This is a genomic window from Nocardioides sp. YR527 (genome assembly GCF_900101045.1).
Lineage (GTDB): Bacteria > Actinomycetota > Actinomycetes > Propionibacteriales > Nocardioidaceae > Nocardioides.
In genome coordinates this window covers 1-88,886 of record NZ_FNFN01000014.1, presented here as the reverse complement: position 1 = coordinate 88,886, position 88,886 = coordinate 1, and the positions used below count along the sequence as shown (strand labels likewise).

The window sequence follows — 88,886 nt, the reverse complement described above, 5'->3', positions numbered from 1 at the left end:
CGAGCTCGATGGTCGTCAGGCCAACGCGATCGCTCAGGCGACCGAGCGTCATGCCCAGGAACGCGCCGCGGCCGGCGCCACCTCCTGACCCGAACCACACACGACAGGACAACCCGATGATCCGTATGCAACAGGTCCTCACGACCCAGCAGCTCCGCCAGGCCTTCGGAGCCTTCCCCTCCGGCGTTGCCGCGATCTGTGCCCGCATCGACCGTGAGCCGGTCGGTATGGCCGCGAGCTCCTTCACCTCCGTATCCATCGAACCGCCACTGGTGTCGGTCTGCATCCAGAAGACCTCCTCGACCTGGCCGGTCCTGCGCGAGAGCAAGCGGCTCGGCCTCAGCGTGATGTCGCAGTGGCAGGACGTCGCGTGCCGCCAGCTGGCGAGCAAGGACGGCAACCGATTCGCCGAGATCGAGTGGGACGCCGGGCCTCACGACAGCATCTTCGTACGCGGCTCCAGCGCCTGGATGGAGGTCTCCCTCTACGACGAGGTGGAGGCCGGTGACCACCTCATCGCGCTCCTGGAGGTGCACGGCCTGGACATCTCGCCGCACACGCCTCCGCTCATCTTCCATGCCAGCAAGTTCCGCAAGATCGCGCTCACGCTCGACGAGGAACGACACACCGACGCCGAACAGTGGTGACGGCACCCGGCAGGGACCGCACCACGACCGAACGCCCAACCACCGAAGGAACCCGGTAGATGTACGCCACCACCAATCCCGCCACCGGCGAGCTCGTCAAAGAGTTCACGACCCTCACCGACGACGAGGCCAGAGAGTCGCTGGAACGCTCCGCCGCCGCGTACGCCTCGTGGTCCTGCCTCGACCTGGAGAAGCGAGCCGAGGTGCTGCGGCAGATGGCCGCGCTCCACCGTGAGCAGGCGGATGCCCTGGCCGCCCTGAGCACGCTCGAGATGGGCAAGCCGATCACTCAGGCCCGCGGTGAGATGGAGCTGGCCGCCTCGATCTACGACTACTACGCCGATCGCGGCCCGGCGCTGCTCGCCGACGAGGAGCTGGAGGTCGCCGGCACGGGACGGGCTCTTGTTCGTACGGCTCCGATCGGGCCTCTGCTGGGGATCATGCCGTGGAACTTTCCCTTCTACCAGGTAGCCCGGTTCGTCGCCCCCAACCTGCTCCTCGGCAACACCATCCTGCTCAAGCATGCTGAGAACTGTCCGCAGATCTCCCTGGCCATCGCGCGGATCGCCGAGCAGGCAGGTGCACCGGACGGCGTCTACCAAAGTGTCTTCGCCACCCACGACCAGGTTGCCGAGATGATCGCGAGCCCGCAGCTTCAGGGGGTCTCCCTCACCGGCTCGGAGCGAGCTGGACGCGCGGTGGGCGCACTCGCCGGGCAGCATCTGAAGAAGTGCGTCCTCGAGCTCGGCGGCTCCGACCCGTTGATCGTCCTGGCCGATGCGAATCTCGATGACGCCGTGACCGCCGCCGTCAACGGCAGGTTCTGGAATGCCGGCCAGGTGTGCACGTCGATGAAGCGCACGATCGTGGCCGAACCGGTCTGGGACGAGTTCGTCACGCGGTTCGTCGACGAGGTCACGACCTGGCAGCCGGGCGACCCCGCTCAGGAGGAGACCCGGCTCGGTCCGATGTCGTCCGAGCGAGCACGTGCCGATGTCGCCGAGGTCGTGCAGGACGCGATCGCCAAGGGAGCGACCGTCCACGTCGGCGGCGCTGTCCCGGACGGAAGCGGCGCCTACTATCCGGCGACCATCCTCTCCGACGTCACCCCGGAGATGCGTGCCTACCACGAAGAGATCTTCGGGCCGGTCGCCGTTCTCTACCAGGTCAAGTCGGCCGATGAAGCGGTCGACCTGGCCAACAGCTCGCCGTACGGCCTCGGTGGCGCGGTCTTCACCGCCGACGCCACCGCAGCGGCTCAGGTGGCCGACCGTCTCGAGGCAGGCATGGTCGGCCTCAACATGCTGGTCCGCAGCTCACCTGAGCTCCCCTTCGGCGGGGTCAAGAACTCCGGGATCGGCCGAGAGCTCGGTCGTTTCGGACTCGACGAGTTCGCCAACAAGAAGCTCGTACGCATCGCCTGATCAAACCGCCCACCCCCATCCACGGAGGACACATCATGCGCGCAGCCGTCTATCACGGGAACAGCAAGGTCGAGATCGAAGACGTCCCGGAGCCCGATCCCGGCCCCGGCGAGGTCAAGGTCAAAGTGCACAGGAACGGCATCTGTGGCACCGACCTCCACGAGTACTACGACGGACCGATCTTCATCTCCCCGTCCGATCCGCACCCCCTCACGGGGAAGTCCATGCCTGTCGTGCTCGGTCATGAGTTCTCCGGAACCATCACCGACGTAGGCGCGGACGTGAGCGGCGTGGGCGTCGGGGACGAGGTCACCATCGAGCCGATCTACCGCTGCGGCGAATGCCGCCCGTGCCGCACCGGCAACTACAACCTGTGCAACAAGATCGCCTTCCACGGTCTCATGGCCGACGGCGGGATGGCCGAGTTCACCGTTGTGCCGGTCAACCAGGTGCACAAGCTTCCCGATGGCGTCGACCTCGACCTGGGTGCTCTCGCCGAGCCGATGGCGGTTGCCTATCACGCCGCCAAGCTCGGCGACGTCGGTGACCAGGACTCCGCACTCATCTACGGTGGCGGGCCGATCGGGATCGGCTTGTGGTTCGCTCTCCGAGGACTCGGTCTCACCCAGATCGACATCGTGGAGCCATCGGCCGAGCGCCGGGCCGCCGTCGAGCGCCTCGGTGCCTCGACCCTCGACCCCGTGAACGTCGACATCCCTGAGCTGATCGCGGATCGCACTCACGGCGACGGCGTCGACGCCGCTTTCGATGCTGCGGGGGTCGCGCCTGCGATCGAGTCCGCGCTCGCGTGCCTCGGTGAGCGCCGCACCATGGTGAGTGTCGCGATCTACGACAAGCCGCTGCCGACGCCGCTCATCAACCTCGTCCTGCGCGAGCGGCGCATCCAAGGCACGATCTGCTACACCGGCGAGGACTTCCAGGCTGTCCTGAAGCTGATGAGTCAGGGCCACTACGACACGACCGGCTGGGTCGACACCGTCGCGCTGAGCGACGTCGTCGACGCGGGGTTCGCAGAGCTCCGTGCGGGTCGCAAGATGAAGCTGCTGGTGGACCCGTCGTCCTGACGAAGTCCACAGGAGGCCCGGACCTTTCGGTCCGGGCCTCCTGTGTTGTGCGGCGGGTGATCTCGGTGTCCAGGATGAGTGTCCCAACATGCAACAACAGGGGTGGACCCGCCACTCGTAGCGTGAGGACCACTCACAAAGTGACCGTCATCACGTCGATCGCTTGATGAGGGAAGTCGCTCGACGCGGACCACACCAGCGGTCCCCGTCGGCACGACGCCACGTTCATGTCATCCGGCCGCCACGGCGTTTGCCGGGACTCCGTCGGCATCTCGGGCCCGGCGATTCCCTCGGCGCGCAACCCGCGCGCTCACGACCGAAAGTCAGTGCAGACATGACCACACGTGCCCCACACGCGACCACAACGCTGGTCGCGGTTCTTCTCTCGCTGCTCGCCATCATGCTCGCCGCCTGCTCGAGCGCAGGCTCGTCCTCAGCCTCCGAGGTGGAGGGGACGGGCTCGGTCGAGGGCGACGGACAGCTCCTGATGGTGTTCATGCCCTCGACCTCCAACGTCTACCTCAAGGCTGCTGCCGAGTCGATCAAGAGCGAGGCAGCTGAGCTCGACTACACCGCGAAGATCGTCGAGAACGACTGGGACCAGACCGAGCAGGACCAGCAGGTCCAGGAATGGCTCTCCACGGGAGAGGAGGCTGCCGCGGTCCTCTTCTGGCCGGCGTCCGCCGCCGCCGCGACCAACTCGATCCGCCAGCTTGCTGCCAAGGCCCCCGTCATCCAATGGAACCAGGCCGTCCAGACCGACGCCGAAGACTTCGTCACGGCGTACGCGGGCGTGAGCGACGACGGTATCGGGGTACAGGCCGGCAAGGACGCCTTGGACGCCCTGGAGAAGGTCACCGCCGAAGGACGGACGTTCCAGGGCCCCGGCGGCAAACCCAACCTGATCGAGATCCGCTTCACATCGGGCTACGCGGCTGGTGACGATCGCGAGAAGTCCTTCGCCGACACCACGGGCGACACCTTCAACGTGCTCGCCGTCGAGCCGACCCCGACTGTCGACGCGCAGGGTGGCTTCGCGGCGGCCAGCCAGGTCATCCCGCAGCACCTCGACAAGGGCATCGACTTCGTCTACACCCACAGCAACGATGTGGCGAACGGCGTCGTGCAGGCCCTGGAGCAGAACGGTCTCAAGCCCGGCAAGGACGTGATCGTCATCGCCGGCACCTCCTCCGGGGATCTCACCAACCTCAAGAGCGGCAAGATCTGGTCCGCCGTCCTGCAGTCGCCGGTCATCGAGGGCACGCTCGTCGTGCGGACCGCCGCCCAGTACCTCGCCACGGGCGAGACCGTTGATGGCGACCACACCCTTCCGGTGGAGGAGACGACTCCGGCGCTCGACGTCGAGGCACCCCACCAGGCGACTTTCATGATGAATCCGCAGGTGACGGCGGCGAACCTCGACTCGATCACGGTCTGGGACCGCTCCTTCAGCGAGCTCAACTGATCCAGAGGTGGTGCTGCGCCGACGATCGGTCGTGGCGCAGCACCACCCCTGGAGCCGTCCTCAAGGGCGCCCCGCGCCCGCCAACATCTGCTGGAAGGAATCACCATGGAGGACACGCATACGCCTCGCTTGTCGGTCCGCGGCGTCACCAAGACATACGGGGCCTTCACGGCCCTGAACGAGGTCTCGTTCGAGCTTCGTGGCGGAGAGATCATGGCGCTGCTCGGTGAGAACGGAGCGGGCAAGAGCACCCTGGTCAAGATCCTGTCGGGCCTGGTCGCCCCTGACGCCGGCGAGATCGTCATCGATGGAGAGGCGGTCGACCTCGACACCGTGGCAGCCTCGCAGGCTGCCGGCATCGCTGTCGTTCAGCAGGAGTACAGCACGGTCCCGACGATGTCCGTGGCCGACAACCTGTTTCTCGGGCAAGCCGCTGCTCCCTGGATCCGACGGCCTCGCCGGCTTGTGCGCGAGGCTCGCGAGATCCTTGCTCGCGTCGGGCTCGAGCACCTCGACCCGCGCGTGGAGGTGGCAACACTCTCCGTCGCCGAGATGCAGCTGGTCGAGATCGCTCGCGTGCTGGCCAGGGATGCCCGCATCCTCATCTTCGACGAGCCCACCGCCGCCTTGTCCGATGCCGAGGTCGGTCGCGTCCTCGACGCCGCCCGCCGCCTTGCCGGCGAAGGGCGCAGCATCATCTATGTCACCCACCGCCTGGGCGAGGTGTTCGAGATCGCCGACCGGGTGACGATCTTCCGCAACGGGACCAGTGAGCCGCCGTACGACGTGGACGACCTCGACGTGGACACCGTGGTCGCGAAGATGATCGGCCGCGAGCTCGCTCATCTCTATCCCGACCGTGGAACCGGTGGCGGACAGGTCGTGCTCGAGGCGCGGAAGCTTGTCGCGCCGGGGTTCCGGGCCCCGCTGGACATGGTGGTTCGAGCCGGCGAGATCCACGGCCTCACCGGTCAGGTCGGCTCTGGTGCCAGCGCCGTCATCGAGGCACTGGCCGGCCTCGCGCCCGTCCTCGACGGAGAGCTGCGCATCGACGGATCCGCCGGAGCCGCTCGCAGCCGCCGGGCCGGCATCCGGGCCGGCGTGGCGTACTGCTCGCCGGATCGCAAGCGCGACGGCATCTTCGCCCAGTCCTCGGTCCGTCACAACCTGTCCTCACCCTGGCTGTCATCCGTCTCGCGGAGCGGATTCATCAAGAGGGCTCAGGAGACGCGCAGCGCATCAGCGGTTGCGGATGCCTTCGCGCTCGACGCCGGACGTCTGGACAGGACGCTGGGCTCGCTCTCCGGCGGCAACCAGCAGAAGGTCGCGGTCGGCAAGTGGAGCGGCATCCGGCCCCGGGTGCTCCTGGTGGAGGAACCGACACGCGGGGTCGACGTAGGCGCACGTGCGGACATCTACGCGACCTTGCGCCGTATTGCCGAATCGGGTGTTGCGGTCGTCGTGTGCTCGTCGGACACGAACGAGGTCCTCGGTCTGTCCGACACCGTCACCACCTTCTACCGCGGTGTCGCGACCCACAGTCGACCTGCCGCTGCCTGGACCGAGCACGAGCTGGTCCGCGAAGTACTTCACCGAGAGGAGGTCTCGGCATGACAGATATCGATGCTGCGGCCGCCCGATGGACATCCGTCGGTCGGCGCACGAGTATCGGCCGACTGGTCGCCCGGTACGCACTGCCGCTCATGATCATCAGCGTCGTGCTGGTCGCAGCCCTCACGACTCCGGGCTTCGCCGAGTCGACGAACTTCCGGGCCATCCTGATCAACACTGCGATCACAGGCATCGCTGCCGTGGGGATGACAGCTGTCACCCTCTCGGGCAACTTCTTCTCGCTCGGGGTCGGCGCCACGGTCGTGATGGCCGGGATCACCTTCCTCGCCACGGCCGACAGGACTGGATCGGCGGCATTGGCGATCGTCATCACGATCAGTGTGGTGGTCCTGCTCGGTGGTGCGCAGGCGCTCATCGTCGCGGCGGGACTGAACCCTGTCATCACGACCCTGGCCTTCGGGACCATCATCTACGGCGCCATCGCAGTCTGGACCGGGGGAGAGGTGGTCACAGCCGGCGCCACACAGGTCACAGGACTGGCGACTGCAGACCTTGTCGGACTTCCGATGCCGGTGGTCGCCTTCCTGGTGCTGACCGCAGTGGCGACGGTGCTCACTGAACGGACAGTGATGGGCCGCCAGCTCCGGCTCGTCGGCCAGAACCGCGAAACGGGCCGTACGACGGGGATCTCCGTGCTGGCGACGACGATCGTCGCCTTCACGTCCCTGTCGATCGGCGCAGCCCTAGCCGGAATCTTCTCAGCCGCCCAGCTACGCCAGATGCAGGCCAACGATCTCCCGAACCTGACCATGGACATCATCGCCGCGGTCCTGGTCGGCGGGGCGGCTGTCGGCGGAGGCGACGCGTCTCCTGCGCGATCTGCGTTGGGTGCGCTGCTCCTGGTGACTCTGGGCAACGTGATGCTCCTCCACGGCCTCGCGCCCGGAGTTCGGGTGTTCGGTGTCGGCGTCATCACGGTCGTCCTGGTCGTGACGCTCCATCTGATCAGGAAGGCGGACGCACGATGAACAAGGCAACCGATCTCTGGAACCGCTACGGCCTCCAGGGAGCCATCCTTCTGCTCCTGCTGGGCATCTTCACGATGATCGCACCGGGCTTCGTGGGCGAGAACGCTCTCTTCGCCGTGCTCGAACGTCTGGTACCGCTCGGGATCATCACCGCCGGCTTGGCGGCGACCATGATCGTCGGCGAGCTCGACCTGTCGATCGCGTCCATGGCTGCGGTCGCCGGCGCCGGGGTCATCGTCCTCGGCAACACCGGGTTGGGACTTGTGCCGCTCATCGTGCTGGCCTCGGTCGGCGGCGCCGTGATCGGGGTGATCCAGGGTTGGTCCATCGCGAGATTCGGCATCAGCTCCCTGGTGCTGACGGTGGCCACCTTGATCCTCCTCCGCGGCGTCGCGTCCCTGATCACCGAGGGTGTGCCGGTCAGTCTCGAGAACTACCTGCTGACCGACCCGCTCCTGGGCCGCAGCTGGGTCTTCTCGCCGCTCTCGGTGACCGCCCTGCTGATCCTCCTCTTGCTGGGTGCCTACCTCTCCCGTACCCGACCGGGACGAGCCATGTACGCGATCGGCGGCGGCCGTCAGGAAGCAGTGGCAGCCGGCGTTCCGCTGACCCGGACACTCGTCACCGCCTTCGCGATCTCCGGAGCCTGCGGAGCCCTTGCCGGTGCCATGTCGTCGCTGCGCAGCGGTTCGGCGACGCCAGACGGGTTCGGCACGATGCTGCTGCTCGGCGTGGCCGCTGCGCTCGTCGGCGGGATCGGCCTCAGCGGCGGCCGCGGCGACATGGTCAACGTCCTGCTGGGTGTCGTCATAGCCAGCACCTTGGCGGCAGGGCTGTCGACCATGGGCGTGAAGAGCTATGTGTCCGAGCTCTTCACGGGTGTCCTGCTGCTGGCGGTGATCGCACTCGAGGCAGGTGTCTCGCAGGTCGCGAGGCGACGCAACCTCGCCCGAGAACGACGGCTCTCCCTCGATGCGGCCGGCACGGCTCGGGCCCTCACCACAGAGCCACTTGCCTCTGCGTGACCCGACCTTCCATCAAGACGCGGTGCCTGCCCGGGCACCCGAACCAACACAACACAAGGAGAATGCAATGACCGTTGCACACATCACCGGCGCCGCTCGCGGGATCGGCAAGGCGATCGCGCTCCGGCTCGCTGCCGACGGACACGACATCGCCGTCTCGGATCTGCCCGCGATGACGGAGGAGCTCGAGAAGACGCGTGCCGAGATCGAGGCGTCCGGTGTCCGGGCAGTCGCGCTCACCGGCGACGTCACCGATCCCGAGTCCGTACGCCGTATCGTCGAGCAGACCGCCGAACAGCTCGGATCGCTCGACGTCATGGTCGCCAATGCAGGCATCGCGCAGACCAAGGCGCTCCTGGATGTCACCCCGGACGAGTACGACCTGGTCCACCGTGTCAACGGCAAGGGCCTGTTCCTCTGCTACACCGAGGCCGCGCGCCAGATGATCAAGCAGGGCAGGGGTGGCAAGATCATCGGTGCCTCCTCGATCGCCGGCCACAAGGGCTTCGGCCTTCTGGGGGTCTACTCCTCGTCGAAGTTCGGTGTCCGTGCTCTCACCCAGGCGGCCGCACAGGAGTGGGCCGAGCACGGCATCACCGTCAACGCCTACTGCCCGGGCATCGTCGACACTCAGATGTGGGTCGAGGTGGACCGCGATCTCGGCGCCATCAACGACATGGCTGAAGGTGAGTCGATGAAGGCGATGGCTGCTGGAATCACGCTCGGACGGGTGTCGCAGGGATCCGACGTCGCGGCCTTCGTGTCCTACCTCGCCGGGCCCGACTCCGACTACATGACGGGACAGTCGCCACTCATCGACGGCGGCATGCTGTTCGTCTGAGAAGACCCGATGAGCGCGACGACAGCCACGACTGAGCTATCGATGGAAAGAGGATGGGCACCGGTCGACGTGCCACGGTCTCGGACGGTCGTGGCTGTCGTCGTCGAATGGAGGGACCGTGTGCTGCTCCTGCGGCGCAGCGAGCGGGTCCGCCATGACAAGGGTCGTTGGCACTGCGTCACCGGCTATCTGGACCACGGCGCATCGCCCGAGCAGCAGGCACTCGTCGAGCTCCACGAGGAGACTGGACTGGGTGTGTGCGCTCTCGACTCGCTGGAGGAGCGAGGCATTCTGAACATCCCCGACGCCGCGGGCAGGATGTGGAGGGTTCACACCTTCCGCGTCTCGACCCGCCAACGGCGGCTGAGGTTGGACGACGAGCATGACGCCTATCGCTGGGTCGCGCCGCAGGCGGTCAGACGGTTCGGCAACAGGGTCACCTGGCTGGACGAGGTCCTGGCACTCAGCGGGACCGAAGCCGCGCATCGAGCGCCATCGTCGCGCGAAGCATCCAGGGGACGGTGACGTAGACGGACATCGGAACGACGAGACCGGTCAGCACGAGGAGTCGCGCGGCGGTCGGCCACTGCGGGACGAACGCCGTGAGCGCGGCCATCCCCAAGGTGGCAGCCGGGTAGATAGCGAGCCAGGTGACGACGGCTCGAGTGTGTACAGATGCGACCCCGGGCCGGCGATGATGCTCGTGATCGGGCTCGTCGGCGGCCAGGGACTGCCCGTCATGATGCATCCGGGTCGTACCTCCAACTGATTGGTTGGTTTGCGTGAGCAGCCCAGTCTAGCGGCGATCCAACTAGTTGGTTGGTAACGTTGGTCACGTGCCCCGCAATCCCGATCACACGCGTGAGCAGCTGTTCACGGCCGCCGTCGAAGAGTTCAGTGAGCACGGGTTCGCGGGCGCGCGCATCGACCGGCTCTGTCAGCGGGCAGGCGTCAACAAGGAACGGCTGTATGCCAACTTCGGCACCAAGCGCTCATTGTTCGAGAGCGTGCTGGCGGCCAAGCTGGCCGAGGCTCTCGACCAGGCGCGGGTACGCGGGACCGGTGCCGCGGCGGCGGCCGCGTTCGCCGGCGACTACTTCGATGCGTGCCGTCGCGCGCCGGAGGTGCCACGGCTGGTGGCGTGGGAGGCCCTCGAGCTGAAGGATCCCGTCGTCCTCGATGAACGGAGGGAGCGTGCCATGCACAAGATCTCCGAGCTCCAGGTGGCCCTTCCGAAGATGTCGCCGCAGCAGGTCGAAGACCTGTTTCTCACGGTCGTCGGCTTGTGCCACACGTGGTTCACCCACGGCAACCTGGCCCGGATCATCGCCGGCGACGACACCGAGCACGATCGGCGCCGGGCCGTCATCGCCTCGCTGACGGCAGCCATGTGCTGACGGCAGACCGCTCGACCGTCGTGACGAGGTCGCTCACACCCGCCGACGGCCAACCATCTCCGCGTCGGTGACCTCATGGCCGATGACGTCACCGACGTAGGCGCGGGCGGCTGGTCCGAGGGCAGCATGCGCTTCGTGGAACAGCTGGTACGCGGCGTATCCCGACCACGGGTCGGGTGTCAGCTGCGGCGGGAGCTGCGGATCGCGGAACGGGAAGTGGCGATACCGTGCGATCAGGTGCGTGCGCGCGGCCAGCGCCTCGGCGCCTTGGAGCCGCGATGCCTTCTTCGGCAGGTCGCGATGGCCGGCGACGAACTCGTCGTACTCCTCTCCCAGACTGGCGAGGTCCCAGCACTGTTGGGCGAGCGACCGGTCGTGCTCGACGCCGTCTGAGGAGCAGATCAGCACCTCGGCCTGCTTGGCGTCCAGGTCGGCGAGCAGGCCGCGGGCAGTCTCGCGACGGTCGTCGGGAGTCAGCCAGGTCGACGTGCTGAGCGGCCCGAACCCGTGCCATGCCAGTGCCTTGCGGAGCTGGTCCCGGTCGTGGCGGTCGCTCTCGGAGAGCTGGTAGATCACCAGTGTCCACTGCCCAGACCAGTCGTTCGGCGGCGCCGCGAAGATACGCTCGCGTCCCTCATCGAGGACCTCGAGCATGTTCTCGGTCAGCTGGTAGCGGCTTTCACGGCCCGTACGCTGCACCGTGAACCACCCCTCCCGGCGAAGCCGCGACATCGTGACCCGCACCGTCGGCGGAGCGATGTCGAAGGCTTCGAGGAGAGTGATCAGATGACCGAGCTGGATGCCCTCGTCGACGAACCGTAGGTACTCTCCGAAGAGGTCGAGGACGAGACTGCGTGGTTTGGCCGGCATGGAACTCATCATGCCGGTAGATCTGTCCAGGGTCAGATCCATCGCGGTGCCTCAATGGGCACGCCGCCCGGCCAGGCAAGGTCGATGTCGCGGCGTTGAGGTGCCATCCGACCTGTGGCCCAGGCCGCCAACGCTGCGACGGGTCCTTCGACGACGACTCCGCTCTCGCCACCGGCCCACTGCTTCGGCAGGCTCTCGTCGGTGGCCCGGAGCGCGGGAAGGGCCTGCTCGTCCCGGGTACGCCAGGTGCCATGGATGTCGTCGAGCAACCGCGTGAGTACGTCGGTGGGGATGTCGCTCACCTGGGCACCGCCGGCCAGATCGACGGCGTGCAACCAGACCTCGCGGGTGCGCATCCACACCGTCTCGGACACGGGTACATCGCGTCCCTGGGCCGTGACCACCTGGAAGGACCAGCGGTCAGCGGGGAGGTCTCGCCAGCGGACATCGAGGTCGATGGCAGAGTGCTCGACCAGGTTGCGCAGGGCTTCGGGGTTGAGGGTGGCGCCGAAGTCGATCTCTTCGGCACGAGCACCGGGGGAGGAGTACATCGGGTTCGGCTCACCGGTGGCTGCCCACTCGACCAGCCGCGCGATCGCTCGCGCGTTGTAGCCGACATGCGCAACCACGTGGCGGCGCGTCCAGCCAGGCAGGAGCGACGGCTCATCGAGGTCGTCGTCCGAGAGCTGGTTGAGTGCACGGCGGAACATCGACGTGCCGAGCCTGACGTTCGCGAGGTCTCGGATCACGTCGACGTCCCGCACGAGGTCTGTGCGTGCGGGCACGTCAGCGACCGGCTTTCACAACCCGGTTGCGGAGCTCGCCGATGCCCTCGATGCCGACCTCGACGACGTCCCCGGCCTGCAGGTAGCGCGGGGGCTTGCGGGCATGCCCGACGCCTCCCGGGGTTCCGGTGAGGATGATGTCGCCGGGCCGCAGCGTGGTGATGGTCGAGATGTAGGCGACCAGTGCGGCCGGGCCGTGCACGAGGTCGTCCGTCGCGGCCTCCTGCATCTTCTCGCCGTTCACAGTCGTCCAGATCCGGCCGGACGGCTTCCACTCGTCGCCGGTGACCAGCACCGGGCCGAGTGGCGTGGATCGCTCCCACATCTTGCCCTGGAGCCACTCCTTGGTGCGGAACTGGAAGCTCCGCATGGAGACGTCGTTGGCCACGGTGAAACCGGCGATGGCCGCTGCCGCGCTGGTCTCGTCGGCGTGCCGCACCTCAGCGCCGATGACGATCGTCAGCTCGGCTTCCCAGTCGAGCTGCTCGTCCTCCTCGGGTGCTTCGATGTCGTCGTTGGGCCCGGTGAGGGTGTCGGCGAACTTCGCGAAGAGTGTCGGGTACTCCGGCAGGTCACGACCCATCTCGAGGATGTGCGTGCGGTAGTTCAGACCGACGCACACGACCTTGCCGGGTGACGGGACCAGCGGAGCGAGATCCAGCTCGGCCCACGCGTGCTGGGGGCCGTCTGCTGCTGCCGCGATCTCTCGCCAGTCTTCGCGTGACAGCAGCTCGCCGACATCTGCGCCGTGGGCAGAATCGATCTCGACGGCGGTCTCGCCGTCTACGCGCACGGCTCGGTGTCCACTGTTCGTACGGATGGTTGCGAGCTTCATGCGTGCTGGTCCTTCTCGTCGGTGATGCGGGTGCGGGCGAAGCCCAGGCTCTCGATGATCGGCTGATCGCCGAAACGGAAGAGGTCGAGGCCGTCGTCGGTGCTGAGGCTCAGTGCGCTCCAGGACGGCACGACGAGCATGTCGCCGCGCTCGACCTGGTGCGGCTGTCCGTCGATGGTGACCACGCCGGCGCCGTCGAAGACCTGGAAGACGCTGGAGCCGACCTCGCGTCGCTCTGCGGTCCGTACGCCGGCGCGGAGCCGGTGGAACTCAGCGCGGATGGTGGGCATCACGTCTCGGCCGGTGGTGGGGTTCACGTAGCGTACGGCGGCGTGCCCCTGCTCGACGGTTGCCGGGTGGCCGGCGGCCTCCAGCTCGAGCTGACCCTCCAACGCTGCCTCGGTGTGCTCCCAGCGGTAGGCGGCGATCGGGGAGGACTTGGTGTCCTCCAGGCCCGACAACGGCCGCAGCCCGGGGTGGCCCCAGAGCTTCTCGGAGCGGGACACGTGCGGTGTCGACTCATCGGTGACGCGGTCGCTGCCGAACTCGAAGAAGCTCGTGTCGGTGTAGTGGACGAACGGGATGTCCAGGCCGTCGATCCAGGCCATCGGCTGATCGGTCTCGTTGTGGTGGCCGTGGAAGTTCCAGCCCGGGGTCAGCAGGAAGTCGCCCCGGCGCATGGCGACGGGGTCGCCGTTCACGACGGTCCAGACACCCTCGCCCTCGACGACGAAACGGAAGGCGTTCTGGGAGTGCCGATGCTCCGGCGCCACCTCGTGCCCGCCGAGGTACTGGATCGCCGCCCACAGGGTCGGAGTTGCGTACGGCCGTCCGCCGAGTCCGGGGTTGGCCAGCGCGATCGCGCGGCGCTCGCCCCCGCGGCCGACCGGGATGAGGTCGCCTGCCCGGGCGGCGAGCGGAAGCAGGGTCTGCCACTTCCACACGTGGGGCACGGCCTGCGGCTTCGGGGTCATCGGCATGAGATCGCCGATCTGGGTCCACAGCGGGATCAGGTGCTCGCTGTCGAAGTCGTTGTAGAGGCGCTCGATCTCGCGCTCTTCCTCGGGGGTCGGCGGCGGCGGTGCCACCGTGCCGGCAACGAGGTCGGGGTCTTGGGTGTGCGTGTTCATGTCCACTCCCTAGTCGGAATCGGTGTGCGGGTCAGGTCGTGGTCAGGCGCGAGCCGATGTCCTCGCGGAGCGCGCGCTTGTCGATCTTGCCGACCTTGGTCATCGGCAGTGCAGGGGCGATCTCGAGACGCTCGGGAAGCTTGAACGCCGCGATCCCGGAGTCGTGGAGGTGCGCTCGGATCGCCTCGAGGGTCACCTCGTGCCCCTCGTGCGGGACGACGTAGAGGCAGAGGCGTTCGCCGAGCACCGGGTCCGGCATGGCGACCGCGGCGACGAGGTCGACACCGGGGATCGCGTAGACCAGGCTCTCGATCTCCTCGGCGCTGATCTTCTCGCCGCCGCGGTTGATCATGTCCTTGTCTCGGCCCTGGACGATCAGGTTGCCGTCGGGCCGGCGTACGACGATGTCACCGCTGCCGTACCAGCCGCCCTCGAGGAACGAACGGGAGTTGTGCTCCGGGGCACGGTAGTAGCCGCACGGAGTGTAGGGGCCGCGGGTGTAGAGCGCTCCGGGGGTGCCGTCGGGGACATCTTCACCCAGGGGGTCGAGCACGCGCACTTCGTCGGCCTCGTGCACGGGGCGGCCCTGGGTGGTGCAGATGGTCTCCTCAGGGTCGTCCAGCCGGGTGGTGTTGATCAGACCCTCGGCCATCCCGAACACCTGCTGCAAGGTGCAGCCGAGGACGGGCTTCACGCGTCGGGCGAACTCGTCGGGTAGACGTGAGCCGCCGACCTGGAGGACCCGCAGGCTCGAGAGCTGGTTGGCACCGACCTCCTCCTGATGCTGGATCCAGCGCTGGGCGACGGCCGGAACCGCCGCAGCGATCGTCACGCCCTCCCGTTGCATCGTCGCGAAGGCTCGGACCGGCTCAGGGCTCGGCAGCATCACCGCTCGGCCCCCGATGAGCAGTGCTCCCAGGACTCCAGGGCAGGCGAGCGGGAAGTTGTGGCTCACCGGCAAGGTGCCGAGGTAGACGTCCTCGGGCCCCATCTCAGCCGCCTCGGCGGTAGCCATGATGTTGCAGAGGTAGTCGTTGTGCGTCCGGGTGATCAGCTTGGGCAGGCCAGTGGTGCCGCCGGAGATGAGGAAGCAGGCGGGGGAGTCGGGGTCCGGATCCCAGGTGTCCACGAGCGAGCGGCTCGCCGCCGCGTCGTCGGGAACGGCGAGGAGGTCGTCGAGAGCGTACGCCCCGTCGCGGGGTACGCCGAGGACCACGACCTTCTCCAGGTCGGGGAGCTCGCCGGCGAGCTCGTGCGCGAGCTCTTGGTGGTCGAAGTCGCGCAGGACGTCGGGGACGACGATCGCACGGCTCTCCGAGAGGGAGGCGAGGTGAGTCAGCTCGTGGCGGCGATGCGCAGGCAGTGCCATCACCGGAATGATGCCGGCGCGGAAGCAGCCGAGGGTCAGGACCATGAACTCCCAGCCGTTCGGGAGCTGGACCAGGACTCGGTCATCCGGCTCGAGGCCGATCTCCAGGAGGCGCTCGGCGGTTGCGTCGGCGCGCTGAGCCAGCTCGCCGTAGGTCATCCGGACCTCGCCGTCGACGATCGCGACACGATCAGGGTGTCGGTCGGCGACCTCCTGGTAGGCGGCACCGAGCGTGATGTCCTTCCAGTAGCCGGCCTGCCGGTATCGCTCCGCCATCTCGGCCGGCCAGGGCACCGTTCCTTCGCGGGTGGGGATGCTCATGGCTGCGTGCTCCTCTGGGGTTGTTCTGGCTTCGTTGCCGTGTCCTGCGGTTCTGCGACGAGGACGGCGTCGAGGGCGATCAGGCCGGCCTCGCTCGCTCGGAGCGGATTGACCTCGACCTCGGCTAGGTGTGGGTTGTGGACCAGCAGGTCTCCGACGATGCCGAGCACGTCCGCGAGAGCGCCGCGGTCGACGGGTGGGTCACCGCGGTGGCCGTCGAGCATCGTGCGGGCCTGCAGCCGGTCTGCGAGAGAGACGAGGTCGTCGCGTGGACACGGGACGGCCGCGATCGCTACGTCGGCGTACACCTCCGTCGCGGTTCCGCCGACACCGACCATCACGACCGGTCCGAAGACCGGATCTCGACGGGCACCGACGATCAGGTCCACCCCCGGACCGACCATCTGCTCGACGAGGACCTCGCCGCTGCCCAGCGCGGCGAGCTCGTCGAAGGCCTCGTCGAGGGCCGTCGGATCGCTGATGCCGAGGCGTACCCCGCCGATGTCGCTCTTGTGAAGGATGGTGGCGTCGGAGACCTTGAGCACGACCGAACCACCGATGTCGGCGAGGGCCCGGCGGGCCTCGTCCCGGGTGGAGCAGATCCGCCGCACCGGGGTCCGCACACCGGCATCGTGAAGGATGCGCTTGGCATCGTCTTCCGACCACGGCCCTGTCGACACCTCGAGCGAGGATCCGCCGAGCATCGCCGAGCTGCTGGCCGCGGCCTGCCGGCGGGCGTCCTCGGCAAGCGCGGAGACGGCGGTCGCGAGCGCGCGCGGCCCGACGACGAGAGGTACGCCTGCGGCAGCGGCCTTGCCGACGGCCTCGGTCACGTCGGGCCCGGGCCCATCGATCCCGACGACGACGGCATGGCCGGACTCGTGTGCGGGAACTGCCGACGCCACCAGGTCGACGACGGGTTCGGTCAGTGCGTAGACAGCGGTGACGTCGATCGCGGCGTCGGCGGCGACGATCGAGACGAGCTCGTCGTGCTGAGGTCCTGGTCGACCGGTGTCGACCGGATTCGCCTGGTACGTCATGGGCGGAAGAAGCTCCGCCACAGCATCCTGTGTCTCCTGGCTGAGCGTGGGGAGACCGACGCCCGCCTCGTGCAGGGCGTCGGCGATCACCAGCCCCGGCCCAGCCTGGGCGGTGACCAGCGCGGCGGCGGGTGACGCGCTCGGGGCCAGGCGCCCTGCGGCGAGCACCGAGGTGGCGACGACGAGCTCGTCGACGTGGTCGACGACGACTGCGCCGGCCTGCCGAAGGAGCTCCCGCGTGGTACGCCAGGACGTGGCCAGCGCGCCGGTGTGGGATTGCGCGAACTCCCCGATGTCGTGCTTACCGACCACCATGGCGACCACAGGCTTCTCGCGGGTCGCCTCCCGGACGGCCGCGAGCAGTGCATCGCCGTCGGTGACGTTCTCCAGGTGCAGTGCGATCGCCCGGGTGTTGGGGTCCTGGACGAGATAGGTCAGCACCTCGGGGGCGGAGACATCGATCCCGGCCCCGATGCCGACACCCAGGCTGAGGCCGCAACCTTCGCGCTGGAACGCGAAGGCCAGTGCATGGTTGAGACCGCCGCTGGCAGCGACGACCCCGACGGCGCCTGGCTCGAGCGTGCTGACCCCGGGCACGAAGCTGGCGAGCAGCGAACGCGACGGTGAGAAGAATCCGGAGGTGTTGGGCCCGAGCAACCGGACGCCGCTGCGGGCCGCCGCCTCTTCGAGCCTGGCCTGGTGCGCGACGCCTTCTCCGCCCGCCTCGGCGAACCCGCCGGCGCAGATCAACGCTGCCCGGATGCCTGCTTCGCCGCACTCGGCGACGACATCGGCGCATGCTGAGGCTGGGACGCACAGGACCGCGAGGTCGATACCGTCGGGGGAGGCGTCGACCGCACTGCCTACGGTTGCGTGCATACCCTCGGCGCGGGCGTTGACGAGGGCCACGTGGCCGTCGTAGGACGACAGACTGGCGGCCATCACGCCGCCGAGCTTGTCAGGGACGGTGGAGGCACCGACGACGACGACCCCGCGCGGAGCGAAGAGAGGCTGAAGCGAGTGTTGCGGTGCGTGGCTGGTGGTCACTTTGCCTCCTTGGGAGCGGCGACCGCGTCTGCGCGGCCGGAGAGCAGCACCGTCTCGGCAGCGTCGTCGGCGGCGAGATCAGGCCCGCTCATGACGGTCACGAGGCCGGTCTGCAGACGGGCGGCTTCGGCGAGGAGCGTGCGTGGAAGGCCGCTTCCGGCGATCACGACGACGCCCGTCTCGGGCAGCTCCTTGCGGGCGGCGGCGACGCCGGTCTCGTTCGTGGGTGCCTCGATGATGGGTGCCGTGACGGACCGGCCGTCCCGGTCGACGAGATGGGCTGTCCCGTTCTCAGAGGTGACCAGGTCGAGGCGTCGTCCGAAGGTCGTCGCCGGTGAGGCCGAGTGAGCCTCGACGGTCGAATCCAGCGCAGCGGCGCCGTGCTGCTCGACCCATGCGGCGCGAACCTTCTCCACGAGCCCGGGGTCTCGTTGGGCCATCTTCTCGACCCCGATGCTGCGGGAGAAGAAGTGGAACGTGAAGGTGAGCGGGTCGAGCGTGCGCTGGTACGTCCCGAAGTGCTCCCACCACGACAGGCTCGGGCGCGCGGCCCCCTGGATCTTGCCGACCGAGGTCTTGCGGATCTCCTGGTAGGCGCCGAGCGCGTCGGACAGCGAGATCCCCTCGGTGGCGGCCCGTGTGATCTGAGCGGCCAGGACCACGGAGTCCTCCATCGCCATCTTGGTGCCTGAGCCGACGGAGAAATGAGCGGTGTGGACCGCGTCGCCGAGCAGCACGACGTTGCCACGCCACCAGTCCCGCGTACGCCGGGTGCGGAAGTTTCCCCACCGGGAGTTGTTCGCGACCAGCTTGCCCTCGCCGATGTCGTCGGCGAACAGCTTCTCCAGATAGGCCTGGGTCTCGGTGTCGGAGGGTCCCGGGGGCTGCGTGACGTCGAAGGCGTCCATGCCCGCGCGGCGCCAGGTCTCCTCATCGGTCTCGACGATGAAGGTGCTCAGCTCGTCGCTGATCGGGTAGCCGTGCACTGCGAAGTTGCCGTGCTCGGAGACCCGGTGCACGAAGGTGAGCCCGTCGAAGAGATGGGTCGTGCCGAACCAGATGAACTTGGCCGTGGCGGTGTCGACCTCGTGCCCCACGGGCTCCTCGCTGTCGAGGTGCTCGCGAATCGAGGAGTTGGTGCCGTCGGCGCCGACGACGAGGTCGTACTCGCTGCGCAGCTGGTCCAGCGGGGGAGCGGTGGTGCCGAAGCGGAGGTCGACACCGGACTGCTCGGCATTGTCCTGAAGCAGGCCGAGCAGGACCTTGCGATGGATGGCTGACATTCCGTTGCCGCCGAAACCGTGCTGCTGGTCGTTGCTCAGCACGTCGATGCGGTCCCAGTGACGACCGTGGTCGCGCAGCGCATCTCGCAGCACCGGGTCCGCCTCATCGATGGCGCGGAGAGTGGCGTCGGAGAAGACCACGCCGAACCCGAATGCGTCGGTGCGCTGGTTGCGTTCGAAGAGCGTCACCGCGGCCTCGGGAAGAGCGCGTTTGACGAGTGTGGCGAGGAAGAGTCCGCCCGGTCCTCCGCCGACAACGGCTATCCGTGGCGAGCTGCCGAGCTTGGGTGCGTCCATGACTCCAACATAGATGCCGAGAAAGTTATGTGCAACATCTTGACGTGGTCCGACGAAAAGTTGTTATCTAGTGTTGCATGTCACAACGCGGTGCTGCTCTGATGCGCCGCGGCCACTTCGTGAACCAAGGGAAGACCATGACCCTCACCGATTCGTTCAGCCCGCCGGCCGTCAACCACCTCAACGGTGCCGCCGGCTCGACGACCTACCGCGACCACCAGGACCCGGGCCGCCTGGACAGCGTCGCTTCGCGCATCGCTGTCGGAACCGCCGCGGATGTCGACGCGGCCGTGCAGCGTGCCCACCGCGCGTTCCAGCAGTGGCGCGATGTCTCGCCCGCCGAGCGCGCCGCCGCTCTCATGAAGGCCGCCGAGGTGGTCCAGGCAAGTGCCGAGGAGCTCGCTCCGCTGCTCGTCCGCGAGCACGGGGGCGTGCTCTGGGAGGCGCAGACCGACTTCATGCTCGGCACCGGCGTCCTCCAGCACACCGCCAGCCTCGTCGAGGAGTTCTTCACCCCGACGACGTACGACGACGAGCAGTCCTACATCAGCGTCGAGCGTGTGCCGCGCGGCGTCGTCGGCGCGATCGTGCCGTGGAACATGCCCGTGGTCCTCACCATGATGAAGCTCGCCCCGGCGCTCGCCACCGGCAACACGCTCGTCCTCAAGCCCTCGCCGTTCGCGGCCGCGGCGCTGACCATGCTGCTCGAGCGGATGTCGGCCGTGCTTCCCGAAGGCGTCATCAACGTCGTCCACGGCGACACCGAGGTCGGAGAGGCTCTGACCAGTCACCCGCTGGTCCGCAAGGTCGGCTTCACCGGGGGCACGTCCACGGCCAAGCACGTCATGACCAGCGCTGCTGGGACGATCAAGAACATCACCCTCGAGCTCGGCGGTAACGACCCGGCCGTGGTCCTCGACGACGCCGACCTGAACCTCACCCTCGACCGGATGCTGCCCGGTATCTACACCCGAACCGGCCAGATCTGCTTCGCGGTCAAGCGCGTCTACGTACCGCGCTCGTCCTACGACACGTTCGTCGATGCGCTGTGCGACCGGGTCTCGGGATACAAGGTCGGGCACGGTCTCGACCCCGAGGCCTCCTTCGGGCCACTCAACAACAAGGCCCAGTTCGACCGGGTCCAGGAGCTCATCCGGGCCGCCCGGGACAGCTCCTCGAAGGTGATCGAGCTCGGCACCAAGCTCGAGCCCGACAACTGGGACAACGGCTACTACGTCCTGCCGCACGTCGTCCGTGACGTCGAGCACGACGCGCTGATCACCTCCTGCGAGCAGTTCGGCCCGATCATCCCCGTGGTCGCGTACGACTCCGAGGAGCAGGCGCTCGCCTGGGCCAACGACAGCGAGTACGGCCTCGGGTCGTCGGTCTGGACCAGCGACCCCGAGCGTGGCCTCGCTCTGGCTCGCAAGATCGAGGCGGGAAGCACCTTCATCAACACCCACTCCTTCGAGTCGCTGGACCTCCGGATGCCGTTCGGCGGAGTGAAGCAGAGCGGCATCGGCCGCGAGTTCGGCACGGCAGGCATGGCGGAGTACGTCGAGGAGCACTCGATCCGCCACCTGAAGTGATCCAAGCAACCAACCTCGGTGCGCCGGCCGTCAGCGACGGTCGGCGCACCCATCGAGCTACACCCGGGAGGGAAACCCATGGTCAGCATCACTGCAGCAGTCGCCCGTGAGCACGAGAAGCCACTGACGTTGGAGAGCCTCGAGCTCGACGATCTCCGTGGCAACGAGGTGCGCGTCCGCATGGTCGCCACCGGTATCTGTCATACCGACGCGATCGTTCGCGACGGCGTCTACCCGACCCCGCTCCCAGCGGTTCTGGGTCACGAGGGAGCGGGGGTGGTGGAGGCCGTCGGCGATCTCGTCACCTCCGTCGTCCCTGGTGACCACGTGGTCATGTCTGCCGCCTACTGCCGCCACTGCGACAAGTGCCGCACCGGTCAGATGGCCTACTGCGAGAACCTCTTCGCCCAGTGCTTCGGCGGCAGTCGCGAGGACGGCACCACGTCGCTGACCAGCAGCGGCGAGCGGATCTCCTCGCACTTCTTCGGCCAGTCGTCGTTCGCAACCCATGCGAACGTGGTCGAGGCGAGCATCATCAAGGTCGACTCTGAGGTTCCGCTGGACAAGCTCGCTCCGCTGGGCTGCGGAATGCAGACCGGTGCGGGTGCCGTGCTCAACGAGATCCGACCCCGGGCCGGCTCCTCCTTCGCCGTCATCGGCACGGGCGCGGTGGGGATGGCGGCGGTGATGGCAGCCCGCGTAGCGGGGTGCACGACGATCGTCGCGATCGACCGTCACCAGTCCCGCCTCGACCAGGCGCTCGAGCTCGGAGCGACCCACACCATCAACACCACCGACCTCGACCTCGTCGAAGAGCTCAAGCGCATCACCGACGGCGCCGGCGTGGACGCGATCCTCGACACGACTGCCCTCCCGAAGCTCTTGGCGTCGGCAGTCGACGCCCTGGCGATCCGGGGGACGCTGGCCCTCGTCGGCGCAGCGGCGCCGGGCACCGAGGCGCCGTTCGAGATCGGTGGCTCCCTGGTCAAGGGTTGGACGTTCAAGACGATCGTCCAGGGCAGCTCCGTGCCGCAGGACTTCATCCCGCGGCTGGTGTCGCTCTGGAAGGAAGGTCGTTTCCCGCTGGACCGTCTGATCAAGACCTACCAGCTCGACCAGATCAACGAGGCATTCGAGGCCTCGGAGTCGGGGGCTGTAGTCAAGCCCGTCCTCGTCTTCTGAGCGGACCCTCGACACCGCGGGCGCTCAGGGGGCATCCCTGGGCGCCCGTGTCGTGTCCGGTCCCAGGAGACGCCAGCCCTCTAGAGATCCGTGTGTGCGTGTCGGCGAACTGCCAACGAATCACTGGTCTACCTTGCCTTTGCACACCGATTCGGCGCCGATGAAGTCAGGGCCGACGGCGATCGGCAGGCGTGAAGAAGTTGGTCCCGTCGCACGTCGACCCGCGCACAATCCGGTGTTCCGTTCGGCTCGGGTGTGCCGCGCTTCAGCGGCCCCGATGCACGTCGGCGCCGGCCGTCACGGGCGCTGACCGTGGCCCGCCTCGCACCAGGCGAGATCCCTGTTGTTGCAGGTCGAGACGCACTTCGAGTTAAACATGTGTCACTTCATTGACGGGCACCTTCAGTTTGTTACACACTGATTGTGACCGATCCCACACCGCAGGAGCATTCCCATGTCAACGGTTCACAAGTCCCCAACCACCCAGACGCCGGCACAGCGGCGTCGGGTGCTCGTCGTGGTGGCGCTGGCCTTCGCGACGATCGTCCTCGACGGCTATGACCTGATGGTCTACGGCGCGATGGTGCCGGCGCTGCTGGAGTACCCGGAGTGGGCGCTCACGCCCACGCAGGTGGGCCTGATCGGGAGCTACACCACCTTCGGAATGCTCGTCGGGGCGCTCGGTGTCGGCTTCCTGACCGACATCCTCGGCCGGCGGCGGATCGTGCTCGCCTGCATCGCCTGGTTCAGCCTGGCGACCGTCGCAACGGCGATGGCTTCGACTCCTGAGGCGTTCGGGCTGTTCCGCTTCCTGGCCGGTATCGGTCTGGGCGGCGTGATGCCGACGGCGATCGCCCTCACTGTCGAGTACGCCCCGCGTGGTCGCCAGCAGCTCTACAACGCGATGATGTTCGTCGGCTACTCGGTCGGTGGCGTCCTGGCTGCTCTCGTGGCGATCGCGCTCCTGGCCGAGACGGGCTTCCGCAGCCTGCTGTGGGTCGGGGCTGCGCCGGCGATCGTTCTCATTCCTCTGGTGTACTTCCTGCTGCCCGAGTCGATGAGCTATCTCGCGCGGCGAGGCCGACTCGAGGAAGCGCAGCAGCTGGCTGAGAAATATGGCGCAGACATCGATGTTCCTGATGTGGACGCCACCAAGGGTGGCCGCGCGACCTCTGCGGTCTCGTACCTCCTGTCGAAGGGCCGCCGCGGTCCGCTGATGCTGTTCTGTGTCGCGTCGTTCATGGGTCTGCTGCTCGTCTACGGTCTCAACACCTGGCTGCCCGCGATCATGCGGTCGGCCGGTTACCCCCTCGGGTCCTCCCTGAGCTTCCTGCTCGCCCTCAACCTCGGCGCCATCGTCGGTACCTTGGCCGCTGCCGCCGTCGCCGATCGGATCGGGTCGCGGATCGCGATCAGCCTGGCCTTCCTCGCGGCCGCCATCACGCTGGTGTTCCTGAGCCTGCAGCCGCCGGCGGCCCTCATCTACGTGTTCATCGCCCTGGCCGGTCTCGGCTCGATCGGCACCCAGATCCTCGTGAACGGCTACGCGGCGGCGTACTTCCCGGCCTGGGCGCGTGGAACCGCTGTCGGCATGACCCTGGGTATCGGCCGGATCGGGGCCGTGGTTGCTCCGACCATGGTGGGTCTCATCATGGACTCGAACCTCGGGTTCCAGTGGAACTTCTACGCCTTCGTGATCCCGGCGGTGCTCGGGCTGGTCGCGATCGTGCTGGTGCCACGAAGGGCCCAGACCGCGGTCTCGTCGTCTCCGCAGGTGTCCCAGAGCTCGAGGACTGCCTAGGCGCGCCGGGCCCAGATCCACCGCTGGCCGCCAGTGCGCCCCTCATGGTCGGGCGCGCCTGGCGGCCAGTGTTGGATGCGGCTCAAGCGGTGATCGCGGCCGTCTCCGTGATCTCGGCGATGTTGGTGAGCGCGAAGCTGAGTGCCGCGTGCTGCCAGTCGTCGCCGAGGCTCGAGGTCGCGTCGGAGGCCAGCACCACCCGGTAGCCATGGTCGGCAGCGTCCCGGACGGTGTGCTCGACGGCCATGTTGGTCCAGACTCCCGCCACGACCACGGTCGTGATGCCGAGGTTGCGCAGCATGAGGTCGAGATTGGTCCCGTTGAATGCGCTCATCCGGTTGCGGAGCAGGACGGGCTCGTCCGCACGTGGCTCGAGCCCCTCGAGCGGCTGTGCGCCCCACGAGCCGAGCTTGAGCGACTCCGGTCCGATCATCGTGAAGATCGGCGCATTGCTCCCGCCGAACGGGCGGCCCGGATAGGACACGATGTGGTTGTGGATGACGGGCACGTCGTGGTCACGCGCCCAGCCCAGCAGCTCACCCACGTGGCCAAGCAGGTCCTGCTTGACCGCGTGGGCAGCGGCGCCGAACGAGGCGTATGCGCCGTCCGGATGGACGTTGTCGTTCTGGAGGTCGACCAGAACCAGTGCCGTGTCGTCGAGGTCGAGCTCGGTCATGCGGCTTCCTTTCGCCAGATATCTGCGTGGACGGATCGGAGTCAGGCGATGGTGCCGAAGCCGCCGGTCCAGCCGATCTTCTCGCCAGCCGCCAGCGTGAGCTGCAGGAAGCCGAACGCCTCGAGCTCACGAGCGCGCTTCAGGCTGCCCGCGTCAACGGCCTCGAGGCCGCCGGAGGTGACGATCTCGGCCAGGGCGTTCTTGGCCTCGGTGTCGTCGCCGGCGATCAGCACGGTGGTGGTCAGGTCGCCGACCTTCCCTGCGGCGAGTGTCCCGGCAAAGGTCGTGTTGAACGCCTTGAGCACGCGCGAGTCGGGGAGCGCCGCCGCGACCTCGGCGGCCGCGGAGCTGTCGGCGGGGACGACGAGCGAGTCGAAGGTCTCGAAGTCGAGAGGGTTGGTGATGTCGACGACGACCTTCCCGGCGAGTGATGCGCCGCGCTCGCGGATGACATCCTGCAGGGCGGGGTAGGGGACGGCGAGGACGACGATGTCGCTCGCGACCTCGACGGTGCCGTCGCTCTGTCCGAGCAGCTGTGCGGTGTGGCCGCCGCGGCCGGCGACGGCCGCGATCGCCTGCCCCATGTTGCCGGTACCGATGATCGAGATGTCTGCCATGATGTGCTCCTTTGAACGAATTGCTTGTTGCTACAACCAAAACCCTAACACGGATAACTTGTAGCTTCAAGTAATTGGTATGCTGGAGGTATGGAGACGCCATGGCTAGATGGGGAAGAGATGGCGGCCTGGCTGCGCCTGGTCGCGATCGCTGAGCTGCTCCCCGGCACTTTGGATGTCCAGCTCCGACGCGACGCCGGGATGAGTCACTTCGAGTACTTCGTGCTCGCAATGCTCTCCGAGGCTACGGAGCGGACGCTGCGCATGACCGAGCTCGCACAACGAACCAACGCGACCCTCGCCCGGCTCTCCCATGTCGTACGACGACTGGAAGAGCGCGGGCTCGTCGAGCGGTTCCCTTGCCCGGAGGACGCCCGTGCGACCAACGCCAGGCTCACCGACGCGGGCTGGGACTCCGTCGTGGCGTCAGCCCCGGGGCACGTCGCCAATGTTCGCAGCAACGTCCTCGGTGACCTCTCGCAGGACCAGGTCCGTCAGCTGACGAAGATCGGCGACGCGCTCCTGTCTCGCCTCGACCCAGACGGCAAGATGACCGCCCTGTATCGGCGGAACGGCTGACGCTGTCACCGACCTGTCGCTCACATGCGCGCGGCGCCGGCCTTGACCGCCTTCCGGATGCGTGCGTAGGTGCCGCACCGACACACGTTGCGGATCGTGTCGAGGTCGGTGTCGGTGATCTCGCGTCCTTCGGCGTGCACCTTGTTGACCAGCGCGACGGCGGCCATGATCTGGCCTGGCTGGCAGTAGCCACACTGGGCGACGTCCTTCTCCAGCCATGCCTCCTGCATGGGATGCAGATCGCCGGGGACGGTGTCGGCCAGGCCCTCGATGGTGGTGATCTCATCGCTCTCTGAGACCTGGGAGACCGGCACCGCGCACGGGTTGAACGCCTTCCCGTTGATGTGTGAGGTGCAGGCCTTGCAGACGTTGATTCCGCATCCGTACTTCGGTCCCTTGATCCCGAGCACGTCGCGCAGCACCCACAGGAGGCGTACGTCATCTGCTACGTCGACCGTGATCTTCTCGCCGTTGACGACGAAGGTGTGTTCAGGCACTGCAGTCTCCTCAGTAGACGTAGTCAAGGCCGTTGGTGGGTGATGCCGGGACAGGAGGCACGAACTCCTTGACGTCGAAGCCGATGGGGTCGTCGTGGTTGATCGGGAATCGCTTCGGCATCTTGCCGGTCGCCCGGGCATAGGCGCAGGCGATGGCGGCGCACGAGACCGCGACGCCCGCCTCGCCCGCACCGCCGGGCTGCTCGGAGTCGGAGGGCATCACGACGACCTCGAACTCCGGCGGGATGTTCCACTCGCGGGTGTAGAAGTAGTTGTCCCAGCTGGCCTCGAGGAAGTGGCCGTCCTCGAGATGACAGCTGCTGGTCAGGGTCATCGCCAGTCCATCGGAGAAGCCACCCATCATCTGCGCCTTCAGGCCGGTGGGGTTGACGACCAACCCGGCATCGACGACCAGGGTCGCCTTCGTGACCCGAGGCCCGGTGACGGCGTCGCGGATCTTCCGGTTCACCGTCTCCGGACGGCAGTCGATCTCCACGAGGCACGCGGTGGCGCCCTTGTACTCCTTGTGGATGGCGATGCCTTGCGCGGTGCCGGCCGGCATGGAGCGGCCCCAGTTGCCGAGCTCAGCGACCTTCTTCAGGACCTTGCGCGTTCGATCGTCCTTGAGGAACTCGAGCCGGAGGTCGAGCGGGTCCTTGCCCATCGCCTTGGCGATCGCGTCCACGACGAGCTCGTTCGCAGTGCGTACGTCTGCTGAGTAGGGATTCCGCATGGCGCTGGTGTTGAAGCGCTGGTCGGTCTCGTTGAGAAGCTGTGTGACGACGCCGAAGTCGTAGGGCAGCTCGGTGCTCAACGTGAAGATCGTCTCGCTGACCCCGAGGTTCCCGAGTCCGGGCGGCAGCGACACGGCGGTCGCCGTCAGCATCTCCCCGAATCCGTGCCTCCAGTCCGTGGATACGCTGGTGTGGCGCTGCTCGAAGGTCAGCACCTGTCCGGCGAGGTGGGTGGCCCGAATTCGCGACGTCGCCATCGGGCGCAGGCGCCCCTGGCGCGGCTCGTCCGCTCGGTGCCACATGAGCCGAACCGGCTTGCCGAACGCCTTGGAGGCCTTCGCGGCCTCGATCGCGCCGTCACCGAACAGCTTGTGGCCGAATGACCCGCCACTTTCGACGACGTTCACCTTGACCTTGGTCTGGGGGAGGCCGACCGCCTCGGCGATCCGGCCCTGGGTGACGATCGGAATCTTCAGTCCGGCCCAGATCTCCGCACGATCGCTGCGCACGTCCGCCACTGCGCAGTTCGGCTCGAGCGCTGCGCTGCTGCGGAACATGAACTCGAAGTCCATGTCGATCGTCTTGGCCAGCAGCGGGATCTTCGGCACTGCCAGTGGGATCTCCGCCTTGCGCAGGTTCGCGAGCACGGAGGCGTCGTCCTCGCCGTCCACGCTGCCCGCGTTCCAGTCGACCTCCAGCGCGCGGATCCCGTCGATGCACTGGCCGAAGGTCCGGGCCCGGACGGCGATCCCGGTGTCGATCATCGCGACGTCGGTGACGCCGGGCATCGCTTCCACCTCGGCCTTGTTGCGGATGGCTTTCGGGGTGCCGTTCAGCGTGGGCGCACGACAGATCATGGTGGGCAGCGCCCCGGGGACGTCGTAGTCCATGGCGAACTTCTTCCGCCCGGTGACGATGTCCATGGCGTCCACCCGCTTGGTCGGGGTGCCGATGACCTTGAACTCGGAGGAAGCCTTGAGCTTCACGTCGGCCTCGACCTCGACGGTCGTGCTGGACGCCGCCTTGACCGACAGCTCCCCGTATGTCCGCGACGAGCCGTCCGGCGCCTCGATGACGCCGTTCTTCGAGCGAAGCAGCGTGACCACCGAGCCGAGCTCGATCGCAGCGGCCTGCAGCAGGGCGCCCTTCGCGATGGCCGCTGCGACCCGTACCGGCGTCATCGTCGACACGGTCGTGTTGGAGCCACCGGTCAGCTGGTTCCAGATGAGCTCGGGACGCGCCGGCGCGAGCGAGACGTGGACGTGCCTGACGGGGAGGTCGAGCTCCTCGGCCAGGATCATCGCGGTGGAGGTGGTGATGCCCTGACCCACCTCGGCGCGCGGGATCTCGAAGTAGGCATGCCCGTCCTCACGGATCTCCACGGTGACCAGCTGTGCCGTCGGCCTGGCCGCGTCGGTCAGGAGATCGTTGAGGTCATAGGCCTCTGGAATCTGCGGTGGCGACGGGACCGCTGCGTGCGCAGGTGCGTCGAGGTTCAGGTCTACTGCCACCGCGAGTGTCGTGCCGGCGATCAGGTAGCCGATGAACCCTCGGCGAGTGGTGCCGCGCCTGGCGGATGGCTGGACGGAGTGCAGTGGTTCGGAGGTCACGGGGGAGTCCTTTCCGTGTTCGGCTTCTGTCCGGGATGTCCCCGGTTCCTCCCCTTGACCCGAGCCATCCGCCTCCCAACGAAGTGACCTGCGTCACCCATTTCATATAACAGATTCGCGTGGTCCGGCAACTTTTTGGCACATATTTTTGGGCGCGTCGGTTGCCGGACCACGGTCTGCTCATGGCCTTCGTTGTCTCAGAGCAGCTGTTCGCTGGTGAGCCAGTCCTTGGCGATGACGGCTGCAGGCAGCTCCTCCTCGACGCTGCGAGCATTGAGGTCGACCAGATCCTGTGCCGACATCGCGGCGCTGACTCGGTCGATGATGGCTGCCGCTTCGTCGGTGACGTCGTCGCTGGCGAGTGGGACGACGTGTGATGCGAGGAAGAGCCCCTTGGTGTCCTCCAGCGTGACCAGGTCGTTCTCCTTGATCGACGGGTCCGCGGTGTAGATGATGGCGAGCTGGATCTTGTCGTCCTGGAGGGCCTTGACGGTGAGTGGTCCGCCTCCGTCCTCGATCGGGGTGAAGCCGACATCGACCCCGTAGGCCGACTTCAGCCCCTTCGGGCCGTTGGGACGGTTCTCGCCTTCGGAGTTGCCGCCGAGCGTGAGGGAGTCGGTGACCTCGGCCAGGTCGGCGATCGTGCTCAGATCCCAGGTGTCTGCGAACCTGCGGGTCACGACGTAGGCGTCCTGGTCGGTTGCATCGGACTGGTCCAGTGCTCGCAGGCCCTTGGGAGTGACCTGCTCGAGTGCCGTGTAGACGTCGTCGGCGAGGCGGGCATCGGTCTCCGGCTGCCAGTACTGCAGCAGGGGACCGGTGTACTCCGGGAAGAGGTCGATGCTGCCGGACTCGATCTCCGGGACGTACGCCTCCCGCTGGCCGATCCGGAACTGCCTGTCGACCTCGTAGCCGCCGTCCTCGAGGGCCTGTGCGTACGCCTCGGCGATGATCTCGTTGGAGTAGTAGTCCTGGGACCCGATCACGATGGTCTCGTCGGATCCGCTGGTGGAGTCGAGCGGGTCGCTGCCGCCGCAGGCCGTGAGGGTCAAGAGGGCGGCCGCCGAGGTGGCCGCGAGCAGGTGCTTGTTCATGCGATTCCTTTCAGGGTTGGTGCGCCGGGCCGAGCACGGCGCGTCACCCACCGCTGCACGGTGGCGAGGGCGAGATCGAGGAGCAGCGCGAGGGCGCCGACGAGGAGGGCTCCGGCGAGCATCTCGGGATAGTCACGGGCCTTGAGTCCGGCGTAGAGGTATCGGCCCAGGCCGGCATCGGCGACGTACGCGGCGAGGGTTGTGGTCGAGACGACCTGGAGAGTCGCGGAGCGCAGTCCGCCGACCAGCACGGGCGCGGCCAGTGGTAGCTCGACGCGCGTCACGATCTGCGTCTCGCTCATCCCGATGGCTCGTGCCGAGTCAACGGTCGCCCGGTCGACCGCCTCGACGCCCGCGTAGGCGCCCGCGAGCAGGGACGGGAGCGCGAGCGCGATGAGCGCGATCACGGGAGCGAGCAGACCGATGCCGATCGCGAGGCCGAGAAGCGTGAGGAGGCCGAGGGTGGGGACGGCACGTACGGCGCCGGCCAGGCCGACGACGAGCCCGCGTCCGCGTCGGGTGTGGCCGATGAGGATGCCCAGGGGAAGCGCAACGACGGCGGCGAGAGTGACGACGAGGAAGGTGATGCCGAGATGCTCGAGGATCCGCCAGCCGATCCCGGTCTCGCCCTCCCAGTGGGCGCGGTCGAGGATCCAGGCGACGGCTTCGATGAACAGGTTCACGCCGTGGCTCCCGTCGGTGCCCGGTGGTTCCACGGGGTGAGCGCCCATCCCAGGACCACCAGCAGCTGGTCGAGGACGAGTGCCAGCACCACGACGACGACCAGACCCGTGAGGACCTCACCGGTGATGCCGCGCTGGAACCCGTCGGTGAAGAGCGTGCCGAGGCTCGGGATGCCGACGAGTGCGCCGATCGTGACCAGGCCGATCGTGCTGGCGGTGACGACACGGACTCCGGCCAGGAGCACCGGGGCCGCCAGCGGCAGGTCCACTCGCCAGAGCAGGCTCCGATCGGTGTGGCCGACGGCGACTGCTGCGTCTCGGACACCTCCGTCGACCGACTCGAAGGCATCGACCGCGGTCCGTACCAGCATGGCGACGCCGTAGAGGGTCAAGGCGATGACCAAGGTGGCCGGTGAGCGCAGCGGAATGGCGATGACAGCCGGAATGATGATCAACAGAGGCAGTGACGGCACGGCGTAGAGCAGACTCGCGGCGGTGAGGACCGGTTGCCCCAGTCGCGGTCGGGTGTGGGCCAACCGGCCGAGCGGCACAGCGACGAAGGCGCTCAGCAGCACAGCCGGGACTGTGACGTAGAGGTGCTGGATGGTGAGGTCGACGACCTGCGGCCAGTTGTTGCCCAACCAGGTCATGACAGCACTCCGAGCAGCTTGCCGCGCCCGTCGACGACGAGACTCTGGCCGCCGACCTGCTTGGTCCGCAGCCGACGATCGGCTCGATCGGCGCCGACGAACTCACGTACGAAGTCGTCGGCCGGATCGGCCAGGATCTCCTCGGGGGAGCCGGTCTGCGCCGTGAGGCCGCCGGACCGGAGTACGACCACCTCGTCGGCGAGGCGGAAGGCCTCGTCGACGTCATGGGTGACCAGCACGATGGTCTTGCCGAGGTCGGCCTGGAGGCGGATCAGCTCGTCTTGGAGCTCTCGGCGGACGATCGGGTCGACAGCGCCGAACGGTTCGTCCATGAGCAGGATGTTGGGCTCGGTCGCGAGCGCGCGAGCGACCGCGACGCGCTGCTGTTGGCCCCCGGAGAGCTGGGCGGGGTAGCGCTTCCCGAGCGACGGGTCGAGTCCGACGCGTTCCAGGAGGCCGAGCGCGGCCCGTCGTGCCGTGCTCTTCCTGGTGCCGTTGAGGATCGGCACCGTCGCGACGTTGTCCAGCACGGTGCGGTGCGGCAGCAGGCCGCCCGCCTGAGGTACGTAGCCGATCGAGCGGCGCAGGGCGACGCGGTCGAGGGTGCGTACGTCCTTCTCGTCGATCAGCACCGTTCCGGAGGTGGGCTCGATCATGCGGTTGACCATCCGGAGCAACGTGGTCTTGCCGGAACCGGATGAGCCCACGAGGGCGACGGTGCGGTGGGACGGCGCGATCAGCGAGAAGTCAGCGACGGCCACGGTGCCGTCTGCGTACGTCTTGCCGACCGAACGTAACTCGATCATGGCGCCACTCCTGAAGTCGGGAACACTGGGACAATACATCGAATCGAGGTATTATTCCGTGGTGTGAGCATCGTCGACGTCATGGTTCTCGGCTTCCTGGCCGAAGGACGCCAGCACGGGTACGAGCTGCGCCGGAAGATCGAGCAGCTGCACGGCCACACCCGCCGCATCAGCGACGGGACGCTCTATCCGGCGATCGACCGCCTCGAACGCAACGGCTACGTGGCCAAGGAGGCCGCGCCGGGACGCGGCCGGGCCGGTCGACACACGCTCACCCTCACCGACGTGGGGCGGCGGCATCTGCTCGATGTGCTCCGTGCCGCCGACGGCCACGACATCACCGACGCGACCCGGTTCTTCGTGGTGCTCACGTTCCTGTCCCTGCTTCCGGACCGTGCCGATCAGCACGCGGTCCTGCGCCGCCGGTTGACCTTCCTGGAGACGCCGGCGAGCTTCTTCTACGACGGCAACCGGCCGATCAGGGCCGAAGAGGTCGTCGACCCCTACCGTCGCGGGCTGCTGCTGACCGCCCGCGCCACCAGTGCCGCCGAGAAGGCGTGGATCAGAGAGGAGATCGACTCGTGAACGCGAGCGAGACCATGCGAGCTGTTGTGCTGGAGGCGCCCGGGCCGGTGGAGGCCCTACAGGTCCGGGACCTGCCTCTCCCGGAGCCCGAACCGGGCTGGGTGCGGATCCGGGTCAAGGCGTTCGGGCTCAACCGCTCCGAGCTGCACACCCGTCTTGGCTTCGCCGGGGACTCGGTGACGTACCCGCGGGTGCTGGGTATCGAGGCCACCGGCGTCGTGGAGCTTGCGCCAAGCGGCGAGTTCGAGCCGGGGCAGCAGGTGATGACGATGATGGGTGGGATGGGACGTACGTTCGATGGTGGCTACGCCGAGTACACCTGCGTCCCCGCGGGCCAGGTCATCCCGTTCCGCTCCGACCTCGACTGGGCGACGCTGGGAGCCGTGCCGGAGATGCTGCAGACGGCGTACGGCTCCTTGACCGTCGGAGTCGACATCGAGCCTGGTCAGAGCCTTCTCATCCGAGGCGGCACCTCCTCTGTCGGAATGGCGGCAGCGGTGCTCGCCAAGCGCAGCGGTGTCCGCGTTCTGGCCACGACCCGGAGTGCGGCCAAGGCCGAGGCGCTCGAGGCGATCGGGGTCGATGACGTGCTGGTCGACGACGGCGATGTCGCGGCCCAGGTGCGGCGGCTGCTTCCTGAAGGGGTCGACGGTGCGATCGAGCTGATCGGGACGCCGACGCTCCCTGACACGCTTCGGTCCACCCGTGTCCACGGCACGGTGTGTTTTACCGGGATGCTCTCGAACGTGTGGACCGTCGAGGAGTTCTACCCGATCGACTATCTACCCACAGGTGTTCGCCTCACCGCCTACTCCGGGGAGGCCGAGAATCTCCCGGCCGACGTTCTTCAGGGCTTCCTCGACGATGTGGCCGCCGGTCGGGCGGTCGTCCCGATCGACACGGCCTACGACCTCGATAGGATCCGGGAAGCGCACCAGCGGATGGAAGATGGTGCAGCCCGAGGCAAGCTCGTTGTGGTTGTATGAAGGTGCGTCTGTGGCTCATGGCCCCGGATCGCCGCCCCAGATCGGCTCTCCGCCGCGGTGGGTCGAGGGGCGATCGAAGGCGTCGGCTGTGCTGCCGGCCGGGATCGCGGCATCGGAGTCAACGTGACCAGGCGGCCTCGTCTCCGGCCGTGTGAAGCAGATCACCCCGCGTTTCTTCGCTGTCAGTGAGAATGGCGGTGCTGGTGAGCGGCCGACCCGGTTGCCAGCATCCGGCGTAACTTCCGGTTCACGGATCCGACACGGGCGTTCACACTTTCGCCCCTGCAATGGAGACATGTCCCAGCACGTGGTGAGCTTCCATCCCCGCACCGAGCGGCGTCTGTCAGCGGCGCGTCGCGTCCACGACCTGCTCCGATCCGCCATCATCCGCGGTGAGCTGCGCGCCGGGGTGCTGCCCGGCGAGGCCGAGCTCATGATCTCGTTCTCCGCGAGTCGACAGGTCGTGCGGGATGCACTCGACCTGCTCCGTCGGGAGGGTCTGGTGCGCCGTCTGCAAGGGACTGGAACGCTCGTGACCTCGACCCGAGTCCGTCACGACTTCAACTTTCTCCACGGTCCCGAACAGGGCCGGGTCGAGCACCGCCTGCTCGGAGTCTCTCGCGAGGTGGCGCCCCCGCAGGTCGCCCGTGAGCTTGAGCTCCCGGCAGGTGAGGAATGCGGGATCATCGAGATGCTGTCGTTGCTCGAGGACGAGCCGTTCTACACCTCGACGACGTACGTCCCGACCACCTTCCTCGCCCTTGCCGAGGGTCTGGGTCCCCATGACGAGTGGTTCGCGATCTACGAACGGACCGGCATCGAGCTCGGGTCGACCAGACACGCCATCGAGGCGTCCGTCGCTGACCCCTTCACCGCCGCCCTCCTCGACGTCGAGGAGGGGCATCCAGTGCTCCTGTTCGAGCGGGTCGTGCGTGACCTGGGTGGCACTCCACTCGAGTACGCCTTCACGCAAGTGCGTGGCGACCGGCTCACGCTTCAGCAGACCCTCAGCCGGCGAAGCCCGGACGGCTCCTGGCACCCCGAGTAGCGCCACTCCGCCGTCGCCACTTCTGCCACCGTCTTCGGGATGCCTCGCGTCCCGGGATGCTGGCGCCTACCCGAAAGGTACCGCACGCCCGTGAACGTCACCGAGCGGCTCAATGCCGCACCGTCCATCCGATCCCGAGTCCCCGACCTGATGCGAGCCGTGCTCGTGCGAGAGCCCGGCGCCCCGACAACGCTAGCCCCCGAGATGGTGCCGGTGCCGGTGCCGGCACCGGGACAGCTCCTCGTCCGGGTGGAGGCCACGACCGTGATCTCCTCAGAGCTCGCGAGCCGCGCCGGAGTCTCTACCGCACGCCTTCCGCTGGTTTTGGGCAACGACTTCGTCGGCGTCGTCGTCGAGGCCCCCTCAGCACCCACCCTTGTCGGAAACCGGGTACTGGGGGCTTACGGCGGGTACGGATACACCCGCGACGGTGCCTGGGCCGAGTACGTCGTTGTCGACGAGGTCGACGCCTTCCCGGTCCGCACGGATGTCTCCGCCGTCAGCATCGCGTCCGTGGCTGGCTCGTTCACGGCGGCATCTGGGAGTCTGCGAAGCCTTGGAAACCTGGCCGGACGGACTCTGCTGGTCCGCGGTGGAACCTCGGGGGTCGGACTTGCGGTGATCACGCTCGCCCGAGACGCGGGAGCCCGAATCCTGGCCACGACCCGCGACTCGACGAAGGTCGAGGCGTTGCGAGAACACGGTGCGGACGACGTGATTCTTGATGATGACCGGCTGTCCGAGCGCGTGCGCGAGGTAGTTCCGGGCAGAGCCGACCTCGCCGTGGAGCTCCTCGGGGTGGCCGCGCTCCCCGAGACCCTGAGATGCGTGCACGAGTACGGCGTCGTCTGCCTGACCGGGCTGCTTCGGGACCAGACCAATTCGATCCGAACCGGTGTTCGGGAGGACCGGTCTGCTCCTGCCTTCCCGCACCCCATGGAGCTGATCCCTCCGACGGTGCGCCTCACCGTCGGAGGCGTGGACGGGACAGCGCGGACCCCCGAGCTGGTGCGGGGCTGGGTGGACGGTCTCGCGACCGGCCGCTACCGGATGCCCGTCGACTCCGTGTTCGACCTCGATGACATGGCCGCGGCGCACGAGCGCCGGGGCGACCCCAGGGCCTTCGGGAAGGTCGTCATCTCGGTATCACGGGACGTGGGCAGCACAGCGGGAACCGAGCCGTCGTCCGATGGCCGCAGATGAGACGGGAAGAGAGAAACACGATGAAGATGGCACACACCAAGGTCCTGGCGTCGGTCGGGGCAATCGCCCTGATCATCTCGATGGCCGCCTGTGGATCGGACGATGAGGCGACGGGCCGCAAGGACGATCCAATCGCGGGCCTCTCCGGCGACCCGATCACGGTCATGACGATCGGCAACTGGACCCAACCGCAATTGGGCACGTCGAATCCCGAGTTCCCGGCCGGCGCCCAGGCGGCGGCTGCGGCGGTCAACGCGGGGGGTGGCATCGGCGGGCGGCCTATCGAGGTGATCGTCTGCAGCGACGAGCTGAACGCTGATACGGCGCGCCAGTGCGCGCGTGAGGCCGTCGCGAAGAAGGTAGTCGCCGTCGTCGGACTCCAGACCACCAACGAGACCGCGATCCTGCCCGTCCTGGAATCGGCTGGCATCCCGGCCATCGGTGTCTACCCGTTCACCGACGTCGGGCTAACCAGCGAGGTCTCCTTCCCCGATGTGTCTGGGTTCGTCGGGCAGACCCTCGGCATGGGCTTCCAGCTCGCACAGTCCGGAGCGTCCAAGGTCAGTACTGTCGTCCCCGGTGGGCTCGGTGGCATTTCGAACGCCGTGGGCGACGCTGTGGAGATCGGTTCCGCCTCCGGCGGGGCAAGCTATGGAGGACTGGTCCAGATCCCGGCGAAGGCGTCCGACCTGAGCCCTGCCGTCGCCTCGGCGACCGAAGATGGCGCCAGCGTCGCCGGATTCGCCACCGACGAAGCGGCGTTCATCAACGCCATGCGGACGCTCGCTCCCGACTCGATGATCTCGACCTTTCCCTTCAACCTGACCGACACGGTGATCGACAGTGCTGGTGATGCGGCCGAGGGCGTGCTTGCTGTCGACGGTTTGGTGCCTCCGACGGCTGACACGGACGGAACGAAGCAGTACCGGCGCGAGCTCGAGGCGTATGACCCTGCTTTGCCCGTCTCGACGACTGGGCTGCACGAGTGGATGGCCATGTGGACGTTCAGTCGTGTCGTGGAAGGTATTGACGTCATCGACGCAGCATCGGTGATGGCAGCGATGGGTCGGGTGCGGGACCTCGACATGGGTGGCATCACACCTCCGTACTCGACGATCCCGACCGACGGGCCGTACCCGCGGATGTTCAACGCCACGGTCTCCTTCCAGGAGGTCAGGGGCGGCGAGATCGTGCTCCAGGATGTCGCCGAGCCGTTCGCCTCCATCGCCGACATCGTCGACGCCAGCGCCAGCTGACGACCTCACGGGAAGTGGACCAGACATGAACGAGTTCCTTCGCTACGCGCTTCTCGGGCTTGGAACAGGAGCGGTGTACGGGCTCAGTGCCCAGGGCCTGGTCCTGATCTTCCTAGGCAACCGGGTGCTCAACTTCGCCCAGGGCGCCGTCGCCCTACTGTCGGCATACACATTCTTCGAGTGCACGACTCGTGGGCTTCCTCTCCTACTCGGAGCTGCGATCGCGCTGGTCGTTGCAGCGTCCACGGGCGCGATCATTGAGCTGGCCGTGATGCGTCCTCTCCGTCACACGTCGTCGGTCACCAAGCTGGTAGCCACGATCGGTCTGCTGACTGTTATCCAGTCCGCTGCGGCGCTGCACTACGGCGATACGACCAAGTTCGTGAAGGGGTTGCTGCCCAACCAGCCGTGGCTCCTCACCGATACTCTCGTGATCGGCCAGGACCGAGCCTGGGTCCTGGTCATCGCTCTGGTGATCACCGTCGTGCTCGTGCTGGGCGTGGGCAGGACGCGCCTGGGTATTGCGACAGTCGCAACGGCCGAGAACCCGACCGCGGTGGAGGTCCTGGGCTGGTCGGCGCGAACGATCTCACTGGCGAACTGGGTGCTCGGCTCGATCCTTGCGGGCCTGGCCGGAATCCTGGTGGCGCCGATGAACGGGCTCAGCGTGTCGAGCATGAGCCAGGTTGTCTACTGCGCTCTGGCCGCGGCCCTCATCGGAGGATTCCGTTCATTCGGGTGGGCAATGGTCGGCGGTCTGCTGCTGGGCGTCGCTCAAGCAGAGGCCGTCCGTATTCATGGCGACGTCGGCTGGTCCACAGCCATCCCGTTCATCGTCATCGTGGCTGCCGTCCTGGTTCGTGGCGACGTGGTCCGGGGCCGAGCGGGCATACGTCGCCGCCTATCGTCCGTCGGCTCGGGTGACCTGCGGCTCGGCTCGGTCATGGTCGCTGTGGTAGTTGCCGCAGGGGTGGTTCTGCTCTCAGGGCACAACGCGGTCGACGCCCTCGCGACGTCACTGGTCGTTGCGCTCATCGGGCTCTCCGTCGTGGTCGCCACCGGGTACGCAGGTGAACTCTCCCTCGCTCAGTACGCTCTGGCAGGTCTGGGTGCGCTGTCCGCCGTCACCCTGGCCGGCCGGTTCGATGCGCCGTTCCTGGTCGCTCTGGTGGGTGGATCCCTGGCGGGTCTCGGCGGAGGAGTGGCCGTCGGCCTGCTCTCCTTGCGGGTGCGGGGGGACGTGGTCGCGATCATCACGGTCGGCGTTGCCCTGGCGGTCCAGGCCCTCGTGCTCGAAAATCCGCGACTCACCGGCGGCATCAGTGGCCTAGCCGTCCCGTCGCCGACGCTCTTCGGGTTGAGCGTCGACGCGATCGAGCACCCGCGACGCTTCGCCACCGTCTGCCTGGCCGCATGCTTTCTGGCGGCGATGGCAGTGATGAACCTACGTCGCGGTAACGCCGGCCGAAGGTTGCTGGCGATCCGTTCCGGCGAGCGGGCGGCGTCCGTCCTCGGTATCTCTGTCCCTGGCGCCAAGCTCTACGCGCTGGCTCTGGCCGGCGGGCTAGCCGGTGTCGCGGGCGCCTTGTTCGCCTTCCGTCAGTCCGTGCTCACCTTCGAAGGCTTCACCGTGGACGCGTCGATGACCTTGCTCGGCGCGGTGGTGCTGGCTGGCGCCGGCTACGTGGCTGCCGGAGTCATGGGCGGGTTCGCGGTCTCAGGAGGCTTGGTCTACTACGTGCTGACCCTCACCGGAGGCCAGCAGTACCTGCCAGTCGCTCTGGGCGTGGTGCTGCTCCTCAATCTCGTCCTGGCGCCGGATGGCATCGTTCCGGCGAACGGGCGGATGATCCGAGCGCTCGCCCGCAAGCTCCCGACCCTGCCCAGGCGTGATCGCAGAGCTCCCGACTCGATCCTGACCCCACCCGCCGTGGCCCGGCCGAGCCGCCCTCCGGCGGGCCTAGAGCTTCGCGACCTCACGGTGCAATTCGGCGGCGTCACCGCGATCGACGGCGTTTCGTTGACCGTCGAGCCGGGCCGCGTCGAGGGCTTGATCGGTCCCAACGGCGCCGGCAAGACGACGCTGATAGACGCAGTCACCGGAGTCACACGCGGCTATGCCGGCCAGGTGCTGGTCGGGGGAGTTGCTGTCGACCGATGGTCGGCGGCCCGTCGCGCCCGGGTCGGACTCGGACGCACTCTGCAGGGGCTGGAGCTGTTCGAGGAACTCACCGTCTTCGAGAACCTACTGATCGGATCGGACTCGCGCGGCCCGACTCCGTACGCCGCTGACCTCGTCCGTCCCAGGCCTCGTCAACTGTCCGGAGAGGCCTGGATTGCGGTGGATCGTTTCGGTCTAGTCGATGCGCTCGATCAGTTGCCGGGCGAGCTGCCCTACGGCCGCCGGCGCCTCGTGGCCATCGCCCGCGCTCTGGCCGCCTGCCCGTCCGTCCTTCTGCTCGACGAGCCGGCGGCGGGGTTGTCGGCTCGAGAGCGTGACGAGCTCGGAACGCTGATCCGGGAGTTGGTCGACTCCTGGGGGATGACCGTGCTTCTCGTGGAGCACGACGTCGACCTGGTGATGCGGGTCAGCGACCACGTCACGGTCCTGGAGTTCGGCGGTGTCATCGCCCGCGGTGAGCCGGCGGCTATTCGGGCCGACCGCGAGGTCAGGCGGGCCTTTTTGGGTGAGGAGGTATCGGCATGACCACTGCTATGACACCGTCCAGCGCGCCAGTGTTGGTAGCTGAACACGTGACGGCCGGTTACGGCGATGTCAGGGTGCTCCAAGAACTGGACCTTCGGGTCCACGCCGGCGAGATCGTCGCGCTGCTCGGCCGCAATGGCGCAGGCAAGAGCACGACGCTGTCGACTTTGGCCGGTCTGGTCACCCCCAGCAGCGGTCGGGTGCTGCTGAACGGGAAGGCCAGAAGGGACGCACCGTTCCGTCGGGTCCGGGACGGACTCGCCTATGTCGTCGAAGAGCGCGGGGTTCTCCTCGGTCTGACAACCGCCCAGAACCTGCGACTCGGGCCGGGATCCGTCGCTGATGCACTCGCCTACTTCCCGGAGATCGAACCCCACCTCGGCCGGCAGGCCGGACTCCTCTCGGGCGGCCAGCAGCAGATGCTCGCGGTCGCCCGTGCGCTGGCAAGTCGACCCCGCGTCCTCATGATCGATGAGCTCTCTCTGGGACTGGCGCCGATGTTCGTCGAACGACTCCTACAAGCGCTCCGGCAGGCCCGAGAGGCTGGAGTGGGTGTGCTGCTTGTGGAGCAGCACGCCCGGACGGCGCTCCGAGTTGCTGACAGAGCGTACGTGCTCAACCAGGGGCGAGTGGCACTCGACGGACCAGCTGCCGACCTGCTCGAGCGACTACCTGAGATCGAGCACGCGTACCTCGGGGGTGACCCGGCGCAGACCTGACCGCCATGACGAGTCGCGACCGGCCCGAGTCGATGTCGCCATCGCAGCCGTACGATCCGCCGCACCAGTTCCGCTTGATCCTGCCGCGGCGCACTTCTCGAAGACGAGGAACGCGCCGCGGCGGAGATCATGATGAGGCGAGACCGTTACTGATCGGCTTACGGGCTCAGCGTCGGACGAGGGCGAGCGCACCTCGTCGATGACGTGTTTCGCGGTCATTGTCATCATCACGATGCGCGGGCCAAACGGGCACGCCGGTAGCTCTCAAGCCTGAGGGGTCAGTTGGCAAGGAGGTCTGGCAGGCTCGAAAGGGCCCGGTCTCGGTAGCGTGTGGAGGTGCTGCATTCTGGGCGGAGTGCACGACCATAGGCCTGTTGCCCCGCGCCCGGGGTGCCTGGCGGAGACAGTTCAACAGTGGTCTCGCCTGGATGTGCTCCCCTAGGAGTCGAGAGACCTCGGAAATGCGAGAAACCCCAGGTCTCCCTGGGGTTTCTCTCTGTGCGCGAGGGGGGACTTGAACCCCCACCCACTAATACGTGGACTAGCACCTCAAGCTAGCGCGTCTGCCTATTCCGCCACCCGCGCGCAACAAGAAGAACATTATCAGGAGGCCGTCCCGGTGCCGAATCGGGATGGCCCTATGGGCACACGCCCAGGTCAGGCCGGGAGTAGAGCACGGGCGGGGTGGTTGCTGGTGACCATCCAGACCCGCTTGTCGTACACGAAACGGCGCAGCCGGCCGGGGTTGTCGACGGTCCAGACCAGGACCTTGATGTTGCGGCGATGCGCCCAGCGCAGCAGCCAGACATCGGCGAGGCGCTGCTCGACGACGACCAGGTTGGAGCGGCAGCGGCGGATGCGGCCCTCGGGGAAGAACTCCGAGAGCTTGAGCCGGAAGAGCTTGACCGGGTGGTGACGGAAGTCGACGCCGCCGAGGGAGAGGCCGACCAGCGTCGAGGGGGAGCGGAGGTCGGCCCAGTCGCGCAGGACGCGTACGGACTCGTCGACCATCGTGGTCACGATGAAGCTCTCGTTCATCACCTCGAGGGCGATCTCGGCGGCGTCGACCTCTTGCGGGAGCCCGAGGTGGTTCGACGGCGAGGCGAACTTGAGGTCGATGTGGGCGTGCTTGCCGTGGGCGGCGAGCAGCTCGAGGGCCTCCCGGTAGCGCACCAGGCGGAACGGCGCGAGCCGCGCCAGGGCGGCGTAGGACCGCTCCGCGATCCGGACCCGGCGGCCGATGCGGTCGCGGATGTGGCCGTCGTGGTGGAGGACGAACTCGCCGTCGCGGGTGCGGTGCACGTCGAACTCGACGTAGTCGACCTCCATCCGTACGGCCTCCAGCAGCGACTCCCAGGAGTTGTCACGGTGCCCCGACTGGCGCGCCGCGGCGCGGTGGGCGGAGAGGAGGGCACGCTTCTGCATGCGTCCATGGAAACCGATTTAACAGACCGTTCCGAATCCTCAGGTTGCGCATAGGTGGACGTCAGGGGGCGGTTTGTCGCACCCGGTCGATACGGTGGCAACTATGACCAGTGCCGAGAACGAGGTCGTCGACCTCTGCCGTGACCTGATCCGCATCGACACCAGCAACTACGGCAACGACCCGGGGCCGGGGGAGCGGAAGGCGGCCGAGTACGTCGCGGAGCAGCTCGACGAGGTCGGGATCTCCTCCGAGATCTACGAGTCGGAGCACGGCCGGGCATCGGTCGTCGCGCAGTGGGGCGGATCGTCCGGTGACGGGTTGCTCCTGCACGGTCACCTCGACGTCGTCCCCGCTGCCGCGGAGGACTGGCGGATCGACCCGTTCTCCGGCGAGATCCAAGACGGGTACGTCTGGGGCCGAGGCGCGGTCGACATGAAGGACTTCGACGCGATGCTGCTCGCGGTCGTCCGTGAGCGCCAGCGCACGGGAAGGATCCCGGAGCGTCCGATCACGCTCGCCTTCACCGCCGACGAGGAGGCCGGCGGGATGAAGGGCGCCCACGTGCTCGTCGAGGACCACCCCGACCTGCTCGCCCACTGCACCGAGGCGGTCGGTGAGGTCGGTGGCTTCTCGACCACGGTTCGCGGCAAGCGGCTCTATCTCATCGAGGCGGCCGAGAAGGGCATGGCCTGGATGAAGCTGACGGCCCGTGGCACCGCCGGGCACGGCTCGATGATCAACCGCGACAACCCGATCACCCGGCTCTCCGGCGCGATCGCGCGCATCGGCGCCCACGAGTGGCCGGTGCAGCTGACCCCGACGATGCAGACGCTGCTCGCCGCGGTCGGCGAGATCGCGGGGGAGGAGCCCACCCCGGAGAACGCCGAGCGGCTCGTCGAGGAGTTCGGCCCGGCCGCCCGGATGATCGGCGCCACCCTGCGCAACGTGACCAACCCGACCATGACCAGCGCCGGCTACAAGGTCAACGTCATCCCCACCGAGGCCACCGCCCACGTCGACGGCCGCTTCCTGCCAGGCTTCGAGGACGACTTCTTCGAGACGCTGCGCAAGCTGTGCGGCGAAGGGATCGACATCGAGTTCGACCAGAACCAGATGCCCTGGGAGACCCCCTACGACGGCGCGCTCGTCGCCGCGATGGAGCGCTCGCTGATCGCCGAGGACCCCGACGCCCTGGTCGCCCCCTACCTGATGTCCGCCGGCACCGACGCCAAGCACTTCAAGCGGCTCGGGATGAGGACGTACGGCTTCGCGCCGCTGCGCCTGCCCGAGGAGCTCGACTTCACCGCGCTCTTCCACGGTGTGGACGAGCGCGTCCCGGTCGACGCGCTCCAGTTCGGTGCGCGCGTCATGGACCGCTTCCTCGATCAGGTCTGAGAAACCGTTCGCGCCGAGTCGGCTCGTTGTGACGGGAGCCAGCGTCGAGTCGGCTCGTTGTGACGAGCCGACTCGACGGGGATCGCAGTCAGGATGAGCCGACTCGGCGGGGTTAGTCGTCAGGACGAGCCGAGTCGGCGAGGGTTGCGGTCAGGATGAGCCGACTCGGCGTCGGCTCAGGGGACGAGGGCGGTGAGGGTGTTCTGGCTCAGGGTGGCGACCTCGGCGTGGCCGGTGCGGTGTGCCCAGGCCGCGACGGAGATGGCGTCGCGTACCTGGAGGCGGTGCCAGGCCTCGGGCTCGCGGGGGTCGGAGCCGTAGCCCTCGAGGAAGGCCTTCTCGAAGGTGTCGTCACGGACGAAGTCCTGCGCGGAGAGCCGGGAGAGGTCGTAGAGGGCCGGCCGGAAGCCGAAGCGGCCGGAGTCGATGACGCGCAGGGTGCCGGCGTCGAGGACCCAGCTGGTCGGCTGCCAGTCGCCGTGGGTGGGGACGAGGACCGTCGTCGGCGTCGGCCATGAGGTGATCTCGTTGCGAAGACGCTCGGTGAGGTCGGTCTCGAGGCCCGTCCCGTCCAGTACGGCGAGGGCGCGCTCGTCGAGCTCCGGCTCATAGTCCTCGTCCTCGACGCGGGCCTGGCCGTGGAACGTCGCCAGCAGCTCACCCGCCTGACGGTAGATCTCCGGGTCGTGGATGGCGGTCGACGTGCTCGCCGGTTCGCCGTCGAGGTGGGTCATCACGATGATCCGGGCGTCCAGGTCGGCCTCGACGAGGCTGGGTGCGCGGCCGGCGTCGGTCCAGGGGGCCAGCCAGCTGCGGTGGGCCGCGAGCTCGCGGTCGATGTGGCGTACGCCTTCTGCCGTGGTCTTCACCAGGAACCGGTCCTCACCGGCGGAGAGCACGAGTGCGGTGGTGCCGGCGCGGTGCAGTGCGCTGCGGTCGGTGACCAGCTCGGCTCCGGGGAGCCACTGGTCGAGGAGGTCGCGCTGGGCGGGGTTCAGGGTATCGAGTGCCGAGATCACCGGGCGGATCCTGCCAGCGCCGAGCAGGCCCCAGCTGCCGTGTCGCGGCGACATGTCCATGTTGTTGGCGCCTTGTGGGCGCCGCTTATCCAGATCGGCCCAGATCGGCCCAGATCGGCCCAGATCGGCTCAGATCGGCAGGATGACCTCGGCGTTGAACGTCTCGACGACGGGCTCGCCGGCGAGATTGGGGCCGATGCTGGTGAGGGTCGCGTTGCCGATCGGGCCGATCCGCATCCAGGTCGCCGGCGGGGCGTTGAGCACCTCGCGTACGAACCAGGAGACCACGAACGCGTGGGTGACCAGCACGACCTCCTCGTCGTGGTGCTCGGACCAGAGCCTGTGCCAGGCCGCGGTGAGGTCGGCGCCGTCGAGGTCTCCCTCGTCCTCGGGAACGTCCTCGAACCACTCCCAGCGGTGGGTCGGGTAGTCGCCACGACGCTCCGGCGACGGCACCGGGGTGCGGTCGAGGAGGAGGTCGGAGGGCACCGCCCCCGCACCCAGGTTCTCGGTGAGGATGCAGGCCGTCTCGGTCGTACGCCGGCTCGGGCCGTGCAGGACCTGGCGGACCGGACGGAACGCGAGACGGTTGGCGAGCGCCTGGACCTGCCGGCGGCCGAGATCGGAGAGGCCGGGGTCGGCCCCTCCCTGCAGCTGAGCCCCGCCGGCGGCTTCGCCGTGGCGTACGAGATGGATCACCCGCAGGACCCTAATATCTGGACGCGCGAGGGGCGCGGAGACGCGCTCAGACCGTGAGCCGCTGCCGGATGATCTTGCGCCGAAGCGTCACCCGGCGGGTGCCGTCGGCGGTGATCCGGACGCGGTCGAGCTCCCAGCCGCCGTGCTCGGCGCGCTCGACGAGGAGCTTGGTGACGATGTTGCGGGAGAACTCACGCGAGAAGGTCACCTTGTCGTACTCCCACATCACCCCAGGGCGAGGCGGACGGCGTTCGGCTCGAGCCAAGGCAGCACTCCTTCTGATGGACTACTCAGGAGAACCAGTGTGCCGGAAGAGATGTTCCCTCGTGGTGGTGTTTCGGCAGTGAGACTCAGACGGCGGAGACGTCGTCGAGCGCGAGCGCGATCTCGGGCGGGAGCGTGAGGTCGGCGACCTGCAGCGCCTCCTTGAGCTGAGCCGCGGTGCGTGCCCCGAGGATCGGAGCGGTGACACCCGGCCGGTCGCGCACCCATGCCAGCGAGACCTGCAGCGGCGTCCACTCCAGGCCTTCGGCGGCCTTGGCGACGGCGGTGACGATCCCGCGGGAGCGCTCGTCGTCGAAGGCGTCGACCCGGGCCGAGAAGTTCGGGTCGGCGCCGCGGGAGTGCGTCGGGATCCCGGTGCGGTACTTCCCGGTCAGCACGCCACCGGCCAGCGGCGACCAGGCCAGCAGGCCCATTCCCAGCGCGTCGGTGGCGGGCAGCACCTCGTACTCGACGTCGCGGGCCAGCAGCGAGTACTCCACCTGCGTCGAGGCCAGCGTCGCCCGACCCGGGACGGCCCGCTGCCAGGTCGCGGCCTGGGCGGTCTGCCACCCGCTGTAGTTGGAGACACCGACGTAGGCGGCCCGGCCGCTGCTCAGCGCCATGTCGAGCGCCGTGAGGGTCTCCTCGAGCGGCACCTCGGTGGACCAGACGTGCACCTGCCACAGGTCGACGTGGTCGACGCCGAGCCGCTTCAGCGAGGCGTCGAGGCCGGTCAGCAGGCCACCGCGGGAGGTGTCCACGCCCCGGTTGCCGCCGCGCCAGGTGATCCCGCCCTTGGTCGCCAGGACGACATCGTCACGAGCCACGACACGCTCCTGGAGGAGCGAGCCGAGCAGGGCCTCGGAGGCCCCGTCGCCGTAGCCGGCGGCGGTGTCGACCAGCGTGCCGCCGGCTTCGGTGAAACCGGCCAGCTGCTCACGGGCCTCGTGCTCGTCGGTCACGCTGCCCCAGGTCATGGTGCCCAGGGCGAGAGACGAGACTCGCAGCCCAGTGGCTCCGAGGAGTCGGCTCTGCATGAGAACAATCTATCCGTGCCCGCGGCAGGGCCCCGGCCGGACACGCTGGCAGTGACGGCGGACACACCGACGGGGAGGCAGCGGTCGGGTGCGGCGTACGTGCCCCTTAGAGTTTGCGCCCGTGGATTATCTGCAGGCGATCGCACTGGGCATTCTTCAGGCACTCACCGAGTTCCTGCCCATCTCATCCAGCGCGCACCTGCGCATCTTCCCCGAGCTGCTCGGCTGGGGAGACCCCGGCGCGGCGTTCACCGCCGTGATCCAGATCGGCACCGAGCTGGCCGTGGTGTTCTACATGTGGCGCAACATCCGCGACATCATCGTGACCTGGTTCAAGAGTCTCTTCAACGCCGAGCTGCGTAGCCACACCGATGCCCGGATGGGCTGGTTCATCATCGTCGGCTCGATCCCGATCGTGGTGATCGGATTCGTGATGAAGGACATCATCGAGCACGACCTGCGCAGCCTGTACGTCGTCGGCACCATGCTCGTCGTCATGGGCATCGTCCTCGGCGTCGCCGACCGGATCGGCGCGAACCGCAAGCAGTTCGACGACCTGTCCTGGCGCGACGCGATCCTGATGGGCCTCGCCCAGGCGTGTGCTCTGATCCCCGGCGTCTCGCGCTCGGGGGCCACGATCTCGATGGGCCGTGCGCTCGGCTACGAGCGGGCCACCGTGACCCGCTACGCCTTCCTGCTGGCGCTGCCGGCGGTCTTCGGCGCCGGTCTGTTCGAGATGGGCGAGATCGCCCACGGCGCCAACCTCTACGGCTGGGGCCCGACGATCGTCGCCACCATCGTCTCGTTCGTCCTCGGATACGCGGTGATCGCGTGGCTGCTGAAGTACCTCTCGCACAACACCTACACCCCGTTCGTGATCTACCGGGTCGTCCTCGGACTCGTGGTTCTGGCGCTCCTCGGCGTGGGTGTGCTCACCGAGTGGTGATCGTGACAAACTCACGGATGTGTCTGAGTCTGGCAAGAAGCCTGCCGTAACACCCGCTGCCATCGAGGAGGCCGCCGCGCGCACGATCGCCACGCGCACGGCGGTCGAGCGCTCGGTCAGACTCTCGGAGAGGTACGCCGCCGAGGTCCTGCTCAAACGGGAGGACCTGCAGCTGGGGCGCTCCTACAAGGTCCGGGGCGCCTACAACCTGATGAGCTCGCTGACGCCCGAGGAACTCGAGCGCGGCGTCGTGTGCGCAAGCGCCGGCAACCACGCCCAGGGTGTCGCGATCTCGTGCGCCCGCCTCGGGGTGCCCGGCCACATCGTGGTGCCGACCAACACGCCCAAGCAGAAGCGTGACCGGATCACCGCCCAAGGCGGCTCCCACGTGACGCTGACCCTCCATGGCTCGACCTACGACGAGGCCTCGGCCTACGCCTACGAGCTCGGGCGCGGGCTCGGGGCGACCTACGTCTCCGCCTTCGACGACCCACGCACGATCGCCGGGCAGGGCACGGTCGGCTACGAGCTGACCTCCCAGATCGGCGAGCCGCTGGACGTGCTGCTGCTGCCGGTCGGCGGCGGCGGGCTCGCCTCGGGGGTGGCGACCTGGGTGCGCGAGGTCTGGCCGCAGACCCGGATCATCGGGGTCGAGCCCGAGGGCGCCGCCTCGATGGCGGCTGCGATCGAGGCCGGTGGACCCGTCCGGCTGGACACGCTCGACACGTTCGTGGACGGCGCCGCGGTCGCGACCGCGGGGAAGGTGACGTACCCGATCGTCAAGGAGTACGTCGACGAGCTCGTCTCCGTGCCGGTCGGCGCGATCTGCGTGGAGATGCTCGAGCTCTACCAGACCGAGGGGATCATCGCCGAGCCCGCCGGCGCACTCGCGGTGGCGGCCCTGGGGCAGATCGACCTGCGTGGCGCGACGCGTGTCGGGGCCGTCCTCTCCGGCGGCAACAACGACGTCTCCCGCTACGCCGACGTGCTCGAGCGCGCCCTGATCCACCAGGGTCTGCGCCACTACTTCCTGGTCTCGTTCCCGCAGGCGCCCGGCGCGCTGCGCGGCTTCCTCGACGACGTCCTGGCCGACGGCGAGGACATCGTCGTCTTCGAGTACGTCAAGAAGTCCAACCGCGAGCACGGGCCGGCGCTGATCGGCATCGACCTCGACTCCGCGGACGGCCTGGCCGGGCTGCTGGAGCGGATGGGCGCCAGCGACCTGCTCATCGAGCGGATCGAACCCGACTCGCCGCTGTTCACCTTCCTGCACTGATGCGCGTGTCCGCCAAGGCCGCCGTGGTCGGCGTCGTGGTCGCGGTCGGCCTCGTCTCGGGATGCTCCGGCGAGGCGGTCGACGCCGGTGGCGCCCCCGGTGCCATCACCCATCGCGCCGTCGCCGCGGTCGCGCTCGAGCACCTGCCGACAGACACCTCCAGCCGCGCTGCGTCCTACACGGACGAGTCGACACCTCCCGAGCAGGTCTCGGTCGACCTCCGCTACGGCGCCGACGGTGAGTACGACGGTGACCTGGTGAGCGTCGCCGTCTCGGCTCAGCGGCCCGAGGACGACGCCTGCCGAAGCGAGCTCGGACAGCACTGCGTCGACCTGCCGACCGACGTGAAGAGCGCCGAGATGCAGCTGCGCTGGACCGAGGAGGAACCCGAGGAGGACCCCGGTGGTGTCGGGGTCGTGCTGGTGCGCGAAGGCGGCGAGACCGCCTCGATCGGCTACTCCGGCCCCACGATCACCGGAGACCCGCGCAAGCTCGAGATGCCGATCAGCGTCGAGAAGCTGGTCGCCGTCGTCGAGGACCCGAGGCTCCGCTACCAGGCGACCTCCTCGACCCTCGCCCTCGGTGAGGAGCTGGACGACTGGAAGGGTGGCGAGCCCGACCCCGACGCGTACGAGCGGGTCCGCAACACCGACCACGGCATCGCCCAGGCCTATGTCGGTGGCCGCGGGGGCTATGGCTACTACCGGGGTGTGATCCGGTCCCCGCTGCGCGAGCGGTTCGGGCCCGAGGCCATCGGCGGGCGACTGCTGCAGCGCTCCTCACCCGACTTCACCGGTATGCCGGATGCCGACATCGACGTCCTCGCCGCGCCGTCCCCGCCTGCGTGGATGACCCGCGAACCCTGCTCGGCGCCGACGCTTCGCAGGCACTGTGTCACCACGAAGGGCAAGCGCGGCCCGCTGGTCTTCGCCTGGCAGCCCGCCACGGCCGAGGACGCTGGCTGGGCCTGGATGATCTCGGTGCGCGAGGATGAGGTGGTCGCGGTTCGCTACCGTGGTCCGCGGATGCCGGCCGCCTACGACGACGCCGCGATGCTCACCGAGTGGTACCAGGGGGAGCAGCTCGACGCGCAGGGTGGGGAGGCCGAGTCGGACTTCGCCGACGACCTGTCCCTGTGGTGCGACCGGGAGCATCTCGAGGCACGCCCGGTCAAGCAGCTCGACTAGAGCTCCGATGATCAACAGTTGGGCGAGTGGGTGTCACCCTCGCTCAAACGTGAAATGCTGGCAGCAATGAGCAGCACTCAGCACCGCGTAGCGTGGCTCGAAGCGAAAGCCGAGAAGTACGTCGAAGACGCACAGGTCTTCACGGACGCGAGGAGCAGCGACCTCCAGGTCGGCGGACTCACCGGCGAGCAGTGGGCAACGGTGTACAAGGCCGTGGCCCACGAGCTCCGCGAGTGCGCACGCGAGGCTGCGGAGCTGCGAGCGCGAAGCTGGTGGCGCAGAGGCTAGCGACCGAGATCTCCAGGGCTGCCTCAGAGCGTCAGAACCAGCCGGACTTCCGGAAGAAGATCCACAGGCCGGCCATCACCGAGGCCATCAGGATCAGCGCGAACGGGTAGCCGAAGGTCCAGTCCAGCTCGGGCATGTGGGTGAAGTTCATCCCGTAGACGCCGGCGATCAGGGTGGGCACCACGACCATCGCCGCACCGGCGGAGATCTTGCGCATGTCCTCGTTCTGCTGCAGCGAGATCTGGGCCAGGTGGGCTTCGAACGCGGAGGAGAGCAGGGTGTCGAGGTTCTCCACGGTCTCCGCGATCGAGGAGAGATGGTCGAGCACGTCGCGGAAGTAGGGGCGCAGGTCGGGGTCGATCGCCCCCTCGCCGTTGGCGAAGCGGCGCACCGGCTCCCGCAGCGGCATCACGGCCCGGCGTACCTCGGCCAGCTCCCGCTTGAGGCGGTAGATCCGGGCGGAGTCCCGGGTGCGCTCGTTGGAGAAGACCGAGGTCTCGACCTCGTCGACGTCCTCGGTGAGGCCGTCCATGACGCGTACGTAGCCGTCGACGATGTAGTCGACCACGGCGTAGACGGCCGAGTAGCTGCCCTCGGTGAGCAGCTGCTCCTCGCTGGTCTCCAGCAGCTCGCGGGCCGGCGCGAGACGTGAGCCTCGACCGTGGCGGACCGTGATGACGTAGTCGGGGCCGATGAAGAACGCGACCTCACCGGTCTCGACGGCGTCCTCGGCGTCCACGTACCAGAGCGTCTTGACGACCAGGAACATCCCGCCCTCGTAGCGCTCCAGCTTGGGCCGCTGGTGAGCGGTGAGCGCGTCCTCGACGGCGAGCGGATGCAGCCCGAAGGCCTCGGCGACCTCGTCGAGCTCGTACTGGCTGGGCTGGTAGAGCCCGAGCCAGACGAAGTCGCCCTCGTCCTTCGCGCCGCTTCGCAGCGTGGCGTAGTCGTGGGGCGCGCAGTCGGTCTGCTCACGCGCCCCGGCGCGGTAGAGAGCGCTGTCGACGATCACTCCGTCAGGTTAGGGCATGAGGAGGCGTTCACACGGGATGGATAGGGTCGCCAACCGTGGCGACGATGATCCTGGTGAGACACGGCCGTACGACGGCGAACGCATCCGGCACCCTGGCCGGCCGGCTTCCCGGGGTGAGGCTGGACGAACGCGGCCTGGAGCAGGCGAGCCGAGCGGCCGAGCGGATCGCGCCGGTCCCGCTCGCGCTGGCGGTCACCAGCCCGATGGAGCGCTGCCAGCAGACGCTGTCGACGATCCTGGAGGGTCGCGCCGAGCAGCCCACCGTCGTCGTCGAGGACGGCGTCTCCGAGTGCGACTACGGCGAGTGGCAGGGGGAGAAGATCACCACGCTGGCGCGGCGCAAGCTGTGGAAGACGGTGCAGACCCAGCCCTCCGCGGTCACCTTCCCCGGCGGCGAGTCGATGGCGGCGATGCAGGCCCGGGGAGTCGAGGCCGTACGCCGCCACGATGCCGCCGTCACGGCCGCGCACGGGGACGCTGCGGTCTGGCTGTGCGTGAGCCACGGCGACCTGATCAAGTCGATCCTGGCCGACGCGCTCGGGATGCACCTGGACCTCTTCCAGCGGCTGCACGTCGACCCGGCCTCGATCTCGGTGGTCCGCTACGGCGAAGGACGTCCCTCGGTCCTGGCGACGAACACGCACGCCGGCGACCTGTCCTGGCTGGCGCCGAAGCAGGCCGCGAAGAAGGGGCGCAAGTCGCCGCGACGCCGCAGCGACGACGCCGTCGTGGGCGGTGGCTCGGGTCCTGAGGCTGGTCTGGATAAGGTTTGACCATGCCTGTGATGCACGCCTTCGACCCGCCCGAGCGATTCGTCGTCGGCACCGTCGGTGAGCCCGGGGCGCGTACGTTCTTCCTCCAGGCGCGCGAGGGAGCGCGGGTCGTCTCCGTGGCCCTGGAGAAGCAGCAGGTCACGGTGCTCGCCGAGCGGCTCGACGAGCTCCTCGACGAGGTGATGAAGTCGGCGCCCGCCGTGGTGCCGGCGATCGCTCCCTACGACCTCGACGACAACGGCCCGCTGGAGCAGCCGATCGAGGAGGAGTTCCGGGCGGGCACGATGACCCTGGCCTGGGACCCCGACGAGGACATGGTCGTCCTCGAGGTCTTCCCGATCAGCGAGGTCGAGGTGATCGCCGAGGTCGACGAGTCCGGCCGGCTGGTCGACGAGGACGCCGAGATCGAGCTGGAGGAGGCCGAGCCCGACGAGGTGCTCCTGGTGCGGATCGCCCCGCGCAACGCCCGTGCCTTCGTCAAGCGGGCCGAGGCGGTGCTGGGCGCCGGACGCCCCAACTGCCCGTTCTGCGGCAGCCCGATCGACCCCGAGGGACACCTGTGTGTGCGGGCGAACGGGTTCAAGCGGCGTGACCCGGTCTGATCCATGTCGGTGACCGAGTCGCTCATCGGGTCCGACGACGAGCTGGTGCTCGTCGGGCGGCTGACCACGGCCTCGAACGCGACGTTCCTGGCGACCATCGGCGGCACCGAGGTCGTCTACAAGCCGATCGCGGGGGAGCGGCCGCTGTGGGACTTCCCCGACGGGCGGCTGGCGCACCGCGAGGTCGCCGCCTACGTCGTCTCCGAGGCCCTAGGCTGGTCCGTGGTGCCCGAGACCTGGCTGCGTGAGGGCCCGCACGGCCTCGGGATGGTGCAGCGCTGGGTCAGCGCCGACGAGTCCGTCGAGCCGGTGACGATCGTGCCCGCGGGGGAGATTCCCTCGGGGTTCCTGCACGTCTTCGACGGGTACGACGGGCTCGACCGGCCGGTCTCGCTCGCCCACGAGGACACGCCGGCACTTCGGCGGATGGCCGTCTTCGACGCCCTCACGAACAACGCGGATCGCAAGGGTGGCCACGTGCTGCCGGTCTCCGGCGGGCACCGCTACGGCTGTGACCACGGGCTGACCTTCCACGACGAGCCGAAGCTGCGCACCATCTTGTGGGGGTGGCAGGGGCTGGGCTTCTCCGACGAGGAGCTCGCCGGGATCCGGACGGTGGCCGCGGGGCTCTCCGGTGCCTTGGGGCGGGGGCTGACCGCGTACCTCTCGGGTCGGGATCTCGAGGCGCTCGGTCTGCGGTGCGAGGAGCTGCTCGCGGAGGGTGCCTTCCCCGAGCCCGAGTACGACCGCCATGTCATCCCGTGGCCGCCGTTCTGAGACGGATGGGGTCTTCCAAGTAGGCTGCACCCATGCGCGCATGGTCTGCACCCGAAGTCCCAGAACTGTCCGTCGCAGGGCCCGAGGTGCGGCTCTATGACCATCAGCGGGACGCGGTCGTCCCGACGTCGGGAACTGGTCGCCGTTCGCTGTACGTGTGTGGCATCACGCCCTACGACGCGACCCACATGGGCCACGCCAACACCTACGTCGCCTTCGACCTGCTCCACCGGGCCTGGCTCAACGCCGGCTACGAGGTCGGCTACACCCAGAACGTCACCGACGTCGACGACCCGCTGCTCGAGCGGGCCGACAAGGTCGGGATCGAGTGGGAGGCGCTCGCCGAGCGCGAGACCGAGCTCTTCCGCCAGGACATGGAGGCGCTGCGGGTCGTGCCGCCGCAGCACTACATCGGCGCGGTCGAGTCGATCCCGCTGGTGCTCTCGCTGATCGGCGAGCTCGAGGAGGCCGGCGCGATCTACAAGGTCGACGACGACGTCTACGCCTCGGTGGCCGTCGACGACGCGTTCGGCGAGGAGTCGCGCCTGGGGCGCGAGGAGATGATCGAGCTCTTCGGTGAGCGGGGCGGTGACCCCGAGCGGGCCGGCAAGAAGGACCCGCTCGACCCGCTGCTCTGGCTCGCCGAGCGTCCGGGCGAGCCGTCCTGGCCCTCGCCCTACGGTCCGGGCCGCCCCGGCTGGCACGTCGAGTGCACCGCGATCGCCCTGGAGCACCTCGGCGCCGGGTTCACCGTCCAGGCCGGCGGCTCCGACCTGGTCTTCCCGCACCACGAGATGTCCGGCTCCCACGCGCGGTCGGCCGGCAAGGACTTCGCCGAGATCTACACCCACGGCGGGATGGTGGCCTACGACGGCCACAAGATGTCCAAGTCGCGCGGCAACCTGGTCTTCGTCTCCGCCCTGCGCAACTCCGAGATCGACCCGATGGCGATCCGGCTGGTGCTGCTCGGCCACCACTACCGTGACGACTGGGAGTGGACCGACGCCAAGCTCTTCGACGCCGTCGACAAGATCGCCGAGTGGCGCAAAGCCGTCGCCCTCGGGCGCGGCGCCCCTGCCGCTCCGGTCGTCGAGACCGTCCTCGGTGCTCTCGCCGAGGACCTCGACGCGCCACGCGCGGTCCAGGCCGTCGACGCCTGGGTCGCCGCCACCCTCGGCGCGGGCGGTCTCGCCGAGACCTCCGACGCTCTTGCGGGCGAGACCATCACCCGGCTCGTCGACGCCGCGCTGGGCATCAAGCTCTAGCCGAGACGTCACCCGGGTCGGTCGAGGCGTCACGTACGTCGGCCGAGATGTCATCGTTGTGACATCTCGGCCGACGGGGGTGACGCCTCGGCTGTTATGAGTCGTCGGTGCGGCGCTTGAGGTAGCGCTCGAACTCCCGGGCGATCGCGTCTCCGCTGGCCTCGGGGAGGTCGGCGGTGTCGCGGGCCTCCTCGAGGGAGCGTACGTAGTCGGAGACGTCCTCGTCCTCCTCGGCGAGGTCGTTGACGCCGCGCTCCCAGGCTCGGGCGTCCTCGGGGAGGTCGCCGAGGGGGATGGAGCACTGCAGAAGGTCCTCGAGCTTGTTGACGATGGCGAGGGTGGCCTTGGGACAGGGCGGGGCGGCGACGTAGTGGGGGACCGCGGCCCAGTAGGAGACCGCGGGGATGTCGGACTGGATGCAGGCCTCCTGGAGCACGCCGACGATGCCGGTCGGCCCCTCGTAGGACGGCGAGTCGAGCTTGAGGCGGTCGACGAGGTCGGGCTCGGTGGCGGTGCCGGAGACCGGTATCGGCCGGGTGTGCGGAGCGTCGGCGAGAAGCGCGCCGAGGGTCACCACGAGCTGGCCGCCGAGCTCGTCGACGCACTCCAGGATCTCGCCGACGAACTGCTTCCAGCGCATGTTGGGCTCGATCCCGCGCACCAGGATGATGTCGCGGTCCAGGTCGGGCGGGGAGCAGACGGCGATCTGGGTGGTGGGCCAGGTGATGGAACGGAAGCCGTTCTCGTCGGTGCTGGTGACAGGCCGGTTGACCTGGTAGTCGTAGAAGTCCTCGGGATCGATCTCGGCCACCACCCGCGCGTGCCAGACGTCCATCAGATGGTCAACCGTGCCGGAGGCGGCGTCGGCCGCGTCGTTCCAGCCCTCGAACGCGGCGATCACCACAGGATCGACCAGGTCGCGGGTCTCTTCGATCTCGATCACACCTCCACCCTAGTCACCGGGACCAGGGAGGCGGCGTCGTTCACGCTGCGTACACCTTCTCAATTCCCACCTGGTGGACTCCCGGTGTCAGGATTCGGAATGAAATGGCATAGCCCGCGCACCTACGCCGTAGCGTGTTTCAGGCAAAGCCGTGCACACCACCGTGCCCGCCCGGGAGAGGAAAGCAAGAGTGAGTCTGCGCCCTGATGTCACCGAGACCCTGACCGCCACCTTGAAGGAGCGGATCATGGTGCTCGACGGTGCGATGGGCACTGCGATCCAACGTGACCGTCCCGATGAGGCCGGCTATCGCGGCGAGCGGTTCAAGGACTGGCACTCCGACCTGATCGGCAACAACGACCTGCTCAACCTGACCCAGCCGCAGATCATCGAGGGCATCCACCGCGAGTATCTCGAGGCCGGTGCCGACATCATCGAGACCAACACGTTCAACGCCAACGCGGTCTCGCTGATCGACTACGACCTGGTCGACCTCGCCTACGAGATCAACTTCGAGGCCGCGCGCCTGGCTCGTGAGGCGGCGGACATCTACTCGACCCCCGAGAAGCCGCGCTACGTCGCCGGCGCGCTCGGCCCGACGACGCGTACGGCCTCGATCAGCCCGGACGTGAACGACCCCGGCGCCCGCAACGTCACCTACGAGCAGCTCCGCGACGCCTACGCCGAGGCGACCCGCGCGCTCCTCGAGGGCGGCTCGGACCTGATCTTCATCGAGACCATCTTCGACACCCTCAACGCCAAGGCGGCGATCTTCGCCGTCCAGCAGGTCTTCGAGGAGTACGGCCGCCGCTGGCCGGTCGTGATCTCCGGCACGATCACCGACGCCAGCGGCCGCACCCTGTCGGGGCAGGTCACCGAGGCGTTCTGGGATTCCGTACGTCACGCCGACCCGCTCCTGGTGGGCCTCAACTGCGCGCTCGGCGCCCAGGAGATGCGCCCCTACATCGCCGAGCTCGCCCGCGTCGCGGACGCCTTCGTCTCCTGCTACCCCAACGCGGGGCTGCCGAACGCCTTCGGCGAGTACGACGAGGGGCCCTCCGACACCGCGGGCCACGTCCACGAGTTCGCCACCGCAGGGTTCGTGAACCTGGTCGGCGGCTGCTGCGGCACCACGCCGGCCCACATCGCCGAGATCGCCAAGCAGGTCGAGGGGGTCGCGCCCCGCGACGTCCCCGAGGTCGAGCCCGCGCTGCGCCTGTCCGGCCTGGAGCCGTTCACCGTGACCGAGGAGAGCCTCTTCGTCAACGTGGGGGAGCGGACCAACATCACCGGGTCGGCGAAGTTCCGCAACCTGATCAAGGCCGGCGACTTCGACACCGCGCTGTCCGTGGCCGCGCAGCAGGTCGAGAACGGCGCCCAGGTCATCGACGTCAACATGGACGAGGGCATGATCGACGGGGTCGCGGCGATGACCCGGTTCCTGACGCTGGTCGCCTCCGAGCCCGACATCTCCCGGGTCCCGATCATGATCGACTCCTCCAAGTGGGAGGTCATCGAGGCCGGCCTCAAGCTCGTCCAGGGCAAGCCGATCGTCAACTCGATCTCGCTCAAGGAGGGCGTGGAGTCCTTCGTCGCGCACGCCGAGCTGTGCAAGCGCTACGGTGCCGCCGCGGTCGTGATGGCCTTCGACGAGGACGGCCAGGCCGACTCCTACGAGCGCCGGATCGCGGTGTGCGAGCGGGCCTATCGGATCCTCGTCGACGAGGTCGGCTTCGAGCCCGACGACATCATCTTCGACCCCAACGTGTTCGCCGTCGCGACCGGGATCGAGGAGCACGCGGCGTACGGCGTGGACTTCATCGAGGCCGTTCGCTGGATCAAGCAGAACCTCCCCGGGGCGAAGGTCTCCGGCGGCATCTCCAACGTGAGCTTCTCGTTCCGGGGCAACAACCCGGTGCGCGAGGCGATCCACGCGGTCTTCCTCTACCACGCGATCGAGGCGGGCCTGGACATGGGCATCGTCAACGCCGGCGCCCTGGTGCCCTACTCCGAGGTCGACCCGGAGCTGCGGGACCGGATCGAGGACGTCGTGCTCAACCGGCGTGCCGACGCCGCAGAGCGGCTGCTGGAGATCGCCTCGAAGTTCAACAAGGACTCACCCGAGGCGGAGGCCAAGGCCGAGGCCTGGCGCGAGCTGCCGGTCGGCGAGCGGATCACCCACGCGCTGGTCAAGGGCCTGGACGCCTACGTCGAGTCCGACACCGAGGAGCTCCGCGCCGAGATCTCGGCTCGCGGTGGCCGCCCGATCGAGGTCATCGAGGGGCCGCTGATGGACGGCATGAACGTCGTCGGTGACCTGTTCGGCGCCGGCAAGATGTTCCTGCCGCAGGTCGTCAAGAGCGCTCGGGTGATGAAGAAGGCGGTCGCCTATCTGATCCCGTTCATCGAGGCCGAGAAGCGGCCGGGCGACGCCGAGACCAAGAACGGCACCATCGTGATGGCCACCGTCAAGGGCGACGTCCACGACATCGGCAAGAACATCGTCGGTGTGGTGCTGCAGTGCAACAACTACGAGGTGATCGACCTCGGTGTGATGGTGCCTGCGCAGAAGATCCTCGACGCCGCGAAGGAGCACGACGCCGACATCATCGGCCTCTCCGGCCTGATCACGCCCTCGCTGGACGAGATGGTGGGCTTCGCAGGAGAGATGCAGCGCGTCGGGCTCGACCTGCCGCTGCTCATCGGCGGCGCCACGACGTCGCGAGCCCACACCGCGGTCAAGATCGACAAGGCCTACGACGGGCCTGTCGTCTGGGTCAAGGACGCCTCCCGCTCGGTGCCGACCGCGGCAGCCCTGCTCGACGCGGGGCGTCGCGAGAAGCTGATGGCCGAGGTCAAGACCGACTACGACTCGCTCCGCGAGCGCCACGCCGAGCGGCGTGAGCGGGTGTCCCTGACGTACGTCCAGGCGAAGGCCAACAAGCCCGAGATCGACTTCACGAAGGCCCCGGCGGAGCCGGCGCAGCCCGGCGCGCACACGCTGCTGGACTATCCGATCTCCGAGCTGCGCGACTACATCGACTGGCAGCCGTTCTTCAACGCCTGGGAGATGAAGGGCCGCTTCCCCGACATCCTCAACAACCCGGCCACCGGCGAGGCCGCGCGCAAGCTCTACGACGACGCGCAGGAGATGCTCGACAAGATCATCGAGGAGAAGTGGATCGAGGCGCGCGGCGTCTACGGCCTCTTCCCGGCCAACTCGACCGGTGAGGACGTGGTCGTCTATGCCGACGACTCGCGCACCGAGGAGCGGGCGACTCTGTTCCAGCTGCGTCAGCAGGGCCAGCACCGCGACGGCATCTCCAACAAGTCGATGGCCGACTTCGTCGCGCCGGTCGGCGAGGGGGCCGACCACGTCGGCGCCTTCGCGGTGACCGCAGGAATCGGGCTCCCTGAGCGGGTCACGGCGTTCAAGGACGATCTCGACGACTACTCCGCGATCATGGTGGAGGCGCTCGCCGACCGCCTCGCCGAGGCGTTCGCGGAGCGGCTCCACCAGCGCGTACGCACCGAGTTCTGGGGCTACGCCGCTGAAGAGGGCGGTAACGGCCAGCTCTCCAACGAGGACCTGATCGCCGAGAAGTACGCCGGCATCCGCCCCGCCCCGGGCTACCCGGCCTGCCCCGACCACACCGAGAAGCAGACCATCTGGTCGCTGCTCGACGTCGAGGAGCAGACCGGAATCGAGCTCACCGAGTCGATGGCGATGTGGCCGGGTGCCTCGGTCTCGGGCCTCTACTACGGCCACCCCGACTCGCAGTACTTCGTCGTCGGCCGCATCGGCCAGGACCAGGTCGCCGACTACGCCCACCGCAAGGGCTGGACGATGGCCGAGGCCGAGCGCTGGCTCTCGCCCAACCTGGGCTACGACCCGGAGGACTGAGTCAGCCGGATCGCGACCTTCATCGCCGCCGGTCGGAAGAGCATCGTGAGCACGAATGCGATGGGCCAGGCGGTGATGAAGGCGAGCGGCCACTGTGTCAGCCAGGCGATGGTCGGGCCCATCGCGATGAGCGACATGATGCCCGACATCGTCAGGGCCATCAGGAAGGTCATCACGACCTGGATGAGAAGTCCGGTGCGCTTGTCCATGGATCGTCCGATCATGTTCGAGAACGGCGGCTGCGCCGACGACTGAGGTCCCGGTGCGCCACCCGTTCGGTTCGGTGATGGCGCCGTGGGCCCGCACCCGTAGGGCGCGACGTCGTCTCGGGGACACCGAGGGCTGGACTAACCGAACCAGCCTGTCTCTTTCCGGCCGGACCAGGGTAGGGGAGGAGAGGGCCTGTTCGCCTGTGGGGCCGGTGGCGATGTTCGTCACATAGGCTCGCAGGGTGCGGCGCGAGGAGCAGTGGGCCAGGGAACGGTTCGCCGATGCCCGGGTGGCCCGCCTGGCCACGGTCTCGGCCGACGCCGCGCCACGGATCGTGCCGATCGTGTTCGCGGTCGCGGGCGACGTACTGGTCACGGCCGTCGACCACAAGCCCAAGTCGACCACGCGACTGCGGCGGCTCGAGGACATCGCCGCCAACCCCCGGGTCGCGGTGCTGGTGGACCGCTACGACGACGACTGGGATCAGCTGTGGTGGGCGCGGGCCGACGGCGTGGCGAGCGTGCACGAGACCTACGACCTGGCGCCGCTGGTCGCGAAGTACGCCGACTATCGCGAGCGGCCGCCGGCCGGTCCGGTGATCGCCGTGGAGGTCACCCGCTGGTCGGGCTGGTCGAGCCAGCCCGGCGGCACCTGACCGACGCTGACCAGGTTCCAGAAGGCCGTACGCCGCGTCAGTATCGTGACGAGGTGGTAGCCGTCCGGGTGCCGGACGAGCACGCCTGCGACCGGCTCGGCCGCCGGGTCCAGGCGCAGCGGGACGACGTGGGCCCAGGTCTCGGTGGCCGGATACCAGTAGGCCCCGACGCTCGCGCCGTCCCAGGAGGCCAAGGCGGCGTCGGCCTCGGCGACCGCCGGCCGGAGCCGGGCCAGGACCTGCTCGGGGGCCATGCCCGCGCGGTCGGCGTGGTCGTAGGCGATGTGGAGCGCGCCGACCGAGGTGATCGTCGCCGTCGGGTCGAGGGCCGGGGGCTCCCACCCCGACAGCACCGTCCGGCAGCGCTGGCAGTCGTCGTCGCGGCTCCAGTCGACGAACTCGACGTCGTCGACCGCCAGGTCCTCGCCGCGGCTGGTGACCAGCACGATCCGCAGCCCCTCAGGATCGCGCAACGGCAGCGGGTTGTGCTCGAGCCCGTCGCGGAAGTGCAGCAGCCCGAAGGTCTCGTTCACCCCGACCCGGTGGACAACGGCACCGCCCAGGCCCTGCAGCCGTGCCTTGGGCGACTCGCGCCGGACCAGGGCCGGATCGACCAGGTCGGCGAGCCACTCGACCAGCTCGTCGTCGAGGAGGCGTTCGGCCTCAGCCTCCAGCACGCGGTCTCTCCGCCATCAACGCGACGGCCGCCGGAACGGTCGCAGGATCTCCCCGCTGGGAGAGGGACCGCGCGAGCGCATCGCGGGGTGGGCCGGGGGCTGCGGCGGGGCGGCCCCGGCCCAGGGGCTGCGTACGTCCAGGACGGTGGCCCACTGCGACGCGGTCGGGCGGAGTCCGGGAGGAGCGGCGGCCTGGTCCATCAGCCGGGTGAGCGGACCGACCAGGATGCCGGCCTCGCCGGCGAAGGTCAGGTCAGGCCGGTGGCCGGGGGCGGCGTTGCGGTCGCCGGTGAGCACCCGGGCGATCGTGAGGGCCAGCTTGAAGCGGTCGCTGTCGGCGGTCGGCGGCAGTCCGGCGTTGCTGGGGTCCTCCCAGCCGCGGGTGTCGGCGGGCGGCAGCACACCGTCCTCGCCGGCCGGCCGGATCCCGTCACAGTCGAGCAGCATCACCCGGGGGATCGGCGAGACCGACCAGGCGATGTTGCGCGGCGAGAGGTCGCCGAGGACCAGCCCCTGCCGGTGCAGCGCGTCCATCACGGCGGCCAGCGCCCGCATCAGCAGCACCCGCTCGTAGATCCCGGGACTCCGTACGTCACCGCTGTCCACGAGCAGACCCAGCTCCGCAAGGGCGGTGGTGGGGCCGAAGCCGGCAAGGAACGGGTCGTGGACCCGTTGCATCAGGAAGCCGGCGGTGCGCAGCCCGTCGAGCACGACCGTGTGCGGCCAGGCGGCGAAGTGGTCCACCTGGAGGCCCTCGCTCTCGACGAATCCGCGGATCCGCACCAGCTCCGCCAGGGCACGGCCGTCCACGAGGCCGCGCTCTCGCGTGCGGTAGAGCTTCGCGACCGTCCCGGGGTGGTCGGCCAGCTCGATGATGCGGCCCTGCGAGCCCTGGGCGAGATGGCGTCCCAGGGTCAGGTCGCTGAGCTGGATTTCGTTCACGGAACCTCCGGCCCCAGTCGTAGGTAGGCAGATCGTACGTGGCTGGGCGATCCCGTGCCGAGTCGACGGCTCATCTGGTGGCACCCTGCTGATGACAGGATGGTCCCGGGACCGGCGAAGGAGAGAGCGTGTGACACGACAGGACGGGCGAGCGCGGCTCGCGGCCTGGGCGGAGCAGAACATCGCCCGGCTCGCCGACGAGGCGTGCGCCCAGGTCGCCGACCGGATCGCGACCTACTACCGCGACCGGGAGAGCGGGCTGGTCTCGCTCGACGAGCTGCGGCAGTCCTTCGCCCACAACCTCCGCTCGGTGGTCGCCGCGATCGGTGACCCGCACGCCCAGCTCGATCTGGAGGCATCCGACCGCACCGGCCGGCGCCGGGCGAAGCAGGGGGTGCCGCTCCCGGAGGTGCTGCGGGCCTACCGGATCTGCTTCGCCGCACTCTGGGACGCCCTCGTCGAGCACGTGCAGGGCAGCCGCCAGCCGGCGCTGACCGATGCCCTGATCGACACCGCCGGCGTCATCTGGCGCTTCACCGACGAGCACGCCGTCGTCCTGACCGAGGCCTACCGGGCGACCACTGCCGAGTTGATGCTCGCCGAGCAGCGACGACGCTCAGCGGTCGTCGAGGCGGTCCTCACCGGGCGTCCCGGTCCCGAGTCGGGTCCCTGGGAGGCGGCGGCCCTGCTCGGCTTCCCGGCCGACGCGCTGCTGATCGTGGTCGCCGCCGAGACCAACGGGCTCGCCAAGGAGAGCCTGGTCAACGTCGAGCAGCGCCTCGCCGAGCAGGGCTTCGTCTCCGGATGGCGGCTGACACCGGCACAGCAGCTCGGCATCGTCTCGTTCCCCGAGGAGCGGGAGGAGGAGGTCCTGGAGACGCTGCGCGGCTTCGCGGACGCTCGCGCCGGGGTGAGCCCGCCCTACGCCTCGCTCCCGGAGACACCGCGCGCGCTGCGCCTGGCGCGAGCCGCGCTGGCCGGGCTGGAGCCGGGCACCGCGGGGCTGCGGGCCTTCGACCACAGTCCGCTGGCCGCGTTGGTGGTCTACGAGCCCGCCGAGGGCCGCCGGCTCGCGGAGAACGTGTTGGGGGAGGTGCTGCGGCAGCCGTCGGAGGACCGTGAGCTCCTGCTCGAGACCCTCGACATGTACCTGGAGCAGTCCGGCTCCGCCGAGCGCGCCGCCACCCTGCTCTACTGCCACCCCAACACGGTCCGCAACCGGCTGCGCCGGATCCAGGAGCTGACCGGCCGGTCCCTGGCCGAGCCGATGGACGTGGCCGAGCTGGCGACGGCCGCCTACGCCCTGCGGGTCGCCTCGGCGACCGAGCTGTGGGCGACCCACGCGCGGAAACGGCCGGGCGTCAGCCCGCTGCGATCCCGGCCACCAGGTTGATCGTGCTCGCCAGCACCACCGCACCGAAGACGTAGGAGAGCAGGGTGTGCCTCAGCACGACGGAGCGGATCCGGGAGCTGTTCACCGAGGTGTCGGAGACCTGGTAGGTCATCCCGAGGTTGTAGCTGAAGTAGAAGAAGTCCCGGTAGGCAGGCCTGTCGTCGGAGTTGAAGTCGATCCCGCCCGCGTCGTCGGCGTAGTAGAGGTGCGCGTAGCGCGCGGCGTACATCAGGTGCAGGCTCGCCCAGGCCAGGAAGACGCCGACGAGCGCGACCGCCGCGGCGAGGCGCCCCTGGGCGGAGTGGCCGACGACGAGGAGCATCACGATCCCGAGCAGCCCGCACAGCGAGATGGCGACCACGATGAGCTCCTCGGTCGCGGGCCGGAAGTCCTCGCGGCGGGTGTTGGCGCGGGTCGTGCCGGCATCGAGCGGCCACAGCGCGATCCAGCCGGAGGCGACGAACGCCGCGTGGAGGACCGCCACCCCGAGAAGGGTGCCGATCTGGGCGTCGACCAGGAGTACGCCGGCCGCGGTCGTCACCGCTCCGGCCAGCAGCGAGCCGGCCAGCCGCACCCCGGCGGCCGAGGGGAGAGGAGTGTGCGAACTCGTCCGACTCACGCCTGCAGGCTACCCGTCGTCGCCGGTCACAGTGGTCGGTGTGCGTGCGGACAGCGACCGCGGGTGAGCGGCGACGAGGACGGGGCGCGCGGCGTACCGTGGTGTCCACCAGGACCAGCAGTGCGAACGAGAACGCGAACGAGAAGAGGACAGGTGCCCCTCAGCAGGATCGAGGAGTCGACCACCCGCAACCAGGGTGGGGTCGAGTTCGGCGGCGGGCGGCTCGCGTACGCGCCCGGCGAGGCGACCGTGGCAGACGCCATGGTCCGCAGGCCGAAGCTGCTCCCGGCCACGGCGACCGGTCGCGACGTACGTGAGCTCTTCCTCGACGACCACGTCCATGCCGCGCTGGTGACCGACGGCGACAGGCTCCTGACCGTCATCGAGCGGCAGGACCTCACCGAGGTGGGCGACGACGACCCGGTGACGGCGCTCGGGACCCTGTCGGGCCGGACGGTCGGTTCGGGGGCGGACCTGTGGTCGACCTGGACATGGATGACAGCTGTCGACGTCCGCCGGCTCGCGGTGGTCGACGACGGCGGCTGCGTCGGACTCCTCTGCCTCAAGCGCAGCGGTCGCGGCTTCTGCTGCGACGCCGGCGTCCGGGCGCGGGCCCTGGAGCGGGACGGCCGCCGCGGCTGCACCCCTCAGGCATGACCGAGATGCGAGCAGGCAGGAGACCCACGTGACGCCGCAGGACCGGGCACAGGACGTACTGGCACCACCCGCGAAGGCGGCCATCTTCCTCACCGTGACGGTCAGGGAGGGCAAGGAGCAGGAGGCCCGCGACGCGCTCGCGGACGTGGCCTCGGTCACCCGCGCGATCGGCTTCCGTATCCCCGAGGCGGCGCTCAGCTGCGTGGTCGGCATCGGGGCGGAAGCCTGGGACCGGTTGTACGCCGCCCCGCGCCCGGACGGGCTGCACCCGTTCCGGCCGCTGACGGGGGAGAAGCACGTGGCCGTGGCCACGCCCGGCGACCTGCTCTTCCACCTACGTGCCGGCCGGCCCGATCTCTGCTTCGAGCTGGGCCGCCAGCTGATGGTGCTCTTCGACGGGCTCGTCGACTGCGTCGACGAGGTCCACGGCTTCCGCTACTGGGACGAGCGTGACCTGCTCGGCTTCGTCGACGGCACCGAGAGCCCCACGGCGGCGGCCGAGTCCGGTCCGGCGGCGCTGGTCGGCTACGGCGAGACCGACCCCGACGAGAGATACGCAGGGGCCAGCTACGTCATCGTCCAGAAGTACCTCCACGACCTGGACGCCTGGGAGAAGCTCTCGGTCGAGGAGCAGGAGCTGGTCGTCGGCCGCAAGAAGCTCAGCGACATCGAGCTGGCCGACTCGGTCAAGCCCGACGACTCCCACGTCGCGCTCAACACCATCACCGATCCCGACGGCACCGAACGCGCGATCGTGCGCGACAACATGCCGTTCGGCTCGGTGGGCGCGGGGGAGTTCGGGACGTACTTCATCGGCTACGCCGCCGACTCGGGCGTGACCGAGGAGATGCTGCGCAACATGTTCCTGGGACGCACGCCCGGCCGGCACGACCGGATCCTCGACTTCTCCACGGCCGTCACCGGATGCCTCTTCTTCGTCCCGCCGGCGGCGTTCCTCGAGGATCCCGAGCCCTTCCTCGCCCGCACCCGGGCCTGAGCGGATGATGACGTGGCCGCGATGAGTGCGATCGGGGGAGTGCCGCAGGCGATCACGGCGTCGCCGGGGGCGCGCACCGACCGCGCCCTGGTCGCGGCGGCGCTGGTGGCTGCGGGCTGGGGTGCCAACCAGTTCACCCCGCTGTCGGTGGTCTACCGGCTCGAGGCGGGCTGGTCGACGATGTCGGTCGTCGAGGTGTTCACCGTCTACCTCGCCGGTCTGGTCCCGGCCCTTCTCCTCGGCTGCCGGACGGCCGACAGGTTCGGCCACCGCCGGGTCGTACGCATCGCCCTGGCCATCACCGCCGCCGGGAGCCTCGCGCTCGCGCTCGCCGAGGTGTCCGGCGAGATCGTCGTCGCGAGCCGGCTGGCGACCGGGGTCGCGGCCGGGCTGATCGTCTCGGCCGGCGCCGCGTGGCTGCGCGCGCTCTCGCCAGGCTCGGACCGCGGTGCCCGCGTCGCGGTGTACGCCACCGGCGCCGGCTTCGCCCTCGGGCCGCTGCTCGCGGGGACCCTCGCCGCCTGGCTCCCGGCTTCGTCCGTGGTGCCGTGCCTGGTGCACGGCGCCTTCGCGTTGCTGGTGCTCGCGCTGACGGCCCGGATCCCGGAGATGTGCTCGATACCCGGGCCACCGCCCGCCGCTCCGGTGAGCGACCGCTGGTCCGCCATCACCCATCCGCGGTTCGTCGGGATCGTGCTGCCCGCCAGCCCCGCGATCTTCGCGGCGGTCACGGTCTCCTATGTCGTCCTCCCGCCGTTCGTGCTCGACCGGGTCCGCGACCACGCGCCGCTGTTCAGCGGCCTGGTCGCGGCGGTCACGTTGCTGGTCGGGCTGGCGGTGCAGCCGCTGGCGGCGAAGATCGACCGTCCCGGTAGCGCCCGGGCGACCCTCGTCGCGATGGGCACCGTCGTGGTCGGGCTCCTGCTCGGTGCCCTGGCCAGCGAGGAGGTCTCACCGCTCCTGGTCCTGGCCGCGGCCGTCTTCCTCGGCGCCGGCTACGGCCTGACCCTGGAATCGGGTCTGGCCGAGATCGGGCGCCTCGCCCCGCCCGGCGCGCTGCCGACGGTGTCGGCTCTGTTCCAGGGTGTGGCCCACAGCGGCTTCCTTGCGCCACTGCTGCTGGCGGTCATGGCGAGGTCCGCCTCCTATCCTGAACTCCTGGCAGGCCTGGCCCTGATCGGCTTCATCCTGCTCGTCGGCGCAGCCGTGCACGCCGCCAGGCACGCCCACCATGACCCCTCACGACCCGACCCCACACCACAGGAGCTGACATGGGAAGAGTGACAGTTGGACGGCCCGTGCTGCGGGTACGCGACGGCGTCATCTCGCGGCGGCCGGACAAGCTGGCCGCCGAGGAGCCGATGGAGATCAGGGTCAACGGCCGGCCGCTGACCGTCACGATGCGCACGCCCGGCGGTGACTTCGACCTGGCCGTCGGCTTCCTGGTGAGCGAGGGGGTCGTGCACTCGGCCGACGACGTCGCCAGCGTCCGCTACTGCGCCGGCGCCACCGCCGACGGTGGCAACACCTACAACGTGGTCGACGTCGGCCTGGCCGCACACGTACCCCCGCCCGACGCGTCCCTGGAGCGCAGCTTCTACACGACCTCCTCGTGCGGACTGTGCGGGAAGGCGTCCCTCGAGGCGGTGCGTACGTCCTCGGCCTGGTCGGTCGCGGAGGACTCCCTGCGGGTCACGCCCGAGCTCCTCACCGTCCTCCCGGAGCGGCTGAGGGAGGCGCAGCGAGTCTTCGACAGCACCGGCGGCCTGCACGCGGCCGGGCTCTTCGACGCCGAGGGCAACCTGCTCTGCGTACGCGAGGACGTCGGCCGCCACAACGCGGTCGACAAGGTGATCGGGCACGCGCTGCGCGAGAGCATGGTGCCGCTGCGTAACAGCATGCTGATGGTGAGCGGGCGCGCCTCCTTCGAGCTCGTCCAGAAGGCCGTGATGGCCGGCATCCCGCTGCTCGCCGCCGTCTCGGCCCCCTCCTCGCTCGCCGTCGACCTTGCCGACGACAACGGCCTGACCCTGGTCGGCTTCCTGCGCGGCTCCTCGATGAACATCTACGCAGGCACCGACCGGATCGAGCCCGTTCCCGTCGGCTGAGCGCGTCGGCTCCGGCGGCTCGACCAACAGGGCCGGGCGTCAGCCCGCGGGAGTCACCCTCACCTTCACGTTCTTCATCAGCGGCTGGTCGCTCTGCACGCTGTAGTCGCTGGCCCCGATCAGCACGTTCATCTCCGGCATGTAGCCGGCGGCGCTGCCGCGTGGGAGGTCGTAGCGAAGGGCACGGTAGCCACGGAGCGACCGGACGCTGCCGTCCTTGGCGGTGGCGACGATGTCGACCAGCGAGCCCTCCTCGATGCCCCGCGAGCGCATGTCGTCCTCGTGCATGAGGATCAACGTACGCAGGTTCTTGATGCCCCGGTAGCGGTCGTCGTCGGAGTAGATCGTGGTGTTCCACTGGTCGTGGGAGCGCATCGTCTGCAGCACGAGGACGTCGTCGTCGGCCGGGATCACGTTGGGCAGCGGCACAGCAGAGAACTCCGCCCGGCCCGAGGCCGTGTGGAAGACCAGCTCGCGGGCGGGCTGCTTGAGCCGGAACCCGAGCGGGAGGCGTACCCGGCGGTTGAAGTCCTCGAAGCCGATCAGGGCCTTGGCCATCACGTCGCGGATCCGGTCGTAGTCCTCGATCCACGACTCCCAGGGGATGGTGCTCGAGGGCAGGGTCGCCCGCGCCATCCCGGCGATGATCGCGGGCTCGGAGAGCAGGTGGGGTGAGGCCGGCCGCTTCATCCCGCGGGAGAGGTGGACCTCGCTCATCGAGTCCTCCACGGAGGTCTCCTGGAGGCCACCGGCCTGGTGGTCCTTCTCGGTGCGGCCCAGGCAGGGGAGAATGAGCGCCTTGCGGCCGTGGACGAGGTGGCTCCGGTTGAGCTTGGTGCTCACCTGGACGGTCAGGTCGCAGTTGCGCAGGCCGCTGGAGGTGTAGACAGTGTCGGGAGCGGCCATGACGAAGTTGCCGCCCATGCCGACGAAGACCTTCACCTGACCCGTGTTCATCGCCTTCGTCACCCCCACGGTGTCGAGGCCGCGCTCCCGGGGCGGCTCGATGCCGCAGACCTCGCCGAGCCGGTCGAGGAACGCGGCGGACGGCTTGTGGTCGATGCCGCAGGTGCGGTTGCCCTGGACGTTGCTGTGGCCGCGTACGGGGGAGGGGCCGGCGCCCTCGCGGCCGAGGTTGCCGCGCAGGAGGAGGACGTTGACGATCTCGCGCACCGTGTCGACGCCGTGCTCGTGCTGGGTCACGCCGAGGCACCAGCTGATCAGCGTACGGTCGGAGGCGGAGTAGACCGCGGCGGCCTTGCGGATGTCGGCCTCGCTGAGCCCGGCCTGGCGGGTGAGCTCGGTCCAGGAGGTCGACTCGACCAGGGACCGGTAGGCCTCGAAACCCGAGGTGTAGCGCTCGATGAACTCGATGTCGAGCGCCTTCGGGTCGGTGCGGTGCTCCTCCAGGAGCGCCTTGGCCATGCCGCGCAGGAGAGCCAGGTCGCCGCCCGGCCTGACCTGCAGGTTGAGGGTGCTGGTGCGGGTGGCCTTGAAGAGCGCCATGTCGACGAACTCGTGCGGGATGATCGCCTTGCGGGCGGCCGCCTCGACCAGCGGGTTGATGTGCACGATCTGGGCGCCGCGGTCGTAGGCCTCGGTCAGCGCGGTGAGCATCCGGGGCGCGTTGGAGGCGGCGTTGACGCCCAGGACGAAGAGTGCCTCGGCGGTCTCCCAGTCCTTGAGGTCGGCGGTGCCCTTTCCGGTCCCGAGCGCGGCGGTGAGAGCGCGCCCGGAGGCCTCGTGGCACATGTTGGAGCAGTCGGGCAGGTTGTTGGTGCCGAACTCGCGCGCCCACAGCTGGTAGAGGAACGTGGCCTCGTTGCCGAGCCGCCCCGAGGTGTAGAAGGCCGCCTCGTCGGGACCGTCGAGAGTTCGCAGCGTCTCGCCGACCAGCCTGAACGCGTCCGCCCACGAGATCGGTACGTAGCGGTCGGTCGCCTCGTCGTAGACCATCGGCTCGGTCAGCCGGCCCTGGTCCTCGAGCTCGAAGTCGGACCAGGTCTCGAGCTCCGAGACCGTGTGGGCGGCAAAGAAGTCGCGGTCCACGCGCTTGCCCGTCATCTCCCAGACGACGTGCTTCATCCCGTTCTCGCACAGGTCGAGCTTGAGGCCCTTGAGGTCGTCGGGCCAGGCGCAGCCGGGGCAGTCGAACCCGTCGTTCTCGTGGTTCATCTTGAACATCGCCCTGGTCCCCGAGGCGATGGCGTGCTCGCGGGAGAGCACCTTCATGACCGAGGTCGCCGCGCCCCAGCCGGCCGCCGGATGGTGGTAGTCCCGCTGCTTCCACTCACCCGTGGGCACGGGCCCTTCGCCGGAGGTGTCCTGGTCGACCATCTCGCGCTCCTGTGCATGTCGTGACCGCTCGGCGGGCCGGCCGGCCCGCCTCGCTGTCGACGCTAACCGCGCGATCGCCCCTTCGCGAGCGGCAACGGGCCTGGGCGAGCGATCGTGTCGGCGCGGACAGCCTCGGCGGTGAGCGGGGACAAGACCGACTCTTGACACAGTTTTAAAATCTAATACGATTTAAAAAACGGCAGATCGGAGTAGCTCATGAGCGGTGCCTTCCCCACGGATCGCAACCTGTACGACGAGGACCACGAGGCGTTCCGGGAGACCGCCCGGGCGTTCGTCGAGAAGCACGCGGCCCCCAACGCGGAACGCTGGGCGAAGGAGGGCAAGGTCGACCGCTGGCTCTTCACCGAAGCCGCCAAGGCGGGCGTGCTCGGCTTCAACATCCCGGAGGAGTACGGCGGGGGAGGCACCCGAGACTTCCGCTTCAACGCGATCTTCGGCGAGGAGCTCGCCCGGCACCCGGTCTCCGACGGCCTCGCCGGCGTCGGTCTCTCCAACGACATCGTGATCCCCTACTTCACCGACCTGACGAACGACGAGCAGAAGCAGCGCTGGCTGCCCGGCATCGCGGCCGGCGAGCTGATCGTGGCGGTCGCGATGACCGAGCCGGGCACCGGCTCGGACCTCGCCGGCATCCGCACCAGCGCGGTCCGCGACGGCGACGACTACGTCGTCAACGGCTCCAAGGTCTTCATCTCCAACGGGCAGAACGCCGACCTGGTCGTCACGGCCGTACGCACCGGCGAGGACAAGCACAAGGGCATCAGCCTCCTGGTGATCGAGGCCGACATGCCCGGCTTCAAACGCGGCCGCAACCTGGAGAAGGTCGGCCTGCACGCGCAGGACACCAGCGAGCTCTTCTTCGAGGACGTACGCGTCCCGGCGGCCAACCTGCTCGGCGAGGAGGGCAGCGGGTTCCTCGGCCTGATGAAGAACCTGCCCCAGGAGCGGATCTCGATCGCCGCCAACGCGGTCGCCGCCTCCGAGGGCGTCCTCGAGCGCACCCTGACCTACGTCAAGGAGCGCCAGGCCTTCGGCAAGCCGATCGGCTCCTTCCAGAACACCCGGTTCGAGCTGGCCGACATGGTCACCGCCGTCCGGGTCAGCCGCTCCTACATCGACGACCTCCTCGCCCGGCACTCGCGCGGCGAGCTGAGCGCCGTCGACGCGGCCGCCGCGAAGTTCTGGACGACCGAGCAGTACGTCTCGGTCGTCGGCCGCTGCGTCCAGCTGCACGGCGGCTACGGCTACATGCTCGAGTACCGCATCGCGCAGGACTACCTCGACTCCCGCATCACCACCATCTACGGCGGCACGACCGAGATCATGAAAGAGATCGTCGGCCGCGACCTCGGTCTCTGAGACCGTCCTCCACCCATCGAAAGGGGCATCCGTGTCCGACGCCTTCATCTACGACGCCGTCCGTACGCCACGTGGCAAGAACCGCGGCGGCGCCCTGCACGGCACCAAGCCGGTCGACCTGGTGGTCGGCCTGATCGATGCGATCCGTGAGCGCAACCCGGGCCTCGACCCGAGCGTGGTCGACGACATCGTCCTCGGTGTCGTGTCCCCGGTCGGGGAGCAGGGCGGCGACATCGCCCGCACCGCCGCCATGGTCGCCGGTCTTCCCGAGACCGTCGCCGGAGTGCAGGTCAACCGGTTCTGCGCCTCCGGCCTGGAAGCGGTCAACCTGGCCGCCCAGAAGGTCGCCTCCGGGTTCGAGACCCTCGTCCTCGCCGGCGGAGTCGAGTCGATGTCCCGGGTGCCGATCGGTTCCGACGGCGGAGCGTACGCCCAGGACCCGACCACCTCCTACGACGCCTACTTCGTGCCCCAGGGCATCGGCGCCGACCTGATCGCGACGATCGAGGGCTTCTCCCGCGAGGACGTCGACGCCTACGCCGCCCGCTCCCAGGAGCGCGCCGAGACCGCCTGGGCCGAGGGCCGGTTCGCGAAGTCGATCGTGCCGGTCAAGGACGTCAACGGCGTCACCCTGCTCGACACCGACGAGCACCGCCGCGCCGGCACGACGGTCGACTCGCTCGGCGCCCTGAAGGCGTCCTTCGCGGCGGCAGGCGAGCAGGCCGGCTACGACGCGGTGGCGCTGCAGAAGTACCACTGGATCGAGAAGGTCGACCACGTCCACCACGCCGGCAACAGCTCCGGCATCGTCGATGGCGCCGCCCTGGTCCTGATCGGCAACGCCGAGGTGGGGGAGCGGCTCGGGCTGACCCCGCGGGCCCGGATCGTGGCGACCGCCGTGACCGGCTCCGACCCGACCATCATGCTCACCGGTCCGACCCCGGCGACCGAGAAGGCGCTCGCGAAGGCCAACCTCACCGTCGACGACATCGACCTGTTCGAGCTCAACGAGGCCTTCGCCGCCGTGGTCATGAAGTGGCAGAGCGACCTGAAGATCCCGGACGAGAAGGTCAACGTCAATGGTGGCGCCATCGCCCTGGGCCACCCGCTGGGCGCCACCGGCGCCATGATCCTCGGCACCGTGCTCGACGAGCTCGAGCGCACCGGCGGCCGCCGCGGCCTGGCCACGCTGTGCGTCGGAGCCGGCATGGGCATCGCCACCATCATCGAGCGCGTCTGACGAGAAGGAGACACACCCCATGAGCAAGTCCGGGATCCGCTACGAGCGCGGCACCGACGGCATCGTCACCCTGACCCTCGACGACCCCGAGTCGGCGGTCAACACCATGAACGACGCGTTCATGATCGGCCTCGAGGAGGTCGTCACCCGCCTGGAGGCCGAGCATGACGACGTCACCGGCGTGCTGCTGACCAGCGCCAAGAAGTCCTTCTTCGCCGGCGGCGACCTCAACCGGCTCCGCGCCGGCGACGCCTCGCGCGCCGCCGAGGAGACCGCCTACATCGACCGGATGAAGGGCTGGATGCGGCGCCTGGAGACCAACGGCCGTCCGGTCGTCGCTCTGCTGGGCGGCACCGCGCTGGGCGGCGGGCTCGAGGTCGCCCTGTGCGCCCACCACCGCATCGCGGTCGAGGACCGCTCCAGCCGGTTCGGCGTGCCGGAGGTGAGCCTCGGGCTGCTGCCCGGCGGCGGCGGCATCTCCCGCATGGTCCGGATGTTCGGCCTGGCCAAGGCGCTGCAGGAGGTGATCCTGCCGGCGACCAGGTTCACCGCCCGCCAGGCTCTCGAGGTCGGCATCGTCGACGAGCTCGTCGCCGACGCGACCGAGCTGGAGACCCGGGCACGGCAGTGGATCGCCGAGAACCCGGCACCGGTCAAGCCGTGGGATCAGAAGGGCTTCCGGCTGCCCGGGGGAGACGTACGCAGTCCCGGCGTCTCCGGCATGCTGCCAGCCCTGCCCGCGCTGCTGCGCAAGCAGCTCAAGGGTGCCCCGATGCCCGCGCCCCGGGCCGCTCTCGCGGCCGCGGTCGAGGGGGCGTACGTCGACTTCGACACCTCCTCGAAGATCGAGACCCGCTACCTGGTCAGCCTGACCAACGGCCAGGTCGCCAAGAACATGATCAAGGCCTTCTTCTTCGACCAGCAGCACATCACCGACGGCGCCAGCCGCCCCGAGGGCTACGAGCGTTTCCAGGCTCGCAAGGTCGGGGTAATCGGCGCCGGGATGATGGGCGCCGCGATCGCCTACGTCTGCGCCAAGGTGGGCATCGACGTGGTGCTCAAGGACGTCAGCGCCGAGGCGGCCGAGAAGGGCAAGGACTACGCCCGCGCCCTGGAGGCCAAGGCGCTCGCCAAGGGACGTACGACCCAGGAGAAGTCGGAGGCCCTGCTCGCCCGGATCATCGCCACCGGCGACCCTGCCGACTTCGAGGGTGTCGACTTCGTCGTCGAGGCGGTCTTCGAGTCCGTCGAGGTCAAGCAGGGGGTCTTCCAGGAGATCCAGGAGATCGTCGAGCCCGACGCGGTTCTGGGCTCCAACACCTCGACGCTGCCGATCACCGTGATCGCGGAGGGCGTCAAGCGCTCCGAGGACTTCATCGGCATCCACTTCTTCAGCCCCGTCGACAAGATGCCGCTGGTCGAGATCGTCCGCGGCGAGCAGACCTCGGACGCGACCCTGGCCAAGGTCTTCGACTTCGTCCTGCAGATCCGCAAGACCCCGATCGTGGTCAACGACTCCCGCGGCTTCTTCACCTCCCGGGTGATCGGCCGGTTCATCGACGAGGCCGTCGCGGCCGTCGGCGAGGGCGTCGAGCCGGTCAGTGTCGAGCAGGCCGCGCTCCAGGCCGGCTACCCGGCCGGGGCGCTGCAGCTTCTCGACGAGCTCACCTTGACCCTGCCGCGCAAGATCCGGCTCGAGACCCGAGCCGCCACCGAGGCCGAGGGCGGTGTCTGGATCGAGCACCCCGCCGAGGCGGTCTCGGACTGGATGGTCGAGCAGGGCCGCACCGGCCGCAAGGACGGCGCCGGCTGGTACGACTACGCCGAGGGCAAGCGCGCCGGCATCTGGCCGGGCGTACGCGAGCACTACGGCTCCGGCCGGACCCAGCTGCCGCTGAGGGACCTGCAGGAGCGGATGCTCTTCGCCGAGACGCTCGACACCATCGCCTGCCTCGACGCGGGCGTGCTCACCAGCGTCGCCGATGCCAACGTCGGCTCGATCCTCGGCATCGGCTTCCCGGCCTGGACCGGCGGCGTGCTGCAGTACGCCAACCAGTACGACGGCGGCCTGCCCGGCTTCGTCGCCCGCTGTCACGAGCTGGCCGAGGCGTACGGCGAGCGGTTCCTGCCGCCCGCCTCGCTGGTCGAGCGAGCCGAGAAGGGGGAGCTCTATGAGTGAGCTCCTGCCCGGGGTCCGGCTCGGCACCCGGTTCACCGAGCTGGTCGGCATCGACCACCCGGTGGTGCAGGGCGGGATGATGTGGGTCGGCCGCGCGGAGCTGGCGGCGGCCGTCTCCGAGGCCGGCGGACTGGGCATCATCACCGCGCTGACCCAGCCCACGCCGGCCGACCTGGCGCTGGAGATCGAGCGGACCCGGAAGCTCACCGAGAAGCCGTTCGGGGTCAACCTGACCATCCTGCCCTCGATCAACCCGCCGCCCTACGACGAGTACCGGCGCGCGATCGTCGACTCCGGCGTCACGATCGTCGAGACCGCGGGATCCAGCCCCGAGCCGCACATGGAGTTCTTCGCCGAGCACGGGGTGACCGTGATCCACAAGTGCACCAGCGTCCGGCACGCGGTGAAGGCGCAGAAGGTCGGTGTCGCGGCGGTCTCGATCGACGGCTTCGAGTGCGCCGGTCACCCGGGCGAGGACGATGTCCCCGGTCTGGTGCTGGTGCCGGCGGCCGCCGACGCGCTGACCATCCCGTTCATCGCATCGGGCGGCTTCGCCGACGGCCGCGGCCTGGCTGCGGCTCTGGTGCTCGGCGCCGACGGCGTCAACATGGGCACCCGGTTCCTGTGCTCGCAGGAGTCGCCGGTCGCGGAGTCGGTCAAGGACCAGATCGTCGCCAACAGCGAGCTCGACACCAACCTGATCTTCCGGCCGTTGCGCAACACCGCGCGGGTCGCGAAGAACGCGGTCAGCGACGAGGTCGTACGCATCCTCGAGGAGGGCGGGACGTTCCCCGACGTGCAGTCCCTCGTCGCCGGTGCTCGCGGGCGCCTGGTCTTCGAGGAGGGCGACCTGGACGCCGGGATCTGGTCCACGGGCCTGTGCCAGGGCCTCATCCGCGACATCCCGCCAGCGGGCCAGATCGTCACCCGGATCGTGGCCGAGGCTCAGGAGGTGCTGACCCGGGCGGCGGCCCGCTTCCAGCGCTGACACCGCCGAGTCGGCTCATCCTCACCAAGACCGACGCCGAGTCGGCTCGTCATGACGAGCCGACTCGGCGTCTCGAGGCGTACGAACCAGCCGACTCGGCCGGTCAGGTCACCGGTCAGGGGCCGGTGACCGTCCGTCGCACCATGTCCTGGGCGACGGCGATGACCTCCTCGAGGCTGCGGGTCTCGGGCCGCCACCACTCCACGACCCAGTTCATCGCACCGAGCAGGAGCATCCGGAAGGTCGTGATGTCGAGGTCGTCCCGGATCGCGCCCTCCTTCTTCGCCTCGTCGAAGAGGTCGCGCCAGATGTGGCTGTAGAGCGACTCCTCGGCCGCCGGCCGGTCCCGCAGCGCCTCGGGCACGTGCCGGGCGTTGCGGATCGAGGCGGTCGCGTAGTCGGAGATCTCCAGCTCGTAGCGGAGGTGGGCGTCGACCGCGGTCATGATCCGGTCGAGAGGAGCACTGCCGTCGGGGAGCGCCGCGACGGCCTCCTCGACGTGGACGCGTACGTCGTGCGCGCCCGACCACATGACCTCCTCGACCAGCTCGTCGCGGGAGGCGAAGTAGTAGTAGATCGCCGGCGCCTGGACCCCGGCCACCTCCGCGACCTCGCCCAGGCGCATACCGGCGTATCCTCTCTGTGAGAGCACGGTCGCCGCCGCGTCCAGGATGCGTTTGCGGGTCTTCTCGGACTTCGATGCCACGGGCGAAATTCTAATACAGATTCAGTTTTATGGCATCCGGGCGGCGCCGTCGGCGATCGCCTGGCGGATCCGCGGGTAGGTGCCGCAGCGGCAGATGTTGCGGATCGTGTCCAGGTCGGCGTCGGTGAGGGTGCGACCTTCGGCCGAGACGCGCCGCACCAGGTCGGCGGCGGCCATGATCTGGCCGGGCTGGCAGTAGCCGCACTGGGCGACGTCGTGCTCGAGCCACGCCTGCTGCATCGGGTGCAGCCCCTCGGGACCCTCGCCGACGGTGGCGGGGAGCCCTTCGATCGTGGTGACTCGTCGTCCGGCCCCAGGTCGGCCACCGGGACCGCGCACGGGTTGAACGCACGACCGTTGAGGTGGGAGGTGCAGGCCTTGCAGACGTTGATCCCGCAGCCGTACTTCGGGCCGGTGACGCCGAGCAGGTCGCGGAGCACCCAGAGCAGGCGTACGCGGTCCTCAGCCTCGACACTGATCTGCTCGCCGTTGACCCGGAAGGTGTGGGTGGGCACGTGGCTCCCGGGTCGGTCGCAGTGTGGCCGAGTGGGTCGACATGGTCGTCGCCCGCAAGGACGCCTGGCTGGCGGTCTCCGGGTTCCTCGGCGAGTCCCGCGACGAGGAGATCTCGGCGATCCTGGAGGACTACATCGAGCGCATGGTCGACCAGATCTGCGAGCTCGCCGGGCTGCACGCGGTCCGCGAGCACCCGGCCGTACGGACCGCCCTGCACGGCTACTCCGCCTTCGCGACCACCGTCACCCGGCGCTGACCGAGGAGTCCGCCCCCGCCTGACCCCGCCGAGCCGGCTCGTTCTGACCGAGATTCGCGTCGAGTCGGCTCGTTCTGACCGAGATTCGCGTCGAGTCGGCTCGTTCTGACCGAGATTCGCGTCGAGTCGGCTCGTTCGAACGAGCCGACTCGGCTGCTTGTGCGGTGAGGACGAGCCGACTCGCCACGGGCTCCTTGTTGAGATGACCCTTGCGTGCGAATATGAATCTGTATTAAAAAATGCTGTGACGGAACCCACATCACGGTTCCGACTGGGAGAGGGAGATCGATGAGCGACCGAGTGACGCAGGCCCCGGCCTGGACGTTCCGCAGCCACTGGATGAGCCAGACCGCCGGGCACGCGGTGATGCGACCCGATGCGACGGCGCTGCGCTTTCTCGGGGTGAACACCACCTGGAAGCAGCTCCACGAGCGCTCGCTGCGCTTCGCCGGCGCATTGCGCGAGCGCGGCGTCGGGGAGGGCGACCGGGTGATCCTGCTGACCCTCAACCGGCCCGAGTTCGTCGAGGCGGTCTTCGGGATCAACAGCCTGGGAGCGATCGCGGTGCCGGTCAACGCCCGCCTGGCCCCGCCGGAGATCGCCGGGCTGGTCGAGGACAGCGGCGCGACCGTGATCGTGACCGAGCAGCTCCTCGCCCCGCTCGCCGCGGCCACCGCCGGTCTCGCCCCCGTGCTCGCGACCCGGATCGTCATCGGCGAGGCCGAGGGGATGGAGACGTACGAGAGCCTGGTCGAGGTGAGCGAGCCGATCGAGCTCGGCGACATCTCCGAGGACTCGGTCGCGCTGATCATGTACACCTCGGGCACCACCGGGAAGCCCAAGGGCGCGATGTTGACGCATCACAACATGCAGATGCAGGCGCTGACCTGCATCCGGTGCAACGACCTCGGTGACGAGTCCGACATCGCGTTCATGACCGCGCCGTTCTTCCACATCGCCGGCCTCGGCTCGCTCGCTGCCAACTTCCTGCTCGGCATCCCGAGCGTGATCCATCCGCTCGGCGCCTTCGACGCGGGCGAGGTCGTCGACGCCTGGGAGCGCGAGGGCGCGACCGTCGTCTTCAACGTGCCCCAGCAGTGGCAGGCCATCTGTGCGCTGCCGGGCATCAAGGAGCGCGACCTGAAGCTGCGCATCATCTCCTGGGGCGCAGCCCCGGCCTCGGAGACCCTGCTCAAGGCGATGGCCGACACCTTCCCCTCCGCCCTGAACGTCGCTGTCTTCGGGCAGACCGAGACCTCGCCGATCACCTGCGTGCTGCGCGGGGAGGAGTCGCTGCGCAAGCTCGGCTCGGTCGGACGCCCGATCCCCACCATCCAGTACCGGATCGTCGACGGCGAGATGAACGACGTGCCCGTCGGGGAGGTCGGCGAGATCGTCTACCGCGGCCCTTCGGTCACCCAGGGCTACTGGAACAACATCGGGGCCACCGAGAAGGCGTACGTCGGTGGCTGGTTCCACTCCGGCGACCTGGTCCGCCAGGACGAGGAGGGCTTCGTCTGGGTCGTGGACCGGGCCAAGGACATGATCATCAGCGGCGGCGAGAACATCTACAGCGCCGAGGTCGAGAACGCCATCCACGCCCACCCGGCGGTTCTCGAGGCGGCGGTCATCGGCCGTCCCGACGAGAAGTGGGGCGAGGTGCCGGTGGCGCACGTCGCGCTCAAGCCGGGCGAGAGCCTCGATCTCGAAGGGCTCAACGAGTTCCTGACCACCCGACTGGCCCGGTTCAAGCTCCCCAAGGACCTCGTCGTGCTCGAGGTCCTGCCCCGCAACGCGGGCGGCAAGGTGCGCAAGACCGAGCTGCGGACCCAGGGCTGAGGTCGGCCGTGTTCCCCGCGGTCTGGGCCGCACGCACCCCCGAGAAGCCCGCCATCGTGATGGCGGGCTCGGGGCGGGTGCTCACCTACCAGGAGCTGGAGGACCGCAGCCTCCGGCTGGCGCGTCACCTGCGGGCATGCGGGCTGGAGCATGGCGACGTCGTCGCGCTGCTGACCGACAACCGGCCCGAGGCCTACGAGGTCTACTGGGCGGCCCTGCGCTCCGGGCTCTACGTCACGGCCGTCAACAGCCACCTCGCCGCCGACGAGGTCGCCTACATCGTCACCGACTGCGGGGCGAAGGCGCTGGTGGTCTCGGCGGACGTACCCGCCGCCGCGACGCTGGAGGTCGAGGTGGCCGACCGGCTGGCTTACGGCGGCGAGGTGGCCGGATACGCCTCCTACGAGGAGGCGCTGGCGGCCGCCGGTGACGAGCCGATCGCCGAGTCCCATGGCGACGACCTGCTCTACTCCTCGGGCACCACCGGCCGCCCGAAGGGGATCAGGTCGCCGCTGCCGGAGATCGCGGTCGGAGAGCCGGGATACGTCTACCCGCTCGTCTTCGGCACGACGTACGCCTTCGACGACTCCTCGGTCTACCTCTCGCCCGCGCCGGTCTACCATGCCGCGCCGCTGCGGTTCGGCGGTGTGGTGCACGCCTACGGCGGCACCCTGGTGATGATGGAGCGCTTCGACGCCGAGCAGGCGCTCGCCGCGATCGCGCGCCACGGCGTCACCCACACCCAGATGGTGCCGACGATGTTCGTGCGGATGCTCAAGCTGCCCGAGGACGTACGTGCCTCATACGACATCTCCTCGCTGCAGTGCGTGGTCCACGCCGCGGCGCCCTGCCCGGTCGAGGTCAAGCGCCGGATGATCGAGTGGTTCGGGCCGATCATCGAGGAGTACTACGCCTCCACCGAGGGCATGGGCGCGACCGCGATCGACTCCGCGACCTGGCTCGAGCACCCCGGCTCCGTCGGCCGGCCGATCATCGGCATCCCGCACATCGTCGGCGAGGGCGGAGACGAGGTCGGTCCTGGCGAGGTCGGCGCGATCTACTTCGAGCGCAACGACCGCAGCTTCGCCTACCTCGGCGACGCCACCAAGACCGATGCCGCCAAGCACCCGGAGCATCCGTCGTGGACGACGGTCGGCGACGTCGGCTACCTCGACGAGGACGGCTTCCTCTATCTCACCGACCGGGTCGCGTTCACCATCATCAGCGGCGGGGTGAACATCTATCCGCAGGAGATCGAGGACCTCTTCAGCCTCCATCCGGCCGTCGCCGACATCGCCGTCATCGGCGTCCCCGATGAGGAGATGGGGGAGCGGGTCGCCGCCTTCGTTCAGGCGGCGCCCGGGGTCGATCCGTCGCCGGAGCTGGCCGCGGAGCTGACCGGGCACGCCCGCGACCGCATCGCCCACTACAAGGTGCCCCGCGAGATCCACTTCCGCGACTCGTTGCCGCGCACCCCGACCGGGAAGATGGTCAAGAGGCGGCTCGTTCCGGATCCTCAGGAGGGCGAGCCGCGCTGAGTCCGCCGGAGAGGTCAGGCTCCGGGGACCTCCGCCCGGGCGGAGGGCGACACCCTGCCGCGGACGAGGAAGGCGGCGACCAGCGCGAACACGACCAGCACGACGGTGAGCGTCGTGGCGATCATCGCGGTCTCCCCACCGCCCTGGCCGGCACCGGCCTCGTCGAGGCCGCCCGCGGCCAGGATCGTCGTCGGGTCGGTGAGGGCGTGCAGCACGATCGCCGCCCAGATGGTCCCGGTGACGCGCATGGTGAGGTACATGCACATGCCGAACCCGAACGTGTAGACGACCGTGACCGCGACCGTCGTGGCCGCCATCCCCGAGAAGATGTTCACGGTGTGCATGAGCGCGAACAGCAGCGAGGACCCGACGGCGACGAAGACCTCGGGGTGCCCGGCGTCGCGAAGGATCTTGACCGCGACGCCCCGGGTCGCGATCTCCTCGGCGAGGCCCACACAGAGGCCGACGAAGGCGAGCGCGGCGATCTGGCCTCCGCTCCAGCGGCCCCAGTCGATCCCGATGACGTGCGCGACGATGGCCGCCACGATCAGGGCCGGCGCGATCCACATCCAGGCCCGCCCACGGATCGGCTGTGGCCCGAAGATGGCGCTGAGCCAGCCGACACGGGCGGCGAAGACCAGCAGCGCGATCGCACCGACGGCGATCGCGAGCGCGATCCCGAACACGATGCTGGAGGGGTCGGCCAGCACGTCGTCGTCGTTGATCTGGCCGCCGAACAGCCGGCCGATGAGCTGGCCCACGGCCAGGTAGAACGCGAGATAGGCCACGATGAAGAGCACGGCCTTCCAGGCGGCGGCGCGCTCCCAGAACCCAGCGTCCGGCGACGCACTCTTTCCCATGCGTCGAAGTCTCGCAGAGATTTCCGGACCCGGTGCGGATCTGGGGGAGTCGACACGACGCGCCGTCGTCGACGGGCACGCATCGATTGAGTACGTGGGCTCAGGCGCGGGCGGCGGGCAATGACAAGACTGCTGCCATGCCCGAGACCATGCCCACGACCGAGACCGAGGTCGAGACCGAAGTCGAGACGCGATCCGGGACCGAAGCCGCCCCGCGCCGGCCGCGCTTCGCCCTGCTGCGCCACCACCTGCTCGCGCCCGCCGCCTCGTGCTTCCTGGGCGTCCTGAGCCTGGCCACGGTGCTCTGCTTCCACTTCCCCGAGCTGCTGACCAGCCGCGAGTTCCGCGCCGTCTACACCGAGGACTTCGCTCGTACGCTGCTCCTGATCGGCCTCGCGACCGCGTTCTTCGCGGGCACGATCGCGGTGCTGCGCGACCAGCACAAGCGGCTGGCGTTCGTCGGCGTGGGGACGGCGACCGTCGCCGTGCTGCTCGGCGGCACCGAGGTGCCGTTCGACGGCCCGGTGGAGGACACTCCGTTCTCGCTCGGTCTCGACTGGTTCGTGCTCGCCCTCTTCTTCTCCGCGCTGGTCTTCATCCCGCTCGAGCACGCCTTCGCCCGGCGTCCGGTGCCGGTCTTCCGGCCCGGGTGGCGCACGGACGCGGGCTACTTCTTCATGAGCCACGTCCTCGTTCAGCTCATCCTGATCCTGGTCACCACCTCGACGTCGCTGGTCGTCTCGACGGTGAAGGTGCCGGGCGTGCAGGCGTGGATCCAGGACCTGCCGTTCGTGGTGGCGTTCCTGCTGGCGGTGTTCCTCGCCGACCTCGCCCAGGCGGTGCTGCACCGCTGCTACCACCGGATCATGGTGCTGTGGCGCTTCCACGCGGTGCACCACTCCAGCCCCGAGCTCGACTGGCTGGCCGGCTCGCGGGTGCACTTCGTCGAGACCGTGCTGACCCGCAGCATCGTGCTGCTGCCGCTGCTGTTCCTGGGCTTCTCGACCTCGGTCGTCAACGCGTATGCCGTGCTCGTCGGCATCCAGGCGGTCGTCGCGCACGCCAACCTCGGCATCCGGTTCGGCTTTCTCGAATATCTGATCGTCCTGCCCCGCTACCACCACTGGCACCACGCCCGGCACCTCGACTACTGGGATCGCAACTACGCCATCCACCTGCCCGTGATCGACATGCTGATGGGCTCCTTCAAGCTACCCCGCGACGGCAGCTGGCCCGAGGAGTACGGCGTCCTCAAGCGCGAGACCGTCCCGGTTGGCATCCTCGCCCAGCACGTCGCCCCGTTCCTCGGCCAGCGCACCTTCGACGAGTACGTCCGCTGACGCGGCGGGAAGCGCTCGGGCAAAGACGCTGTGGCAAGATTCCCGCCATGAAACCCGCGGCTGTTCTCATGGACATGGACGGCACCCTGGTCGACACCGAGCCCTACTGGATCGCGGCGGAGTACGCGATCGCAGAGCGCTTCGGAACGACGTGGTCCGAGGAGCAGGCGATGGAGCTGGTCGGCAACGCGCTGATCGAGTCGGCTCGGCTGGTCAAGGAGGGGATGGGCCTTCCGCACGAGCCCGAGGAGATCGTCGAGATGCTCCTGGACGGCGTGGTCGAACAGGTCGAGCGCGAGGTGCCGTGGCGCCCGGGAGCGCGCGAGCTGCTCACCGACCTGTTCGAGCAGGGTGTGCCGTGCGCGCTGGTGACGATGTCGTACGCCCGGTTCGTCGGCCCCATCCTCCAGCAGCTTCCCGAGGGCACCTTCAAGGTGATCGTCACCGGGGACATGGTGCGCAACGGCAAGCCCCACCCCGAGCCCTACCTCACCGCGGCCGCCGCTCTCGGCGTCGCGGCCGAGGACACCATCGCGGTGGAGGACTCCAACACCGGAGCCCGCTCCGCCGAGGCCGCCGGATGCACGGTCCTGGTCGTTGAGAACCATGTCCCCGTCGCCCCCGGCGAGCGCCGGGTCTTCCGCGACACGCTCGAGGGAATGACGTACGCAGACCTGGCTGCCCTCTGAGCGCTCGGGGTCATCTAGGGTGCCTTCCGTGGGCCACATCCAGATCACTCCGTCCATCCTCAACGCCGACTTCGCCGCCCTCGGGGCCGAGGTCGCCCGGATCCCCAGCGCCGACTGGATCCACGTCGACGTGATGGACAACCACTTCGTGCCCAACCTGACCTTCGGTCCGACGATGGTCGAGGCGATCGCGCGGTCCACGTCGGTGCCGCTCGACGCCCACCTGATGATCGAGAACGCCGACCGCGAGGCGCCGGCCTATGTCGAGGCCGGCTGCGGCTCGGTGACCTTCCATGTCGAAGCCACCAAGGCCCCGGTCCGGTTGGCCCGCGAGATCCGCGCCAAGGGAGCCCGCGCCTCGATGGCGCTCAAGCCGGCGACCCCGATCGAGCCGTACGAGGACATGCTGGCCGAGCTCGACATGGTGCTGCTGATGACCGTCGAGCCCGGTTTCGGCGGGCAGAAGTTCCTCGATCTGGTGCTGCCCAAGATTCGCCGGGCGCGGTCGATGATGGACAAGCACGGTGTCGAGACCTGGCTTCAGGTCGACGGTGGCGTCTCGCTGGAGACCATCGAGCGCTGCGCCGAGGCCGGTGCCGACGTCTTCGTCGCCGGCTCCGCCGTCTACTCGGCCGACGACCCGGACGCGATGATCAACGCGCTGCGGGACAAGGCCGTCTCAGCCTTCGACGCCTGATCAGGTGTCGTGCCACTCGTGTGGCACACTTGGTCGTAGACGAGCTTGTGCTCGCGTGCTCTGGGGTCGGTGAAATTCCGAGCCGGCGGTGACTGGACGAAAGTTCAGAAGTCCGCGACCCGATGACAGCCAGTCATCGGTTGACCAGGTGAAACTCCTGGACCGACGGTTAAAGTCCGGATGGGAAGACGCACGCAGCCCGATTCGTCGTGACCACCCTGATTCGACAGGGTGCGGCGCGATGTATCGAGCCTGACCCCCGGAGTCCGCGAGACGGACCAGAGGGGATCAGATGAAGTGCTTGGACCAGCGTGACCCGGAGCCGGGGGCGATGCGTCGCGCCCTGGATCTGGCCGCTGCGATCGGTGCCCCGGGGCCTGCCACCTATCCGAACCCTCGGGTGGGCTGCGTACTCCTGGGGGCGGAGGGGTCGATGATCGCCGAGGGGTTCCACCGGGGGCCCGGGACGGCGCACGCCGAGGTCGACGCCCTGGCGAAGGCCGGGGAGGCCGCGCGTGGGGCGACCGCTGTGGTCACGCTCGAGCCGTGCAACCACACCGGCCGCACCGGCCCGTGCTCGCAGGCGCTGATCGACGCCGGCGTCGCTCGCGTCGTCTACGCCCAGGCCGACCCCAACCCGGTCGCTGCCGGGGGAGCGGAGCGGTTGAAGGAGGCGGGGATCGACGTCGAGCAGGGCCTGTACGTCGCGGAGTCCCGCGACCTCAACCGGGTCTGGACCCGCGCGGCCGAGCTGCAGCGCCCCTACGTCACCTGGAAGTTCGCCACCACCCTCGACGGGCGCAGCGCCGCCGCCGACGGCACCTCGCGCTGGGTCTCCTCGCGCGCCGCGCGACTCGACACCCACAAGCTGCGGGCGCTGAGCGACACCATGCTGGTCGGGACCAACACGGTCGAGGTCGACGACCCCGCGCTGACGGTCCGTGACCTGGAGGACCGGCCGGTCGGCGTACAGCCTCTGCGGGCCGTCATGGGCGAGCGCGACGTCCCCGCGGACCGCCGGATCTTCGACGCCCAGGCTCCTTCTCTTCATCTCCGCACCCGCGACCCGCACTCGGCGCTGGCCGAGCTGTGGGAGCGGGAGCGCCGCCATGTCTTTCTCGAGGGCGGGCCGACGCTGGCCGCGGCCTTCCTGGACGCGGGCCTCGTGGACGAGATCGTCGTCTACGTCGCCCCGTTCCTGCTCGGCGCGGGCCGCTCGGCCGTCGCCGACCTCAAGATCACCACCATCTCCGACGCCTTCCGGCCGCGGGTGCGCTCTGTCGACGTGCTCGCACCGGCTGCTCCAGGCGAGGAGCCGAACGTGAGGTTCATTCTGGAACCACAGAAAGGGGAGCAGTGATGTTCACCGGGATTGTTGAGGAGCTCGGCACCGTCGCCGGGATCGAGGACCAGGGCGACGCCGTACGCCTGACCATCTCCGCGGCCACCGTGCTGTCGGACGCCGAGCTGGGAGCCTCCATCGCGGTCAACGGCTGCTGCCTGACCGTGGCCACGCTGGGGCCGGGCGAGTGGACGGCGGACGTGATGCTGGAGACGCTCAAGCGGACCAGCCTGCACGCGATCTCGGTCGGCGACCAGGTCAACCTGGAGCGCGCGGTCACGCCGACCACGCGGCTCGGTGGCCACATCGTCCAGGGGCACGTCGACGGAGTCGGGCGGGTCGTCTCGCGTGAGCCCAGCGAGCACTGGGAGGTCGTCACGATCTCCCTGGATCCGGAGCTGGCTCGCTATGTCGTCGAGAAGGGCTCGATCGCGGTCGACGGGATCAGCCTCACCGTCGTCTCGGTGAGCGACGAGTCGTTCACGGTCAGCCTCATCCCCGAGACCCTGGCGCGTACCTCGCTGGGGTTCCGGGCCGTCGGCGACGAGGTCAACCTCGAGACCGACATCATCGCCAAGCACGTCGAGAAGCTTCTGGGAGGGGTTCGGCCGTGAACATCGAGCACAGCAGTATCGAGAGCACCGAGCAGTACGTGGGGGTCCGGCTGGATCCGGTCGAGAACGCGATCGCCGACCTGGCGGCCGGGAAGCCGGTCGTGGTCGTCGACGACGAGGACCGGGAGAACGAGGGAGACCTGATCTTCTCCGCCGAGCTGGCGACCCCTGAGGTGATGGCGTTCGCGATCCGCTGGTCCTCCGGCGTGATCTGCGTGGCGCTGCCGGGCGAGCGGCTCGACGCCCTCGACCTGCCGCCGATGACTCGTGTCAACGAGGACCGCAAGCAGACGGCGTACGCGGTCTCGGTCGACGCCCGCGAGGGCGTCTCGACCGGCATCTCGGCCGCCGACCGGGCGCTCACGACCCGGCTGCTCGCCGGGCCTCACTCCGGGGCCGGGGACCTGACCCGGCCGGGGCACGTCTTCCCGCTGCGGGCACGCGAGGGCGGAGTGCTGGTGCGGGTCGGCCACACCGAGGCTGCGGTCGACCTGACCCGGCTGGCCGGGCTGGAGCCTGCCGGTGCGCTGGTCGAGCTGGTCAACGACGACGGCACCATGCAGCGCGCCCCGCAGCTGCGGGAGTTCGCCGACGAGCACGGTCTGGCGATGATCTCGATCGCCGACCTGGTCACCTACCGGCGGCGTACGGAGGTGCTGGTCGAGCGCAAGGCGTCGACCCGGCTGCCCACCGAGTTCGGTGACTTCACCGCGTACGGCTATCGCACCATCGACGACCAGGTCGAGCACGTCGCGCTGGTCTACGGCGACATCGCCGGATGCGACCCGGTGCTCGCGCGCGTGCACTCGGAGTGCCTGACCGGGGACGTCTTCGGGTCGCGGCGCTGCGACTGCGGGCCGCAGCTGCGCGAGGCTCTCTCGCGGATCGCGGAGGCGGGCTGCGGTGTGGTGGTCTACCTGCGCGGGCACGAGGGCCGCGGGATCGGGCTGCTCGCCAAGCTGCAGGCCTACCAGCTCCAGGACGGCGGTCGCGACACGGTCGACGCCAACCTCGACCTCGGACTGCCTGCCGACGCGCGCCACTACGGCGCCGCCTCGCAGATCCTGCGTGACCTCAAGGTCGACTCGGTGCGCCTGCTGACCAACAACCCCGAGAAGGTGAGCCACCTCGAGGCGTACGGTGTCGAGGTCGCCGAGCGGGTGCCGCTGACCCCGCGCCCCAACGAGCACAACCTCGCCTACCTGCTGACCAAGCGTGACCGGATGGGTCACGCGCTGCCCGATCTGTCCGGGCGCGATCTGAATGAGGAGAACCGATGAGTGGCAAGGGAGCCCCGGCCCCCGAGGTCGTCGACGCGAGCGACCTGCGGGTCGCCGTCGTGGCCGCGCGCTGGCACGACGAGGTCATGGCCGGCCTGCTGAACGGCGCCGAGCGGGCATTGAAGGACGCCGCCGTCGGCGGCCTGACCGTCGTCCGGGTCCCGGGCGCCTTCGAGCTCCCGGTCGCCGCGGCCGCGCTCGCCAAGTCGGGCTACGACGCCATCGTCGCGCTGGGTGTCGTCATCCGCGGCGGCACCCCGCACTTCGACTACGTCTGCTCGGCCGCGACCGACGGGCTGAACCGGGTCGCGATCGACCACGTGGTTCCGGTCGGTTTCGGTCTGCTGACCTGTGACAACGAGGAGCAGGCGCTCGACCGGGCCGGGCTCGAGGGGTCCAGCGAGGACAAGGGCTACGAGGCCGCCGCGGCGGCCATGGAGACCGCGCTCACCCTGCGCGACTGCGTACGCCACTACTGAGGCGCACCGACAGGTCACTCCGTGCGCGTCGCCACCAGATCACCCTGGCGGCGGCGCGCACCCGGGTCCTGGCGTGTCCTCGCCTGCGCGACGGTGAACCCGTGCGGTGCGAGCAGGTCGCCGAGGGCCCCAGGCGACCAGTAGTAGGCGGTGTGGACCGCGTGGTCGAACGCCTCGCCGGGCTCGCCGTCGAAGAAGCCGATCAGCGCGGATCCGCCAGGCGCGAGCACGCGGGCGAACTCGCCCAGGATCGCAGGCAGGTCGGCTGGTGGGGTGTGGATGATCGAATACCACGCCAGGATGCCGCCGATCGAGCGGTCGCCCAGCGGGAGCGCGGCGAGGTCCGCTCGCTGGAAGCTGGCGTCTCGATATCGCGCTCGTGCGGCGGTGACGAACTCGGCCGAGGCATCGAGGCCGACCACCTCGCGTACGCCGTTCGTGGTGAGCTCCTGGCTCCAGAGCCCAGGGCCGCAGCCGGCGTCCAGGAGACGGCCGGACGTGGTGTCTCGCCAGGTGGTGATCGTCTCTCGGTCGCGCTCGGCGAGCTGGTCGATCGTTCCGAACAGGTCGATGTACTCAGCTGCGCGGCTGTCGTAGGCTGCGCCGATCTCGGTCATGGTCATCGGTGACAGAGGGTAGCGGGTTCGGTTGCGCCTTTCCGGGGGTCGCTGGGGGAGCGGACGTGTGTCCGTTGGTCTCGTGCGGACTTCCAGCGCGGGTGGGGCCAATACGTTGTCTGGGTTGGGAGATTTCGAACCAGGGGGTCCGGGTTGGGTGCCATTTACCTGTCTTGCGCGCCTTCCAGCAGCGGTCTGGGCTTTGGTTGGGATACCTGTCCCTGATTGGGTTCACTGGTTTTGCTTTGTGTGGTAGGCTCGGCGCAGGCGTAAATGTGAAGGCCGACCACCTCGAAAGAGGCGTGCCCTATCCATCCGAGAGATATCGGGTGTGGGGTATTCCAGGGGATCCAGGGGCGTGCACGCTGAGCTGCGAGGGTAAGTAATAGCCCGTATCTGGCGGGCCTCCGAGAC

The 88,886-nt window shown here is 68.9% G+C and carries 83 protein-coding genes, 1 tRNA gene and 1 riboswitch; of the genes, 51 read left to right on the top strand and 33 right to left on the bottom strand.

The genetic code is table 11. From position 1 onward, the window contains the following. The first annotated feature begins 116 nt into the window (after nucleotides 1-116). The 9 genes from BLT25_RS28450 to BLT25_RS28410 all read left to right on the top strand — a co-directional run bounded on the left by BLT25_RS28450 (nucleotide 117) and on the right by BLT25_RS28410 (nucleotide 9,612). The gene (locus BLT25_RS28450; protein WP_091053040.1) at nucleotides 117-647 is read left to right on the top strand and encodes a flavin reductase family protein; all 531 of its coding nucleotides are present in this window, start codon (nucleotides 117-119) and stop codon (nucleotides 645-647) included. Between the two features lie 59 nt (nucleotides 648-706). After that, on the top strand, nucleotides 707-2,071 hold the full coding sequence (locus BLT25_RS28445) for an NAD-dependent succinate-semialdehyde dehydrogenase (protein ID WP_091053038.1): 1,365 nt from the start codon (nucleotides 707-709) through the stop codon (nucleotides 2,069-2,071). A 35-nt stretch (nucleotides 2,072-2,106) separates the two neighbouring features. Then, the gene (locus tag BLT25_RS28440; protein ID WP_091053037.1) at nucleotides 2,107-3,156 is read left to right on the top strand and encodes a 2,3-butanediol dehydrogenase; all 1,050 of its coding nucleotides are present in this window, start codon (nucleotides 2,107-2,109) and stop codon (nucleotides 3,154-3,156) included. Between the two features lie 334 nt (nucleotides 3,157-3,490). Beyond that, the gene (locus tag BLT25_RS28435; protein ID WP_176884383.1) at nucleotides 3,491-4,621 is read left to right on the top strand and encodes a sugar ABC transporter substrate-binding protein; all 1,131 of its coding nucleotides are present in this window, start codon (nucleotides 3,491-3,493) and stop codon (nucleotides 4,619-4,621) included. 105 nt (nucleotides 4,622-4,726) lie between these two features. Further along, complete coding sequence (locus BLT25_RS28430; RefSeq protein WP_091053033.1) at nucleotides 4,727-6,235, top strand: sugar ABC transporter ATP-binding protein; 1,509 nt, start codon at nucleotides 4,727-4,729, stop codon at nucleotides 6,233-6,235. Next, entirely contained in the window at nucleotides 6,232-7,221 is a 990-nt protein-coding gene (locus tag BLT25_RS28425; protein WP_091053031.1) for an ABC transporter permease, read from the top strand. Before BLT25_RS28430 ends, BLT25_RS28425 begins: the two co-directional genes overlap by 4 nt. After that, nucleotides 7,218-8,246: an ABC transporter permease gene (locus BLT25_RS28420; RefSeq protein ID WP_091053030.1), complete on the top strand. Its 1,029-nt coding sequence runs from the start codon at nucleotides 7,218-7,220 to the stop codon at nucleotides 8,244-8,246. Before BLT25_RS28425 ends, BLT25_RS28420 begins: the two co-directional genes overlap by 4 nt. A gap of 67 nt (nucleotides 8,247-8,313) precedes the next feature. Continuing rightward, a complete protein-coding gene (locus BLT25_RS28415) occupies nucleotides 8,314-9,087 on the top strand; it encodes an SDR family NAD(P)-dependent oxidoreductase (protein ID WP_091053028.1) in 774 nt (257 codons plus the stop codon). Between the two features lie 9 nt (nucleotides 9,088-9,096). Continuing rightward, nucleotides 9,097-9,612, top strand: coding sequence for an NUDIX domain-containing protein (locus BLT25_RS28410; protein WP_091053027.1), 516 nt, complete (start codon nucleotides 9,097-9,099; stop codon nucleotides 9,610-9,612). Here the strand turns inward: BLT25_RS28410 and BLT25_RS28405 are convergent. Next, nucleotides 9,551-9,835, bottom strand: a complete 285-nt coding sequence (locus BLT25_RS28405; protein ID WP_091053025.1) for a putative antibiotic biosynthesis monooxygenase — start codon at nucleotides 9,833-9,835, stop codon at nucleotides 9,551-9,553. The genes BLT25_RS28410 and BLT25_RS28405 overlap by 62 nt on opposite strands. Before the next feature lie 88 nt (nucleotides 9,836-9,923). On the opposite strand from BLT25_RS28405, the gene BLT25_RS28400 reads away from it, so the two are divergent. Further along, nucleotides 9,924-10,484: a TetR/AcrR family transcriptional regulator gene (locus BLT25_RS28400; RefSeq protein ID WP_176884379.1), complete on the top strand. Its 561-nt coding sequence runs from the start codon at nucleotides 9,924-9,926 to the stop codon at nucleotides 10,482-10,484. A gap of 33 nt (nucleotides 10,485-10,517) precedes the next feature. Here the strand turns inward: BLT25_RS28400 and BLT25_RS28395 are convergent, their stop codons facing one another. Genes BLT25_RS28395 through BLT25_RS28365 form a run of 7 tightly spaced genes read right to left on the bottom strand, consistent with a single transcriptional unit; the run spans nucleotide 10,518 to nucleotide 19,461 of the window. Next, nucleotides 10,518-11,354, bottom strand: coding sequence for a PaaX family transcriptional regulator (locus BLT25_RS28395; RefSeq protein WP_176884377.1), 837 nt, complete (start codon nucleotides 11,352-11,354; stop codon nucleotides 10,518-10,520). A 32-nt stretch (nucleotides 11,355-11,386) separates the two neighbouring features. Further along, complete coding sequence (locus BLT25_RS28390) at nucleotides 11,387-12,139, bottom strand: maleylpyruvate isomerase family mycothiol-dependent enzyme (protein ID WP_256328852.1); 753 nt, start codon at nucleotides 12,137-12,139, stop codon at nucleotides 11,387-11,389. Nucleotide 12,140: 1 nt separating this feature from the next. Then, complete coding sequence (locus BLT25_RS28385) at nucleotides 12,141-12,974, bottom strand: fumarylacetoacetate hydrolase family protein (protein WP_091053020.1); 834 nt, start codon at nucleotides 12,972-12,974, stop codon at nucleotides 12,141-12,143. Then, a complete protein-coding gene (locus BLT25_RS28380) occupies nucleotides 12,971-14,104 on the bottom strand; it encodes a cupin domain-containing protein (RefSeq protein WP_091053018.1) in 1,134 nt (377 codons plus the stop codon). Before BLT25_RS28380 ends, BLT25_RS28385 begins: the two co-directional genes overlap by 4 nt. A 31-nt stretch (nucleotides 14,105-14,135) precedes the next feature. Further along, nucleotides 14,136-15,794 carry a (2,3-dihydroxybenzoyl)adenylate synthase gene (locus tag BLT25_RS28375; protein ID WP_091053016.1) on the bottom strand — a complete coding sequence of 553 codons (1,659 nt, stop codon included), beginning with the start codon at nucleotides 15,792-15,794 and terminating at the stop codon, nucleotides 14,136-14,138. After that, nucleotides 15,791-17,881, bottom strand: coding sequence for an acetate--CoA ligase family protein (locus BLT25_RS28370; protein ID WP_218131516.1), 2,091 nt, complete (start codon nucleotides 17,879-17,881; stop codon nucleotides 15,791-15,793). The genes BLT25_RS28375 and BLT25_RS28370 overlap by 4 nt, the downstream gene beginning before the upstream one ends. After that, nucleotides 17,878-19,461 (bottom strand): FAD-dependent monooxygenase, encoded by a 1,584-nt coding sequence (locus BLT25_RS28365; RefSeq protein WP_091053014.1) that lies wholly within the window; start codon nucleotides 19,459-19,461, stop codon nucleotides 17,878-17,880. Before BLT25_RS28365 ends, BLT25_RS28370 begins: the two co-directional genes overlap by 4 nt. A gap of 137 nt (nucleotides 19,462-19,598) precedes the next feature. On the opposite strand from BLT25_RS28365, the gene BLT25_RS28360 reads away from it, so the two are divergent. From BLT25_RS28360 to BLT25_RS28350, 3 genes are all read left to right on the top strand, one after another. Further along, the gene (locus tag BLT25_RS28360) at nucleotides 19,599-21,050 is read left to right on the top strand and encodes an aldehyde dehydrogenase family protein (protein WP_091053055.1); all 1,452 of its coding nucleotides are present in this window, start codon (nucleotides 19,599-19,601) and stop codon (nucleotides 21,048-21,050) included. Nucleotides 21,051-21,128: 78 nt separating this feature from the next. Beyond that, entirely contained in the window at nucleotides 21,129-22,232 is a 1,104-nt protein-coding gene (locus BLT25_RS28355; protein WP_091053013.1) for an NAD(P)-dependent alcohol dehydrogenase, read from the top strand. Between the two features lie 454 nt (nucleotides 22,233-22,686). Continuing rightward, nucleotides 22,687-24,033, top strand: a complete 1,347-nt coding sequence (locus tag BLT25_RS28350; protein ID WP_091053011.1) for an MFS transporter — start codon at nucleotides 22,687-22,689, stop codon at nucleotides 24,031-24,033. A gap of 82 nt (nucleotides 24,034-24,115) precedes the next feature. On the opposite strand, the gene BLT25_RS28345 is transcribed toward BLT25_RS28350, so the two are convergent. After that, entirely contained in the window at nucleotides 24,116-24,709 is a 594-nt protein-coding gene (locus BLT25_RS28345) for a cysteine hydrolase family protein (protein ID WP_091053009.1), read from the bottom strand. A 41-nt stretch (nucleotides 24,710-24,750) separates the two neighbouring features. Then, nucleotides 24,751-25,326 carry an NADPH-dependent F420 reductase gene (locus BLT25_RS28340; RefSeq protein ID WP_091053007.1) on the bottom strand — a complete coding sequence of 192 codons (576 nt, stop codon included), beginning with the start codon at nucleotides 25,324-25,326 and terminating at the stop codon, nucleotides 24,751-24,753. 90 nt (nucleotides 25,327-25,416) lie between these two features. Here BLT25_RS28340 and BLT25_RS28335 point away from each other — a divergent pair, with 90 nt between their 5' ends. Then, on the top strand, nucleotides 25,417-25,905 hold the full coding sequence (locus BLT25_RS28335; protein ID WP_091053005.1) for a MarR family winged helix-turn-helix transcriptional regulator: 489 nt from the start codon (nucleotides 25,417-25,419) through the stop codon (nucleotides 25,903-25,905). A gap of 20 nt (nucleotides 25,906-25,925) precedes the next feature. Here BLT25_RS28335 and BLT25_RS28330 read toward each other — a convergent pair whose 3' ends face one another. The 6 genes from BLT25_RS28330 to BLT25_RS28305 form a co-directional block, all read right to left on the bottom strand. Continuing rightward, complete coding sequence (locus tag BLT25_RS28330; protein WP_091053003.1) at nucleotides 25,926-26,402, bottom strand: (2Fe-2S)-binding protein; 477 nt, start codon at nucleotides 26,400-26,402, stop codon at nucleotides 25,926-25,928. 10 nt (nucleotides 26,403-26,412) lie between these two features. Continuing rightward, nucleotides 26,413-28,746: a molybdopterin cofactor-binding domain-containing protein gene (locus BLT25_RS28325; protein WP_091053001.1), complete on the bottom strand. Its 2,334-nt coding sequence runs from the start codon at nucleotides 28,744-28,746 to the stop codon at nucleotides 26,413-26,415. Nucleotides 28,747-28,943: 197 nt separating this feature from the next. Then, nucleotides 28,944-29,840: an ABC transporter substrate-binding protein gene (locus BLT25_RS28320; RefSeq protein ID WP_091053000.1), complete on the bottom strand. Its 897-nt coding sequence runs from the start codon at nucleotides 29,838-29,840 to the stop codon at nucleotides 28,944-28,946. Beyond that, nucleotides 29,837-30,523, bottom strand: a complete 687-nt coding sequence (locus tag BLT25_RS28315; RefSeq protein ID WP_091052998.1) for an ABC transporter permease — start codon at nucleotides 30,521-30,523, stop codon at nucleotides 29,837-29,839. The genes BLT25_RS28320 and BLT25_RS28315 overlap by 4 nt, the downstream gene beginning before the upstream one ends. Next, entirely contained in the window at nucleotides 30,520-31,173 is a 654-nt protein-coding gene (locus BLT25_RS28310) for an ABC transporter permease (RefSeq protein ID WP_091052997.1), read from the bottom strand. Before BLT25_RS28310 ends, BLT25_RS28315 begins: the two co-directional genes overlap by 4 nt. Then, nucleotides 31,170-31,979, bottom strand: coding sequence for an ABC transporter ATP-binding protein (locus BLT25_RS28305; protein WP_091052995.1), 810 nt, complete (start codon nucleotides 31,977-31,979; stop codon nucleotides 31,170-31,172). Before BLT25_RS28305 ends, BLT25_RS28310 begins: the two co-directional genes overlap by 4 nt. A gap of 63 nt (nucleotides 31,980-32,042) precedes the next feature. Here BLT25_RS28305 and BLT25_RS28300 point away from each other — a divergent pair, with 63 nt between their 5' ends. The 7 genes from BLT25_RS28300 to BLT25_RS28270 all read left to right on the top strand — a co-directional run bounded on the left by BLT25_RS28300 (nucleotide 32,043) and on the right by BLT25_RS28270 (nucleotide 40,483). After that, nucleotides 32,043-32,564: a PadR family transcriptional regulator gene (locus tag BLT25_RS28300; RefSeq protein WP_218131515.1), complete on the top strand. Its 522-nt coding sequence runs from the start codon at nucleotides 32,043-32,045 to the stop codon at nucleotides 32,562-32,564. Next, nucleotides 32,561-33,550 (top strand): zinc-binding alcohol dehydrogenase family protein, encoded by a 990-nt coding sequence (locus tag BLT25_RS28295; protein WP_218131514.1) that lies wholly within the window; start codon nucleotides 32,561-32,563, stop codon nucleotides 33,548-33,550. The genes BLT25_RS28300 and BLT25_RS28295 overlap by 4 nt, the downstream gene beginning before the upstream one ends. Before the next feature lie 295 nt (nucleotides 33,551-33,845). Next, nucleotides 33,846-34,598: a GntR family transcriptional regulator gene (locus tag BLT25_RS28290; RefSeq protein WP_091052994.1), complete on the top strand. Its 753-nt coding sequence runs from the start codon at nucleotides 33,846-33,848 to the stop codon at nucleotides 34,596-34,598. Between the two features lie 90 nt (nucleotides 34,599-34,688). Further along, nucleotides 34,689-35,801 (top strand): zinc-binding dehydrogenase, encoded by a 1,113-nt coding sequence (locus tag BLT25_RS28285; protein WP_143033896.1) that lies wholly within the window; start codon nucleotides 34,689-34,691, stop codon nucleotides 35,799-35,801. A gap of 20 nt (nucleotides 35,802-35,821) precedes the next feature. Beyond that, complete coding sequence (locus BLT25_RS28280) at nucleotides 35,822-37,057, top strand: ABC transporter substrate-binding protein (RefSeq protein WP_176884375.1); 1,236 nt, start codon at nucleotides 35,822-35,824, stop codon at nucleotides 37,055-37,057. A 25-nt stretch (nucleotides 37,058-37,082) separates the two neighbouring features. Further along, the gene (locus BLT25_RS28275) at nucleotides 37,083-39,764 is read left to right on the top strand and encodes a branched-chain amino acid ABC transporter permease/ATP-binding protein (RefSeq protein ID WP_176884373.1); all 2,682 of its coding nucleotides are present in this window, start codon (nucleotides 37,083-37,085) and stop codon (nucleotides 39,762-39,764) included. Beyond that, nucleotides 39,761-40,483 (top strand): ABC transporter ATP-binding protein, encoded by a 723-nt coding sequence (locus BLT25_RS28270; RefSeq protein ID WP_091052988.1) that lies wholly within the window; start codon nucleotides 39,761-39,763, stop codon nucleotides 40,481-40,483. Before BLT25_RS28275 ends, BLT25_RS28270 begins: the two co-directional genes overlap by 4 nt. A gap of 499 nt (nucleotides 40,484-40,982) precedes the next feature. On the opposite strand, the gene BLT25_RS28265 is transcribed toward BLT25_RS28270, so the two are convergent. Together BLT25_RS28265 and BLT25_RS28260 are read right to left on the bottom strand one after the other, a co-directional pair. After that, nucleotides 40,983-41,068: transfer RNA gene (locus BLT25_RS28265), tRNA-Leu, on the bottom strand. A 72-nt stretch (nucleotides 41,069-41,140) separates the two neighbouring features. Continuing rightward, a complete protein-coding gene (locus BLT25_RS28260; protein ID WP_091052986.1) occupies nucleotides 41,141-41,908 on the bottom strand; it encodes a glycerophosphodiester phosphodiesterase in 768 nt (255 codons plus the stop codon). 103 nt (nucleotides 41,909-42,011) lie between these two features. Between BLT25_RS28260 and BLT25_RS28255 the strand changes: the two genes are divergently transcribed. Further along, nucleotides 42,012-43,304 (top strand): M20/M25/M40 family metallo-hydrolase, encoded by a 1,293-nt coding sequence (locus BLT25_RS28255; RefSeq protein ID WP_091052985.1) that lies wholly within the window; start codon nucleotides 42,012-42,014, stop codon nucleotides 43,302-43,304. A gap of 176 nt (nucleotides 43,305-43,480) precedes the next feature. On the opposite strand, the gene BLT25_RS28250 is transcribed toward BLT25_RS28255, so the two are convergent. The 4 genes from BLT25_RS28250 to BLT25_RS28235 all read right to left on the bottom strand — a co-directional run bounded on the left by BLT25_RS28250 (nucleotide 43,481) and on the right by BLT25_RS28235 (nucleotide 46,323). Then, nucleotides 43,481-44,383, bottom strand: coding sequence for a protein kinase family protein (locus BLT25_RS28250; RefSeq protein WP_091052983.1), 903 nt, complete (start codon nucleotides 44,381-44,383; stop codon nucleotides 43,481-43,483). A gap of 69 nt (nucleotides 44,384-44,452) precedes the next feature. Beyond that, entirely contained in the window at nucleotides 44,453-45,022 is a 570-nt protein-coding gene (locus BLT25_RS28245) for a histidine phosphatase family protein (protein WP_176884371.1), read from the bottom strand. 46 nt (nucleotides 45,023-45,068) lie between these two features. Further along, on the bottom strand, nucleotides 45,069-45,248 hold the full coding sequence (locus BLT25_RS28240) for a DUF5703 family protein (protein ID WP_040756208.1): 180 nt from the start codon (nucleotides 45,246-45,248) through the stop codon (nucleotides 45,069-45,071). A 124-nt stretch (nucleotides 45,249-45,372) separates the two neighbouring features. Then, nucleotides 45,373-46,323, bottom strand: coding sequence for an aldo/keto reductase (locus BLT25_RS28235; RefSeq protein WP_091052981.1), 951 nt, complete (start codon nucleotides 46,321-46,323; stop codon nucleotides 45,373-45,375). A gap of 121 nt (nucleotides 46,324-46,444) precedes the next feature. Between BLT25_RS28235 and BLT25_RS28230 the strand changes: the two genes are divergently transcribed. The 4 genes from BLT25_RS28230 (at nucleotide 46,445) to BLT25_RS28215 (ending at nucleotide 50,020) form a co-directional block, all read left to right on the top strand. After that, a complete protein-coding gene (locus tag BLT25_RS28230) occupies nucleotides 46,445-47,269 on the top strand; it encodes an undecaprenyl-diphosphate phosphatase (protein ID WP_091052979.1) in 825 nt (274 codons plus the stop codon). 19 nt (nucleotides 47,270-47,288) lie between these two features. After that, nucleotides 47,289-48,545, top strand: coding sequence for a threonine ammonia-lyase IlvA (gene ilvA / locus BLT25_RS28225; RefSeq protein WP_091052977.1), 1,257 nt, complete (start codon nucleotides 47,289-47,291; stop codon nucleotides 48,543-48,545). 5 nt (nucleotides 48,546-48,550) lie between these two features. Then, nucleotides 48,551-49,732: a hypothetical protein gene (locus BLT25_RS28220; protein ID WP_143033895.1), complete on the top strand. Its 1,182-nt coding sequence runs from the start codon at nucleotides 48,551-48,553 to the stop codon at nucleotides 49,730-49,732. A gap of 66 nt (nucleotides 49,733-49,798) precedes the next feature. Next, nucleotides 49,799-50,020, top strand: a complete 222-nt coding sequence (locus tag BLT25_RS28215) for a hypothetical protein (RefSeq protein ID WP_143033894.1) — start codon at nucleotides 49,799-49,801, stop codon at nucleotides 50,018-50,020. A 31-nt stretch (nucleotides 50,021-50,051) separates the two neighbouring features. On the opposite strand, the gene corA is transcribed toward BLT25_RS28215, so the two are convergent. Beyond that, on the bottom strand, nucleotides 50,052-51,032 hold the full coding sequence (gene corA / locus BLT25_RS28210; protein WP_091052972.1) for a magnesium/cobalt transporter CorA: 981 nt from the start codon (nucleotides 51,030-51,032) through the stop codon (nucleotides 50,052-50,054). A 56-nt stretch (nucleotides 51,033-51,088) separates the two neighbouring features. Here corA and BLT25_RS28205 point away from each other — a divergent pair, with 56 nt between their 5' ends. From BLT25_RS28205 to mshC, 4 genes are read left to right on the top strand one after another with little or no spacing between them, the layout of a single operon-like run. Continuing rightward, nucleotides 51,089-51,826 (top strand): histidine phosphatase family protein, encoded by a 738-nt coding sequence (locus BLT25_RS28205; RefSeq protein WP_091052971.1) that lies wholly within the window; start codon nucleotides 51,089-51,091, stop codon nucleotides 51,824-51,826. 2 nt (nucleotides 51,827-51,828) lie between these two features. Next, on the top strand, nucleotides 51,829-52,428 hold the full coding sequence (locus tag BLT25_RS28200) for a DUF3090 domain-containing protein (RefSeq protein WP_091052969.1): 600 nt from the start codon (nucleotides 51,829-51,831) through the stop codon (nucleotides 52,426-52,428). A gap of 3 nt (nucleotides 52,429-52,431) precedes the next feature. Next, nucleotides 52,432-53,205, top strand: coding sequence for an SCO1664 family protein (locus tag BLT25_RS28195; protein WP_091052968.1), 774 nt, complete (start codon nucleotides 52,432-52,434; stop codon nucleotides 53,203-53,205). A gap of 32 nt (nucleotides 53,206-53,237) precedes the next feature. Continuing rightward, nucleotides 53,238-54,470 (top strand): cysteine--1-D-myo-inosityl 2-amino-2-deoxy-alpha-D-glucopyranoside ligase, encoded by a 1,233-nt coding sequence (gene mshC / locus BLT25_RS28190; RefSeq protein ID WP_091052966.1) that lies wholly within the window; start codon nucleotides 53,238-53,240, stop codon nucleotides 54,468-54,470. Nucleotides 54,471-54,564: 94 nt separating this feature from the next. Here mshC and BLT25_RS28185 read toward each other — a convergent pair whose 3' ends face one another. After that, nucleotides 54,565-55,413 carry a PAC2 family protein gene (locus tag BLT25_RS28185; protein WP_091052965.1) on the bottom strand — a complete coding sequence of 283 codons (849 nt, stop codon included), beginning with the start codon at nucleotides 55,411-55,413 and terminating at the stop codon, nucleotides 54,565-54,567. Nucleotides 55,414-55,660: 247 nt separating this feature from the next. Here BLT25_RS28185 and metH point away from each other — a divergent pair, with 247 nt between their 5' ends. After that, nucleotides 55,661-59,317, top strand: a complete 3,657-nt coding sequence (gene metH / locus BLT25_RS28180) for a methionine synthase (RefSeq protein ID WP_371113359.1) — start codon at nucleotides 55,661-55,663, stop codon at nucleotides 59,315-59,317. Here the strand turns inward: metH and BLT25_RS28175 are convergent. Beyond that, nucleotides 59,299-59,526, bottom strand: a complete 228-nt coding sequence (locus BLT25_RS28175; protein WP_091052963.1) for a DUF2798 domain-containing protein — start codon at nucleotides 59,524-59,526, stop codon at nucleotides 59,299-59,301. The two genes, metH and BLT25_RS28175, sit on opposite strands and share 19 nt — an antisense overlap. Before the next feature lie 242 nt (nucleotides 59,527-59,768). Here BLT25_RS28175 and BLT25_RS28170 point away from each other — a divergent pair, with 242 nt between their 5' ends. Beyond that, on the top strand, nucleotides 59,769-60,182 hold the full coding sequence (locus BLT25_RS28170; protein WP_091052962.1) for a TIGR03668 family PPOX class F420-dependent oxidoreductase: 414 nt from the start codon (nucleotides 59,769-59,771) through the stop codon (nucleotides 60,180-60,182). Here the strand turns inward: BLT25_RS28170 and BLT25_RS28165 are convergent. Both BLT25_RS28165 and BLT25_RS28160 read right to left on the bottom strand, forming a co-directional pair. After that, a complete protein-coding gene (locus BLT25_RS28165) occupies nucleotides 60,095-60,859 on the bottom strand; it encodes a hypothetical protein (protein WP_091052960.1) in 765 nt (254 codons plus the stop codon). The two genes, BLT25_RS28170 and BLT25_RS28165, sit on opposite strands and share 88 nt — an antisense overlap. Before the next feature lie 15 nt (nucleotides 60,860-60,874). Beyond that, nucleotides 60,875-61,801, bottom strand: a complete 927-nt coding sequence (locus BLT25_RS28160; protein ID WP_091052958.1) for a hypothetical protein — start codon at nucleotides 61,799-61,801, stop codon at nucleotides 60,875-60,877. 130 nt (nucleotides 61,802-61,931) lie between these two features. On the opposite strand from BLT25_RS28160, the gene BLT25_RS28155 reads away from it, so the two are divergent. After that, entirely contained in the window at nucleotides 61,932-63,194 is a 1,263-nt protein-coding gene (locus tag BLT25_RS28155; protein WP_218131513.1) for a PucR family transcriptional regulator, read from the top strand. Here BLT25_RS28155 and BLT25_RS28150 read toward each other — a convergent pair. Then, nucleotides 63,163-63,813 (bottom strand): DUF1345 domain-containing protein, encoded by a 651-nt coding sequence (locus tag BLT25_RS28150; RefSeq protein ID WP_091052954.1) that lies wholly within the window; start codon nucleotides 63,811-63,813, stop codon nucleotides 63,163-63,165. The genes BLT25_RS28155 and BLT25_RS28150 overlap by 32 nt on opposite strands. A gap of 153 nt (nucleotides 63,814-63,966) precedes the next feature. Here BLT25_RS28150 and BLT25_RS28145 point away from each other — a divergent pair, with 153 nt between their 5' ends. Genes BLT25_RS28145 through fdhD form a run of 4 tightly spaced genes read left to right on the top strand, consistent with a single transcriptional unit; the run spans nucleotide 63,967 to nucleotide 67,575 of the window. Next, on the top strand, nucleotides 63,967-64,470 hold the full coding sequence (locus BLT25_RS28145; protein ID WP_091052952.1) for a CBS domain-containing protein: 504 nt from the start codon (nucleotides 63,967-63,969) through the stop codon (nucleotides 64,468-64,470). Nucleotides 64,471-64,498: 28 nt separating this feature from the next. Then, complete coding sequence (locus tag BLT25_RS28140; protein ID WP_091052951.1) at nucleotides 64,499-65,467, top strand: Dyp-type peroxidase; 969 nt, start codon at nucleotides 64,499-64,501, stop codon at nucleotides 65,465-65,467. 21 nt (nucleotides 65,468-65,488) lie between these two features. Continuing rightward, nucleotides 65,489-66,751 (top strand): MFS transporter, encoded by a 1,263-nt coding sequence (locus tag BLT25_RS28135; RefSeq protein WP_091053047.1) that lies wholly within the window; start codon nucleotides 65,489-65,491, stop codon nucleotides 66,749-66,751. After that, on the top strand, nucleotides 66,739-67,575 hold the full coding sequence (fdhD, locus tag BLT25_RS28130; protein WP_091052949.1) for a formate dehydrogenase accessory sulfurtransferase FdhD: 837 nt from the start codon (nucleotides 66,739-66,741) through the stop codon (nucleotides 67,573-67,575). The genes BLT25_RS28135 and fdhD overlap by 13 nt, the downstream gene beginning before the upstream one ends. 39 nt (nucleotides 67,576-67,614) lie before the next feature. On the opposite strand, the gene BLT25_RS28125 is transcribed toward fdhD, so the two are convergent. Continuing rightward, nucleotides 67,615-69,912: an FdhF/YdeP family oxidoreductase gene (locus BLT25_RS28125; protein ID WP_091052948.1), complete on the bottom strand. Its 2,298-nt coding sequence runs from the start codon at nucleotides 69,910-69,912 to the stop codon at nucleotides 67,615-67,617. 216 nt (nucleotides 69,913-70,128) lie between these two features. Between BLT25_RS28125 and BLT25_RS28120 the strand changes: the two genes are divergently transcribed. From BLT25_RS28120 to BLT25_RS28105, 4 genes are read left to right on the top strand one after another with little or no spacing between them, the layout of a single operon-like run. Continuing rightward, nucleotides 70,129-71,292, top strand: a complete 1,164-nt coding sequence (locus tag BLT25_RS28120; RefSeq protein ID WP_091052946.1) for an acyl-CoA dehydrogenase family protein — start codon at nucleotides 70,129-70,131, stop codon at nucleotides 71,290-71,292. Between the two features lie 31 nt (nucleotides 71,293-71,323). After that, nucleotides 71,324-72,532: an acetyl-CoA C-acetyltransferase gene (locus BLT25_RS28115; RefSeq protein ID WP_091052945.1), complete on the top strand. Its 1,209-nt coding sequence runs from the start codon at nucleotides 71,324-71,326 to the stop codon at nucleotides 72,530-72,532. A 19-nt stretch (nucleotides 72,533-72,551) separates the two neighbouring features. After that, the gene (locus BLT25_RS28110) at nucleotides 72,552-74,711 is read left to right on the top strand and encodes a 3-hydroxyacyl-CoA dehydrogenase NAD-binding domain-containing protein (RefSeq protein ID WP_091052943.1); all 2,160 of its coding nucleotides are present in this window, start codon (nucleotides 72,552-72,554) and stop codon (nucleotides 74,709-74,711) included. After that, nucleotides 74,704-75,699, top strand: coding sequence for an NAD(P)H-dependent flavin oxidoreductase (locus tag BLT25_RS28105; protein WP_091052941.1), 996 nt, complete (start codon nucleotides 74,704-74,706; stop codon nucleotides 75,697-75,699). The genes BLT25_RS28110 and BLT25_RS28105 overlap by 8 nt, the downstream gene beginning before the upstream one ends. Before the next feature lie 115 nt (nucleotides 75,700-75,814). On the opposite strand, the gene BLT25_RS28100 is transcribed toward BLT25_RS28105, so the two are convergent. Continuing rightward, nucleotides 75,815-76,405 (bottom strand): TetR/AcrR family transcriptional regulator, encoded by a 591-nt coding sequence (locus BLT25_RS28100; protein WP_218131511.1) that lies wholly within the window; start codon nucleotides 76,403-76,405, stop codon nucleotides 75,815-75,817. A gap of 27 nt (nucleotides 76,406-76,432) precedes the next feature. After that, nucleotides 76,433-76,744: a (2Fe-2S)-binding protein gene (locus BLT25_RS30560; RefSeq protein WP_256328847.1), complete on the bottom strand. Its 312-nt coding sequence runs from the start codon at nucleotides 76,742-76,744 to the stop codon at nucleotides 76,433-76,435. Between the two features lie 199 nt (nucleotides 76,745-76,943). Here BLT25_RS30560 and BLT25_RS28090 point away from each other — a divergent pair, with 199 nt between their 5' ends. The 3 genes from BLT25_RS28090 to BLT25_RS28080 all read left to right on the top strand — a co-directional run bounded on the left by BLT25_RS28090 (nucleotide 76,944) and on the right by BLT25_RS28080 (nucleotide 80,554). Continuing rightward, nucleotides 76,944-77,177: a hypothetical protein gene (locus tag BLT25_RS28090; RefSeq protein ID WP_091052938.1), complete on the top strand. Its 234-nt coding sequence runs from the start codon at nucleotides 76,944-76,946 to the stop codon at nucleotides 77,175-77,177. A 288-nt stretch (nucleotides 77,178-77,465) separates the two neighbouring features. Then, on the top strand, nucleotides 77,466-79,016 hold the full coding sequence (locus tag BLT25_RS28085) for a long-chain-fatty-acid--CoA ligase (protein ID WP_091052936.1): 1,551 nt from the start codon (nucleotides 77,466-77,468) through the stop codon (nucleotides 79,014-79,016). Nucleotides 79,017-79,024: 8 nt separating this feature from the next. After that, complete coding sequence (locus tag BLT25_RS28080) at nucleotides 79,025-80,554, top strand: acyl-CoA synthetase (protein WP_091052934.1); 1,530 nt, start codon at nucleotides 79,025-79,027, stop codon at nucleotides 80,552-80,554. Between the two features lie 14 nt (nucleotides 80,555-80,568). Here BLT25_RS28080 and BLT25_RS28075 read toward each other — a convergent pair whose 3' ends face one another. Continuing rightward, a complete protein-coding gene (locus BLT25_RS28075; protein WP_091052932.1) occupies nucleotides 80,569-81,414 on the bottom strand; it encodes a CPBP family intramembrane glutamic endopeptidase in 846 nt (281 codons plus the stop codon). A 137-nt stretch (nucleotides 81,415-81,551) separates the two neighbouring features. On the opposite strand from BLT25_RS28075, the gene BLT25_RS28070 reads away from it, so the two are divergent. From BLT25_RS28070 to ribH, 7 genes are all read left to right on the top strand, one after another. Further along, the gene (locus BLT25_RS28070; protein WP_218131510.1) at nucleotides 81,552-82,754 is read left to right on the top strand and encodes a sterol desaturase family protein; all 1,203 of its coding nucleotides are present in this window, start codon (nucleotides 81,552-81,554) and stop codon (nucleotides 82,752-82,754) included. Between the two features lie 47 nt (nucleotides 82,755-82,801). Continuing rightward, nucleotides 82,802-83,443, top strand: coding sequence for an HAD family hydrolase (locus BLT25_RS28065; protein WP_256328846.1), 642 nt, complete (start codon nucleotides 82,802-82,804; stop codon nucleotides 83,441-83,443). A gap of 28 nt (nucleotides 83,444-83,471) precedes the next feature. Then, a complete protein-coding gene (gene rpe, locus BLT25_RS28060; protein ID WP_091052930.1) occupies nucleotides 83,472-84,140 on the top strand; it encodes a ribulose-phosphate 3-epimerase in 669 nt (222 codons plus the stop codon). Between the two features lie 51 nt (nucleotides 84,141-84,191). Then, nucleotides 84,192-84,338: riboswitch (FMN riboswitch) on the top strand. Between the two features lie 103 nt (nucleotides 84,339-84,441). After that, nucleotides 84,442-85,500, top strand: a complete 1,059-nt coding sequence (ribD, locus tag BLT25_RS28055; RefSeq protein WP_091053043.1) for a bifunctional diaminohydroxyphosphoribosylaminopyrimidine deaminase/5-amino-6-(5-phosphoribosylamino)uracil reductase RibD — start codon at nucleotides 84,442-84,444, stop codon at nucleotides 85,498-85,500. Next, a complete protein-coding gene (locus BLT25_RS28050) occupies nucleotides 85,500-86,096 on the top strand; it encodes a riboflavin synthase (RefSeq protein ID WP_091052928.1) in 597 nt (198 codons plus the stop codon). The genes ribD and BLT25_RS28050 overlap by 1 nt, the downstream gene beginning before the upstream one ends. After that, the gene (locus tag BLT25_RS28045; protein WP_371113358.1) at nucleotides 86,093-87,376 is read left to right on the top strand and encodes a bifunctional 3,4-dihydroxy-2-butanone-4-phosphate synthase/GTP cyclohydrolase II; all 1,284 of its coding nucleotides are present in this window, start codon (nucleotides 86,093-86,095) and stop codon (nucleotides 87,374-87,376) included. The genes BLT25_RS28050 and BLT25_RS28045 overlap by 4 nt, the downstream gene beginning before the upstream one ends. Then, nucleotides 87,373-87,855, top strand: coding sequence for a 6,7-dimethyl-8-ribityllumazine synthase (ribH, locus tag BLT25_RS28040; RefSeq protein ID WP_091052926.1), 483 nt, complete (start codon nucleotides 87,373-87,375; stop codon nucleotides 87,853-87,855). The genes BLT25_RS28045 and ribH overlap by 4 nt, the downstream gene beginning before the upstream one ends. Nucleotides 87,856-87,869: 14 nt before the next feature. On the opposite strand, the gene BLT25_RS28035 is transcribed toward ribH, so the two are convergent. Beyond that, the gene (locus BLT25_RS28035) at nucleotides 87,870-88,478 is read right to left on the bottom strand and encodes a class I SAM-dependent methyltransferase (protein ID WP_091052924.1); all 609 of its coding nucleotides are present in this window, start codon (nucleotides 88,476-88,478) and stop codon (nucleotides 87,870-87,872) included. Between the last annotated feature and the right edge of the window lie 408 nt (nucleotides 88,479-88,886).

Excerpts from the sequence above, each read along its gene's own strand:
- BLT25_RS28450 (WP_091053040.1), top strand. The coding sequence starts at position 117 with ATGATCCGTATGCAACAGGTCCTCACGACCCAGCAGCTCCGCCAGGCC.
- BLT25_RS28445 (WP_091053038.1), top strand. The coding sequence starts at position 707 with ATGTACGCCACCACCAATCCCGCCACCGGCGAGCTCGTCAAAGAGTTC.
- BLT25_RS28440 (WP_091053037.1), top strand. The coding sequence starts at position 2,107 with ATGCGCGCAGCCGTCTATCACGGGAACAGCAAGGTCGAGATCGAAGAC.
- BLT25_RS28435 (WP_176884383.1), top strand. The coding sequence starts at position 3,491 with ATGACCACACGTGCCCCACACGCGACCACAACGCTGGTCGCGGTTCTT.
- BLT25_RS28430 (WP_091053033.1), top strand. The coding sequence starts at position 4,727 with ATGGAGGACACGCATACGCCTCGCTTGTCGGTCCGCGGCGTCACCAAG.
- BLT25_RS28425 (WP_091053031.1), top strand. The coding sequence starts at position 6,232 with ATGACAGATATCGATGCTGCGGCCGCCCGATGGACATCCGTCGGTCGG.
- BLT25_RS28420 (WP_091053030.1), top strand. The coding sequence starts at position 7,218 with ATGAACAAGGCAACCGATCTCTGGAACCGCTACGGCCTCCAGGGAGCC.
- BLT25_RS28415 (WP_091053028.1), top strand. The coding sequence starts at position 8,314 with ATGACCGTTGCACACATCACCGGCGCCGCTCGCGGGATCGGCAAGGCG.
- BLT25_RS28410 (WP_091053027.1), top strand. The coding sequence starts at position 9,097 with ATGAGCGCGACGACAGCCACGACTGAGCTATCGATGGAAAGAGGATGG.
- BLT25_RS28405 (WP_091053025.1), bottom strand. The coding sequence starts at position 9,835 with ATGCATCATGACGGGCAGTCCCTGGCCGCCGACGAGCCCGATCACGAG.
- BLT25_RS28395 (WP_176884377.1), bottom strand. The coding sequence starts at position 11,354 with ATGCCGGCCAAACCACGCAGTCTCGTCCTCGACCTCTTCGGAGAGTAC.
- BLT25_RS28385 (WP_091053020.1), bottom strand. The coding sequence starts at position 12,974 with ATGAAGCTCGCAACCATCCGTACGAACAGTGGACACCGAGCCGTGCGC.
- BLT25_RS28380 (WP_091053018.1), bottom strand. The coding sequence starts at position 14,104 with ATGAACACGCACACCCAAGACCCCGACCTCGTTGCCGGCACGGTGGCA.
- BLT25_RS28375 (WP_091053016.1), bottom strand. The coding sequence starts at position 15,794 with ATGAGCATCCCCACCCGCGAAGGAACGGTGCCCTGGCCGGCCGAGATG.
- BLT25_RS28365 (WP_091053014.1), bottom strand. The coding sequence starts at position 19,461 with ATGGACGCACCCAAGCTCGGCAGCTCGCCACGGATAGCCGTTGTCGGC.
- BLT25_RS28360 (WP_091053055.1), top strand. The coding sequence starts at position 19,599 with ATGACCCTCACCGATTCGTTCAGCCCGCCGGCCGTCAACCACCTCAAC.
- BLT25_RS28355 (WP_091053013.1), top strand. The coding sequence starts at position 21,129 with ATGGTCAGCATCACTGCAGCAGTCGCCCGTGAGCACGAGAAGCCACTG.
- BLT25_RS28350 (WP_091053011.1), top strand. The coding sequence starts at position 22,687 with ATGTCAACGGTTCACAAGTCCCCAACCACCCAGACGCCGGCACAGCGG.
- BLT25_RS28345 (WP_091053009.1), bottom strand. The coding sequence starts at position 24,709 with ATGACCGAGCTCGACCTCGACGACACGGCACTGGTTCTGGTCGACCTC.
- BLT25_RS28340 (WP_091053007.1), bottom strand. The coding sequence starts at position 25,326 with ATGGCAGACATCTCGATCATCGGTACCGGCAACATGGGGCAGGCGATC.
- BLT25_RS28335 (WP_091053005.1), top strand. The coding sequence starts at position 25,417 with ATGGAGACGCCATGGCTAGATGGGGAAGAGATGGCGGCCTGGCTGCGC.
- BLT25_RS28320 (WP_091053000.1), bottom strand. The coding sequence starts at position 29,840 with ATGAACAAGCACCTGCTCGCGGCCACCTCGGCGGCCGCCCTCTTGACC.
- BLT25_RS28310 (WP_091052997.1), bottom strand. The coding sequence starts at position 31,173 with ATGACCTGGTTGGGCAACAACTGGCCGCAGGTCGTCGACCTCACCATC.
- BLT25_RS28305 (WP_091052995.1), bottom strand. The coding sequence starts at position 31,979 with ATGATCGAGTTACGTTCGGTCGGCAAGACGTACGCAGACGGCACCGTG.
- BLT25_RS28290 (WP_091052994.1), top strand. The coding sequence starts at position 33,846 with ATGTCCCAGCACGTGGTGAGCTTCCATCCCCGCACCGAGCGGCGTCTG.
- BLT25_RS28280 (WP_176884375.1), top strand. The coding sequence starts at position 35,822 with ATGAAGATGGCACACACCAAGGTCCTGGCGTCGGTCGGGGCAATCGCC.
- BLT25_RS28275 (WP_176884373.1), top strand. The coding sequence starts at position 37,083 with ATGAACGAGTTCCTTCGCTACGCGCTTCTCGGGCTTGGAACAGGAGCG.
- BLT25_RS28270 (WP_091052988.1), top strand. The coding sequence starts at position 39,761 with ATGACCACTGCTATGACACCGTCCAGCGCGCCAGTGTTGGTAGCTGAA.
- BLT25_RS28260 (WP_091052986.1), bottom strand. The coding sequence starts at position 41,908 with ATGCAGAAGCGTGCCCTCCTCTCCGCCCACCGCGCCGCGGCGCGCCAG.
- BLT25_RS28255 (WP_091052985.1), top strand. The coding sequence starts at position 42,012 with ATGACCAGTGCCGAGAACGAGGTCGTCGACCTCTGCCGTGACCTGATC.
- BLT25_RS28250 (WP_091052983.1), bottom strand. The coding sequence starts at position 44,383 with ATGGACATGTCGCCGCGACACGGCAGCTGGGGCCTGCTCGGCGCTGGC.
- BLT25_RS28240 (WP_040756208.1), bottom strand. The coding sequence starts at position 45,248 with ATGTGGGAGTACGACAAGGTGACCTTCTCGCGTGAGTTCTCCCGCAAC.
- BLT25_RS28235 (WP_091052981.1), bottom strand. The coding sequence starts at position 46,323 with ATGCAGAGCCGACTCCTCGGAGCCACTGGGCTGCGAGTCTCGTCTCTC.
- BLT25_RS28215 (WP_143033894.1), top strand. The coding sequence starts at position 49,799 with ATGAGCAGCACTCAGCACCGCGTAGCGTGGCTCGAAGCGAAAGCCGAG.
- BLT25_RS28200 (WP_091052969.1), top strand. The coding sequence starts at position 51,829 with ATGCCTGTGATGCACGCCTTCGACCCGCCCGAGCGATTCGTCGTCGGC.
- BLT25_RS28195 (WP_091052968.1), top strand. The coding sequence starts at position 52,432 with ATGTCGGTGACCGAGTCGCTCATCGGGTCCGACGACGAGCTGGTGCTC.
- mshC (WP_091052966.1), top strand. The coding sequence starts at position 53,238 with ATGCGCGCATGGTCTGCACCCGAAGTCCCAGAACTGTCCGTCGCAGGG.
- metH (WP_371113359.1), top strand. The coding sequence starts at position 55,661 with ATGGTGCTCGACGGTGCGATGGGCACTGCGATCCAACGTGACCGTCCC.
- BLT25_RS28175 (WP_091052963.1), bottom strand. The coding sequence starts at position 59,526 with ATGGACAAGCGCACCGGACTTCTCATCCAGGTCGTGATGACCTTCCTG.
- BLT25_RS28135 (WP_091053047.1), top strand. The coding sequence starts at position 65,489 with ATGAGTGCGATCGGGGGAGTGCCGCAGGCGATCACGGCGTCGCCGGGG.
- fdhD (WP_091052949.1), top strand. The coding sequence starts at position 66,739 with ATGGGAAGAGTGACAGTTGGACGGCCCGTGCTGCGGGTACGCGACGGC.
- BLT25_RS28125 (WP_091052948.1), bottom strand. The coding sequence starts at position 69,912 with ATGGTCGACCAGGACACCTCCGGCGAAGGGCCCGTGCCCACGGGTGAG.
- BLT25_RS28120 (WP_091052946.1), top strand. The coding sequence starts at position 70,129 with ATGAGCGGTGCCTTCCCCACGGATCGCAACCTGTACGACGAGGACCAC.
- BLT25_RS28110 (WP_091052943.1), top strand. The coding sequence starts at position 72,552 with ATGAGCAAGTCCGGGATCCGCTACGAGCGCGGCACCGACGGCATCGTC.
- BLT25_RS28105 (WP_091052941.1), top strand. The coding sequence starts at position 74,704 with ATGAGTGAGCTCCTGCCCGGGGTCCGGCTCGGCACCCGGTTCACCGAG.
- BLT25_RS28085 (WP_091052936.1), top strand. The coding sequence starts at position 77,466 with ATGAGCGACCGAGTGACGCAGGCCCCGGCCTGGACGTTCCGCAGCCAC.
- BLT25_RS28075 (WP_091052932.1), bottom strand. The coding sequence starts at position 81,414 with ATGGGAAAGAGTGCGTCGCCGGACGCTGGGTTCTGGGAGCGCGCCGCC.
- BLT25_RS28070 (WP_218131510.1), top strand. The coding sequence starts at position 81,552 with ATGCCCGAGACCATGCCCACGACCGAGACCGAGGTCGAGACCGAAGTC.
- BLT25_RS28065 (WP_256328846.1), top strand. The coding sequence starts at position 82,802 with ATGAAACCCGCGGCTGTTCTCATGGACATGGACGGCACCCTGGTCGAC.
- BLT25_RS28050 (WP_091052928.1), top strand. The coding sequence starts at position 85,500 with ATGTTCACCGGGATTGTTGAGGAGCTCGGCACCGTCGCCGGGATCGAG.
- ribH (WP_091052926.1), top strand. The coding sequence starts at position 87,373 with ATGAGTGGCAAGGGAGCCCCGGCCCCCGAGGTCGTCGACGCGAGCGAC.
- BLT25_RS28035 (WP_091052924.1), bottom strand. The coding sequence starts at position 88,478 with ATGACCATGACCGAGATCGGCGCAGCCTACGACAGCCGCGCAGCTGAG.